The following is a 111,369-nucleotide window of genomic DNA, read 5'->3' on the forward strand; positions in this document are numbered from 1 at the left end:
CCGCCTCGCGCGCAACATCTTGGAGTCACACCCGTCCGACCTGCCCATCCGCAAGAAGATGAAGCACGCCGCGTGGAGCAAAGACTATCTCTTCAATCTCTTTACTCATGTGCGATAGCCCTGCCGAATGGGGGGAGGGGGTGTTCGGGGCGGAAGCCGCCGCGCGCCGCTGGTTCGGCAAGGACGCGCGCGCGCTGACCCGCAACGAGGCGGCATTGCTCGCCGCGATCCTGCCGAACCCGATCCTGCGCAGCGCGTCGAAGCCTTCGCGCGGGGTGCGGGCGCGGGCGGCGCGCATCGAGGCGCTGATGCGCGGCGTCGGCGGATTGACGGGTTGTCTCCAGCACCGGTAGCGCCCCGCCGGCCCCTCGCGTAGAAGCGCCGCGCCGGACGCGGATCCGGCGAGGGGGCAGCATGGCCGACGACGCGACATTCGACCTGACGCTGGAGCGGATCGCCCTGATCCGGCGCATGGCGGTCGCCTGGAACCCCGCCGGCTGCGGCGCTCCGATCCTCAACCCGCAGGCGCCCTATGGCAGCCTCGACCGGGCCGAGGATATCTCCAACGTCACCGGCGACGACGAGGGGACGGACGAGGAGCACCGGGCGCTCGGCGAGGCGCTGGCGGTATTCGTGGCGAACGCGGCGCTAAAGCCCGGCCGCTACGCCTATCACAACCCCCTGGCCAAGCTGCCGCCGGAGGAGATGCTCGACCTCTTCCGCGACGAGGAAACCGGCGCCTCCCCGGAGCACGTCACCTTCGACGTCAGCGCCGAGCATCTCGCCCTGCTGCGGCATCTCGCGGTGCGCTGGGACGCGGAGAACGACGTGCCGGCCATCGACACCGCGCGCCCCTATGGCGGCTCGGGCGATCTCTATGCGGAGATGCGGCGCCATCTCGGCTCGGACGCGGCGTCCGATCACCTGGCGGAACTGCATCGGGAGATGCAGCCGGCGCTCCAGAACCTGCTGCGCCACGCCGACATCGCGCCGGGACCGTTCGCCCGGCGCGTCGGCTAGGGCCGGAGGTCGGGGCCGCGCGAACGCAGCCCCGCTCTCGTGCGGTCAGGCCGGAACGGCCCATTTGTCGGGGGCGGCCGGCTTCCGCTTGTAGACAGAGCCCGCGAAATCGACGTGCAGCTCGGTCCAGGCGTCGCCGTCCCGGCGCGCCAGGATCTCGAAATGTTTTGGCTTGCGGCGGGGCTCGCCCTCGGGGGTCCATCCGGCCTTCGTCACCGCCGCGAGCGCGCCGGCCGGATCGGCGGGCTCGTCCGCGTGGACATGCCCCGGAGCGTGATGCGGCTTCTTGTGCGCGATGCGGACGGGCTCGCGCCCGCCCGCCTCGATCAGCGTGACCTTGATCTCCGAGGGGCGGCGCTCGCCCTCCAGCGTCACGGACAGCCCGGCCTCGAGCGGAAAGGCCGCCGCGCCCTTCGGGCCGAGATCGGCGAGATGAGTGTGCCCGTCCGCTTCAAGGGTGAAGCGGTGCGCGAAGACGTGCTGGATCACGCCCGAAAGGGCGATGGTGTCGTGGTGCGGCATGATTTTCTCCGTAGAGCGCCCGACCGCAGGCGCGCCACGGAGGTCGGTAGGGAAGCGCCGGCATTCAAGGCCGGGCCTCCCCACGCCGCGTGTTTCAGGTGTCGCGCTTCTTGCGCTGGGCGAGCGTCCGCAGGCGCAGCGCGTTGAGCTTGATGAAGCCCGCAGCATCCCGGTGGTCGTAGGCGACGGCGCCTTCCTCGAAGGTGACGAGATCCTGGTCGTAGAGCGAGTGCGGGCTCTCGCGGCCGATCACATGGACGCCGCCCTTGTAGAGCTTGAGCCGCACGCTGCCCGTGACCTTCTCCTGGCTCTTGTCGATGAGTGCCTGGAGCATCTCGCGCTCCGGCGAGAACCAGAAGCCGTTATAGATCAGCTCCGCGTATTGCGGCATGAGCTGGTCCTTGAGATGGGCCGCGCCCCGGTCGAGGGTGATCGACTCGATGGCGCGGTGGGCCGGCAGCAGGATGGTGCCGCCGGGGGTCTCGTACATGCCGCGGCTCTTCATGCCGACGAAGCGGTTCTCGACGAGATCGAGCCGGCCGATGCCGTTGTCGTGGCCGAGTTGGTTCAGCTTCGCGAGCAGGGTCGCGGGCGACAGGCGCTCGCCGTCGATGGAGACCGCATCGCCCTTCTCGAAGCCGATGGTGATGATCGTCGGCGTATCCGGCGCCTCCTCGGGGGAGAGCGTGCGCGAATAGACGTAGTCCGGCACCTCGACCGCGGGGTCCTCGAGCACCTTGCCCTCGGAGGAGGCGTGCAGGAGGTTGGCGTCCACCGAGAACGGGCTCTCGCCGCGCTTGTCCTTGGCGATCGGGATCTGGTGGGCCTCGGCGAAGGCGATCAGCGCCTCGCGGGAGCGCATGTCCCATTCGCGCCAGGGCGCGATCACGGTCACGTCGGGCTTGAGGGCGTAGTAGCCGAGCTCGAACCGGACCTGATCGTTGCCCTTGCCGGTGGCGCCGTGGCAGACGGCGTCGGCCCCGACCTTCTCGGCGATCTCGATCTGCTTCTTGGCGATGAGCGGCCGGGCGATGGAGGTGCCGAGCAGGTAGACGCCCTCGTAGACCGCATTGGCGCGGAACATCGGGAAGACGTAGTCCCGCACGAACTCCTCGCGCAGGTCCTCGATGAAGATGTTCTCGGGTTTGATGCCGAGCAGCTCCGCCTTCCTGCGCGCCGGCTCCAGCTCCTCGCCCTGGCCGAGATCGGCCGTGAACGTCACCACCTCGCAGCCATAGGTGGTCTGGAGCCACTTCAGGATGATCGAGGTGTCGAGGCCGCCGGAATAGGCGAGCACGACCTTCTTCACGGGCTTGGACAGGGTATCGGACATGGGAGCTGCGGCGCCTCGGCTGCGGGCGGAAGCCGGCGGCTTATCGCGCGGGCCGCCGCCCTGCAACCGCATGCCCTTTTCGCGCGTCATTCGAGGCGCTCCGCCACATGGCCGACACGGTGCGGCGCGACATCGGAGGGGCGCTGAGCCGGCGCGGTCCTCGCGTCACGGCGGCAAGCGGAGAGCACACCCCCATGGCGCGGCGGCCGACCCTGGAATTCTGGTACGAGTTCGCCTCCACCTACTCCTATCTCGCGGCCATGCGCATCGAGGCGCTGGCGGAGGCCGCCGACGTGGCGGTGCGCTGGAAACCGTTCCTGCTCGGGCCGGTCTTCGCCGCGCAGGGCTGGACCTCCTCGCCCTTCAACCTGTTCCCCGCCAAGGGCCGCAACATGTGGCGCGACCTCGACCGGGAGGCCGCCCGCCACGGCCTGCCGCCGGTGACGCGCCCGAATCCGTTTCCGCAGAACAGCCTCAGCGCGACGCGGGTCGCCACGCTGGGCTGCGACCAGCCCTGGCTCGTGCCGTTCACGAAGGCCGTGTACGCGGCCTCCTTCGCCGAGGGGCGCTCCATCGAGGAGCCCTCGGCGGTCTCGGGAATCCTCGATTCCCTCGGGCTCGACGGAACGCAGATCCTCAAGGCCGCCGCCGCCGATGCCAACAAGACGAAGCTCCGCGTGGCCGGCGAGGAGGCGCGCTCGCGCGGCCTCTACGGCGCGCCGAGCTTCCTCACCGGCGACGGCGAGCTGTTCTGGGGCAACGACCGGCTGGAGCAGGCCATCGCCTGGGCGACGGGGGAGCGGCCGGGCGCGATGCGGTGACGCAGAAGGGCGCGGCGGCCGTCCTCGCCAACGCGCCGCCGCATTTCGGGAGGCATCGGGGAGACTGCCCGCCCCGGCACCGGCCGGCGACCTCGCGACGACCGCCGGCATCCCCGCACTCGACCAGAGCCGACCCCATGCTTCACCGACGCACCCTTCTGGCGAGCGCGCTGGGCGCCGCCGCCTCCCTCGCCACGGCCGGCCGGGCCGGCGCCCAGAGCTACGGGCAGGGGGTGGCCGTCACGAGCGACGAAGGAAAGCCCATCGCCAATATGCGCCTGCCGGGCGAGATCGTCGGCGAGCTGGCACGACTCAAGGGCGTCACCTCCGTGGGCCCGCGCGAGGCCGAGACGGCGCTCTACGAGTTCTTCGACTTCAACTGCCCCTATTGCCGGAAGGCGGCGGCCGACGTGATCGCGCTGTCCGGCTCCGATCCGCGCCTGCGCATCGGGCTCGTGCAGAATCCGATCCTGTCGATGCAGTCGGCACAGGCCGCGAAGGTGGCACTGGCCGTGCAGCGCAGGCTCGGCTCGGCGGCGGCCTGGGGATTCTACGGAAAGCTGCTGTCGAAGCCGGGCAGGATCGACGGGCCGGGCGCGCTGGCGGTCGCCGCGACGCTGGGCGTGCCGGCGGCCGAGATCGAGACCGTCGCCGACAGCGAGGAGGTCCGGCTGGCGCTCAAGAGCCACATGCGGATCGCGGCCGATCTCGGGCTCTACGCGACGCCCTCCTACGTGCTCGGCAACGACGGCATCCTCGGCCATCCCGGCGCGAAGGCGCTGGCCGCCATGATCGCCGCCACCCGCCGCTGCGATCGCCTCGCCTGCTGAGGGCCGGCGGCGGAAAAGAGGGGCCGGATCGGCCGAGCCATCGCCTTGCGCACCCCCTGAGGCCATGCTAGGCGGTCGCCGCGCCGGCGGAGGGGGCTCCACGTCCCGCTTCCGCGTGGCCGGCATTCCCATTTCCCGCGGCCCCCCGCACTGAGCGCCGACGACACGGCGCACGAGCGGAACCGCAGGGACAGGACGAAAGAGAGCGGCGGGTGGCGCAATCAGGTTCCGAGTCGGGTCCCACGGTGGCAGGCGTTGCCGGCCGCTACGCATCGGCTCTTTTCGAACTCGCCCGCGACGAACGCCAGATCGACGCCGTCTCCGAGTCCCTCGAGAAGTTCGACGCGCTCCTCAAGGAGAGCCCCGAGCTTCTCCGCCTGGTGCGGAGCCCGGTCTTCACCGGCGAGCAGCAGCAGGCTGCCATCGTCGCGGTGCTCGGCAAGGCCGGCATCTCGGGGCTCGGCGCCAATTTCATCCGGCTCGCCGCCGCCAACCGCCGCCTGTTCGCGCTGCCGGGCATGATCCGCGCCTACCGCTCCCTGGTGCAGGACGCCAAGGGCGTCGTGCGCGCCGAGGTCCGCGTGGCGGAGAAGCCCTCCGACGCCATGCTCGAGGAGATCAAGGCGTCCCTGCGCGACGTGGCCAAGGCCGATGTGGACGTCGACCTCCAGGTCGAGCCCGGCCTGATCGGCGGCATCGTGGTCAAGATGGGCAGCCGCATGGTCGACGCGTCCCTGCGGACCAAGCTCAACGGAATCCGACTCGCGATGCAGGGAGCCCGGTAGCCTCGACGAGGCCCGGCCGCTTTCGTATCGCCCCCCATCAAACGCATTCAAAGACAAGACAGAGGCCCGACGATGGACATTCGCGCCGCCGAGATCTCCGCGATCCTCAAAGAGCAGATCAAGAACTTCGGCGAAGAAGCCGAGGTCACGGAAGTCGGGCAGGTCCTGTCCGTCGGTGACGGCATCGCCCGCGCCTACGGCCTCGACAACGTCCAGGCCGGCGAGATGGTCGAGTTCGAGTCGGGCGTGCGCGGCATGGCCCTCAACCTCGAGCAGGACAATGTCGGCATCGTGATCTTCGGCTCCGACCGCGAGATCAAGGAAGGCCAGACCGTCAAGCGCACCGGCGCCATCGTGGACGTGCCGGTCGGCAAGGCGCTGCTCGGCCGCGTGGTCGACGGCCTCGGCAACCCCATCGACGGCAAGGGCCCCATCGAGACCAGCGAGCGTCGCCGCGTGGACGTGAAGGCGCCGGGCATCATCCCGCGCAAGTCCGTGCACGAGCCGATGGCCACCGGCCTCAAGGCCGTCGACGCGCTCATCCCCGTCGGCCGCGGCCAGCGTGAGCTCATCATCGGCGATCGCCAGACCGGCAAGACCGCCATCGCGCTCGACACCATCCTCAACCAGAAGGCCGGCCACGAGGGCACGGACGAGAAGGCGAAGCTCTTCTGCGTCTATGTCGCCATCGGCCAGAAGCGCTCCACCGTCGCGCAGTTCGTGAAGGTGCTCGAGGACAACGGCGCGATGGAATACTCCATCGTCATCGCCGCCACCGCCTCGGACGCGGCGCCGATGCAGTTCATCGCCCCCTTCGCCGGCTGCGCCATGGGCGAGTACTTCCGCGACAACGGCATGCATGCCGTGATCGTCTATGACGACCTCTCCAAGCAGGCCGTCGCCTACCGCCAGATGTCGCTGCTGCTGCGCCGCCCGCCGGGCCGCGAGGCCTATCCCGGCGACGTGTTCTACCTCCACAGCCGCCTGCTCGAGCGCGCCGCCAAGATGGGCGACGCCGCCGGCGCCGGCTCGCTGACCGCGCTGCCGGTCATCGAGACCCAGGCCAACGACGTCTCGGCCTACATCCCGACCAACGTGATCTCGATCACCGACGGCCAGATCTTCCTCGAGACCGATCTGTTCTACCAGGGCATCCGCCCGGCGGTGAACGTCGGCCTCTCGGTGTCGCGCGTGGGCTCCTCGGCCCAGACCAAGGCGATGAAGAAGGTCGCCGGCAAGATCAAGGGCGAGCTCGCGCAGTACCGCGAGATGGCCGCCTTCGCGCAGTTCGGCTCGGATCTCGACGCCTCGACCCAGCAGCTCCTGAACCGCGGCTCGCGCCTCACCGAGCTCCTGAAGCAGCCGCAGTTCTCGCCGCTGAAGATGGAAGAGCAGGTCGCCGTGATCTATGCCGGCGTGAACGGCTATCTCGACAAGCTGCCGCTCGCCAAGGTTCGCCCCTTCGAGGACGCGCTGCTCTCGACGCTGCGCACCAAGCACGGCGCCCTGCTCACCGCGATCCGCGACTCGAAGGACCTGTCCGACGAGAACGCCGGCAAGCTGAAGGCCGTGGTCGAGGAGACCGCGAAGTCCATCGCCTCCGCTTAAAGAGCCGCGACGCTTTTCCCTCCCCCTTGCGGGGAGGGTCAGGGTGGGGGTGGTGCCGAAAAGGTCGCGACCTAGCCGGCACCACCCCCACCTCCGGCTCCTCCCCGCAAGGGGGAGGAGAGGCCCACCGTACGGACCCGCCCGATGCCGAGTTTGAAGGATCTGCGCAACCGCATCACTTCGGTGAAGGCGACGCAGAAGATCACCAAGGCCATGCAGATGGTCGCCGCCGCGAAACTCCGGCGGGCCCAGATGGCGGCCGAGAGCGGCCGTCCCTATGCCGAGAAGATGGCGAGCGTGCTCGGCAACCTCGCCGGCAATCTCGTCGGCGGCGTCGGCGCCCCGAAGCTGCTGTCGGGCACGGGCGCCGAGGCGACGCATCTGCTCGTGGTCTGCACCGGCGATCGCGGCCTCTGCGGCGCCTTCAACTCGTCCATCGCGCGCCTCGCCCGCGATCATGCCCGCAAGCTGATGGCCGAGGGCAAGACGGTGAAGATCTTCACCGTGGGCAAGAAGGGGCAGGACCTCCTGCGCCGCCAGTTCCGCGATCAGATCGTCGAGACCATGGACATCCGCGGCAACCGCGCCGTGGACTACGCCTTCGCCTCGGAGATCGCCCAGAAGATCCTCACCCGCTTCGATGCCGGCGAGTTCGACGTGGCGACGCTGTTCTACTCGCAGTTCAAGTCCGTGATCGCGCAGGTCCCGACCGCGCAGAAGCTGATCCCCGCCGAGCTGCCCGAGGGTGCCGAGAGCACCACCGGCGCGCCGGCCGACTCGGCCCTCGAGTTCGAGCCGAGCGAGGAGGCGATCCTCGAGACGCTACTGCCGAAGAACCTCACGGTGCAGGTCTACAAGGCGCTCCTGGAAAACGCCGCCTCCGAGCAGGGCGCCCGCATGAGCGCCATGGATTCCGCCACGCGCAACGCGGGCGAGATGATCAAGAAGCAGACGCAGATCTACAACCGCACGCGTCAGGCCATGATCACCAAGGAACTCATCGAAATCATCTCCGGCGCCGAGGCCCTCTGAGGGTCTTTCGCGCAGCCGTCAGCAATCGAAGGAAACGGACATCATGGCGAACACCGCTGCTCCTGGCACCAACGCGATCGGCCGCATCACGCAGGTCATCGGCCCCGTGGTCGACGTTCAGTTCGACGGCTACCTGCCAGAGATCCTGAACGCGCTGGAGACGAAGAACCAGGGCGGCCGCCTCGTTCTCGAGGTCGCCCAGCAGCTCGGCGAGAGCACCGTGCGCTGCGTCGCCATGGACACCTCGGAAGGCCTCGTGCGCGGCCAGGAGGTCACGGACACGGGCGCGCCGATCAAGGTGCCGGTGGGCCATAACACGCTCGGCCGCATCATGAACGTCATCGGCGAGCCGATCGACGAGGCCGGCCCGATCCAGGGCGACAGCCTGCGCGCCATCCACCAGCCGGCCCCCGACTACGTGGACCAGTCCACCGAGTCGCAGATCCTCGTCACCGGCATCAAGGTCGTCGACCTGCTCGCGCCCTACGCCAAGGGCGGCAAGATCGGCCTGTTCGGCGGCGCCGGCGTCGGCAAGACCGTGCTCATCATGGAGCTCATCAACAACATCGCCAAGGTGCACTCGGGCTACTCGGTCTTCGCCGGCGTGGGCGAGCGCACCCGCGAGGGCAACGACCTCTACCACGAGATGATCGAGTCGAAGGTGAACCTCGACCCGAAGGAGAACGGCGGCTCGGCCGAGGGCTCCAAATGCGCCCTGGTCTACGGCCAGATGAACGAGTCCCCCGGCGCCCGCTCGCGCGTGGCGCTCACCGGCCTCACCATCGCCGAAGACTTCCGCGACAAGGGCCAGGACGTGCTGTTCTTCGTGGACAACATCTTCCGCTTCACCCAGGCAGGCTCCGAGGTGTCGGCGCTCCTCGGCCGTATCCCCTCGGCGGTGGGCTATCAGCCGACGCTCGCCACCGACATGGGCGCGCTCCAGGAGCGCATCACCACCACCAACAAGGGCTCGATCACCTCGGTGCAGGCCATCTACGTGCCGGCGGACGATCTGACCGACCCGGCGCCCGCCACCTCCTTCGCCCACCTGGACGCTACCACGACGCTCTCGCGCTCCATCGCCGAGAAGGGCATCTACCCGGCGGTGGACCCGCTGGACTCGACCTCGCGCATGCTCAACCCCGCCATCCTCGGCGAGGAGCATTACGACGTCGCCCGTCGCGTGCAGCAAACGCTCCAGCGCTACAAGGCGCTCCAGGACATCATCGCCATCCTGGGCATGGACGAGCTGTCCGAGGAGGACAAGCTGACCGTCGCCCGCGCCCGCAAGATCGAGCGCTTCTTCTCGCAGCCCTTCTCGGTGGCCGAGGTGTTCACCGGCTCTCCGGGCATCCAGGTGCCGCTGGAAGATACCATCAAGGGCTTCAAGGGCCTCGTGAACGGCGAGTACGACGACCTCCCGGAGGCCGCCTTCTACATGGTCGGCACCATCGAGGACGCCAAGGAGAAGGCCAAGAAGCTCAAGGCCGCCTGAGCCTGAAAGCCGGCCGCAAGGCCGGCGCCGAGCTTCCAGCAGGGCGCGCGCCGCTAGCCGGCCCGCGCCCGCTTCGACGACACGACGCGACATCGGGAAACCGACGCCAAGGACCCCACGATGGCCACCTTCCAGTTCGATTTCGTCGGCCCCGAGCGGGTGCTCTATTCCGGCCAGGTCGAGGCCGTGCAGATTCCCGGCACCGAGGGCGAGATGACCGTGCTGCCCGGCCACGCCCCGGTGCTGACCTCCCTCAAGGTCGGCGTCATCGTCGTCACCGAGCGCCAGAACAGCGGCAAGCGCATCTTCGTGCAGGGGGGCTTCGCCGATATCGGCCCCACCGGCGTCACCGTGATCGCCGAGCGCGCCGCCCCCATCGAGGAGGTGACGCCCGCCTCCATCGACAAGGACATCGAGGCCGCCGAGCTTGCCCGCGACGCCACGGAGGATCCGAAGGCCCGCGAGGCGCTGAACGCGCAGATCGTGCAGCTTCAGGAATCCAAGAACACCCTCGACCTGAACAAGTAGGACCGCCGCGCCTTCGGACTCGAAGGCGCAAGGCCAGGGCGAGGGCGACCGCTCATCGGACCGCCCTGAACGATAAGCTCCGGGCCGCGATCTCAGCGGCTCGCGGCCTCCAGCGCCGCCGCGATCAGCCTCTCGCGCGCGGCGGCATCCACCGGACAGCCGAGCGACAGCCAAAGGGCCCGCGCCGACGCCAGTCCCCGGCCGATGGCGGGCCCCGGCGTGACCCCTCGCGCGACGAGATCGCCCCCGCCCAGCGGCAGCGCCGGAGGAGGGGCTTCCTTCGATTCTTCGAGATTGCGTCTCGCCTCGCCGGTGAGCGCGGGACGCGCGCCGCCGTCGAGGACGGCAAGCGCCGCCGCAATGCCGGCCGCTCCGTGCTCGGCCGTCAGCGCCCGCATGCGCCGTTCGCCGATCTCCACGGGGTCGAGCAGCGCGGCGAGCGCCCGCGCATGGGCGTGGAGCTGCGCATGCTCGGCCTTCGACAGGCGCAGGCGTTCGCGCAGCCGGTCGGCATCCTCGACGCTCCAGACGCACAGGGCCGCGAGCCGCAGGATCGGCGGCAGTCCGGCCGCCACGGCGCGCCCCAGCCGTCCGCCATCCCCGATGCCGCCGAGGAGCCGTTGCAGCAGCCCCGTGTCGCTCAGCACGACGACGGCGGCGACGGCCCCCGGCGCGGCGAGCAGCTTGAGGATCTCCGCGCGGATACGCTCGCGCGACAGACGCGCCGGCGCCTCGCGCGCCTCCACGCAGGCGGCGAGACCGGCGGCGTCCGGCGCGCCGAACCCGTAGCGGGCGTGGAAGCGGAAGAATCGCAGGATGCGCAAGGCATCCTCGCGGATCCGCGTCGCCGGATCGCCGATGAAGCGCACCCGTCCCGCCTCCAGGTCGGGAAGGCCGCCGACCGGATCGTGGAGGGTGCCGTCGCCCGCGAGGGAGAGGGCGTTGACGGTGAAGTCGCGCCGTTCGGCATCGCGCGTGAAGTCGCGGCCGAAGCGGACGACGGCGTGGCGGCCGTCGGTCTCGACATCCTCGCGCAGGGTCGTGACCTCGAAGGTCTCGGAATCGGCGAGCAGGGTGATCGTGCCGTGCTCGATGCCGGTGGGGATGGACCGCAGGCCGGCGCCGGAAGCCGCCGCGAAGACCGCCTCGGGCGTCAGGGTCGTGGCGAGGTCCATGTCCGAGACCGGCAGGCCGAGGAGCGTATCGCGGACCGCGCCGCCGACGAGCCGCGTTTCCTCGCCCGGCGCGGCGAGCGCCGCGAGGACACGCGCGACCCCCGGCCGCTTCAGCAGGGCGCGGAGCGCATCGCGATCGAGCCGCGCGCTCACCGGAACGTGCCGGGCACCAGACGCCCGTTCTCCATATGCGCCGGCACGTAGCCCTGCGCGTGGCGCTCGGAGAACAGCCCGGTGAAGACGAGCGAGGCGATGACGACGGCAAGCCCCGCGATCACGAGCCTGAAAAGCTGCGCGTCCCAATGCGGCCGGTGCAGCGGATTGCGCCCGACGAGGAGCAGGTAGGCGAAGAACAGCCCGAAGGGGATGAGGAAGAGGCCGAGCTCCTCGAGGACGCGACGCAGCATGAGGGTTCGGGCCGGGCTGTGGGGCGCGTCAGCCGGAAAGGCGCTCGCGCAGGTTGTTCAGGATCCCCGCCGTCACCCCCCAGATGGTGCGTCCGGCGAAGGACAGGGCGTAATAGTGGCGTCTGCGTCCCTGCCAGACCAGGGCGTTCAGCGCGTAGCGCGAGCCGTCCATGAGGAAGGGCAGCGGCACTTCGAAGATCGCGGCCACCTCGGCGGGGTTGGGGGCGAGGGCGGCATCGGAATCCACCAGCCCGATCACGGGCACCACGAGGAAGCCCGTGGCCGAGAGATAGGGATCGAGATAGCCGAGCACGCGCACGGCCGCCCGCTCCAGGCCGATCTCCTCCTCCGCCTCGCGCAGCGCCGCGTCGACCGGGCCGGCATCGGCGGGGTCGATCTTGCCGCCGGGGAGCGCCACTTGCCCCGAATGGTCGCGCAGATGCGCGGCCCGCTGCGTCAGCACCACGGCGAGGCCGTCGGGCCGGGCCACCACCGGGACGAGGACCGCGGCGGCGCGGTGCGGCCGGGGCGGCACCGAGGAGGGCGGATCGGGGTCGAGATCGTGGTCGCCCCGCGGGTTCGAGGTCGGATCGCCGGCCCCCGGCGGCTCCCGCGAGAGCAGACGCCCGGCCCGATCGAGGAAATCGTCGAGGGCCGGGTCCCCGGCGAGAGCCCCGCTCATGCGGCGCCGGCCTGTCCGATGCGGTGGAAGCGTCCGCCGGCGAAGATCCCGAAAGCGGGCTCGCCGTCGATCTCGCGCTCCTCGGCGAGCCCGACGAGATCGTGGGCGAGGGCGCGGGTCAGCAGCGCCCAGAGGTCGCGGCGGACATGGACATACGGGCGCAACCCGCCCCCCGCCTCCTCTTCGAAGCGCAGCGCATGGGCGTCGTCCACGGGGACGAGGTCGTCCACATTCGTGCGGAAAGCGATGCGGCGATCCTCGCCCTCGCCCTCCACCGCCATCTCGACGGCGGCGAAGGGGGCGTCGTCCACCCGGATCGAGAGCATCTCGACGGGGGTCACCAGCACGAAGCCGCCGTCCGGCTCGCGCCGCAGGATGGTGGAGAACAGCCTCACCAGGGGCAGACGGCGGATCGGCGCGCCCTCGTGGAACCACGTCCCGTCGGCGGCGATGCGCATGTCGATCCGCCCGCAGGATTGCGGGTGCCATGTCTCCACCGGCGGGAGCGCGCCCTTGGGAACCTCGGAGAGCGCGGCGGCGAGGCGCGCCAGCGCCGCGTCGGGGGGAGGGGTGTCCTGGGTCATGACGCTCACGTAACGTCTCCGGCGCCCGCGGAAACGGCCGGCCGGCGTCTCAGGATCTTCCAGATGCCCGAGGCGGTGCCGATGATCGCGCCGCCGCTCGTCACCTCGCCGCGCAGGAAGACCAGGGAGCTCGTGCGCCGCACCACCTCGGGGCGCGCCTCGATCCAGTCTCCGAGGCGGCCGGCCCCGACGAACTGCATGCCGAGCTCGATGGTGACGCAGTTGGCGCCGTCCGCCGCGCGCATGGCGGCGACGCCGAGCGCCCGGTCGGCGAGGCTCGTCAGCATGCCGCCATGGACGAGCCCGACGAGGTTGGCGTGCTTCTGCGCGGCGCGGAAGGCGTAGGCGCCGTCCGACCCGCGCTGGAACACCGGCCCGACGAGATCGATGAAGCCCTCGTCCTCCACGCGCTCCCAGCCGGGAGGCACGGTGTGTCCGGAAAGGTCGCTCGCTGCCGTCATGCCCCAGGCTTAGGCGCGGGTGCCCGCGCGATCAACGGTCGCGGCCGGGCGGCCTCCGGCGTGCGGCGATCCTCGACCTTGCATGGAGACCGAAAAGGGCGTCCACTCCGCCCCTTCCAGGGCGTTGTCCCACGGAACGGATCGAGCACGCATGAGTCAGGGCGCACCGACGGCCACTCCCCTCGACGACGGCATCGTCGCCGCGGCGCAAGCCTGTCTCGAGTCCGTGGGCCGTGCCCGCGAGGCGATCCACGGGGTGATCTTCGGGCAGGAGACGGTGGTCGATCTCGCGCTGGTGACGATCCTGGCCGGCGGCCATGGGCTCCTCGTCGGCCTGCCGGGGCTCGCCAAGACCAAGCTCGTGGAGACGCTGGGCACCGTGCTCGGGCTCGACGCGCGGCGCGTGCAGTTCACCCCCGACCTGATGCCCTCCGACATCCTCGGCACCGAGATCCTCGACGAGGATGCCGAGCGCCGCCGCTCCTTCCGCTTCGTGAAGGGGCCGGTGTTCTCGCAGCTGCTGATGGCCGACGAGATCAACCGCGCCAGCCCGCGCACGCAATCGGCGCTGCTCCAGGCCATGCAGGAGCATTTCGTGTCGGTGGCCGGCGAGCGGCACGACCTGCCGCGCCCGTTCCACGTCCTCGCCACCCAGAACCCCATCGAGCAGGAGGGCACCTATCCGCTGCCCGAGGCCCAGCTCGACCGCTTCCTGCTCGAGATCGATGTCGGCTATCCCGACCGGGCCGCCGAGCGCCGCATCCTCATCGAGACCACCGGCGCGCAGGAGGTCAGGCCGAAGCCGGTGATGACCACCGAGGAACTGCTCACGGCCCAGCGCCTGGTGCGCCGCCTGCCCGTGGGAGAGGCCGTGGTGGAGGCGATCCTCGACCTCGTGCGCTCCGCCCGCCCCGAGGGCGGCGACGCAGCGGTGCGGGACAAGCTGCTCTGGGGCCCCGGCCCCCGCGCCAGCCAGGCGCTGACCCTGGCGGTGCGCGCCCGCGCGCTGATCGAGGGCCGCGTCGCCCCTTCCGTCGCCGACGTGAAGGCGCTGGCCGAGCCGGTCCTGAAGCACCGCATGGCGCTCACCTTCGCGGCGCGCGCGGATGGCGAGACGGTGCCCGGCCTCGTCGCGACGCTCGCCGGAAAACTCTAGCGCATGGTCGGTACGCGCCTTCTCGGCCGTTCGGAGCGCGTTCCCGGCCGGCGCGCGACGGAGAGCGCCCTCTCGCTCGCCGAGCGCATGCCGCGCCTCGTGCTGGAGGCGCGCCGGGTCTCGACCACCCTTGCGCACGGCCTGCACGGCCGCCGCCGCTCGGGGCCGGGCGAGAGCTTCTGGCAGTTCCGCCCCTTCGTGACCGGCGAGGCGGCCGCTCGCATCGACTGGCGCCGCTCGGCCCGCGACGACCGGCTCTACGTGCGCGAGCGCGAGTGGGAGGCGGCCCACAACGTTTGGCTCTGGATCGACCGTTCCGCCTCCATGGGCTTCTCCTCCGCCCTCGCGGCAGCCCCGAAGGTCGAGCGGGCGCTGGTGCTCGGTCTGGCGCTGGCCGAGGCCCTGGTGGAGGGCGGCGAGCGCGTCGGCCTGCTCGGGCTGACGCGGGCCACCGCCTCGCGCCGCATCGTCGAGGCCCTGGCGCAGGCCCTCGTCGGGGACACGGCGGGGCTCGACGAGGACGCGCCGCCGCGCTCCAGCCCCGGCCGCTTCGACGAGGCGATCCTGGTCGGCGATTTCCTGACGCCCCTCGACGGCGTCAGCGCGGCCGTGGCCGACATCGCGGCGCGGGGTTCGCGCGGGCATCTCGTCCAGATCGTCGACCCCATCGAGGAGAGTTTCCCCTTCGCGGGGCAGGCGGTGCTGCACGACCCGGAGGGCGGCGGCAGCCTCGACATCGGCGACGCGGGCGCCTGGGGCGACGTCTATCGCCGCCGCTACGCCGCCCATCGCGACGGCCTCTCGGAGATCGCCCGCGCGCGCGGATGGACGTTCACCGTCCACCGCACCGACCGGCCGGCGAGCGAGGCGGCGCTGCGCCTGATGACCCTCGTCGCCGCCTCGCGCGGCGCGGGCTGAGGGCGCGGGATTGCTCGGACCGCTGACCTTCGCCGCCCCCTTCGCGCTGGCGGCCCTCGCCGCCCTGCCGGCCCTGTGGTTCCTGCTGCGGGTGACGCCGCCGCGCCCGCGCCGCATCGATTTCCCGCCCCTGAAGATCGTGCAGGACCTGCGGGCGCAGCGGGAGACCCCGGCGCGCACCCCGCCCTGGCTGCTGATCCTGCGCATCCTCGCCGCCGCCGCGCTGATCCTGGCCGTGGCGGGCCCCGTCTGGAACCCGGCCGGCATCGGCGCCGGCGGCGCGCGCACGCCCCTCGTGGTGATGATCGACACCGGATTCCCGGCCGCGCATGATTGGCGCGCGCGGCTGCGCGTCGCCGGAGATACCCTGGAGGGCGCCGCTCGCGACGGCCGCCCCGTGGCGATCCTCGCCACCGCCGAGCCCCCGGCGCCGATCGAGGCGAAACCTCCGGCCGCCGCCCTGGAGCGCCTGCGCGCCATCGCGCCGCGCCCGCATCTGCCGGACCGGGAGGCGCATCTCGCCGCGCTCTCGGCCTTCCTCGACAGAACGCCCGGCGCCGAGATCGTCTGGATCGCGGACGGCGTCACCGGGACGGGGGAGGGCGATTTCGCGGCGAAGCTGGCGCCGCTGCTGAAGCGGCACGGCGCCGGCCTCACCGTGCTCAAGACCGACATGCCTGCCGCCCTGGCGCTGACGGGGGGCGAAGCCGGCGGCCGGCTCACGGCGAAGGTGCTCCGCGCCGCGCCGAACGGGCGCGACGCCGGCCTCCTGCGGGCCCTCGACCAGAAGGGCCTGCCGCTGGCCGAGCACGATTTCGCGTTCCCCAACAATGCTCTGGCGACGGAGGTGGGCTTCGAGATGCCGGCGGAGCTGCGCAACGCCATCGCCCGCATCGAGATCGCCAACGAGCGCTCGGCCGGCGCCGTGACCCTCATGGACGAGCGCGGCAAGCGCCGCCGCGTCGGGCTGGTCTTCGGGGGCACCAGCGACCAGGCCCAGCCGCTCCTGGCGCCGACCTATTATCTCGCCCGCGCGCTCTCCCCCTTCGCCGACGTGCAGGAGCCGCGCGGCGCCAAGGGCACGGCGGAGTCCATCGCGCAGATGCTCGACGGGCAGGTCTCGGTGCTGATCCTCGCCGATGTCGGCGCCATGGACGAGCAGACGCAAGGCCGCGTCGCCCGGTTCGTGGACGAGGGCGGGTTGCTGCTGCGCTTCGCCGGCCCGCGCCTGGCGGCCGGCAACGATCCGCTCGTGCCGGTGCGGCTGCGCAGGGGCGGACGCTCGCTCGGCGGCACGCTCTCCTGGGACAGCCCGAAGACGCTGGCCGCCTTCGCGCCGGAGAGCCCCTTCGCCGGTCTCGTGCCCCCCGCCGATATCGGCGTGCGCCGGCAGATCCTCGCGGAGCCGGACGGCGAGCTGCCCGGCCGCACCTGGGCCTCCCTTCAGGACGGCACGCCCATCGTCACCGCGCAGAAGCGGGGGCAGGGGCTGGTGGTGCTGTTCCACGTCACCGCCGACACCACTTGGTCGAACCTGCCGCTGTCGGGGCTGTTCATCGACATGCTGCGCCGGGTGGTAGGCCTCGCCGGCAACGCCGCGCCGGCCGCCTCCGGCGCCAAGGGCGCCGCCGCCGTGCTGGCGCCGCGCCTGACCCTCGACGGCTTCGGCGCCCTCGGCAGCCCGCCCGGCGGCGCCACCGCCGTCCCGGCGGATTACGGCGACCGCGCCAGCTACGAGCATCCGCCCGGCTTCTACGGGCCGCCCGATGGCGGCATCGCGGTCAACGCGCTGAAACCCGGCGACGGGCTCAAGGCCCTCGACCTCGCCGGGCTGGAAGGCGCGCGGGTCGGATCGCTCGCAGGGGCGGAGACCCTTGACCTGCGCGCCTTCCTCTTCACCCTTGCACTGATGCTGCTCGTCCTCGACACCCTCGCCGGGCTCTGGCTCGGCGGTTTCATCGGCCGCCGCGCGGGCGGATTCGTCGGCGGGCTCGGGAGCCGCTCCGCCGCGATCATGCTCGTGGCGCTGGCGCTCGCGGCGGGCTCCGGGATTCGCCCCGCGCAGGCCGAGGAACCGCCGGCGAACCGCCCCAACGGCTTCGAATCCGCCCTCGTCACCCGGCTCGCCTATGTCGTCACTGGCGACGCGGCCACCGATGAGGCGAGCCGGGCCGGTCTCTCCGGCCTGACCCAGATGCTCGCGGCGCGCACCGCTCTGGAGCCGGGCGAGCCGGCGGGTCTCGACCCGGCCAAGGACGAGCTCGCCTTCTATCCGCTGATCTACTGGCCCATCGCCCCGAACCGGCCGCAGCCGGGGGAGGCCGCGATCCGGCGCATCGACGCCTTCATGCGGAACGGCGGCACCGTGCTGTTCGATACCCGCGACGCGCTCACCGCCCGTCCCGGCGGGCCGCCGACGCCGGAGGGCGCGTATCTGCGCCAGATGCTCGCCACCCTCGAGGTGCCCGAGCTGGAGCCGGTGCCCGCCGACCATGTGCTGACCAAGGCATTCTATCTCCTCGACAGCTTCCCCGGCCGCTACGGCTCGGGCCAGACCTGGGTGGAGGCGCTGCCGCCCGCGGCCGAGGGCGGCGAGCGCCGCCCCGCGCGGGCGGGCGACGGGGTCAGCCCCATCATCATCACCGGCAACGACCTCGCCGCCGCCTGGGCCATCGGCCGGCGCGGCGAGCCGCTCTACCCGATCGTCGGCGGAGACCAGCGCCAGCGCGAGATGGCCTTTCGCGGCGGCATCAACGTCGTGATCTACACGCTGACGGGCAACTACAAGGCCGATCAGGTCCATGTGCCGGCGCTTCTGGAGCGGCTCGGCCAGTGATGGTTCTCAACAACCAGCATACCGTGCCGAGCCCTCTCCCCTCTGCGGGAGAGGGTGGCCCTCGCGTCAGCGAGGGTCGGGAGAGGGGAGTGCCCTTTACGGACGCGGCGCTCCCCTCTCCCGACCCGCTTCGCGGGCCACCCTCCCCCGCAAAGGGGGGAGGGCGAATGCCCGTCTTTGAGCCCGATGGCTTCACGCCATGCTGAGCCTCAGCTTTACCCCCCTCGTGCCGTGGCCGGTGATGGCGGCCTTCGCGGCCGTCGCCGCCCTGTTCTGCGGGCTGGCCTTCGTCGCGCGTGGACGCGTCGCGGCCCTGCGCGCTCTGGCATTGGCGCTCGTCCTGGCGGCGCTGGCCAACCCCTCCCTGGTGCGCGAGGACCGCGAGCCGGTGAAGGACGTCGCGGCAATCGTCGTGGACCGCTCCGGCTCGCAGTCCCTCGGCGACCGGCCGGCGATGACGGATCAGGTCCGCGCCGAGCTGCAACGCCGCTTCGGCGCGCTCACCAATATCGAGCCGCGCTTCATCGACGTGCCCGATTCCCGAGAGGGCGACGACGGCACCAAGCTGTTCACGGCGCTCGGCCAGGCGCTCGCCGACGTGCCTCCCGAGCGGCTGGCCGGCGTGGTGATGCTGACGGACGGCGTCGTCCACGACATCCCGGCCTCGGCCGCCGCGTTCGGCCTCAAGGCGCCGCTCCACGTCCTGGTGACGGGCAGGCCGGACGAGCGCGACCGCCAGATCAGGCTCATCGAGGCGCCGCGCTTCGGCATCGTCGGGCGCGACCTCACCATCCGCGCGGAGGTGATGGAGCGCGGCGGGACCGGCAGCGCCACGGTGACGGTGCGCCGCGACGGCACCGAGATCGAGCGCCGCAGCGTCCCCACCGACCGGCCCTTCGCGCTCACCACGCGGATCGAGCATGGCGGCCCGAACGTCGTCGAGATCGAGGTGGAGCCGCTGCCGGGGGAGCTCACCACGGTCAACAACCGCGCCGTGCTGCCCATCGAGGGCATCCGCGAGAAACTGCGCGTGCTGCTCGTCTCCGGCGAGCCGCACCAGGGCGAGCGCACCTGGCGCAACCTGCTGAAGTCGGACGCGAATGTAGACCTCGTGCATTTCACCATCCTGCGGCCGCCGGAGAAGCAGGACGGCACGCCGATCTCCGAGCTCTCGCTGATCGCCTTCCCGACGCGCGAGCTGTTCGTCCAGAAGATCAAGGACTTCGATCTCATCATCTTCGACCGCTACGCCAACCAGAGTGTGCTGCCCTCGGCCTATTTCGAGAACATCACCCGCTATGTGCGCGAGGGCGGCGCGCTGCTGGTGGCGGCCGGGCCGGAATTCGCTTCGGCCGCGAGCCTCGCCCGCACGCGGCTCGCGGCGATCCTGCCGGGCGATCCGAGCGGACGGGTGGTCGAGCGGCCCTACAAGGCCGCGCTGACGCCCACCGGCAACCGCCATCCGGTGACGCGCGCGCTGCCGGGCTCCGAATCGACCCCGCCGGCCTGGGGCGACTGGCTCAGGATCGTCGCCTCGCAGACGCGCGCGGGCCTGCAACCGATCCTCTCCGGCGCCGACAACCAGCCGCTGCTGACCCTCTCGCGCGAGGAGAAGGGCCGCGTCGCGCTGCTCCTCTCCGACCATGCCTGGCTGTGGGCGCGGGGATATCAGGAGGGCGGCCCGCATCTCGACCTGCTGCGCCGGCTCGCGCATTGGCTGATGAAGGAGCCCGCCCTCGAGGAGGAGGCCCTGCGCGCCCAGACCACCGGGAAGGGCCGCGAGGTGCGGGTCGAGCGCCAGACCATGGCCGACACCGCCGAGCCGGTCACGGTGACGGGCCCGACCGGCAAGCAGCGCCCGCTGGCCCTGACCCAATCGGAGCCCGGCCTGTTCACCGCGACCTTCGAGGCGGAGGAGCTCGGGCTCCACACCCTGCGCTCGGGCAGCCTCACGGCGTTCGTCAGCGTCGGCCCGGCCAACCCGCGCGAGCTCGCCGACGTCTTCAGCGACACCGAGCGCCTGCGCGCCGTGGCGGAGGGCACCGGCGGGTCGGTCCGGCGGGTGGCGGAGGCCGGCGGCGGCATCGGCGTCCCCCGGCTGCAATCGGTGCGCGGCGGACGCCTCAGCGGCGGCGACTGGATCGGCTTCCGGCCGAGCGACAGCGCCAATATCCGCGGCGTCGAGGTCTATCCGCTGGCGCTCGGCCTCGCCGCGCTGGCGCTGATCGCGGGCGCGGTGCTGGCCATGTGGCTGGTGGAAGGGCGGCGCGGACGCGCGGCCTGAGCCGGCCTCGTCAAGGCGATCCGCCCGCGACGATGCCGCCCACGGCCTGCGCGGCGCCGTCAGTGAGTTCGAGCCAGAGGAAACGGGCCGGGTCGACGGGCCCCGGCAGCGTCAGCCGTCCCGGAGGCACCGGCACGAACCCGAAGCGGCCGTAATAGGGCCTGTCCCCCACGAGGATGACGAGCCCGTGTCCGGCGTTCCGGGCCGCGTCGAGGCTCGTGCGCATGAGGGCCGAGCCGATGCCCCTGCGCTCGAAGCTCGGATCGACGGTGAGCGGCCCGAGCGCCAGCAGGGCCCTGCCGCCGGCCTGCGCAGGGCCGATCCGCACCGATCCGGCGAGGAAGGTGCCGACGCGGGCGACGAAGCTGAGATCGGGCAGAGGCTCGGCCCCCTCGCGCAGGCGGAACGCGGTGCGGGCGAAGCGGCCCGGCCCGAAGGCGCGGGCATGAAGCCGCTCGACGGCCGGCCCGTCCTCGGGATGCTCGGGCCGGATGACGAGGGGGAGGGCAGGTCGGGTGGTGTCCGGCTGCGGAGGCGTAACAGCGGGCATCGGCCCCCCTCAGGTCGCGCGCGCGGAAAAATCGATGCGCGGGTCGATCCAGACATAGATGAGATCGGAGAGCAGGTTCACGGCGAGCCCGATCAGAGAGAAGATGTACAGCGTCGCAAACACCACCGGGTAGTCGCGCCCGACGATGGACTGGAACGAGAGCAGCCCGAGCCCGTCCAGGCTGAAGATCGTCTCGATCAGGAGCGAGCCTGTGAAGAAGGCCGAGATGAAGGCGCCGGGGAAGCCCGCCACCACGATCAGCATGGCGTTGCGGAAGACGTGCCCGTAGAGCACGCTGCGCTCGGACAGGCCCTTCATGCGGGCGGTCATGACGTATTGCTTGCGGATCTCGTCGAGGAACGAGTTCTTGGTCAGCAGCGTCGAGGTGGCGAAGGCGCCCATCACCAGGGCGGTGAGCGGCAGCACCATGTGCCAAGCGTAGTCCGTCACCTTGTGCCAGGTGGAGAACCCGTCCCAGCCCTCGCTGACGAGGCCGCGCAGCGGGAAGAGCTGGAAGAACGACCCGCCCGCGAACAGGATGATGAGCATCAGCGCGAACAGGAAACCCGGAATCGCGTAGCCGATGATGACCACGAACGAGGTCCAGAGGTCGAAGCGCGAGCCGTCCTTCACCGCCTTGCGGATGCCGAGTGGGATCGAGATCGCGTAGGAGAGCAGCGTCATCCACAGGCCCAGCGAGATCGACACGGGCAGGCGCTCGCGGATCAGCTGGATCACGCTGACATCGCGAAAATAGCTGCGGCCGAAATCGAAGCGGGCGTAGTCCCAGAGCATCTTGGCGAAGCGCTCGGGGGCGGGCTTGTCGAAGCCGAACTGCTGCTCCAGCTTGGCGATGAATTGCGGGCTCAGGCCCTGCGCCCCCCGGTAGCGCGCATTCGCCTCGCCGCCGCCGGACCGCGAGGCGGCGGCCCCCGCGCCGAGATCGCCCGCGCCCCCCGTCACCCGCGACATCGTGCCGTCGCCCTGGCCCTGGAGCTGGGCCAGCACCCGCTCCACCGGGCCGCCGGGCGCGAACTGCACGATGGTGAAGGTGATGAGCATGATCCCGAGGAGGGTCGGGATCATCAGGGCGACGCGGCGGAGGATGTAGGCGAGCATCGCGACCCTCAGTTCCGGCCGATCTTGCGCGCCTTCGCGGCGTCGTGCCACCACACCGCCGGCACGCCGAGGCCGTATCGCGGGCCCGTCTCCGGGCGCCCGTAGATGTCCCAGGTCGCGAGCCTGTGGCTCCCGGAATACCACATCGGCACCCAGTAGCGCCCGGCCCGCAGCACCCGGTCCAGAGCCCGGCAGGCGGTGATGAGATCGGCACGGGAGGTCGCCGCGCCGACCTTCGCGAGCAGCGCGTCGACGGCCGGATTCGCGATGCCGGACAGGTTGTTGGAGCCGGACATGGAGGCGGAGCGCGAGCCGTAGGTCTGGCTCATCTCGGGACCGGGGGTGACGCCGCTCGAATAGCGCCGCGAGCTCAGGTCGAAGTCGAAATCCTTGAGGCGGGACTGGTATTGCGACGGGTCGACGGTGCGCGTCGTCGCCGCGATCCCGACGAGCGCCAGGTTGCGGATGAAGGCCTGGGTGTGCGGCTCCAGCGCCGGGTTCACGTCGAGGAACTCGATCGCCAGCGGCTTGCCGCCGGGCAGCTTCATGACGCTGCCCTCGCGGGTGCAGCCGGCCTCCTTCAGCAGCGTCACCGCGCGCGACAGCAGCGCCCGGTCGCGCCCCGAGCCGTCCGAGACCGGGGGCGTCCATGCCTCGCCGAAAACCTCCGCCGGGAGCGTGTCGCGCAGGGGTTCGAGCAGCGCCAGCTCCTCGGCCGAGGGCCTGCCGGTGGCCTTCAGCTCGGAGTTCTCGAAGAACGAGGCCGTGCGCGTATAGGCGCCGAACATGATGTTGGCGTTGGTCCACTCGAAATCGAAGCACAGGCCGATGGCCTCCCGCACGCGGGGATCGCGGAACGCCTCGCGGCGGGTGTTGATCCACCACCCCTGCGTGCCCGAGGGCGTCGCGTCGGGAATCGTGACCCGCACCACCCGGCCCTCGTTCACCGCCGGAAAGTCGTATCCCGTGGCCCAGACGCGGGCGGTGAACTCCTCCCGGAAGGTGAAGGCGCCGCTCTTGAACGCCTCGAACGCCACCTGCCGGTCGCGAAAGTATTCGTAGCGGACGGTCTCGAAATTGTTCTGGCCGATGGCGACGGGCAGCTCGGCGGCCCAGTAGTCGGGCACGCGCTCGAGCTCGATGAAGCGTCCGACATCCATCCGCCCGACCCGGTAGGGGCCGGAGCCGAGAGGCGGTTCGAGAGTCGAAGCCTCGAAGTCGCGGCCCTTCCAATAGGCGGCCGAGAAGATCGGCAGTTGCGCCACCGTCAGCGGCAGGTCGCGGCTGCGCCCCTGCGCGAAGGTGACGACCAGGGTCTCGTCGTCCTCCGCCACCGCCGAGACCATGTCGCGGATCACCTCCGAGATCTCGGGATGGCCCTTCTCCTTGAGCAGCGCGAAGGTGAAGGCCGCGTCCCGCGCGGTGAGCTTGGTGCCGTCGTGGAAACGGGCCTGCGGGCGCAGGCGGAAGGTGTAGACGAGACCGCCCGGCGCCGCCTCAACCTCGCGGGCGACGAGGCCGTAGAGCGCGTCCGGCTCGTCGAGCGCCCGCACCATCAGGCTGTCATAGGTTAGCTCCATGCCCGCCGCGCCGTCGCCGCGCAGGACGTAGACGTTGAGCGTGTTGAAGGTGTCGGCGGACTGGTTGCCGAAGGTCGAGGCGATCTGCGCCGAGAAGCGTCCGCTCCTTGGCGCCATGGGGTTCACGTAATCGAAATGCGGGAAACCGGCGGGGTATTTCAGCTCGCCGAAGCTCGACAGCCCGTGCGCGCCCTTCGTTCCTTGAGCGAGGGCATTGCGGCTCGCCAGCGCCGCGGCGGCTCCGATCAGCACGCATCGGCGCGTCGGACAAAAACTCAACGGGGCGCCCCGGTCTTGGCGGCCAGTGTCTGATCGTACCACCACGTCGTCGGGAAGCCCGACGAGCCGTAGGCCGGCAGCACCGCCGGATGCGCGAAGCGGTTCCAGCGGATCGTGCGCGCCGCGTTCGCGGCCCATTGCGGCAGGACGTAGTTGTGGGCGAGCAGCACCCTGTCGAGGGCGTGGGTCGCGGCGACCAGCGTCGGCCGGTCCTTGGCGAAGATCACCTTGTCGACGAGCGCGTCGATGCCGGCATCCTTGATCCCGGCGATGTTGCGCGAGCCCGGCCGGTCGGCCGCCGCCGAGCCCCAGAACTCGCGCTGCTCGTTGCCGGGCGAGAGCGATTCCGGCCAGCTTCCCGTGGTGATGTCGAAATCGAAGGATCGCAGCCGGTTCTGGTACTGCGCCGAATCGATCACCCGCAGCGTGCTGTCGATGCCGATGAGCCGGAGTTGCGCGGCAAACGGCAGGATCACCCGCTCGAAGCTGTTCTGGAACTCCAGGAACTCGACGGTGAGCGGCGTGCCGGTCTTGGCCTCGACCATCTTGCCGCCGCGCAGCTCGTAGCCGGCCTCCTTGAGGAGCCTCACCGCCTCGCGGAGATTCGCGCGCACGGCATCGGGCGTGTCGTTGACGGGGTTCCTGTAGGGCGTTGTGAAGACGGACGCCGGGACCTTGTCCTTGACGCTCTCCAGGATCGCCTTCTCCTCGCCCTCGGGCAGGCCCGAGGAGGCAAGCTCGGAGCCGAAATAATAGGAGTCGATGCGCTTGTAGAGGCCGTAGAACAGCGCCTTGTTCATCTCCTCGAAGTTCATGGCGAGGTTGAAGGCGCGGCGCACGCGCTCGTCCTTGAACATGGCCTTGCGCTGGTTGAACACGAAGGCCTGCATGATGCCGTTGCCGCGGTCCGGGAACTGCTCCTTGACGAGGCGGCCCTCCTTGACGGCCGGGAAGTCGTCATAGGCCGTCGCCCATTGCCGGGCGATGTTCTCCTGGCGGAAATCGTAGAGGTCGCCCTTGAGCGCCTCCACGAGCACGGTGGCGTCGCGGAAATACTCGTAGCGCACGGTATCGAAATTGTTCTGGCCGCGCTTCACCGGCAGGTCGCGGCCCCAGTAGTCGGGCACGCGCTCGTAGGTGGCGCTGCGCCCGGCATCGAACTTCGCCAGCCTGTAGGGCCCCGAGCCGAGGGGCACCTCCAGCGTCGTCTCGGCGATGTTGCGGGAGCGTCCCTCGACGTCCTTGCCCGTCCACCAGTGCTTGGGCAGCACCCGGAGCTGGCCGATCACCTGGGGGAGTTCGCGGTTGCCGGCCTCTGAGAAGGTGAAGGTCACGTCCCGCTCGCCCGTGACCTCGGCCTTGGTCACGTTCTGGTAGTACATGGAATAGGCGGGGCTGTTCTCCTTCTCGACGGTGAAGGACCAGACCACGTCCTCGGGCGTGACCGGCTTGCCGTCGTGCCAGCGCGCCCCGGCGCGCAGGCGGTAGCTGACGGAGGAGAGATCGGGCGCGAGCCGCACGGACTCCGCCAGCAACCCGTAGGAGGTGAACGGCTCGTCCAGCGATTCGACCATCAGGGTGTCGTAGATCGAGCCGATCCCACCCTCGATGTCGCCCTTCAGGCCCGCCACCACGAGGTTGAAATTGTCGAAGCCGCCCTGCGCCGCGAGCCGCACGGTGCCGCCCTTGGGGGCTGCCGGGTCGGCATAGTCGAAATGGGAGAAGTCCGGGCCGTATTTCGGCTCGCCCATCAGGGTCAGCGCGTGGCGCCACCCTTCGGGAGCGGAGGCGGCGGGGGGAGATGCCGGTTCGGGTGCCGACAGCGCCGGGGACGCGAGGAGGGCGACGGCGAGCGCCGCGGCGGCGAGGCGTCCGAGCACGGAATGGGCTGGCACGGTCGGCATTCTCCCCTGCGCCGCCTGGGCGGCTCGGGCGCCGTTCTAGGATGCCGGGCCCGCCGACGCAAAGCCGGCGCATCCGCGCAGCTTCCCGACGCACCGGCCCTCGCAGCGGCCTCCGAACCGGCCCATGAAAAAGGCCGGCCTCGCGGGCCCGGCCTTCGATGTCGCGCGACGCGATCCGTTCGGCGATCAGTGCTTGGCCGGAGCCGGCTTGCCGGCGTCCTTGGGAGCAGCCTCCTTGGGGGCCGCATCCTTGGGAGCCTCGGCCGGCTTGTCGGCGGCCGGCAGCGGCTTGGGGCTGTCCGAGAGCGAGCGCAGATAGGCGATGACGTTGGCGCGCTCGGCGGGCGAGGCGATGCCGGCGAAGGCCATCTTGGTGCCCTTCACGAACGCCTTCGGGCTTTCGAGGAAATGGTCGAGGTCCTCGTAGCTCCAGGAGCCGCCCTTCTCCTTCATGCCGGCGGAGTAGTCGAAGCCCTCGTGGCCGCCCTTCTTGCGCTCGACGACGTCGTAGAGATCCGGGCCGACCTTGTTGGGGCCGCCCTTCTCGAAGCTGTGGCAGGCCTGGCACGCCTTGGTGCCGGACTGGCCCTTGGCCGCATCGGCGCTCGCGAGACGCACGGCGATGGGCTCCACGGCCTTGGCCTCGCCGCCGCCGGCAGGCTTCGATTCCGCCTCGCCCTCGGGGAGCGCGTAGCCCGCGTTGCCGGCCGGCTTGCCGTGATAGATCAGCTCGGCCACGAACCCGGAGCCGAACACCAGCAGAAGCGCCCCGAAAACCGCACCGGCGACCTTGTTGACCTCGAAAGAGTCCATTCCCGACAGCTCCGGCGCGCCGTCCGGGAGCTGCCCGGCGGCGCCAAGACGTTGACCCCCGGCACCGCGCGCGCCGGACATTGGAAGACTTCGAGGGTGCTTAGCCGTTCCGGGCCGATCTTGACAATGCCGACGCGCGCGTTCGCGGGGTCGCAGAGGCGAAGGTCCACCGCCCTCGTCATGACAAGGCGGTCCGGCGCTGGTAATCACCCGGCCTTCCGAGGGCCCCGGCTTCTTCGGGGAGCCGAGCCCGAGGACCGCAGACCCTCAGGCACGACCGAGCGAGACCACGCCTCCGCCATGTCCGATCCCCTCGTTCTCATCCCGGCCCGGCTCGCCGCCACGCGCCTGCCGAACAAGCCGCTCGCCGACATCGCCGGCGAGCCGATGATCCTGCATGTCTGGCGCCGGGCCATCGAGGCGGGAATCGGTCCCGTGGTGGTCGCCACCGACGCGCCCGCCATCATCGACGTGATCGAGGCGGCGGGCGGCGTCGCGGTGCTGACCCGTGCGGATCACCCCTCCGGCTCCGACCGGCTGGCCGAGGCGCTCGCGATCATCGACCCGGAAGGCCAGCACGACGTGATCGTCAACGTGCAGGGCGACCTGCCGACCATCGATCCGGCCGTGATCGGCGCGGCAATCGCGCCGCTCGCCGACCGTACAGTCGACATCGCCACGCTCTGCGCGCGGATCACGCGCCCCGAGGAGGCGTCGGACCCGAACGTGGTGAAGCTCGTCGGCGTCGCCAGCGGTCAGATGGCGAGCTACCCACGCCTGCGGGCGCTGTATTTCACCCGCGCGCAGGCGCCCTGGGGCGAGGGGCCGCTCTATCACCATATCGGCCTCTACGCGTATCGGCGCACGGCGCTGCGCCGGTTCATGGCGCTTCCCCCCGGCGAGCTCGAAACTCGCGAGAAGCTGGAGCAGCTGCGCGCGCTGGAAGCCGGGATGCGCATCGACGCCCTCGTCGTCGCCGATCTGCCGCTCGGCGTCGATACCCCCGCCGATCTCGAACGCGCCCGCGCCCTCGTGGCCGCGCGGCGCCTCAACTGACCACCGCCCCGGACCCCTTCCGATGACGAACCGCACCATCTCCTATCAGGGCGAGCCCGGCGCCAACTCGCACATCATGTGCTCGCAGGCCTATCCCGACTGGACGCCGCTGCCCTGCGCCACCTTCGAGGACGCCTTCGCCGCCGTGGCCGAGGGCAGGGCGGGGCTCGCGATGATCCCCATCGAGAACTCCATCGCCGGCCGCGTCGCCGACATCCACCACCTGATCCCGACCTCGCCGCTGCACATCGTGGCCGAGCACTTCCTGCCGATCCATTTCCAGCTGATGGCGCTGCCGGGCGCGCCCGCCGCGGGGCTGCGCACGCTCCACAGCCACATCCACGCGCTCGGCCAGTGCCGCCGCATCATCCGGCGGCTCGGGGTGCGGGCGGTGGTGGCCGGCGACACCGCAGGCGCCGCCCGCGAGGTGGCCGAGGCCGGCGATCCGACGCGTGGGGCGCTCGCCCCGGCGCTCGCGGCCGAGGTCTACGGCCTCGACATCCTCGAACGCGACGTCGAGGACGAGGCCCACAACACCACCCGCTTCGTCGTGTTCTCGCCCGCGCCGATCCCGACGACGGAGGGGGAGGGCCCCTGGGTGACGAGCTTCGTCTTCCGGGTCCGCAACATCCCGGCGGCGCTCTACAAGGCGCTCGGCGGCTTCGCCACTAACGGCGTCAACATGTCGAAGCTCGAGAGCTACATGGTCGAGGGCCAGTTCACCGCGACCCAGTTCTACGCCGAGGTCGACGGGCACCCGGCCGACCCGCGCCTGGTGCGGGCGCTGGACGAGCTGTCCTACTTCTCGCGCGAATTGAAGATCATCGGCACCTATCCGGCCCATCCCTTCCGGGAGATCACCCGTCTCGCGGCGGAATGAGGTCTGTCCAGGAAAACCCGGTTCTCCGTCCGGACAGACGACAAGGAAAAGGCGCTATTCCCGCCGGATCACCCGGTCCACGAGGAAGTCGGAGAAGAAGCCCGGCCGGAAGTCGCGCTTGAGCGCCTCGGGGTCGTAGACGGTCTCGACCCAGGTGAGGAAGTCGAGGCCCTTCGCCTCGCCCTCGCTCAGGTAGCGCGCGAAGAAGGCGTCGAGGATGCCGGTCTTGGCGAAGCGGAAATGGCCGTAGCGCGGCGAGAGCTGGCGCGCGGCCTCCGCCACCGGGCGGCCTTCGTGCAGGATCAGGTAGAGGGCCGCCGCGAGCCCGGCGCGGTCCGCGCCCGACTTGCAGTGCATCACCGCCGGGTACTCGATGCCGGCGAAGAAATCCCGCGCCGACAGGATCGACTCCTTGGAGGGCGCCTCGCGGGAACGCAGCACGAACTCGACGAGCCTCAACCCGTGGCGCTCGCAGGCCTCGCGCTGGAGGGGCCAGGAGCCGTGCTCGCGCCCGCCGCGTAGCGAGACCACGGTGCGAACGCCCTCGCGCCGGAAGCGGGCGAGGTCCATCGGGCTCGGCTGGGCCGAGCGCCACAGCGCCCCGGTCCCGACCCTGTGGCGGTTGAGATAGGCGAGGCGGAACACGCCGTGATCCACCAGCAGCATGTTCGCCCAGGCGCCGATCCGCGCGGCGGGGCCGGCGATGGGCTGCTCGAACCGGGCGATGCGCGCCATGCGCCGCGCGTACCGGATCTCGGGCTTGCGGAAGCGGTTGAACACGCGTGGGGAACCGGGAACCTTGCGGGAGAGAACCCGCCGGCTCTACCAGCCGGCCCCCGCGCGGGCAATTCGGCGGCTTCGGCGCGGAGATTGCGTCGGTCCCGGATGTCGCCTTGTCTTCGCCCGCATCGGCATCGAACCTCGCTGCCGCGTCGCGGGTTTCCGACCGGCGACGGACGCGCGCAGGCGCATTGCGGAGGAGGTTGTCGGCCCATGACCACGCGCAGCACCACGAGCATCCGCCGAGCCCGCGCCGAGAATGCCGGACGGCTCTCCGAGGTGTTCGACGCGTCCTGGCGGGAAGCCTATCGCGGGATCATCCCCGGCGTCGCCCTGGAGCGCCTGATCTCCCAGCGCGACGGCGAATGGTGGCGCCGGGCGCTCAAGCGCGGACGCCCCATCGCGGTGGTCGAGACCGGGGGCGAGGTGGTCGGCTATGCCGCCTATGGCCGCGCCCGCAGCGGCACGCTCCGCTGCGAGGGCGAGATCGACGAGATCTACCTCCTCCCCGAGTACCAGGGCCTCGGCCTCGGCGGCCGCCTGTTCCGGGCCGTGCGCAACGACCTCGCGGATCACGGGCTCTCGCGCATCGGCGTCTGGTCCCTGGAGGACAACGAGCGGGCGGGGGGCTTCTATGCCGGCCTCGGCGGCGTTCCGGGCCCGCGCACCCTCGACCGGGTCGCCGGCGTGCCGCTCGCGAAGGTCGGCTTCGTCTTCGGCTGAACGGCGCACACGGGCAACGAATGTCGCAATTCGTCGCGGCCGCGCGCCGGCCGCGATTTCCTTCGCCCGGAAAGGACATTAAGAGGCGCGGGCGAACGGGGCCGGAGCCGCCCCGCTGTCCGGGAGTTCGACACATGCGCATCGACGCCATCTCGATCGGCAAGAATCCGCCGCACGACGTCAACGTCGTCATCGAGGTGCCGCTCGGCGGCGAGCCGATCAAGTACGAGATGGACAAGGAGTCCGGCGCCCTCGTCGTCGACCGCTTCCTCTACACCTCGATGGTCTATCCGGGGAATTACGGCTTCATCCCGCACACCCTCTCGGGCGACGGCGACCCCTGCGACGTGCTCGTCGCCAACACCCGCGCCATCGCGCCCGGCGCGGTCATGAGCGTGCGGCCGGTCGGCGTGCTGGTGATGGAGGATAATGCCGGCGAGGACGAGAAGATCATCGCCGTCCCCTCGCGCAACCTGACCATGCGCTACGACCGGATCGAAAACTACACCGACCTGCCGGACATCACGCTCAGCCAGATCCAGCACTTCTTCGAGCATTACAAGGATCTCGAGCCCGGCAAGTGGGTCAAGGTCGTGCGCTGGGGCGACAAGCTCGAAGCCCACCGGCTGATCCTCGAAGGCATCGAGCGCGCCAAGACCAAGGGCTGACACCGAGGGCCGACGGACGCGGCACCGGCCGGGTCGCGAAAAGCGAACGCCGGCCCTGTGCTCCGCGCGATGCAGGCCTAACTCCCGGTGTCAGGCCGATCCGTCCGCGCTGCTTGCGCCAGCCAGCGCGGGCCGGACAGGCCATGGCGGCGGGAGTGTGCGATGACGCGGGTTCTGCTGATCGGCTACGATCCGGACGCGGTCGACTTCTCGGACCCGGCGCTTCCGCCGGGAATGGACGCGGGGAAGATCGCGGCCGGCATCGAGCGCGGCCTGAAGGCGATGCGCGATCGGGGCTGGAGGCCGAGTTCTGCTCGATCCGCCCCGACGACGCGGCCGGCCCCACGGTAGCGCGGTGGCTGGGGGCCTCCTCCTACGACTGCGTCGTGATCGGCGGCGGGGTCCGTCTGTCGAGCATCGCCGTGGCGGTCTTCGAGACGGTGGTCGACGCGATCCGCAAGGCCGCCCCCGAGACGCCGATCGCGTTCAACACGCGCCCCGACGATACCGCCGAGGCTGCCCTGCGCCGTCTCCCGGCGGGCTGACGACCGCTAGATCGGCTCCCCGCGCAGCAGCCTCGGCAGGCCGCCGCGCCTTGCGGCCGCCTCCCCGATGAACAGCCGCTTGAGTCCGGGCATCCGGTCGACCAAGCCGAGACCGAGGTCGCGCACGAGACGCACGGGCAGGATGTCGTTCGAGAACAGCCGGTTGAGGCCGTCCGTCGCCGCCGCCATCGCCACGGTGTCGAAGCGGCGGCTGCGCTCGTAGGCCGCCAGAACGTCCTCCGAGCCCGGATCGAGGCCGAGGCGGAGGGCGTCCGTCACGGCCTCCGCCAGGGCGGCCGCCCCGGCCAGCCCGAGATTCAGGCCCTGTCCGGCGAGCGGATGGATGACATGGGCCGCGTCTCCCAGGAGCGCCAACCGCTCCGAGCGGAAGCGGCGCGCGATCCCGAAGGCGAGGGGATGGGCGCTCGGGCCGTCCTCCAGCACCAGGCGCCCGAGGCTCGGGGTGAAGCGGCGCTCGATCTCGGCCAGGGTCTCGCGCGCGCTGCCGCCGAGGAGGGCCGGGATATCGGCCTTGCGCTCCGTCCAGACGATGGACGAGCGGTGGCCGAGCACGCCGCCATCGGGCAGGGGCAGGATCGCGAAGGGGCCGCTCGGCAGGAAATGCTCCATCGCCCGGCCGCCATGGGGGCGGGCGTGGCCGATGGTCGCGACGATGCCGCTCTGCGGATAGGACCAGCCGACGAACCCGATCCCCGCCGCCTCGCGCAGCCGCGAGCGCGCGCCGTCCGCCGCCACGACGAGGGAGACCCGCAGCTCCCGGCCGTCGGACAGGACGGCGGCGATGCCGGTCCCGCTCGGCTTCGCCGACACGACGCCTGCCCGGACGAGAGCGACGCCCTCCGTCCGGCAGGCCGCCAGCAGCGCCTCGGTCAGCGGCGCCGCCTCGACCATGTGGGCGAAGGTCCCCTCGGAAGCGTCCGCGTCCGGCTCGGCGAAGGTCAGGAAGACCGGGCGCACCGGATCGGCGACCCGGCTGTCGCTGACCACCATCTCGGTGATCGGCTCCGCCGCGTGGAGGATGCGCTCCCAGATACCGAGCCGCTCGAGCATCAGGCGGCCGCCGGCGGCGACGGCATAGGCGCGGCCGCGCTGGCGGGCGGCGCCTTCGGCCAGTCCCGGATCGCAGACCGTCACGGCCAGGGCCGCCCCGCAGGCCCCTTTGAGCGCCAGGGCGAGGACGAGGCCGGCGATGCCCGCCCCGGCGACGACGACGTGACGGGTGCCGCTGCGCGCCGCCGATCCGGATGCCGTCATCTCGCCTGTTCCATCCTTCGCCCGGTTCCGGTGTGGCATCCTCTCGCCGGGCGCACAACGCGGGGCGGGTGCGGCGCTGGCGCCGGGCGGCCGAACTGATCTATCTCCCCCGCATCCGAAGGCGAGGGGGCTCGTCGGGAGCAAGGCCGCCAGCATGACGGGAATCGTCGCAGAACTTCTCTCCCTGCTCGATCTCGAGCGCCTGGAGGTGGACCTGTTCCGAGGCTTCAGCCCGGATTGGGGCTGGCCGCGCGTCTTCGGCGGGCAGGTGGTCGCGCAGGCGCTGGTGGCGGCCACGCGCACCGTGCCGAGCACCCGGCCGGCGCACTCCCTCCACGCCTATTTCCTGCTCGGAGGCGATCCGAAGACGCCGATCGTCTACGAGGTCGAGCGTATCCGCGACGGTCGCAGCTTCACCACGCGGCGGGTGAAGGCGATCCAGCATGGTCGGGCGATCTTCGCCATGTCGATCTCCTATCAGGACGTCGAGCCCGGATACGAGCACGCCGACGCCATGCCCGACGCGCCCCGGCCGGAGACGCTGCCCGACATCCGCGCGCTGGTCGCCGCCGGCGGCAGCGGCATTCCGGCCCCCGTCGCCGGCTATTTCGCGCGCGAGCGGCCGATCGAGCTGAAGCCCGTCTCCCTGAAGCGCTATCTCGACCGCAAGCCCCGCGAGCCCCGCTGCGACGTCTGGTTCCGCGCGGCCTCGTCCCTGCCGGACGATCCCGCCCTTCACCAGGCCGTGCTCGCCTACGCCTCCGACATGACGCTCCTCGACGCGACCCTCATCCCCCATGGCCGCACCGTGTTCGATGCCGACATCCAGTCCGCGAGCCTCGATCACGCCCTCTGGTTCCACCGGCCGGGCCGGGCGGACGACTGGATGCTCTACGCGCAGGACAGCCCCAATGCCGGGGGCGCCAGGGGCTTCGCGCGGGGCCGGATCTTCGCGTCGGACGGCACGCTGCTCGCCTCGGTGGCGCAGGAGGGGCTCGTCCGTCCGCGCGGCGAGTCCGAGTGACGGATCGGCGCGCTGCCTCCAGCGCGACACCGTGATTGTCGCCAATTTCAGCGAAATGTTTATTTAGTGGGCATCTTTTATTGCAAAGCTGCCCACCGGATCGGCGCCAAAGCGCCAATCCGTAGGCAAGTTAACAACTTGCGAAAAAGTTCCCGTTTCGATGCCCTGGCATAGTCCTTGAATAAAAGCCGTGCGAACGCGGGGTCATCCCGATCCCCGCGGGCACATCCGGACCGGCACGCGGCGATCAAGGCGGCACCGGCAACCGGATCCCATTGAAACAAGGGGGCGCCGCCCATGAAAATCGTGATGGCCATCATCAAGCCGTTCAAGCTGGAGGAGGTGCGCGACGCCTTGACCGGCATCGGCGTCCACGGCCTGACGGTGACCGAGGTCAAGGGTTACGGCCGTCAGAAGGGCCATACGGAGATCTACCGCGGCGCCGAATACGCCGTGAGCTTCCTGCCGAAGCTGAAGATCGAGGTCGCGGTCTCCGCCGATCTCACCAGCAGCGTCATCGACGCCATCGCGGCCGCGGCCCGCACCGGCCAGATCGGCGACGGCAAGATCTTCGTCATGCCGCTGGAGAAGGCGGTCCGCATCCGCACCGGCGAGACCGACGCCGACGCGCTCTAAGGGCGCGCCCGCGCGGCGCCGCGCGCGCCCGCAGATCCCTTTTTTCCCAACGAACACAACTGCATCGCGACCGGGAGTCTCGTGTCCATGAAACTTCGAAACGTTCTCGCGCTCGGGCTGGGGGGAGCGGCGCTGGCCCTTCTCCTCGTCGAGCCGTCCCTCGCGCAGACCCCGACGCCCGAAGCGGCGGCGGCTCCTGCTGCCGCGGCCGCCGCCGCGCCCGTGCCGAACAAGGGTGACACCACCTGGATGCTGATCTCCAGCGTCCTCGTGCTGCTCATGACCGTGCCGGGCCTGGCCCTGTTCTACGGCGGCCTCGTCCGCACCAAGAACATGCTCTCGGTCCTGACCCAGGTCTTCGCCATCGCCTGCATCGTCTGCCTGATGTGGGTCTGCTACGGCTACAGCCTCGCCTTCACCAACGGCGCCGGCCTCAACGACTTCGTGGGCGGCTTCTCCAAGGCCTTCCTGAAGGGCGTCGATCCGAATTCCGTGGCCGCGACGTTCTCGAACGGCGTCGTCATCCCGGAATACGTCTACATCGCCTTCCAGATGACCTTCGCGATGATCACCCCCGGCCTCATCGTCGGCGCCTTCGCCGAGCGGATGAAGTTCTCGGCGCTGATCGTGTTCATCGTCCTCTGGACGACGTTCATCTACTTCCCGATGGCGCACATGGTCTGGTACTGGGGCGGGCCCGACGTCGTCGCCGCCGCCGCCAAGGCGCTCGCCGCCGCGACGGACGAGGCGTCCAAGAAGGCCGCCCAGGACGCGCTCGACGCCGTCAACGCCGATGCCGGCTTCCTCTTCAAGAAGGGCGCCCTCGACTTCGCCGGCGGCACCGTGGTGCATATCAACGCGGGCATCGCCGGCTTCGTCGGCTGCCTGATCCTCGGCAAGCGCATCGGCTACGGCCGCGACCTGCTCGCCCCGCACTCGCTGACCATGACCACGATCGGCGCCTCGCTGCTCTGGGTCGGCTGGTTCGGCTTCAACGCCGGCTCGAACCTCGAGTCGAACGGCACCACGGCGCTGGTGATGATCAACACCTTCGTCGCCACCGCCGCCGCCGCCGTCTCCTGGCTGTTCGTGGAGTGGGCCATGAAGGGCAAGCCGTCGCTGCTCGGCATGCTCTCGGGCGCCGTCGCCGGCCTGGTGGCGATCACCCCGGCCTCGGGCTTCGCCGGCCCGATGGGCTCCATCGTGCTCGGCCTCGTCGCCGGCGCGGCCTGCTTCATCATGTGCTCCAGCGTGAAGAACGCCCTCGGTTACGACGACTCGCTGGACGTCTTCGGCGTCCACTGCATCGGCGGCATCATCGGCGCCTTCGCCACCGGCATCCTGGTGAACCCCGCGCTCGGCGGCGTCGGCATCCCCGACTACACCACGAAGCCGGGCGAACTCGTCGTCGGTTCCTACGACCTCGTGACCCAGCTCACGGCGCAAGGGTGGGCCGTCGGCCTGACGATCCTGTGGTCGGGTATCGGCTCGGCGATCCTCTACAAGCTCGTCGACTTCACCATCGGCCTGCGCGTCACGCAGGAGGAAGAGCGCGAGGGTCTCGACATCGCCGATCACGGCGAGCGGGCCTACAACTACTGAGCGATCGCTCGGTCGGCGGGCGGGGCGAAGGCTCCGCCTGCCTGCTCCTCGAACGCCGGGCCGCAAGGCGCGACGGCAAACCTCCCGAAGGCCCCGGTCCAACGACCGGGGCTTTTTCGTGATTCGCGCCTGACGGGCATGGCAGCCCGGTTGTTCGGGCGGAGGTTAACGAAAGGTTGTCGACCGGCCGCGAAACGTCGCCGGCAAGCATACGGCACCGCGGCAACAATGTGGCACTACCGCAACATCGCCGATGCAACTCGGCCGCGAGGAGCCGAATGCCTTCAAACTAGGCAATTGCCCGAAACTTGGTTTTGCGGTGCATCGGCGCTTTCGGCACCTTGGTGTCATACAAAACAAGGGGCTGCTCATCATGACTTTCAAACTGTCTCTGCGGGGCGTCGCGGCGTCTCTCGCCACGTGTCTCTGCCTCGGACAGGCGCAGATCGGCACGGCGTCCGCCGCCGACATGCCGGTGCCGAAGGTGATGCCGGTCGAGGCCAAGGCGCCCGATCCGCTGATCGGCTTCGCGTTCTACTCGGCCTACGCGACGGACTATAACTTCCGCGGCGTGTCGCAGTCGAACCTGCAGGGCAGCTACCAGACCTTCTTCGAGACGCAGTTCTTCAACAACTTCGCCTATGCCGGCTTCTACACCTGGCAGACGCGTCTCCCCACGCGCCCCGACATGGAGTTCGATCTCGTCGCCGGTATCCGGCCGACCTTCGACAAGCTCTCCTTCGACCTCGGCGTGATCTATTACTTCTACCCCAACGAGCAGCGCCTGTTCACCAACGGCGGCGGCTTCCTGACCACCCGCAACACCGACTTCATCGAGTACGCCGGCAAGGCGCTCTACCAGGCGACCCCCGAGCTCGCCATCGGCGCCAACGTCTTCTACGCCCCGAACTACCTGGGCCAGCACACGAACGGCACCTACACCTCCGGCACGCTCGCCTACACGATCCCGGCGACGGTCTTCCCGTTCCTGCCGGAATGGGCCTCGGGCGGCTTCACCTTCTCGGGCGAGGGCGGCCACTACTTCCTCGGCGCCGCCAAGACCTCGGCCACCGGCTTCGACCCGGCCATCGGGCGGTTCACCTCCTTCGACCTGCCGTCCTACAACTACGGCAATGTCGGTCTGACCTGGGCCTACAAGAACCTCTCCCTCGACGTCCGCTTCCACACCACGGACCTCAATGCCCGCCAGTGCTTCGCGCTGACCGGCGATTTCCGCGGCAACATCAACGGCGGCACCTCGCGCTGGTGCGGCGATGCCTTCATCGGCACCATCAAGTGGCAGACCTCCACCGCGGCCCCCGGCGTCTATGCCGAGCCCGGCGGCCTGCTGAACCTCTTCAAGTAAGACGCTTCCCGCCCACAAGGCGTGGAACGGACGAGGGCCCCGGAGCGATCCGGGGCCTTTTTCGTTCGCGACGCGGCCGGCCCGAAGAGCGGAAAGTGTGTGGAAGTGAACGCGCGGCTGTGCCAACCTCGGCGGGTGGCGCCGCGTTGCCGCCGCCGGCCCTCGGCCGTTTCCGCCCCGCGCGATCCGGCAGCGCGGGGACGAGTCGGACGCCGGGACGAGGGACGAGAAGCCCATGAGCGACCATCTCGAGGACGTTAAGAAATACGCCAAGGCTCCGGTCAACGAGGCGGCCCTGGCCGGTCTCGAGAAGACCTACCGGCTCGTCCTGTCGAAGCCCGATTCGCGCTACGTCGCCTGCTCCGACAAGGAGGAGCTCGAGACCGTGCGCAAGAACTTCCTCGAGAAGAAGCTCGGCCTCTCCGGCGGCGATCTCGACGCGTCGATCAAGAGCGTCTGCGAAACGATGAAGGCCAGCCGCTCGAAATCGCGGCTGACCTTCTACTACCTGCTGGCCGAGCATCACGGGAAGCTGGACACGCTCGCCTGACGAGGCGGCCACGCGACATGCGCTTGGAGTCGCGCCCGATCCTGCCGGTTCGGATCACGGCTCCAGGCTATTGCTTGGCGCCTCCTCCCAAGCGGAATCTATCCCTGCTTCGGCGGAAAGCGTTCAGAAGGCCTTCGGCAATCCGGCCTGCTTGAGGACGCCGTTCGCCGTGTGACGCGACTTGATGGCGTTGTCGACGACGACTTTCCGGCCGCTGCCGTCATGGCGCCAGATCTCGTGATCGCCCCGACCGCTGCGCCAGAACGCGAACCCGTTCCGGCGCAGCAGGCGCTTCAGCTCCGGCGTGAAGTCGGTCACGTTTTAAGCCTTTTGCGAATCGCTGGCCGAGCAAGCCGAAACGCAAATTACGGTCGTCCTGTCAAAGAAATCTTTACTGTCTTGTGCCCCGTGCTTCACCGGCTCATGCCGCCTCGACGCGGACCCGGTCATGCGCATAGGCAATCAGATCCACCTCGATCTCGGCCGTCGCTTCAACGTCGAGCAGATCCTGAATCAGGCCCGGAAGCTTCTTTCGCAGTGCGTCGAGGGTCTCGGCCTCGGTGATGAGACCCGGAACGTCCGATTCCTGAACGAACCAGACGCCGGCCTCGTCGTCCCAGGCACAGCGGATGACGGCGTGACGAAGCATGGATGATCCTCGAAGGCCGGCAGGATCGCCGACCTTCGCTTCCTGTGCAACGATTTTAGAACGCCACGGCGCGCACGCGCTTGACCTGCGGGATCGCGGCGATCTGCGCGAGGGTCTCCTCGTTCAGCTTGGCGTCCACGGCGACGAAGGCGATGGCGTTGCCGCCCTCGCGCTCGCGGCCGAGGTTGAACGTCGCGACATTGACGCCGGCATCGCCGAGCACGCTGCCGAAGCGCCCGATGAAACCGGGCTTGTCGTGGTTGCGCACGTAGAGCATGTGCGGGGCGAAGGCCGCGTCGATGGCGATGCTGCGGATCTCGATGACGCGCGGCTTGCCGTCGTGGAAGACGGTGCCGGCGGCGTCGCGCGGCATGTCCTGGGCGTCGACGGTGATGCGCACCACGGATTCGAAGTCGCTCTCGCCGCCCTCGCGGCGCGCCTCCTCGATCACGATGCCGCGCTCACGGGCGATGGCCGGGGCCGAGACCATGTTCACGTCCTGAAGGATCGGCCGCAGCACGCCGGTGACGGCGGCCGAGGTCAGCGCGCGGGTGTTCATGTCCGCGACCGCCCCTTCGTAGGTGATGCGGATGCCCTTGATCGGCGCCTCGGTGAGCTGGCCGAGGAAGGAGCCGAGCTTCTCCGCGAGCTCCACGTAGGGCTTGAGGCGGGGGGCCTCCTCGGCGGAGATCGAGGGGAAGTTCACCGCGTTCGAGATGGCGCCGGAGAGCAGGTAATCGGACATCTGCTCGGCGACCTGGAGCGCCACGTTCTCCTGCGCCTCGTTGGTCGAGGCGCCGAGATGGGGCGTGCAGATCACGTTCGGATGGCCGAAGAGCGGGTTCTCGGTGGCGGGCTCGGTGACGAACACGTCGAAGGCGGCCCCGGCCACATGGCCCGAATCGAGGGCCGCGCGCAGCGCCGTCTCATCGACGAGGCCGCCGCGCGCGCAATTGACGATGCGCACGCCGGGCTTCGCCTTGGCGAGGTTCTCGGCCGAGAGGATGTTGCGGGTCTTGTCCGTCATCGGGACGTGCAGGGTGATGACGTCGGCGCGCGTGAGGAGCTGGTCGAGCTCGACCTTCTCGACACCGATCTCGACGGCCCGCTCCGGGGTCAGGTAGGGGTCGTAGGCGACGACCTTGAGCTTCAGCCCGATGGCGCGGTCGGCGACGATGGCGCCGATATTGCCGCAGCCGATGACCCCCAGCGTCTTGTCCGTCAGCTCGACGCCCATGAAGCGGTTCTTCTCCCACTTGCCGGCCTGCGTGGAGGCGTCGGCCTGCGGGATCTGGCGGGCGAGCGCCAGCATCAGGGCCACGGCGTGCTCGGCGGTGGTGATGGAGTTGCCGAAGGGCGTGTTCATCACGATCACGCCCTTCGCGGTGGCGGCCGGCACGTCGACATTGTCGACGCCGATGCCGGCGCGGCCGATCACCTTGAGCTTACCGGCCTCGGCCAGGAGCTTCGCGGTGGCCTTGGTGGCGGAGCGGATGGCCAGACCGTCGTATTGGCCGATGACGGAGGCGAGCGCCTCCTTGTCCTTGCCGAGCTCGGGTCGGAAATCGACCTCGATCCCGCGATCGCGGAAGATCTGGACGGCGGCTTCGGAGAGGGCGTCGGAAATGAGAACTTTTGGAGCGGGCATGATGGCCTCCGGCTCGTGAGGAAAGGAGAAGATTGATGATTGAGGACGTGCGGGCGCGTGCCCTCTCCCCTCTGCGGGAGAGGGTGGGCCTCGCGTCAGCGAGGGTCGGGAGAGGGGAGCGACGGGTCCGGACAGGGCGTTCCCCTCATCCGACCCGCTTCGCGGGCCACCTTCTCCCGCCGAGGGGAGAAGGTGCGCCATGGAGCTACGCGGCCTTTGCCAGCGCGGCCTTTTCCTCGGCGAAGGCCCAGTCGAGCCACGGCATCAGCGCCTCGAGATCGGAGCGCTCGACGGTGCCGCCGCACCAGATCCGCAGGCCGGGAGGCGCATCGCGATAGGCGCCGATGTCGAGCGCCACGCCCTCCCGCTCAAGCCGGTCGGCGATGCCCTTGGCGACCGCCGCGACGACCGCATCGCCCTTGGCGAGCACGTCGGGATCGGTGATCGCGAGGCAGACGCCCGTGGTCGACTCCGTGGCCGGATCGACGGCGAGGTTGCCGATCCAGGGGGTGCGCGCCACCCAGTCGTGGATGACCTTGGCGTTGGCGTCCGCCCGCGCGATCAGCGCGTCGAGGCCGCCGAGCCCCTCGGCCCAGCGCAGGGTATCGAGATAGTCCTCGACCGCCAGCATCGAGGGCGTGTTGATGGTATCGCCCTTGAAGATGCCCTCGATGAGCTTGCCGCCCTTGGTGAGGCGGAAGACCTTCGGGATCGGCCAGGCCGGCACATGGCTCTCGAGCCGGGCGACGGCGCGCGGCGACAGGATCAGCATGCCGTGCGCGGCCTCGCCGCCCATCACCTTCTGCCAGGAGAAGGTGACGACATCGAGCTTGTCGAAGGGCAGGGGCATCGCGAAGGCGGCCGAGGTCGCGTCGCAGATGGTCAGGCCCTCGCGGTCGTCCGCGATCCAGTCGCCGTTCGGGACGCGCACGCCGGCGGCGGTGCCGTTCCAGGTGAAGACGACGTCGTTGTGCTTGGTGTCGATGGCCGAGAGGTCGGGCAGCACGCCGTAGGGCGTCTGGTGGACGCGCGGCGCGATCTTCAGCTCCTTGAGCGCGTCCGTGACCCACTCCTTGCCGAAGGCTTCCCAGGCGGCGACCTCGACGGTCTTCGGGCCGAGCATGGTCCACATGGCCATCTCGACGGCGCCGGTATCGGAGGCGGGAACGATGCCGATGCGGTAATCGGCCGGGACGCGCAGCAGCCTGCGGGTCTCGTCGATGGCCTGCTTCAGCTTCGCCTTGCCCAGCGCGGAGCGGTGGGAGCGGCCGAGGGCGGCATCGGAGAGGGCATCGGGGGTCCATCCGGGGCGCTTCGCGCAGGGGCCGGACGAAAAGGTATTCGCGCGCGGGCGCGCGGTGGGCAGGCTCATCATTGCAATCCATCCTTACAGATGGGCGCCTCCCGTTGGGGGGAGGTGTCCCGCCGGCGGCAATGACCGCATTTCGCTCCGTTGGCAAGTGGCCATCGCGCAACGCATGCTAGGAACACGCCCGGCAAGACAACCTTAAGCTTAATCGCCCACCCTGGCGTCTTGTGCTGCGTAGAAGGCGTATCGCGTCATGCTTTCCGAACACGGGCTCATCGGGATCGCCTGGGTAATCCTGTTCCTCGTCCTGGTCTGCATGGCGCCGGGGGCGCTGCGGCGCCGGCACCGGGCGGAGGAGGAGCCCATCTGCGCGGACGAGCTTTTCCTCGACATCGGCGGCCCGGTCATCGACGCCGAGCCGGCTTGAGGAGACCGCAGCCCGGCCTCCCGCCGCGGTTCACGCGGCGCCTCCACAAGAGAGGCCCGGCCGCGCGCGCTTCCGGGCCCCTTCGAGGTGCAGATCACGCAGCGCGGACGGTGGCGAGGAAGCGCGTCACCTCGGCCGAGAGATGCTCGGACTGGCGCGACAGCTCGGAGGCCGCGCCGAGCACCTGTGTGGCCGCCGCCCCGGTCTCCTCGGCGACGCGCGCCACGCTCATGATGTTGCCCGTCACCTCCGTGGTGCCCGTCGCGGCCTGCGCCACGTTGCGCACGATCTCCTGCGTCGCGGCTCCCTGCTGCTCCACCGACGCGGCGATGCCGCCGGCGACCGCGTTGATCTCCTGAATGCGGCTGGTGATGCCCTTGATCGCATCGACGGCCTGGCCGGTCACGGTCTGGATCTGCCCGATCTGACGGCCGATCTCGTCGGTGGCCTGCGCCGTCTGAGTGGCGAGCTCCTTGACCTCCGAGGCCACCACCGCGAAGCCCCGCCCCGCTTCGCCGGCACGGGCCGCCTCGATGGTGGCGTTGAGCGCGAGCAGGTTGGTCTGCCCCGCGATGTTCGAGATCAGCCCGACCATCGTGCCGATCTGCTCGGCCGACAGGCTGAGCGCGGTGACGAGCTGCGTCGTCTGGGCGGCGGCGTTCTCCGCCTGCTGCGCGAGGGTGGACGAGCCCGAGACCTGGCGGTCGATCTCCTGCACGGAGACGCCGAGCTCCTCGGCGGCGGCGGCGACGGTCTGGACGTTGGTCGCGGCCTCCTCGGCGGCGCTGGCGACGGTCGTCGACTGCGTCGCGGTCTCGGTCGCCATCTCGGACATGCCGCGCGCGGTCGCCTGCAACTCGGTGGCGGCCGACGCCACGATCCCGATGACCCCGCTCACGGCGGCCTCGAAACCGTCGGCCATCTGGCGCATGCCGGCCTTGCGCTGCTCCTCCGCCGAGGCGCGGGCGAGGGCCGTCTCCTCCTCCAGCTGGCGGGAGCGGATGAGGTTCTCCTTGAAGACCTGGACGGAGGCGGCCATGCCGCCGATCTCGTCGCGGCGGCCGATATGGGGAACGGACCCGCCGACGTCGCCGGCGGCCAGGGTCCGCATCGTCCCGGTGATGGCCGAGAGCGGAGCGAGCACGCCCCGCAGGGTCGTCGCCAACGCGAAGCAGGCCGCGAGAGCGCTCAGCAGGAGCGCGCACACGCCGATCTTCGTGGCCGTCGCGTAGGCTTCCGAGGTGAGCAGATGAACGCTCTGCGCTTCGTCGATCTGAAGATCGACGAGCTTGCCGATGCCTTCGCTGACCGGATCGATGACCTGATACAGACGCGCGACCACGAACCGGTCGAGCGCCGCCTGGTCGTTGCCCTTGAGGATGGTCAATAGTTCGATGACGCCCGCATCGGCGGCCTTCATCGAGGCTTTCGCCGCGTCCGCGAGCCGCTTTTCCTGACCGCTCATCTGCGTGGCCGCATAGTCGGACCACTTCTGCTTGATCGTCTTCTCCGCCTCGGCCACCGACTCGGAGCCCTTCGGCCACGGCATCATGCCGTTACGCACCTTGTGCGCCGTATCGACGATGTTGACCGCGTACATGTCGGCGATGATCTTCAGATCGCGGAGCGGCACGACCCGGTCGGCGTAGATCGTGTCCAATCCCTGATTGGCGACGCTCGACGCATACCATCCGACGCCGGCCATCAGGACGACTGCCGCGAACAGGCTGGCGAGGGCGACGAGCAAGCGGGAGCGGATCGAGCGCATGAGAGAGTTCCACTGCCAAAGAAAATTCGCCGGCAGAATGAGACATCGTCGCTAATAAATATTTAATTCTACTCTACCAACTATAGGTTGCATAGTTATCACCCACAAATGGAAATCTGCGCAAAAGATGATCGACGCATTCGCATCGCGGAAACAAATCGAAATCTGTTTCCACGCCCGTGAACAGCACGGCGATGCATCCTTCGCCGCGTTCGCATCGGTCGCGATCCGATGGCCGTCCCCCTGTCGGGACGCCGCTCGGATTCGAGGATCGTCCATCCGGCGCTCGCCTCGACCCTGGAGTCATGGGTTGCCCGGCCCTGGACTCTGCGACGATCGGGAGGGGTGCCTCGCCCCCCAACGACCATGAACCGGCATCGGCCGTGAAGGGCGCGAATACTTGCCGTCTCGTCGCTCGGGCCGTCGCGGCGATGGACCCGACGCGCTCCGGGTCTCAGCCCTCGCCGCCGCCGACGATCAGGTCCGGCCGGCGCTCGCGGGTGATCGCGTCGGAGCGCTCCCGCCGCCAGCGTTCGATGGCGCCATGGTTGCCCCCGGTGAGCACCTCGGGGATGGCGTGCCCTTCCCACTCGCGCGGCCGGGTATAGTGCGGATATTCCAGCCGGCCGCCCTCGAAGCTCTCGTCCCGGCCGGAGGCTTCCTTGCCCATGGTGCCGGGCAGGAGCCGCACGCAGGCGTCGAGCAGCACCATCGCCGCGATCTCGCCGCCGGAGAGCACGTAGTCGCCGATCGAGACCTCCTCCAGCGCGCGCCCCGCGATGACGCGCTCGTCCACGCCCTCGAAGCGGCCGCAGACGATCACCGCTCCGGGGCCCTCGGCGAGCGCCCGCACCCGCGCCTGCGTCAGCGGTCTTCCGCGCGGGGACATCAGCAGGCGGGGGCGGGCGTCGTCCGCAAGCGTCGCGGCGTCGATTGCGGCGGCGAGGACGTCGCAGCGCAGCACCATGCCGGCGCCCCCGCCCGCCGGGGTGTCGTCGACGCTGCGATGGCGGCCGATCCCGTGGTCGCGGATGTTACGGGGCTCCAGGCTCCAGGCTCCCCGCGCCAGGGCATCGCCCGAGAGGGAGAGGCCGAGCGGTCCGGGGAACATCTCGGGATAGAGCGTGAGAATGGTGGCCCGCCAGGGCCGGTCGGGGCCGGTCATGTCCCCCTGATGGCGCGCCGATACGGGAGCGGTCAACGCGCGGACCGCGAGCCGGCGGCCGGATTCACGCTTCCGTAGCCGATGCCGGCGATAGTCCCGCCCCGGTTGTCCTCCGCGCGGGATTCTTTGGGGCGATGCTGCTGGGGCTCTGGCTCGATCTGCCGGTGTGGCTGATCTTCGCGACGCTCGCGGCCCTGTTCCTGGGGCTCGTCGGGCTGATCTGTCTCGTCTCGAACCTGCGTCCGACGCGCCAGGCCCTGCTCGGCGTGAGCGCCGGGGTGGTCGCCCCGTATTTCTCCTCGATCTCGGTGCTGCTGGCGCTGCTCACCGGCTTCGTCGCCAACGACGCCTGGGAGCGCCAGCGCTCCGCCGCCCGGACGGTGCAGACGGAGCGGGCCAACATCGTGGCCGTGCACGACCTGAGCATCGCCACGGTCTCCGACATGGCCGATATCCGGGGCGCCCTCATCGCCTACGTGGATGCGCTGATCGAGGACGAATGGCCGAGGATGATGGACGGGGACTCCTCGCCCCGCGCCGGCCTGGCGCTCAGTACCCTGATGCGCCTCGTCGCCGACCCGAGCCACGAGACCGCATCGGGGGCGGCGGCCCATGCGGCGCTGCTGAACGCGGTGGTGGCGCTGCGCAACGCGCGCGGCGAGCGGCTGGCGCTCAGCGACACCCAGAGCGACCAGTCGAAATGGCTCAACCTGCTCGTGCTCGCCGGCCTGACGCTGGTCGGGCTCGCGCTGGTGCATATGGAAAAGCCCAGGGCACAGGCGACGACGATGCTGATCTTCTCGCTCGCCGTGGTCGTCACCCTCGGCGTCATCGCGCTGCACGAGCGCCCCTTCGACGGCCCGATGGCCATCAGCTCCGCTCCCTTGAAGGCCGCCAAGACGTCGATGGCCGCCCGCTCCCCGTGAGGGCGCGCGGACTCCAGGTCCTTCTGGGCCTCTCTCAGGCCATCTCCGCGCGGGCGAGGCCGAGATAGCCGAAGACGGCGCGCCTTACCCGCGCATCGAGCCCTGCCGAGGCCGTCTCGCCACGCTCCCCGGCCGCGTCCACCATGCCCTTGACCATGGCGAGAATGTCGGCGGCGGCCTCGTCGGGATCCGCGAGCGCCGTGCCGGGCAGGCGCGCGACCAAGGCCGAGATGCTGGCGACGATGGTCCGCGACACCCCCGCCACCTCGTCGCCGAGGGGCAATCGGACCTCCTCGAAATCGAGCAGGCGCGCCAGGGACGGCCGCCGCATCTGATGACCCACGGCGGCGGCAATGAACAGCGCCAGTCCGTCCCGCGGGTCCGGCGCGCCGGCCGCGCTCCCGACATCGGCCAGGAGGACGGCCGTCTCGCGCTCGATGAGCGCCGCCGTCAGGGCGTCCTTGCCGGGAAAGTACTGGTAGAGCGAACCGACGCTCGTCCCGGCCCGCTCGGCCACGGCGTTGGTGGTGTAGCCCGCCAATCCCCGCTCCTCCAGAACGCGAGCCGCCGCCTCCACGAGCACGGCCACCGTCTCGGCGGAACGGGATTGTCTGGGCCTTTTCCGGGGCTTGAGCAGGCTGTGGGGCAACGGACGATCCCGAGCGGATGCGAGTTTGAGATGCGAGCGATCACTCGCATTTTGTGGCTCTCCTCTCAAGGAAGGCAAGTCCTCATGACACACGATCCCGCACCCGCCCCGGCCCAGGCCGTCACGCTCACGGTCTTCATGCTGGTCAAGACCTCGCCGGAATGGCTCGGCTTCGACATCGACACGCGTTTCGCCAAGCTGCGCGAACAGTTCGAGCCGATCCTGCGCCGGCATGCCGGACAGGTGACGCTCAGGTTCTACGACGCCGAGTTCTACACGGCCCGCGTCACCGACGTCTGGCTCTGGGACGCGGTGAGCCACCACGCCTACGAGCTGCTGGTGGAGGAGCTGCGCGAGACCCCGTTCTGGGACCGCTATTTCGCGATCGTCGAGATCATCCCGGCGGTGGAGAACGCCTACGCGGCCAATTACGGCCGGGCGCCCCTCGCGGCGTAGGGCTTTTACGAAGCGGCCCCCGCCTCCCAGACCTGCCCCGGCCGCATCGCGAGGAAGCGGTCGGGCGGGATGGCGGCCTCCTCGAGCGCGGCGGCCAGCGCCTCGGCGGGGCGCTCGATGCCTTCGTCGGTGAGGCGGAAGGTGCCCCAGTGGTGGCCGAGCGCCCGATCGGCGCCGAGGAGCCCGAACGCCGCGACGGCATCCGCCGGGTTCATGTGCTGCGCCTTCATGAACCAGCGCGGCTCGTAGGCGCCGATGGGCAGCGTCGCGAGACGCGGCGGCCCGAACCGGGCGCGGATCTCGCGGAAGAGGCTGCCGTCGCCGAACCCGGTATCGCCGACATGATAGTGCACGCCGGACGGCGAGGTCAGCACGAAGGCGCACCACAGGGCCATGCGCCGGTCGTTGACGCCGCGTGCCGACCAGTGGTTCGCGGGCACGCAATGCACGGTGATCCCGCCACCGAGATCGACGCTGCCGCCCCAGTCGCAGGTCTCCACCCGCATGGTGCCGTCATAGGCGCGCAGGATGGCGTCGTTGCCGAGCGGCGCCACGATCCTGGGCTCGTGCTCCTGCCAGAGCCGCGCCATGCTCGGCCCGTCGAGATGGTCGTAGTGGTTGTGCGTGATCAGCACCGCGTCGATGGGCGGAAGGTCGGCGAGGGCGATGCCCGGCGGGTTGACGCGCTTCGGCCCGGCGAAGCCCAGGGGGCTGGCGCGGGTGGAGAAGACCGGATCGACCAGGATGTTGCGCCCCGCGACCTGAAACAGGTAGCTCGCATGCCCGATCAGCACGACGCGCAGGCCCTCCACGCGCTCCGGCGGAACGTCGGCGGGGAAGGGGCTCGGCCACTGCTTCGGCCAGGCCTCGCCGCCGCGCGAGAGCTGCCAGCGGGCCACCGCGAGCAGGTCCTTGTCCGTCTCCTGCGAGGGCCGGAAGAAGCGCACCCCGTCGAAATGATCGCTCGCCGGGCCCCGGTAATACGGGTTTCGCCCGCGCCGGTGGGCGGCATAGCCGACGCCGCCGAGCGTCATCACCGTGGCCGCGCTCGCGACAGAGAGGAGGCTTCGCCGTTTCATGGGGCCAGACTTCATGGAGCTTGACTTCATGAAGCTTGACATGGCGACGCGGGCGCGCCGGTCAACGGGCGGATGCTCACGAGCGCCAGCGCAGTTCCTGCCGTTGCAGCGGATTGCGGAACGGCCTGCCGTCGAGGGCGGCCTGGAGCGCCTCGCGCTTCAGGCGGAAATACCATTGCGAGGGCAGGTCGCTCTGGCCGAACAGCACCATGGTGGGCTTGCGGTCGAGCCCGGCCTGGGCGTGCTGGAGCACCTGCTGGTCCTGGGTCAGGAACTGGCGCATCAGCGGCTTTGCCACGGGCTTCAGCAGGTTGAGGCCGGGGATGTTCCAGTAGAGCGCGTTGGTCAGCAGGGTCCGGTTGCCGGTCATCGGCGTGGCGAAGGTGTAGTTCGCCACCCGCTTCGCGCCCGCGACGATCCGCTCCAGCCGCACCCCCGGAAGCCGGAACTCGATCTCGACCTCCGGCACCCCGCCGAGCAGCCTGTAGACCGGCGAGCTCGTGGTAGTTGAATGGCTCGCCATGGTGAAGCCGTGCGGCACGGGGGCGAAGGTCTTGACCTTCTCGCGCAGCTCCTTCGAGGGCCTGAACCACCAGGTGTCGTGCACGAAGGCGACGTGTCCGGGATCGACGAGGCTCAGCGTGGTGAGGTCGTAGGAGGCCTCCACCTCCAGTTCCACCACCAGCGCGCCGAGGGGCTCGAAATCCAGCGCCGGCACGTCGGGCACCTCGCCGCCGGCGGGGCCGACATGCGAGTTCACCCAGACGAAGCCGGCGCTCTCGCACACGGGAAAGCGCTGGACCTGGATGCGCGAGAAGTCCGAGCCGTCGGCGGAGGAGAGCGTCGGCACGTCGCGGCAACGGCCGTCGGTGCCGAAGCGCCAGCCGTGGAAGGGGCACATCAGCTCCGCCCCGTCGAAGCGCCCCTTGGAGAGCGCCATGCCGCGATGGGGGCAGCGGTCGCGCAGCGCGAAGAGCGCCCCGGAGGCATCGCGGCCGACGACGATCTGCTCGCCGTTCAGCTCGACCGCGCGCAGGGCGTCGCGCTTCAAGCTCGCCGCCTGCCCGACGCAGTACCAGGCGTTGCCGAGGGGCTGGCGCATGGCCTCGGGATCGAGGGCGTTCTCGTCGGCGGGCGCGGGATCGCGCAGCGTGTCGAGCATCGAAGACCGGATCGGAGCGGCGGCGGGAGGCCCGTCATACGGCGGCGGACGGGGCGCGGCCAGAGGGCGCAGCGCCGGGGCTTTTCAAGCCGGGCCGGGATGCCTAGGTTCGGTGTCCCAGCAATCAGCGAAAGGAGGTGATCCAGTGTCTCATTGTCACCAGACAATGCCGAGCAAGGGCGAGGCAGTGGTCAATCTTTTCAGCGCGTTGGCCGCTGCCTAGCAGGTCCGTGCGGAGATCGTGCGACGCGCCATGAGGGGTCGCAAAGGTCGCATCCTCGACGTTTGTCCTCTCGCGACAACGGTTCTTCCGCGAGACCCGGCCGCCGGCTTCCCCGAAGCCGGCGGCCGCCTCGTATCCGGGAAGCTCCTGCGCCCGTCCCCGCGAGAGCCCGGCTCCCTGCCGATGACCGGAACCCCGGCGCGGCCGGCAGACTCGGCGAAGGTTTCTCCCCGGCAATGATGTTGCCGGATTACATCATCGGCAAAATCCGGCAACACGGCCCGCTTCCGGCGGGCGGTGCTCCCTATCGAGGGACGATTTCGCTGCACTAAGAGCTTGTATGCAAGCGAGCATTCAAGCTCTCGGCGGGGGCCGGCGGATCATGAACACAATCGGGCGGACGACGGCTCGGCTTCTGGCATCGACGGCAATAGTGTTGATCTCGGCCGGCCACGGCTATGCCCAACAGGCGCCGGATCTGACGACGTTCTCGTATTTCCAGCAAAGAACAGCGCCGACCGGCGTATCCGATCCTTACGGCTTTGCTTTCGAGCGTCCGAGCTTGCCGGCGGGCACCGACCAGAACCTGCTCTACGAATTCAACGCGAACTGGGGTAACCGGGCGATCGGCCAGGCCGCCGCCCTGACGGCGACGCGGACGCCGGGCGGCACGCCCGTGAACGGGCTCACCGGGCTCGGCATCACCATCGCCGTGATCGACAGCGGCATCGACGCGGTCTTCGCCGGGACCGACCCGGCGGCCGGCTTCTCCAGGGTGCATCCCGAGTTCCAGGGCCGGCTCGACACGCGCAGCCGCGCCTTCCTCACGAACGGCACCCAGTCCCTCGCCATCATCGACACGGACGGCCACGGCACGCATGTGGCCGGCACGGCCGCAGCCGCGCGCGACGGGGCGGGCATGCTCGGCGTCGCCCCCGAGGCGCAGATCGTCGCCCTGAAGGGCGTCGGCAGGGGCTTCGACGCGGACGCGGCGCTTGCCTACGCCGCGAGCCTGCCGGACGTGCGCGTGATCAACGGCAGCTACGGGCCGAGCAGCACGGCCGCGGACCGCACCTGGACGACCGGCAACCTGGACGCCGAGATCGCCGCCGTGCGGTCGGCCCTGACGGCGGGCAAGGTGCTCGTCTACGCCGCCGGCAACGACTACGAGACCAACCCGACCGTCGCCCGCAATCCGACCGGCGTCGCCGTGTTCCCCTATATCCGCCCCGCCAACGCCCGGACAGGCGTCTACGACGACGAGGGCCGGAACTACGATTTCTCCGATCTCGCCCGGCTGCCGGGTAGCATCATCGCGGTCACGAATCTCGACACCACGCTGAGGATCTCCCCCAACTCGAACCGCTGCGGCGTGGCGGCCCACTGGTGCGTCTCGGCGCCAGGCGGCGGCGCGGCCTCGGCGCCGGATTCCATCGTCTCGGCCTATCCGAACATCGGCACCGACATCGTGACCGGCCCGACGCCGGGCGCGATCTACCACTACACCGCCGGCACCTCGATGGCGGCGCCGCATGTCACCGGCGTGTTCGCGGTGCTGTTCCAGGCCTTCCCGACCTACTCGACGCAGGACGTCGTGCGCCTGCTCTTCGCCACCGCGCAGGATCTCGGCGATCCGGGCATCGACGAGATCTACGGACGCGGCCTGGTGCGCCTCGACCGGGCGCTGGCCGCGCCGACGCTCAGCCCCACGGCGGCCACCAACACCGCCACGGTGGCGCCGGGCGAGACGCAGTTCTGGTCCGCGCCGGCGACGGCGGCGGGCTCGCTGACGGTGGCCGGCTCCGGCACGCCGGCCGTGCGCGGCACCCGGAGCGCGACCACTCCGGCCGACGCCGCCAGCGAGCTCGTCGTCGCCGGCCGCGTCACGCTGGCCGGCGCGGTGGACGCCTCGGCGGTGGACATCGAGATCGACGGCACGCTCGCCACCCCCCGCCTCTCTATCGGGCGGGACGCCATGCTCAGCGGCGAGGGCGATATCTTCGGCAATGTCGACGTGCAGGGCGTGCTCAGCCCCGGCTCGGGCAATTCCGGCGACCTCGTCGTCCACGGCAACCTGACGCTCGGGCGCGAGGCCACCTTCCACGCCGTCATCGACGGCTCGGAAGCGGCGGACGGCTATGTCGGCTACAGCATCGCCGTGGTGACGGGCGCGGGCCACACCTTCTCGGCGGCCGGCGCCCTGGTGTTCGATTTCGTCGGCATCGACGGCAAGACCGTGCTCGCCCCGATCGGCACCAAGTTCCCGGTGGTGCTCGCGGAGGACGGGGCGCGGATGCAGGGCCGCTTCGAGAGCCTGTCCGTCGTCTCCGAGACCGGGATGACGGGCCTGCCCGCCGCCTCGCGCCTCGACGTGCTCTACTCGTCCACCGCCATCGTCGGCGCCGTGACGCCGGCGGCCTATGCCAATCTCGAAGCCAACGGCGTGGCCCTCACCGGGCGGCAGCGGGCTCTGGCCGGGGCCCTCGACCGCGCCCGCGGGGAGCCCGGCGCCATCCTGTCGGACCGCGCGCTGAGCGTGTTCGATCCGCTGTTCGGCGCGACGCCGGCGCAGATGCCGCAGATCTTCGACCAGCTCTCGGGGGCCGGCAGCAGCGCCACCGCGCAGGCCGCCGTCGATGCGTCCCGCCGCTTCACCGGCATGCTCGGCGAGCGGATGTCGGCGCTGCGCTCCGGCGCCGCGCCCGTCCAGAGCCTGTTCGCGCCGAGCCTCGCCACCGCGACCACGGGCTTGACCGGCCTGTACATCCCGCCGACCGCGTTCGCCGCCACAACGCGCTATGCCGGCGGCGACGGCCCGGCGGGTGCCATCGCGCTCGCCGGAACCGAACCGGCCGTGGCCGGGGCCTGGGGGCTCGGGTTCGGAAACGCCTTCCGCATCGGCGCCGATGCCTCCGGCCCCGGCCTGCGCGCGCAGGGCGGCGGCGTGATGCTCGGCGTCGACCGGGCCATCGATCCCGGCCTCTTCGTCGGCGGCGCCTTCGGCTACGCGCGCTCGAACGTGGCCTCCGCCGGGGTGCGGGGCGACGCGGACACTTATCTCGGCGCCGCCTATCTCGGCCTGAAACGGGGCGGCTTCGAAATCGACGCCGCCGCCGGCCTCGCCTATGCCGCCATGGACTCCTCGCGCGCCTTCGCCCCGTTCGGCACGCCGCTGAGCGCGCGCGGCCGTTCCGACGGCCTCGGCGCGCTCGCCTCGGTCGAGATCGGCTACCGCTTCGCCATCCCGTCCGAGGGCGGTGTCCTGAGCCTCAAGCCGCTCGCGGCCTTCGCCTATAACGACCTGCACCGCTCCGCCTTCGCCGAGACGGGCGGGGGCGGCTTCGGTCTCGCCTTCGCCGGACAGACCTTCGGTCGGGCCACCTCCCTCGTCGGCCTCGCCGCCGGGATGGAGATCGCCCTGGCCGATGGCTTGCGCATCCGTCCCGACCTTCGGATCGGCTGGACCCACGACGTCATGGGATCATCGCCCCTCGTGCGGGCCTCGTTCCTCGATCAGCCCTTCCGGGTGCGCGACGCCCGCGCCGGGCGCGACGGCTTCCTCGCCAACGCGGACGTGACCGCCTGGATCACGCGGACCACCGGCCTCTTCGTGGGCTATCGCGGCGAGGTCCAGGCGAACGCGACTAGCCACCAGGGGCATGCGGGCCTGCGCATCGTCTGGTGACGGGGGAGGGGCGCTCGGCTCGGGCGGGCGAAGTCCCGGCCGAGGCGCCGGGCTTGCGTCAACAGGGACCGCGACACGACGAAGGCCGCCCCCGACGCGCGGGAGCGGCCCTCGAAATCGTGCGGAAATGGGGGCGGATCAGCGCCCCTGGAAGAGCGGCTGGGCCAGCGCCTCGGCCCGCGCCCGCCAGAGGTCGCGTTCCTCACGGATGCCGACCAGTTCCCCCATCTCGCCCTCGACATGGCGGCGCAGCTCGCGGATCTCCTCGGCGATCATCGCCTGGAGCTCGGCGTAACGGTCGCCCTCGAGGCGCAACTGCGCCTTCAGCAGCATGTTCTCGGCCATCAGTTCGGAGATGTCCCGCGCCGCCTCGTCCGGCTCGGCGGCGGCCTCCGCGATCTCCTCGGCGACGGGTTCCGCCGGCGGCGGCACCAAGCGGGGGGCCCAGGAGGCGCGCTCGGCCCGCTCGAAGGCAGGCTCCCGCTCCTCCGACTGCGCCTGGACGGCGGCGGCCTGCGCGCGGATCTGGGCGAGCCAGTCGCGCAGCGGCGCCGTGGCCTGGCGGCTCGCAGTGTCGTCGAGCGGATACTGGCGGGCGGCGTCTGGCATGGGGAAGTCCTTCGCGGTCGTCCCGATCCGACACGATTATGCTTAACGAAGGGTAAAGCTTAACGAACCGTGGCAACCCGAGGACGGGAATGTTTGACTTTTCCGCCTCCCGGACGTAAACGCCGCGCTCCCTGACGCATGACGTCAACCCGAACGCCGACCGGCCCCACGAGGCCGGAGGTCAACGCCCGACAGCGCGTCTGCGCCCTCGGGCGTGTTCTGCGTTGGCTCGATTGCGTCCGAACCGGCCGGATACCCCGTGACGCAGACACCGACGAGGACGCTGAGGATCGAGGACGCCGTGAACGAGCTCTGCCCCTGGTCGGGCAAGCCGATCGCGGCGGATTCGCTGACGCTCTACAACGGCGCCGTGGTCGGCTTCTGCAATCCCGACTGCCGGGACAAGTTCGCCCGCGCCGTCACCGCCTTCGAGGACGCGCTCCAGGGCCGCCGCGCCGAGACGGCGGGGCTGTTCCAGTGACCGCCGACAGGATCGCCTGAGCATGTTCGAGGGCCTTTCCGACAAGCTGTCGGGCATCCTCTCCGGCCTGACGCGCCGCGGCGCGCTCACCGAGGCCGACGTCACCGCCGCCATGCGCGAGGTGCGCCGGGCGCTGCTCGAGGCGGACGTGGCGCTCGAGGTCGTGCGCGGCTTCACCGACAAGGTGCGCGAGAAGGCGGTCGGCGCCGTCGTGCTCAAGTCGGTCACGCCGGGGCAGATGGTCGTCAAGATCGTCAACGACGAACTCGTCGCCATGCTCGGCACCGATGCCGAGGTGATCGACCTCAACGCGCCCGCGCCCGTCGCCATCCTGATGGTCGGCCTCCAGGGCTCGGGCAAGACCACCACCACAGCCAAGATCGCCCGCCGGCTCTCGGGCCGCGACAAGCGCCGCGTGCTGCTCGCCTCCCTCGACACCCGCCGCCCGGCCGCCATGGAGCAGCTCGCGGTTCTCGCCAAGCAGGTCGAGGTCGAGAGCCTGCCCATCGTCGCCGGCCAGTCGGCGGTGCAGATCGCCCGGCGCGCCATGGATGCGGCCCGCCTCGGCGGCTTCGACGTGGTGATGCTCGACACCGCCGGCCGCACCACGCTCGACGAGGGCCTGATGGCCGAGGCGGCCGAGGTGAAGGCCGCGACGAAGCCCCACGAGGTGCTGCTCGTCGCCGACGCGCTCACCGGCCAGGACGCGGTGAACACGGCCCGTGCCTTCGATCAACGGCTCGGCGTCACCGGCATCGTGCTCACCCGCATGGACGGCGATTCGCGCGGCGGCGCGGCGCTCTCCATGCGCGCCGTCACCGGCAAGCCGATCAAGCTCGTCGGCGTCGGCGAGAAGGTCGACGCGCTGGAGGAGTTCCACCCGGCGCGCGTGGCCAACCGCATCCTCGGCATGGGCGACATCGTCTCGCTGGTCGAGAAGGCCGCCGAGACCATCGACCACGAGCAGGCGCTCCGCACCGCGGAGAAGATGCGCAAGGGCAAGTTCGACCTCGACGATTTGTCGATGCAGCTCGCCCAGATGGAGAAGATGGGCGGCATCGGCGGCCTGATGGGCATGCTGCCGGGCATGGGCCAGATCAAGAAGCAGGTCGAGGGCGCCAACCTCGACGAGAAGATGTTCCGCCGCCAGCGGGCGATCATCTCCTCGATGACCCCGCAGGAGCGGCGCAACCCCGACATCCTCAAGAACTCGCGCAAGAAGCGTATCGCTGCGGGTTCCGGCACCAAGGTCGAGGAGCTGAACAAGCTCCTCAAGATGCACCGGACCATGGCCGACATGATGAAGGCAATGGGCTCGGGCAAGCGCGGCATCGGCCAGGCGCTGGGCTCGATGTTCGGCCTCGGCGGGGGTGGCCTGATGGGCGGCGGCATGCCGGGCCTGCCGCCGGGCATGCCCGAGCCGACGCCGGAGCAGATCGAGGCCATGCAGAAGCAGTTCGGCGGGAAGCTCCCGCCGATGCCGCCGGGACTCGGTGGCGGAAAGATGCCGGGCCTTCCGGGGCTCAGCGGACCGAAGGGGCCTGGCTTGCCGGGCCTCGGAGGAGGATTCCCGTTCGGGAAGAAGAAATAGGGCGAATGGCGAATAGTGAGTAGCGAATAGTTTTCCAGGCGAATTCTATTCGCTACTCACTACTTGCTATTCGCCAAACATCGAAAAACAAGGAGTTACCACAATGTCCCTCAAGATTCGCCTCACCCGTGGTGGCGCCAAGAAGCGCCCGTACTACCGCATCGTCGTCGCCGACGCCCGCGCTCCCCGCGACGGCCGCTTCATCGACAAGGTCGGCGCCTACGACCCGATGAAGGCCAAGGACGATCCGGCCCGCATCGTGCTCGACAACGAGAAGATCGCGTCCTGGCTCGCCAAGGGCGCCCAGCCGACCGACCGCGTGCTGCGCTTCCTCGATGCCGCCGGCCTCGCCAAGCGTCCCGCCCGCAACAACCCGCAGAAGGCGGAGCCGGGCGAGAAGTCCAAGGAGCGCGCGGCCAAGCGCGCCGAGAAGGCCGGCGCCCCGGCCGAGGACGCCGCGGCCTGAGGCCCGGCGACCCAGAGAGGCAGAACCGCATGGCCCGCCGTCCCGCAGGCACGCCGCCGCGCGGCGACGGCACCCATCGCGCCCGCCCCGGCCGGGTCGGGGAGGGCGCGGAAACCTCCGCGCGTCCGAAACCGGCGGAGGTCGCCCCTCCGCCGGTCTCGCCCGACCCGACTCTCGTCCTCATGGGCGAGTTCGGCCGGGCGCAGGGGCTGAAGGGCGAGATTCGCCTGAAATCCTACACGGCCGACCCGCTCGGCATCGCCGGCTACGGGCCGTTGCAGGCCGCCGACGGTCGGCGCTTCGAGATCACCGATGTCCGCACCGCGCCGGGCGGAGCGGCCGACATGCTGGTCGCCCGTGTGCGCGGCGTCGTCGACCGCACGGGTGCCGAAAGTCTCAATCGCGTGGCGCTCTACGTGGCGCGGGACACACTCGGGACGCCGGAGGACGAGGACGAGTTCTTCGCCGCCGATCTCGTCGGGCTCGACGCGGTGGACGCGGAGGGCATCGCGGTGGGCTGCGTCCTGTCCGTGCCGAACTACGGCGGCGGCGACCTTCTGGAGATCGCCCCGGCCAAGGGCGGCCCGAGCGCGCTCCTGCCCTTCACCCGCGCCTTCGTGCCCAGCCTCGACATCCCCGGCCGCCGGATCGTGGTGGCGCTGCCGGAGGATTTCTTCGCACCCCCCGGTCCGAAGCCCGCCGACGATCCGGGCTGAGACCGGCTCACGACCCGCCTTTCGTCGGGTCTGTCCCGCGCCGCGACGCGATCCCGGCCGAGGCCGTCACTACGCAGGCGACGGCGAGCCATTGCAGGCCGGTCAGCCGCTCGCCGAGCACCGCCAGGGCGGCCAGCGCGGCGACGGCAGGCTCCAGGCTCATCAGAACGCTGAAGCTCTGCCGGTCGAGCCGGCGCAGGGCGAACATCTCGAGCGAATAGGGCAGCGCGCTCGACAGCACCGCCACGGCGAGCCCGATCCCGAGGACCGGCGGCGCGAGCAGGGCGGTTCCCGCCTCGGCCACCCCGAAGGGCACCACGACCAGCGCGGCGACGCTCATGCCGAGGGACACCGCGAGACCGCCGTCGACGCGGCCGGCGCGCTGGCCGGCGAGGATGTAGAACGCCCAGCACAGGCCCGCCGCGAGGGCCAGGGCCGCCCCCGCCGGATTGATCGCAGCGGACCCCGACAGGGGCAGCAGCAGGCCGAGCCCGAGCACCGCCAGTCCGATCCAGGCGAGATCGGACGGCCGGCGCGAGGAGGCGAGCGCCACGCCGAGGGGACCGACGAACTCGATCGCCACCGCGACCCCGAGGGGGATTGTGCGCAGCGACAGATAGAACAGCAGGTTCATGCCGCCGAGCACCACGCCGTAGAGGGCGATGGCAGCCATGTCGCGCAAGGGGACGACGCGGCGCCAGGGGCGCCAGACCGCGGTGAGGATCGCGGCCGAGAACCCCACCCGCAGGGCCGTCACCCCCGCCGCGCCGACGAGGGGAAACAGCGACTTCGCCAGGGCCGCCCCGCCCTGGATCGAGACCATGCCGGCGACGAGGGCGGCGACGGGCAGGAGCGGCGCGGACGGGCGCGCGCCGCCCGGCCACGGCCCGCTCACAGGATGAAGCGGCTGAGATCCGCGTTGGCGGCGAGGCTCTCGACCCGCGCCCGCACATAGGCGGCGTCGATGGTGACGGTCTCGCCCGAACGGTCGGTGGCGGTGAAGGAGATCTCGTCGATCACCCGCTCCAGCACCGTCTGGAGCCGGCGGGCGCCGATGTTCTCCACCGAGCCGTTCACCTCCACCGCCACCCTCGCCAGCGCGTCGACGGCATCGTCCGTGAAGGCGAGCGTCACGCCCTCCGTCTCCATCAGGGCCACGGTCTGCTTGAGGAGGCTCGCCTCGGTGGAGGTGAGGATCTGCTTGAAGTCCTCCACCGTAAGGGGCTGCAATTCCACGCGGATCGGGAGGCGGCCCTGCAACTCCGGCAGCAGGTCGGAGGGCTTCGAGACGTGGAAGGCGCCGGACGCGATGAAGAGGACGTGGTCGGTCTTCACCGGCCCGTGCTTGGTCGCGACGGTGGTCCCCTCGATCAGCGGCAGCAGGTCGCGCTGCACGCCCTCGCGGGAGACGTCGGCGCCGGAGCGGCCCTCGCGAGCGCAGATCTTGTCGATCTCGTCGAGGAAGACGATGCCGTTGTCCTCGACCTCGCGGATCGCCTCCTGCACCAGTGCGTCGGAATCGACGAGCTTGTCGGATTCCTCGGCCAGCAGCGGCGCGTAGGCGTCGCGCACGGTCATGCGGCGCGGCTTGCCCTTGCCGCCGGAGAACGCCTTGCCGAGCATGTCGCCGATATTGATCGCGCCCATGGAGGCGCCCGGAACGCCGGGAATCTCGAACATCGGCAGGCCCGGCGCCTGGGGGCCGGCGAGTTCGATCTCGACCTCCTTGTCGTCGAGCTGGCTGTCGCGCAGCTTCTTGCGGAAGCTCTCGCGGGTGGCCTGGCTCGCGGTCGGGCCGACCAGCGCGTCGAGAATGCGGGCCTCCGCCGCCGCCTCGGCCTTGGCCTTCACGGACTTGCGCTTCTCCTCGCGGCGCAGGCCGATGCCGACCTCGACGAGATCGCGCACGATCTGCTCCACGTCGCGGCCGACATAGCCGACCTCGGTGAACTTCGTCGCCTCGATCTTGAGGAACGGCGCTCCCGCGAGCCGGGCGAGGCGGCGGGCGATCTCGGTCTTGCCGCAGCCGGTGGGGCCGATCATCAGGATGTTCTTCGGCGCGACCTCCTCCCGCAGCGGCCCTTTGAGCTGCTGCCTGCGCCAGCGGTTGCGCAGCGCGATGGCGACGGCGCGCTTGGCATCGTGCTGGCCGACGATGAAGCGGTCGAGTTCGGAGACGATCTCGCGGGGGGAAAAGCTGGTCATCGGTCTCCGATCGGGCGCGGCAGCCGGGCCGCGAGAGGGGCGGGGAGTGCGCGCAGGATAGCGCCGCGAAGGGGTGTCCAGGCGACGCTCAGCCCGAGCACGAACAGGCCGAGCGCCAGCAGGCTGAACGGAAGCGCCTTCCGCTCGAACCCCACCTCGCGGATCAGGGTGCCGAGCGCAACGCTCGCATAGACCAGGCCCGACACCAGGATCGCCCTGCGGTCGGTGACGAGCGCCACGAACGCGAGCAGCAGGACGAGACCGAGCCCGGCGAATGCCGTCCCGGAGGACATCTGAGCCATCGATGGCCGGAGGAAACCGAGCACCGGATGCACGATGAGCGGGGCCGCCAGCATGTGCAGCCAGAACGCGACGTCGGAGCGCCGGGTGACGCGCGCCGGATCGGACAGGTCGTAGCGCATGGCCAGGGCGAACACCGCCACGCCGAGGACCGCGAGGAAGACGTCGAGATACCGGGAGGCGAGGATCGGGAGCGCCGCCGAACCGAGCAGGACCACCATGGCCACCGCGGCGGCGGCGCCCGCCGCGACCGTTATCGGCACATGGAAACGCCGGTAGTGAAGGATCGCGCCGGCCAGCGCCGCCGTTGCCGCGGCCAAGGACGGCAGCACGTCGGCGCCGCGAGCGGGCAAGAAGGACCGGTCGCCGAGAAGCGTCGCGCTCGCGAGGAAGACGCCGGCGACGAAGGCCACGAGCAGGACGATGCTCGGAAGCGCCATGCGGCGGCGGCGCGAGAAGAGCTCGGCGAGGCCCCAGGCGATCGCTGCGACGCTTATCCAGCCGACCGTCTGCCCGGCGGTCTCGGCCGCGAGGCTGCAAACCGTCGTGAGAACGAGAAGCACCCCGATAGTGACGAAGATGTCGGCGAATCCCGTCAGGAAGCGGACATGCTCGTCGTCATCGGTGAAGTCGGGAGAGGCGGACGTCATCTCGCGCCCGAGGCCGGCCAGCGCGACGGCCTGAACCTCGGTGACGATCCCGCGCTCGACCGCGCGCCTCAGGAAATCCGCATCGACCAACGCATATGCCTCGGCGCCGCGCCCCCGACGATCGGCCGGCCAGGCCGTCCGTTGGGCACGCGCCAGGATCTAAGGGCAGCCGGCGGCGCTTTCCAGGCGGGAAGCGCCATTCCTCGCGTGAGACGGCGCGCCGGGCTCAGGCGGCGCGCACGCCGTCGACGAAGCGGGCCGCCTCGGTGCCGAGCGCGCTCGAGCGGCGCGACAGCTCGCTTGCCGCCGAAAGGACCTGCGATGCGCCCGAGCCCGCCTCCAGCGCCGCGCTCTGGACCATGGCGATGGTGCCGGTGACGGCCTGGGTGCCGCGTGCGGCGTCGCTGACGCTGCGCGCGATCTCCTGGGTGGCCACCTGCTGCTCCTCGACCGCCGCAGCGACGCCGATCGCGATCTGATGCACGGAGCCGATGGTGGCGCTGATCTCCTCGATGGCGCTCACCGTCTCGCGGGTGGCGTCCTGGATGGTGGCGATCTGCGCGGTGATCTGGTCGGTGGCCCGCGCCGTCTGGCTCGCCAGTTCCTTGACCTCGGAGGCGACGACCGCGAAGCCCCGTCCGGCCTCGCCGGCACGCGCCGCCTCGATGGTGGCGTTCAGCGCGAGCAGGTTGGTCTGGCCGGCGATGGAGGAGATCAGCGCCACGACCTCGCCGATGCCGGCGGCGCTTTGCGAGAGCATGCGGACGCGCTCGCTGGTGTGGCGGGCGCTGTCGACGGCCTTCGAGGCGGCGGCCGAGGTCTGCGTGACCTGCGAGCCGATCTCGTTGGCGGTGGCGGCGAGCTCCTCGGTGGCGGCGGCCACCGCCTCGACGTTCTGGGCGGTCTCGTTGGCGGCGGCCATCACCTCGTCCGACTGGGACTGGGTGCGGCGGGCGGTGTCGGCCATGGTGCGGGCGGTGGATTCCATCTCGACGGCCGAGGCGGCGAGATGCTCGACGAGCCCGCCGACATTGGTCTGGAAGGTATCGGCGAGGCGGCTCATCTCGGTGCGCTTGGCGGCCACCGAGCGGACGCTTTCCTGCTCCTGGGCCAGACGCACCTGCGCCGTCTCGCCCATGGCGGCGGCGAAGACCTGCATGCTGCGCCAGATCTCGCCGATCTCGTCGTTGCCGGGCTTCACCGCCGGCAGGTCGGTATGGCCGCCGGCGAGGCGCTTGATCGCGTCGGAGACCGCGCCCAGGGGCTTAGCCACCTGGTTGTGGCCGACGAAGCCGCCGACGAGCAGGCATCCGAGGGTGCCGCCGATGGCGAGCGCGATGAGCAGGATCAGGCGCTGCTTGAACAGCGCCTCCGTCTCGCGGTCGATCTCGGCCATGTAGGCGCTGCCGCGCGCCACCAGCTCGTCGACGCTGGCCTGGAAGGCCTTCCGGTTCGTCCGGTTGTCGACGTTGAAGCCGAGCTCGGCGGCGAGCTTGGGCGAGACCTCGGCGCCGCTGCGCGCGATCTCGAGCCTCAACGCGGTGAAGGCCGCCGCGTCCTTGAGCACCTTGTCGAAGAGCGGCCTGTCGGCCTCGGCGACGATGGGCGCCCAGGTCTTGAGCAGAGCGTTCATGGAGTCGAGCCGCTTGACGATGCCCTCGGAGAAGACCTTCGCCTCGGCGGTGGTCGCGGAGGCGTAGATGCCGCGGGATTCGACGACCACGTCGGTCACGATGCGGTTGAGGTTCGCCGCGTTCAGCGCGCGGGTGGAGCTTAAGCGCACGTCGGCGATCGCATCGTTGAAGGTGTCGAGGGTGGTGATGCCGATGCCGGTGACGCTCAGCGTCAACAGGCTGCACGCGCCGACATAGGCGAACAGCTTCGTCTTGATCTTCATGAACCGGCCCTCACGCGGTGGCCGGACACTAATGAGATACGGTCAAGGAGCCGTTAACGGCGGATTTCCTCTCATGCCGGGGCGTCGAGGCTCTCGATGACGAGATTTCCATTGGTGTAGACGCAGATTTCGGCCGCGATCCCGAGGGATCGCCGGACGATCGTCTCTGCGTCGTGCGCGCTGTCCTCCAGCGCGCGGGCGGCGGCGAGCGCGTAGTTGCCGCCGGAGCCGATGGCCATCACGCCGCTCTCCGGCTCCAGCACGTCGCCGCCGCCGGACAGGAGCAGGCTCACGTCCCTGTCCGCCACCAGCATCATCGCCTCGAGCCGCCGCAGGTAGCGGTCGGTCCGCCAGTCCTTGGTCAGCTCGACGCAGGCACGGGTGAGCTGGCCGGGATACTGGTCGAGCTTGCCCTCCAGCCGCTCGAACAGGGTGAAGGCGTCCGCCGTCGCCCCGGCGAAGCCGCCGATCACCGTGCCCTTGGCGAGGCGGCGCACCTTGCGGGCGTTGCCCTTCACGATGGTCTGCCCGAGGCTGACCTGCCCGTCGCCGCCGATGACGACGCTGCCGCCCTTGCGGACCATCAGGATGGTGGTGGCATGCATGCGGGGCGGGCCGGATTCGTCGTGAGCCAAAGCGGTCTCCGGTCTTCGAACGGGTGATGTCTGGCAGGTAAGGCGACCTCGGACGAAATGCCATCGCCTACGCCGCCGGTCCTCCGCTGAAATCGCCTCTTGACGGGAAGGCCCGAAAGGGTGCGAACCGCGCCGGCAACGCATGCATCACAGGAGCCCGCCATGCCGCCTCTGTCGGATCTCTCGCAGGACGCCCTCGAAGGGCTGCGCGCGCGCCTGCGGGAGGACTACGCCGCCCTGAAGGGGCGCGGGCTCAAGCTCGACATGACCCGCGGCAAGCCCTCGCCGGAGCAGCTCGACCTCGCCGAGGCCATGCTGGCGCTGCCCGGCAACCGCGACACCACCGCCGAGGACGGCACCGACGCGCGCAACTACGGCAACCTCCAGGGCCTGCCGGAGACGCGCGCCCTGTTCGCGCCGGTGCTCGGCGCGCCGGCCGATCAGGTGGTGATCGCCAACAATTCGAGCCTCGCGCTGATGCACGACGTGCTCGTGTACGCGCTGCTGAAGGGCGTGCCGGGCGGCAAGGGTCCGTGGTCGAAGGAGGAGCCGATCGCGTTCCTCTGCCCGGTGCCGGGCTACGATCGCCATTTCACCCTCTGCGAGGGCTTCGGCATCCGCATGATCCCGGTCGAGATGATGGGCGAGGGGCCGGACATGGACGCGGTCGAGGCCGCCGTCGCCGATCCGGCCGTGAAGGGCATCTGGTGCGTGCCCCAGTATTCGAACCCCAGCGGCGAGACCTATTCCGCCGAGACCGTCCGCCGCTTGGCCGCGATGAAGACCGCCGCGCCCGATTTCCGGCTCCTGTGGGACAACGCCTATGTCGTCCACCACCTGACGGACACCCGGCCGGCGCTGCCGAACATCCTCGACGCCTGCACTGACGCCGGCAACCCGGACCGCGCCATCGTCTTCGCCTCGACCTCGAAGGTGACGATCGCGGGCGCGGGGCTCGCCATGCTGGCCTCCTCGCCGGGCAATGTCCGCTGGTATCTGGCGCAGGCGGGGCGTCGCAGCATCGGGCCGGACAAGCTGAACCAGCTCCGGCATGTCCGCTTCCTGCGCGACGCCGCCGGCATCGCGGCGCATATGGAGCGGCACCGCGCCCTCATCGGCCCGAAATTCGAGGCGGTGGAGGCGGCCTTCTCCGCGCGGCTCGACGGCCACGGCGTCGCCCGCTGGAGCCGGCCGCTCGGCGGCTACTTCGTCACGCTCGACGTTGCCGAGGGCACCGCCGGGCAGGTAGTCGCGCTCGCCAAGGAGGCGGGGATCGCGCTCACCCCCGCCGGCGCCACCCACCCTTACGGCCGCGACCCGCACGACCGCACCCTGCGCATCGCGCCGACCTTCCCGACGCTCGACGACGTCCGCGCGGCGGCCGAGGGCGTGGCGCTGTGCACGCTGCTGGCGGCCTGCGAGGCGCGGCTCGCGGGCTGAATCCCTCGAGCCTGTCGGGCGCTTCCGGAAGCGCCCGACAGGCTCTCGGTCATTGTTCGCTGTCTGTCCGGACGGAGAACCGGAGGCCACTTCTCCCGGACATACTCTACACCACCACCGTGATCGAGGCGGCGGCCCGCGTCAGACCGGTATAGAGCCAGCGGGCGCGGTGCTCGCGGAAGGCGAAGCTCTCGTCGAACAGGACCACGTCGTCCCATTGCGAGCCCTGCGCCTTGTGCACGGTGAGGGCGTAGCCGTAGGTGAACTCGTCGGTCTCGCGCTTGAGAGAGGCCGGGATCTCCTCCTCCGAACCCGCGATCACGGCGCGCAGGACCTTGATGTCTGTGGCGCGGCGGCGCAGCGCCGGGTCGTCCTCGGGCACCACGTCGAGGCGGATCGTGTCGGGGCGGGGCGGAGCGCGCAGGGCCTGCACCGTCCAGGTCGAACCGTTGAGCAGGCCCTTGGTGCGGTCGTTCCTGAGGCAGACGAGCTTCTCGCCCACCGCCGGCATCGGGTCGACATGGCCGGCCATCTCGCGCAGGCGGTTGTTGTAGAGCCGGCGCGTCCTGTTCATGCCGACGAGCACCTGGTCGGCATCGAGCACCGCCTCCGGGTCGAGGCTGCGTTTGGCCACGACGCGGCTGCGCCCATACTGGCCGATGCTGAGCCGGCCGCCCTCGCGCACGGTCATGGCCATGCGCACGATGGGGTCGTCGGCGGCCTGCCGGTGGACGTCCATGAGCATCATGTCCGGCTCGGCGTCGGTGAAGAAGCCGCCGCCGCGCACCGGCGGCAACTGGGCCGGATCGCCGAGCACGAGCACGGGCTTGCCGAAGGAGAGCAGGTCGTTGCCGAGATCGGAATCGACCATCGAGCACTCGTCGACGACGATGAGGTCGGCCTTGGCCGCCGCGCCCGCCCGGTTGAGGGTGAAGGTCGGTCCGCCCTCGTCGCCCTCCTTGGTGCGGTAGATCAGGGCGTGGATGGTGGAGGCGTCGGGACAGCCCTTCTGGCGCATCACCGAGGCGGCCTTGCCGGTGAAGGCGCCGAACACCACCGTGCCGTCGACATCCTCGGCGATGCGGCGCGCCAGAGTGGTCTTGCCGGTGCCGGCATAGCCGAACAGCCGGAACACCTGAGTGTCGCGGTCCCGCATCCAGCGCGCGATCGACCGCAGCGCGGCCTCCTGCTCGGGGGCGAACTTGGTCGGGACGGCCTCGCTCACGGCCAGCGCACCGTCGGCGGCAGGGAGGACAGGATCGAGGCGACGTTGCCGCCGGTCTTCAGGCCGAAGATGGTGCCCCGGTCGTAGAGCAGGTTGAACTCGACGTAGCGCCCGCGCCGGACCTGCTGCTCCAGCCGGTCCTCCTCCGTCCAGGGCAGGGCGAGGTTGCGCAGCACGATCTCGGGATACGCCTTGAGGAAGGCGCCGCCCACGTCGCGGGTGAAGGCGAGGTCCGCCTGCGCGTCCCCGGTCCAGTGGTAGTCGTAGAAGATGCCGCCGATGCCGCGCGGCTCGTTGCGGTGCTTGAGGTGGAAATACTCCTCGCACCAGGCCTTGTACTTCTCATAGTCGGCGGCCGGGGCGTGAGCCTCGCAGGCCTCCCGCATGCAGGCGTGGAAGTGGCGGGAATCGGGGTCGTCCTGGGTGCGGCGGCGCTCGAGCACCGGCGTGAGGTCGGCGCCGCCCCCGAACCACGCCTTCGTCGTCACCACGAAGCGGGTGTTCATGTGGACGGTGGGGACGTTCGGATTCCAGGGATGGGCGATCAGCGAGATGCCGGTGGCGAAGAAACGCGGGTCGTCCGCCGCCCCCGGCATCTGCGCCCGGAACTCGGGGGCGAACTCGCCGAACACGCTGGAGATATGCACGCCGGCCTTCTCGAAGACGCGGCCCTTCAGCATCGCCATGACGCCGCCACCACCCGGCTGCCCGGTATGGTCGGTGCGCTGCCAGGGCGTTTTTTCGAACTTTCCCGGCTCGGTGGGGGCGTCGGGGTGGAAGGGCCCCGCGACCTGATCCTCCAGGGTCTCCAGGGCGAGCACGATGCGGTCGCGCAGGGTCTCGAACCACGCGGCCGCCTCGCCCTTCAGCGCGGCGAGGTCGTCGTCGGAAGGGAGAGGGGCGGAGGGCGCGCGCGTCATGCCCGAGGCTTTCCCATCCGCGCGCGGACACGTCAATTCGCGCCGACCTGCCGCAGCGCCTCGCCGGCGATCATCGCGGCGGCCACGGCAACGTTGAGCGAGCGCATCCCGGCGCGGATCGGCACCACGACCCGCGCATCCGCCGCCGCGTGGACCGCCTCCGGGACGCCCGCCGACTCGCGGCCCATCAGGATGCAGTCGCCCTCGCGGAAGGCGAAGGCCGTGTAGGGCAGGGCGCCCGCCGTCGTCGCCAGCACGAGGCGCGTCCCGGCCTCCCGCCGCCAGGAGTCGAACGCCGCCCAGGAGGCATGGCGGGTCAGCGCGACATAGTCGAGATAATCGAGCCCAGAGCGGCGCAGGTGCCGGTCCGAGACGTCGAAGCCCGCCGGCTCTATGATCTCGACGGCGAGCCCCAGGCAGGCGGCCATGCGCAGCATCGTGCCGGTGTTCTGCGGGATGTCGGGCTGGTAGAGGGCGAGGCGGAGCAAGCGGTCTTCCCGGCTTCGGACGTCGAACGGCCCCGTTCGGCGAAAGGCGCCGCACAGGGGTGGGCTGCGCCTGGGGCATCGCCCACGGCTTGGCTCCAGGCTTGGCCCACGGTCAAGGACGCCTACATCTCGGGTTCCCCCCGAAACCGGACACCCCATGTTCCTCGATTGGATCGAGCGCAGGATCGACCCGTTCGCGCCCTTCGACGAGGAGCGCGTGCCGCCCGACACCGTGCTCGGTTTCGCGGCCTTCTACCTGCGCCCGATCCGGGGACCGCTGCTGGCGCTGTTCGTCATCGCTGTGATCGCGGGAAGCATCGAAGCGTCGCTCTATCTCTGGATGAGCTGGTTCGTGGACCTGCTCGGCACCACCGACCGGACGGCGCTCTGGGCCGATCACGGCGCCGCGCTGATGCTCGCGGCGGCGTTCATCCTGGTGGCGCGCCCCGTCTCGATCTGGCTGCACGAGGTGCTGTCGAACCAGCTCGTGGTGCCCCAGGCGACCAACCAGATCCGCTGGCGCACCCATCTCTACACGCTCGGGCATTCGCTCTCGTATTTCCAGGCGGACTTCGCCGGGCGGCTCGCGAACCGCGTCGTGCAGGCGGGGCCGGCCGTGCGCGAGCTCGCGGTCGTGTTCATCGATACGCTGCTCTACGTCGCGATCTACGCGGTCACGGCGGTCGGGCTCTTTTCCTCGATCTCGCGCTGGCTGGTGCTGCCGGTGGTGGTCTGGGTGCTGGCCTATGCCGCGCTCACCCGCTGGTTCGTGCCGCGCGCCCGCGAGCGCTCCCACGCCACCGCCGAGACCCGCTCGGCCCTGATCGGACGGGTGGTCGACAGCTACACCAACATCCTCACCGTGAAGCTCTTCGCCCGCACGCGGGAGGAGCGCGCCGCCGTGCGCGAGGCGGTGGAGCTCAACACCCGGACCTATCTGCACCAGTTCCGCCTCACGACCCTGACGACGACCCTGCTCGGGGTGCTCAACAGCCTCCTGCTGATCTCGACGGCCGGCGTCTGCCTGATGCTCTGGAGCCGCTCGGCCATGACCACCGGGGAGGGCGCCGCCGGCCTCGCCCTGGTGATGCGCCTCATCGCCATGTCGGGCTGGGTGATGCTGACCGTGCGCGGCGTGTTCGAGAACGTCGGCGTGATCCAGGAGAGCATGCAGACCATCTCGCGCCCGCACGCCATCACCGACGCGCCCGGCGCCGCCGCGCTGCGGGTGAGCGCGGGGGACGTGCGATTCGAGGAAGTCGACTTCCATTACGGGCGCGGCGACGCCACCGTCATCGAGAACCTGACCCTGCATCTGCGGCCGGGCGAGAAGGTCGGGCTCGTGGGCGTCAGCGGCGCCGGCAAGACCACGATCACCTCGCTGCTGCTGCGCCTCCACGACGTCGAGGGCGGCCGCATCCTGGTCGACGGGCAGGATATCGCCCATGTGACGCAGGACAGCTTGCGCGCCGCCATCGCCATGGTCTCGCAGGACACCTCGCTGCTGCACCGCTCGATCCGCGACAACATCGCCTACGGACGGCCCGAGGCGAGCATGGCGGAGATCGAGCGCGCGGCGGCGCTCGCCCAGGCCGACGGCTTCATCCGCGACCTCGTCGACCACAAGGGCCGGCGCGGCTACGACGCTCAGGTCGGCGAGCGCGGGGTGAAGCTTTCGGGCGGCCAGCGCCAGCGCATCGCCATCGCCCGCGTGATCCTCAAGGACGCGCCGATCCTGATCCTCGACGAGGCCACCTCCGCCCTCGACAGCCAGGTCGAGGCGGCGATCCAGGAGAGCCTCGACACGCTGATGGCCGGCAAGACCGTGCTCGCCATCGCGCACCGGCTCTCCACCATCGCCGCCCTCGACCGGCTGGTGGTCATCGACAAGGGCCGGATCGTGGAGGAGGGCACCCACGCCGAGCTGGTCCGCAGCGGGGGGCTCTATGCCGGCCTGTGGGAACGGCAATCGGGCGGCTTCCTCGGAGACCGGGCTCCCGAGCGCCGGATTTCCGACGCGTTGCCCGGCTAGACACACCCCATCCTCCGCGCCGGCTCCGGGCCCGCGCGACACATCCATCGTTCGAGACCTCATCGTCATGACCGCACTCGGCCTCGCGGCGACCGCCGCGCGGGAACGGGCTCCCCTCCATCGGCCCTGGCTCGCGGAGCTGCGCGCCACCCTCGCGCTGTCGGCCCCCCTCGTCCTGACCAATCTCGCGCAGCACGGCCTCGTCACCGCCGACGTGGTGATCCTGGGCCGGCTCGGCGCGACCCCGCTCGCCGCCGCGACACTCGCGACGAGCCTCTACTTCCTGCTGTTCATCTGCGGCATCGGCCTGACCTCGGCGGTGGCGCCGCTGGTGGCGGAGGCGCTCGGGCGGGACCGGGGCCCGACGGACGAGCCCCGCCGCGTGGTCCGGGCCGGGATCTGGGCCGCCGCCCTCGTCAACCTGCCGCTGATGGCCGCGCTCTGGCACACGCAGGCGCTGCTCGAGGCGATCGGCGAGCCCCAGGAGCTGGCGGAGGCGGCCGGCACCTACATGCGCGCCCTGCAATGGGCGATGTGGCCGGCGCTGACCTTCATGGCGCTGCGCGGCGGATTCGCGGCGCTGGAGCGGCCCGGCTGGCCGCTGGCGGCGAGCCTCCTGGCGCTGCCGGTGAATGTCGGGCTCGCGGTGCTGCTCGCCTTCGACGGTCCGGGCCGGCTCGGCCTCGGCATCGCGGGGGTCGGCATCGCCACCGCCTGCTCGGCGGTGATCAGCCCGGCGCTGCTCTGCGGCGTGATCCTCTGGCACCCCTCGCTCAGGCCCTACCGCCTTCTGCACCGCGTCTGGCGGCTGGAGCCGTCGCGCCTTGCGGGGCTGTTCCGGCTCGGCCTGCCCATGGCCGCCACCGGGCTGGCGGAGGCGGGGCTGTTCGAGGCGGCGGCGCTGGGCATGGGCCTGTTCGGCGCGAGCCAGCTCGCGGCGCATGCCGTGGCGATCCAGATCGCGGCGATCTGCTTCATGGTGCCGAACGGCGTCGCCCAGGCCGCGACGGTGCGGGTCGGACTGGCGCTCGGCGCGCGCGACCGCGACGGCATCCGCCGTGCGGGACGGGCGGCGCTCGGCCTCGCGCTCGCCTTCATGAGCCTGTGTGCCTGCGTCCAGCTCGGCGCGCCGCGCGGCCTCGTCGGGCTCTTCCTCGACCTCGACGACGCCCGGAATGCCGCCGCCATCCCGATCGCCATCGGCTTCATCGGGCTCGCGGCCCTGTTCGCGGTGGCCGACGGCGTGCAGTCGGTGGCGCTCGAGATGCTGCGCGGCCTTCAGGACGCCCGCGTGCCCATGCTGATGGCGATCGGCGGCTATTGGGGAATCGGCGTGCCGCTCGGCGCCGCGCTGGCCTGGGGCGCCGGCCTGGAGGGCACCGGAATCTGGCTCGGCTTCTGCGCCGGGCTGTTCGTGGTGGCCGCGCTCCTCGTCGCCCGCTGGCACCGGCTGACGCGGGCCGTGCCGCGCGGGTGACAAGGCGGTGGGATGCAGCATCCCACCCTCCGGATCGGCTTGACTTCGGGCGACGCCCGGTCGCATTGCACAGTTTAGAACAATAACGCTTTGGTCCCTCGCCGGACCGCTCGCCCCGCGACCGCCGCCGCTCCCCCGGCACGGCACGGGACCTGGCCGTCAGCCTGCTTGGAGTCCTCGATCTTGGCGAACCCCAACGCCGCTACCCCCTCTTCGGTCGCCGACACCGCGCTGCCCGATAGCAGCCGCCGCGACTTCCTGTTCCTCGCCACCGGAGCGGGCCTCGCGGTCGGCGCCGGCGCGGTGGCCTGGCCCTTCGTCGCCTCCATGGCGCCGGACGCGGCCGTCATCGCGGCGGGCGCCCCGATCGACGTCGATCTCGCCCCGATCCAGCCGGGCCAGATCATCAACGTGTTCTGGCGCGGCAAGCTGATCTTCGTGCGCAACCGCTCCGAGAAGGAGATCAAGGAGGCGCAGGACGTGAAGCTCTCCGAGCTGATCGACCCTCAGGCCGATTCGGCGCGGGTGAAGGCGGGCCACGAGAAGTGGCTGGTGGTCTACGGCAACTGCACGCATCTCGGCTGCGTGCCCATCGGCCACCAGGGCCCCTACGAGGGCTGGTTCTGCCCCTGTCACGGCTCGCTCTACGACACCTCGGGCCGCGTACGCCGCGGCCCGGCGCCGTCGAACCTGCCGGTGCCCCCCTACAGCTTCGCCGGCGACACCAAGATCAAGATCGGCGAAGAGGCCCCCAAGGGCGGCAAGGAAGCCAAGGCGGCGTGAAGCCGCCAGACTTAGGGACAAAGGCGGCCTGAACCGCCAGACCAGGGATGAAGGCGGCCGTGAGGCCGCCGGACCGACGACGAGACGGCCCGACCGTCTTCGCACGCCACGCGGATCGAGCCCCGAGAACCGGATAGACTCATGAGCGCACACGGCAATTCCTACGTGCCCAAGAGCCGCTTGGCGAAGTGGTTCGAGAGCCGCCTTCCGCTGGTCGGCCTCGTCCACGGCTCGTTCATCGCCTATCCGGTGCCGCGCAACCTGAACTATTTCTGGACCTTCGGCGCGATCCTCTCCGCCATGCTCGGCGTCCAGATCATCACCGGCGTCTGGCTCGCGATGCATTACGAGCCCTCGGCGACGGGCGCCTTCAACTCCGTCGAGCACATCATGCGCGACGTGAACTACGGCTGGCTGCTGCGCTACGCGCACGCCAACGGCGCCTCGATGTTCTTCGTGGCCGTCTACGTGCACATCTTCCGGGCGCTCTACTACGGGTCCTACAAGGCCCCGCGCGAGATCCTCTACATCCTCGGCGTGATCATCTACCTGCTGATGATGGCCACCGCCTTCCTCGGCTACACCCTGCCGTGGGGCCAGATGAGCTTCTGGGGCGCCACCGTCATCACCAACATCCTGGCTGCGATCCCCGTGGTCGGCGACACCATCCAGAGCCTGCTCTGGGGCGGCTACTCGGTCGGCAACCCGACCATCAACCGCTTCTTCTCGCTGCACTTCCTGCTGCCCTGGATGATCGCCGGCGTCGTCGTGCTCCACGTCTGGGCGCTGCACGTCACCGGCCAGAACAACCCCGCCGGCATCCCGATCAAGTCGGGCAAGGACGCGGTCCCCTTCACGCCCTACGCCACGGTGAAGGACGTGTTCGCGACGGTGGTGTTCTTCATCCTGTTCGCGTGGATGATCTTCTACCAGCCGAACTATCTCGGCCACGCCGACAACTACGTCCCGGCCAACCCCGCCGTGACGCCGGCGCATATCGTGCCCGAATGGTACTTCCTGCCCTTCTACGCGATCCTGCGCGCGGTGCCGGACAAGCTCGGCGGCGTGGTGCTGATGTTCGGCGCGGTCATCATCCTCGCCTTCGCCCCCTGGCTCGACACCTCGCGGGTGCGCTCGGCGAACTATCGCCCGATCTACCGGCAGTTCTTCTGGGTGTTCTTCGCGGTCTGCATCGTGCTCGGCTGGCTCGGCGCCAAGCCCCCCGAAGGCGGCTACGTCATCGCGGCCCGCATCTGCACGGCCTACTACTTCGCCCACTTCCTGATCGTGATGCCGCTCTGCGGCCTGTTCGAGACGCCCAAGGCGCTGCCGGGCTCGATCCTGGAGAGCGTCACCGGGCCGGGCAAGCAGGTGGAGGGCAGGTCCGGCATGCCGGCGGGCGCCACCGCCGCGCCGACTACGAAGGGCTGAGGCGACAAGAGGCAATGGACGCGACCATGACATCCTCCCGCCTGCGTATCGCGAGCCGCCTCGCGGCCCCCGTTCTCGCGCTCGCGCTCCTCGGCGCCTCGGCCGTGCGCGCCGAGGACGAGGGCCACGCCACCCCGCAGCCGCCGCGCCAGAAATGGAGCTTCGCCGGCGCCTTCGGCAGCTTCGACGACGCGCAGCTCCAGCGCGGCTTCCAGGTCTACAAGGAGGTCTGCTCGGGCTGTCACAGCATGAAGCTGGTGAAGTTCCGCAACCTCGCCGAGGAGGGCGGTCCCGGCTATTCGGAGGCGCAGGTCAAGGCGCTCGCCGCCACCTACCAGATCAAGGACGGCCCCAACGATGCCGGCGACATGTTCGACCGGCCGGGGCGGCCGGCCGACGCCTTCCCGCCGCCCTTCCCGAACGACCAGGCGGCCGCCTCCGCCAATGGCGGCAAGGCCCCGCCGGACTTCTCGGTGCTCGCCAAGGCTCGCACCTTCGAGCGCGGCTTCCCCTGGTTCATCACCGACGTGATGCCCTTCTTCGGCTACTCGGAGCAGGGGGTGGACTACATCCACGCCATCCTCGACGGCTACGAGGAGGCGCCGCACGGCAAGGACGTCCCGGACGGCACGCATTACAACAAGTACTATCCCGGCCACCTGATCGCGATGCCCAAGCCCATCAGCGACGGGCAGGTGACCTACGCCAAGAACGACAAGGGCGAGCCGGTCGTGCCGGAGACGGTCGACCAGTACGCCAAGGACGTGGCGGCGTTCATGTTCTGGGCGGCCGAGCCGCATATGGAGGCCCGCAAGGCGCTCGGCTTCCGGGTGATCCTGTTCCTGATCCTGCTCTCCGCGGGCCTCTACTACGTGAAGAAGCGGATCTGGTCGCAGGTCGGCGGCGAGGTCCACGGCCTCCAGCCGGAGCTGCACAAGGCGTCCTGAGCACGCCGAAACGCGAGCGCGAACGATACGGCCGGGCCCCTTCGCGGGGCCCGTTCCGTTTCCGCCGGCCGGCTGTTGCGTCGGGGCCGCTTTCGGCCACGGCCCGGCGTGCTAACCCTGCGGCCCGAGACCACGACCGGCGGGACGACGGCCGGCGGGACGGCGGCACCAGCGAGACGGAGACGAAGCATGGCGGCAGCGGTCCTCGGCGTGATCGGCGGCTCGGGCGTCTACGACCTTCCCGGCCTGGAGGACGTTCGCGAGGAGGCCGTCGCCTCCCCCTGGGGCGAGCCCTCGGACGCGCTGCGTATAGGCCGGATCGGGCGGACCAAGGTGGTCTTCCTCGCCCGCCACGGGCGCGGACACCGGCTCTCGCCCTCCGGCATCGACTACCGCGCCAATATCGACGTGCTGAAGCGCGCGGGCGTCACCGACCTCGTGGCGCTCTCCGCCTGCGGCTCCTTCCGCAACGAGCTGCATCCGGGCCTGTTCGTGCTGGTGGACCAGTTCGTAGACCGCACCCATGGCCGCGCCTCGTCCTTCTTCGGCAACGGCTGCGTCGCCCATGTGCCCCTGTCCCATCCCGTCGGCCCGGCGCTCCAGAAGCGCATCGCCGCCGCCGCCGAGGCGGAGGAGATCGCGGTCCATCGCGGCGGCACCTATGTCTGCATGGAGGGCCCGCAATTCTCGACGCTGGCCGAATCGAAGACCTACAAGGCCCTGGGCTACGACGTGATCGGCATGACCAACATGCCCGAGGCCAAGCTCGCCCGCGAGGCCGAGATCACCTATGCCACCATCGCGATGGTCACGGATTTCGACTGCTGGCATCCGAGCCACGACAGCGTGGACGTCGCCTCGGTGATCGCGGTGGCGCGCGCCAATGCCGACCGGGCCGCCCGCCTCGTCGCGCGCCTCGCCCGCGACTTCCCGGCCGAGCGCGAGGACTGCCCGGCGGGCTCCCACCGCGCCCTCGACGGCGCCATCATGACCGCGCCGGCGCAGCGCGATCCGGCCCTCGTCGCCAAGCTCGACGCGATCGCCGGCCGGGTGCTGCACGGATGAGGTGGCCGCGGTGACGTTATTCGTCGCGCGACACTTCCCCAAAGCGGGGAAATCGCACTAGAAGGCCACCCCGGCCGCTCGCGCGGCCCACAGCCTTCGATTGTGTTCCCGACGATGCGTTCCGCCAGCATCAGCCGCCGCACGGCGGAGACCGACGTCAGCGTCTCGGTGGCGCTCGACGGCACCGGCAAGGCCGCCGTCGCCACGGGCGTCGGCTTTCTCGACCACATGCTGGAACTGCTGGCGCGCCACGCCCTGTTCGACCTCGAGGTGAAGGTCGCGGGCGACCTGCATGTCGACCAGCACCACACCACGGAGGATGCCGGCATCGCGCTGGGGCAGGCTTTCCTGAAGGCGCTCGGCGAGAAGCGCGGCATCGCCCGCTACGCCGACATCCACCTGCCCATGGACGAGGCGCTGACCCGCGTGGCGGTGGACGTCTCGGGCCGGCCGTTCCTGGTGTTCAAGACGCGCTTCCCCACGGAGAAGATCGGCGCCTTCGACACCGAGCTCGTGCGCGAGTGGTTCCAGGCCTTCGCCATGAACGCCGGGATCACCCTTCACGTCGAGACCCTCTACGGCGACAATTCCCACCACATCGCCGAGAGCTGCTTCAAGGGATTGGCCCGCGCCTTGCGGCAGGCGGTCGCCGTCGATCCCCGCGAGGACGGCCGGGTGCCCTCGACCAAGGGAACGCTCTGACGGGCAGGGATCCAGGCAAGCGACCGGGGACGCGCATGCGCAGCTACACGCTCCATCTGCCCGCAGAGGCCAGACCCGGCGAGGCCCACGGCCTCGACCGGGCGCAGCTCGTGCCCGACGGCTTCTCCTGGGGCGCCTTCGCCTTCTCCGGCCTGTGGTGCTTCTATCACCGGCTCTGGCTCGCCGGGATCGGCGTGCTCGCGGGCTTCGCCGCCGTCGCCGGTCTCGGGCACCTGATCGGGCTGGCGCCGGGAGCGGGGTTCGTGATCGCCCTGCTCCTGTCCGTGCTGGTCGGGTTCGAGGCGTCCTCGCTGCGGCGCTGGACGCTCGCCCGGCGCGGGCGGCCCGCCCGCGACGCCGTCGTGGCGCGCGACTCAGAGGACGCGGAGAGCAAGGCGCTCGCCCGCTGGCTCGACGGCACGGAGCGGCCGGTGCCGCAGCGCGCCTACGGCTCGGCGACGCCCTCGACCCATGTGATCGGGCTGTTTCCGTTCGGCGAGGGCCGCCGGTGAGGTGCGAGGTGGCGGCGTGAGCGGCGAGACGGTCGCGATCATCGATTACGGCTCGGGCAACCTGCACTCGGCGGCCAAGGCCTTCGAGCGCGCGGCGCGCGAGGCCGGGCTCGACGGCACCGCCATCGCCGTGACCGGCGATCCCGAGGTCGTGTCACGCGCCGGGCGCATCGTGCTGCCGGGCGTCGGCGCCTATGCCGATTGCCGGCGCGGGCTCGACGCGGTGCCCGGCATGGTCGAGGCCTTGCGGGAAGCCGTGAGCGAGCGCGCAAAACCCTTCCTCGGCATCTGCGTCGGCATGCAGCTGATGGCGACGCGCGGGCTCGAATACGAGACCACCGCCGGCCTCGGCTGGATCCCCGGCGACGTCGCCGCCATCCGCCCGTCCGATCCGTCGCTGAAGATCCCGCATATGGGCTGGAACACGCTCCGCCCGGAGCGGGAGCACGCGCTCTTCGCCGGCATCCCCACGGGATCGGACGGGCTGCACGCCTATTTCGTCCACAGCTACGCCCTGGCGGCGAGCCGCCCCGAGGACGTGATCGCGACGAGCGACTACGGCGGCCCGGTGACGGCGGTGGTCGGGCGCGACAACCTCGTCGGCACCCAGTTCCACCCAGAGAAGAGCCAGCGCCTCGGGCTGGCGCTGATCGCCAACTTCCTGCGCTGGCGCCCCTGACCCAACGGCGCCGCCCCATGAGAAAGACGAGCTAAGCGCGTGATCCTGTTTCCGGCGATCGACCTCAAGGAAGGACGCTGCGTCCGCCTCGTGCAGGGGGACATGGCGCAGGCCGTCGTGTTCAACGACGATCCGGCCGCGCAAGGAGCGCGCTTCGAGGAGCAGGGCTTTTCCTGGCTCCACGTCGTCGATCTCGACGGCGCCTTCGCCGGCGCGCCGATGAACGCCTCCGCGGTCGACGCCATCCTCGCCCGCGTCACGCTCCCCGTGCAGCTCGGCGGCGGCGTGCGAGACATGCGCACCCTCGAATCCTGGCTCGCCAAGGGCGTCGCCCGCGTCATCATCGGCACGGCGGCGGTGCGCGATCCGGCCTTCGTGCGGGAGGCCGCGCGGCTCTACCCTGAGCGGATCGCGGTCGGCATCGACGCCAAGGACGGCCGCGTCGCCGTGGAGGGCTGGGCGCAGACCTCCAGCATGACGGCCGAGGAGCTCGGCCGCCGCTTCGAGGATGCCGGCGTCGCCGCGATCATCTACACGGACATCGCCCGCGACGGCATCCTCAAGGGGCTCAACATCGAGATGACCGTGGCGCTGGCCGAGGCCGTGGGCATCCCGGTGATCGCCTCCGGGGGCCTCGCCTCCATCGCCGACATCCACCGCCTGCTCGAGCCCGACTGCGCGCTGCTCGCCGGCGCCATCACGGGCCGGGCCCTGTACGACGGCCGCATCGACCCCGCCGAGGCGCTCACCGCCATCCGGCAGGCCAAAAGCGCCGCGGCATGATACGGTGGCGGCCGCGATGCCCTCGCTGGGGATTGAGGCTGCGATGACGGCTGCGGCAAAGACGGCGACACGGCCGGCTCCGGTCGGGACGCATTACGAGCAGGACTTCTACACCTGGACGCAGGAGCAGGGCGCGCGCCTCCGGGCAGGAGACCTCGCCGGCCTCGACCGCGAGAACCTGGCGGAGGAGATCGAGAGCTTGGGCCGCAGCCAGTTCGACAGCCTCGTCAGCGCGTTGCGGATCGTCCTTCTGCACATGCTGAAATGGGACCATCAGCCGGCGCGGCGCACGCGGAGCTGGGCGATCTCGATCGCGACCTACCGCGCCGACGCGGCGGACGAACTGAAGGACAGCCCAGGTCTCAAGAGCAGGTTGGACGAGGCCCTGGACCGCGCCTACCGGCGGGCGCGGCTCGAAGCCTCCAAGGAAACGCGCCTGCCTTTGAAGCGCTTCGCCGAGGACTGCCCCTACACGCTCGAGGAGGTGCTCAACCGCCCCTTCGCCATCGATCCCGACGAGACCCCGTAGGCCCGTGCTCAAGACCCGCATCATCCCCTGTCTCGACGTAAAGGACGGCCGCGTGGTCAAGGGCGTCCGCTTCCTCGAATTGCGCGACGCCGGCGATCCGGTGGAGGCGGCCAAGGCCTACGACGCCGCCGGGGCCGACGAGCTCTGCTTCCTCGACATCACCGCGAGCCACGAGGATCGCGGCACGCTGCTCGACGTGGTCAGCCGCACGGCGGAAGCCTGCTTCATGCCGCTCACCGTGGGCGGGGGCGTGCGCACCGTCGAGGACATCCGCACCCTGCTGCTCGCCGGCGCGGACAAGGTCTCGATCAACACCGCGGCGGTGAAGGACCCGGATTTCGTGGCGCGCGGCGCGGAGAAGTTCGGCGACCAGTGCATCGTCGTCGCCATCGACGCAAAGCGGGTCTCGGAGGCCGGCGCGCCGCCGCGCTGGGAGATCTTCACCCATGGCGGACGCACCCCCACAGGCATCGACGCCGTGGACTTCGCGCGCCTGGTGACGGCCAAGGGGGCGGGCGAGCTGCTCGTGACCTCCATGGACCGCGACGGCACCCGCGTGGGCTACGATCTCGCGCTCACCCGCGCCATCGCCGACGCGGTGCCGGTGCCGGTGATCGCCTCCGGCGGCGTCGGCGGGCTCGACGATCTCGTCGCGGGCGTTCGTGACGGGGGCGCCAGCGCGGTGCTCGCCGCCTCGATCTTCCATTTCGGCGAGGCCAGCATCGCGCAGGCCAAGGCCCATATGGCCGCCGCCGGGCTCGCCATGCGCCTCGACCCCTGCTGAAACGGCCCATGGCAGGGGCCGGAAAAACCGAGGGAATTTGCCATCCCGAGGGATTGTCAGCAGGACGCCTTGCCCGTTAGCCGGCGTTGACGCAGTTTCCGGTTCGGGAGCGCCCGGCCTTCGTGCCGCCGGGCGCCGACAGACCGCATGAACGAGCCTGCATGACCCCTTTCACGCTCAGCGACCTCGACGCCCTCGTCGCAGACCGGGCCCGGACTCCGTCCGAGCAGTCCTACACGACGAAGCTCCTGCAAGGCGGCCCGGCCAAGGCCGCCAAGAAGCTCGGGGAGGAGGCGGTCGAGGCGGCCATCGCCGCCGTGCAGGGCGACAGGCCGGGGCTCGTCGCGGAAGCCGCCGACGTGCTCTACCACCTGCTCGTGCTGCTGCGCGCCAGCGATGTCAGCCTCGACGACGTGATGGCGGAGCTCGGCCGCCGCACCGCCCAGAGCGGGCTCGCCGAGAAGGCGTCGAGGCGCCCCGCATGACACGGCCGGACGTCCAGCCCGTGGCCCCGCTGCCGGAGCCCGATCCCGGTCCCGGCCAGGATCCGGTGACGGGGGAGGGGCCCGAGCACCTCTCGCCCTATCGCCTGTTCAAGCGGGACGAGTGGGCGCAGTTGCGCGCGGAAACCCCGCTGACCCTCACCGCTGAGGATATCGAGCGGCTGCAATCCCTCAACGACCCCATCTCGGTGGAAGAGGTGGTGGCGATCTACCTGCCGCTCTCGCGCCTGCTCTCGCTCTACGTCGCGGCGACGCAGGGGTTGTTCAAGGCGACGCAGCGCTTCCTGCTCGCCGAGCGGGAGGCCAAGGTGCCCTACATCATCGGGCTCGCCGGCTCGGTGGCGGTGGGCAAGTCGACCACTGCGCGGGTGCTGAAGGCGCTGCTGGCGCGCTGGCCCAACACGCCGAAGGTCGATCTCGTCACCACGGACGGCTTCCTGCTGCCGAACGCCGAGCTCGCCCGCCACGGCGCCATGGACCGCAAGGGCTTCCCGGAAAGCTACGACACGGCGGCGCTGCTCCGCTTCCTCCACGACATCAAGGCCGGCCGCAAGCGCGTCGCCGCGCCGATCTATTCGCATCTCGTCTACGACCGCGTGCCGGGCGAGGAGCGCATCGTGGAATCCCCCGACATCCTCATCGTCGAGGGCCTCAACGTGCTGCAACCGGCGCGCCTGCCGAGGGACGGCACCGCGATCCCCTTCGTCTCGGACTTCTTCGACTTCTCGATCTATCTCGACGGGCACGAGGACGACCTGCACCGCTGGTACGTCACCCGCTTCATGAAGCTGCGCCAGACGGCCTTCCGCGATCCGCGCTCGTATTTCAGCAAATATGCCGAGATCCCCGAGGCGGAGGCGCTCGCCACCGCCGACGATCTCTGGTCCACGATCAACCTGCCGAACCTGCGCGAGAACATCCTGCCCACGCGCCAGCGCGCCAGCCTGATCCTGGCCAAGGGCCCGAGCCATCGCATCGAGAGCGTGGCGCTGCGGAGGCTGTAGGGATGGGGCACTTGAGCCCGGATACAGCGATGGCTCTCGAAACGAAGCCCTGGGACGTGGCCGAGCATCTTCCCGACGAAGCGGCGATCGCGGCCTATATCGAGGCGGTGATCGAGGATGGCGATCCGGCGCTGCTCGCCGCCGCCATCGGCGACATCGCGCGGGCGCGCGGGATGGCGCAGATCGCGAAGGAGACGGGGCGTTCCCGCGAAAGCCTGTACCGGGCGCTGTCCGAGAAGGGCAACCCGGAACTCTCGACCCTCATGGCCGTGCTGAAAGCGCTCGGCCTGCAACTGAGCGTGAAACTGTCGCAAGGCTGAGCCCAAACCGTCTCACCCGAACGGAAACACCGCCTCCGCGACGTAGGGGCCGCCGCCGGTCGATTCGCGGGCGGAGAAGACCGTCACCGCATCCGCCGTGAACCGCAGCGGCTCGAACAGGCCGGCCTGCGAGAGATACATCGCCACCGCCTCGGGCGAGGCCGAACGATTGAGACGCGCCAGCGTGACATGCGGCGTGAACCTGCGGCGCTCGGGCTCCGCGCCGACGCGGCGCGCGATCCGCTCCTGCTCCGCGTGGAGATCGTCGAGCTCGGCACTCCCGGCCACGCTCGCGAGGATCGCGCGCGGCTTGTCGCCGCCGAAGACGGACAGACCCTCGAGCAGGATCTCCAGCGGCGGACGCGGGCGCGCCTCGGCGAGTGCCTCCAGGAAATCCTCGGCCCGGTCGCCGGGCACGTCGCCGAGGAAGCGCAGCGTGACATGATAGTCCGGCGGCTCGATCCAGCGCGCGCCGGGCAGGCCGCCGCGATACCGGGACAGCGCCGCGCCGATCCCGTCGGGGATCGCCAGGGCGGTGAAGAGGCGCGGCACGGCCTATTTCCCCGTCTCTTGAGGCATTTTCTGGAGCCGCCCGAGGAACTCCTCCACCGAGGGGAGGATCCCCGCGACGATGGTCTCGACGCCCTTGGCGTTGGGATGGAGCCTGTCGGGCAGGGTCATGCCCTCCTGGCCGGCCATGCCCTGCATGAAGAAGGGATAGAGGATCAGGCCGTAACGCTCGGCCAGCTCGGGATAAATCGCATCGAAGCGGGCGACGTAGTCCGGCCCGAGATTGAGCGAGGCGCGCATGCCCGCGAGCAGCACCGGGATGCCGCGCGCCTTGAGCCGCGCGACGATGGCGTCGAGCGCCTTGGCCGGCACCGCCGGATCGGTGCCGCGCAGCATGTCGTTGGCGCCGAGCTCCAGGATCACCCCGTCCGTGCCGTCGGGGACCGACCAGTCCACCCGGTCGAGGCCGCCGGTGGTGGTGTCGCCGGAGACGCCGGCATTGGCGATGGCGACGTCGTGGCCCTTCGCCCGCAACGCGCGCTCGAGCACCGCCGGGAAGGCGGCATCGGCCGGAAGCTGGTATCCGGCGGTGAGGCTGTCACCGAGCGCCACCAGCTTCAGCGGCCGGCCCGAGGGCGCGGCGAAGGCGGGCGCGACCAGGATCGCAGCGTAGACTGCGGCGAAGAGGAGCATCACCGCCGCCGCAAGCCGGCCATCATGGCGCGGCAGTGGGAAAGCGCCCATATCGCGGCTGCCCGCGCGCCGCCGCGCGAGGCGTGACCATATCCGTGCCGGCATTCCCGTCCGATCTTAAAACGCATTCGCCCATGTCCGCTCCCGCGCACAGATCGGTCCCGTGCCGAACTCCGACAAGGCCGCCCATGTCAGGAAGCCCGCGATGACGCCCGCGATCGCGCTCTCGAGGATCGATCTCAGCCTCGGCCGGGGCCCCGCGCGGGTGCATGTCCTGCGCGGCATCTCGCTCGCTGTCGAGGCCGGAGAGGCGGTGGGGCTCGTCGGGCCCTCCGGTTCCGGCAAGTCGACGCTGCTGATGGTGATGGCGGGGCTCGAGCGGCCCGATTCCGGGACCATCGCCGTGGAGGGCACCGATCTCGGCCGGCTGGACGAGGACGCGCTGGCGCGCTTCCGGGGCCGCCGCATCGGCATCGTCTTCCAGGCGTTCCACCTCGTACCGACGATGACGGCGCTGGAGAACGTCGCGCTGCCCCTCGAACTCGCCGACAAGCCGAACGCGCATGCCCGCGCGGAAGCCGAGCTGCGCGCGGTCGGCCTCGGGCACCGGCTGCACCACTACCCGGCCCAGCTCTCGGGGGGCGAGCAGCAGCGCGTCGCCATCGCGCGGGCGGTGGCGCCGGATCCCGCGATCCTGGTGGCCGACGAGCCCACCGGAAACCTCGACGAGACCACGGGACGGCAGATCGTCGAGCTGCTCTTCGCGCTGAAGCGCGACCGCGGCGTCACCCTCGTCCTCGTGACCCACGATCCCGGTCTCGCCCGGCTCTGCGACCGCACCGTGCGCTTGCGCTCGGGACTGGTCGAGGACGCGGCCGCGACCGCCGGCGCCGCCTGAGATGCACGGCACGCTCCCCGCCGCCGAGCCGGTCCGCCGACCGGCCGCCTCGCGCCTCCCGCTGATCCCGAGGCTGGCCTTGCGCGAATTGCGCAGCGGCCTTTCGGGATTCGCGATCTTCCTCGCCTGCATCGCGCTTGGGGTCGCGGCCATCGCCGGGGTCGCCTCGGTGTCGCGCTCGCTCACGGACGGGCTCGGCCGCGAGGGACGCCGCATCCTCGGCGCGGATCTCAGCTACAGCCTCATCAACCGCGAGGCGACGGAGGCCGAGCGGGCGGTGCTCGCCGCCGAAGGGCCGGTCGGCGTCGTCGCCACCCTACGAGCCATGGCGGTGGCCGGCGACACCGGCGCGGCGCTGGTCGAGATGAAGGCGGTCGACGCCACCTATCCGGCGGCCGGCACCCTCGTCACGGAGCCGGCGGCCCCGCTCTCGGAGCTCACCGCCGAACGGGACGGTGCCTGGGGCGCGGTGGCCGATCCGGCGCTGCTGGCACGCCTCGACCTCAAGGTCGGCGACCGCATGACGGTGGGCGGAACCCCCTTCGCCGTCCGGGCGAGCCTCGTCTCGGAACCCGACAGGATCGCCAACGGCATCGGCTTCGGCCCGCGCCTGATCGTGTCGCAGGCGGCGCTCAGGGCCTCGGGGCTGGTGCGGCCGGGGAGCCTGAACCGCTGGAGCTACCGCCTGCTGCGCCCGGAGGCGACGGATAGCGATCTCAAACAGGCATCCGAGCGCATCGCCAAGGCCGCCCCGAGCGCCGGCTGGGAGATGCGCGCCCGCTCGGATGCCGATCCGCGCTTCGCCAAGAGCATCGAGCGGTTCACCCAGTTCCTGACTCTCGTCGGGCTCACGGCGCTGATCGTCGGCGGGGTCGGCGTCGCCAATGCGGTGCATTCCTTCGTGGAGCGCAAGCGCGGCTCCATCGCCACGCTGAAGAGCGTCGGCGCGCCGGGCTCGCAGGTGGTGGCGCTGTACCTGACGCAGGTGATGGCGATCGCCGGCATCGGCACGGGCATCGGCCTCGCCATCGGGGCGGCGATCCCCTTCGTCATCGCGGTCCTGTTTCGCGATGCGCTGCCGCTGCCCCTCGATCCGACCCTGGCGCCCTCCGAGCTGGCCCTCGCGGCGGCCTACGGGCTGCTCACGGCGCTGGCCTTCGCCATCACGCCGCTCGGGCGCGCCCACGACATCCCCGTCTCCGGCCTGTTCCGAGAGGGCGTCGAGCCCTCCGGCCTCAAGGTCCGCACACGCTACCGGCTGATCCTCGCCGCCGCGCTGGCGGCGCTGGTGGCGCTCGCCCTCGCCACGGCCTTCGACAGGCGGGTGGCGCTGATCTTCATGGCGGCGGCGGCGATCGCCTTCGCGCTGCTGCGGCTCGTGGGGCTCGGCCTGATGACGCTCGCCCGCCGCCTGCCGCGCCCGAAGCGGGCGGCGCCGCGCATGGCGCTGGCCAACCTGCACCGCCCCGGCGCGATCACGCCGGCCATCGTGCTCTCGCTGGGGCTCGGCGTGACCCTGCTGGTGACGCTCAGCCTCATCGACGCGAATGTGAGGCGCGCCCTGTCGTCGAGCCTGCCGGCGCGAGCGCCGAACCTCTTCTTCCTCGACATCCCCGCCTCGGACGCGGCGAGCTTCCATGCCTTCCTCGGCAAGGCGGCGCCCACGGGCAAGATCGAGCGCGTGCCGATGATGCGCGGGCGGATCATGGCCGTCGACGGCGTGCCCTCCGAGAAGATCAAGCCGCCGGAGGACGCCGCCTGGGTGCTCGACGGCGACCGGGGCATCACCTACGCCGACGACCCTCCCGACGGCTCGACCGTCGTCGCCGGAAAATGGTGGAGCGAGGCGGAGGGCCGCGAGCCGCTGGTCTCCTTCGAGGCCGATCTCGCCCGCGCGCTCCATCTCGACATCGGCGGCACCGTCACCGTGAACGTGCTCGGCCGCAACCTGACGGCCCGCGTCGCCAACCTGCGCAAGGTCGAGTGGCGCTCGCTCGGCATCAACTTCGTGATGGTGTTCTCGCCCGGCACCTTCAAGGGCGCGCCCCATTCCGACCTCGCCACCCTGTCCCTGCCGGGCGGGCCGGACGCGAAGGCGGAGAACCTCATCCTGCGCGACGTCGCCAAGGCGTTTCCCTCGGTGACGGGAGTGCGGGTGCGCGACGCGCTGGAGGCGGTGAGTGACCTCGTCGGCCGGCTCGTCGTCGCGATCCGGGGGGCGAGCGCCGTCGCCGTGCTGGCGAGCCTGTTCGTGCTGGCCGGTGCCGTGGCGGCGGGGCACCGCGCCCGGCTCTACGACGCCGTGGTGCTCAAGGTGCTCGGCGCCACCCGCGCCCGGCTGCTCTCGGCCTACGCCCTCGAATACGCCGTCCTCGGGCTCGCCACCGCGCTGTTCGGGCTCATCGCCGGAACCCTCGCCGGCTGGGTCATCGTCACCCGCGTGATGAAGCTCGATTTCGTCGCCGATCTCTCGGGAGCGCTGGCGGCGGCGATCCTCGCGGTCGCCGTCGCGGTGGCGGCGGGGCTCGTCGGGACCTGGCGCATCCTCGGCCAGAAGCCGGCGCCGTACCTGCGGCAGTTCTAGAATCTTTGTTCAGCAGAACGGCGCCGGGCCGCCGACGCCATAGTCGTTTTGGCGGCCAACGAAAGCTTACCGCATTTTAATCCGCACGGCGGGGAAGAAAAAACCGTCCGTTTTGCTCCGGAAAACCACGCATGCACACCCGGCCAGGGTCTTGTACCGGGGCGCGCCGCGCCGCATATTCTCCTCTGAGGCGTCCCCCGTCAGGGAGGCGCCCGAGGTTACGCGTGCGCCTCGGTTCCGCAATCACGCTGAGGAAGTCCTCCTCCCAAGGGAACTTTCGAGGGTAACTTTCATGGCATTCGACAACAGCCCCTTCCGGTCCGCCGCCCCGGCTCCCGGATACGCCGGCACCCAGGTCGACGTCGACCAGGGGCTGCGCGCGTTCATGCTGGGCGTCTACAACAACATGGTCGTCGGGCTCGGCATCTCCGGCCTCGTCGCGCTCGGCCTCAACATGGCCGCCACGGCGCAGACGGCGACGGGCAAGCTCGCCCTGACGCCGTTCGGCCAGATGCTCTACACGAGCCCGCTCAAGTGGGTCCTGATGCTCGCGCCGCTGGCGTTCATCTTCATCTTCTCGATGCGGATGGACAGGATGTCGGCCGCCTCCGCGCGGTTGACCTTCTTCGCCTTCGCGGCGGTGATGGGCGCCTCGATGTCGACCCTGATGCTCGTGTTCACGGGCGCCAGCGTCGTGCGGGTGTTCTTCATCACGGCGGCCACCTTCGGCGGCATCAGCCTGTGGGCCTACACCACGAAGCGCAGCCTGTCGGGCATGGGCTCGTTCCTGATGATGGGCCTCATCGGCCTGATCATCGCTTCGGTGGTGAACATCTTCCTGGCTTCGAGCGCGATGCAGTTCGCGATCTCGTGCCTCGGCGTGCTGATCTTCGCGGGCCTCACCGCCTACGACACGCAGAAGCTGAAGGAGATGTACCTCTACAGCGGCGCCGATGCCGAAGGAGCCGCCAAGCTCTCCGTCAACGGCGCGCTGACGCTCTATCTCGACTTCATCAACATGTTCCAGTTCCTGCTCTCGCTGCTCGGCGATCGCCGCTGAGCCTCGACGCAGACCGGAACGGAAAGGCCCCGGCGGGACACCGCCGGGGCCTTTTTCATGGGCGGCATACCCCGAGGCCGGGCCCCGCTCAGACCGCCCGTAGCGGCTTCTCCAGCACGGACAGCACGCGGGCGAGGTCGGTGCCGCGCTTCATGACGAGCCCGGTGGCCGCCACCACCGCGTAGGCGCCCTGGCGCCGGGCGAGCTTCGGATCCTTCTCCACCCGGTAGAGCGGCATCTCCGAGGTGCGCCGGTAGATCGAGAACACCGCCTTGTCGCGGCGGAAATCGAGGGCGTAGTCGCGCCACTCGCCCTCGGCCACCATGCGGCCGTAGAGGTTGAAGATGGTGCGCAGCTCCTGGCGGTCGAAGGCGATCTGGGCGGCGCCCTGAGAACCGGATTGCGGTGTCGGAGAGGGGCCGGGGAAGGGCACCACGCTGCCGGCATGGTCGCTCGATCGAGGCTCGGCGCTCGTCCGTTCGCTCATCGGATCTCCGTCGTCTGCTGCTTCGGTTAGCCGGATGATGGGCCCGCGCACCGGCCCCCGCAAGGCTCCGGCATGTTGCCAGCAAGCAACATCGACACACAAATCGCCACGATCCGGCCACGATCGCGCCTTTTCCGGGCCATGCGGCAGCGCCACAACACCTGGGAACCTCGTCGGCTGCGTGCCGGCCCGGCGCCCGTACCCGAGCTCCCCAGCCCGCGGGCGCCAGACCGGACCCGATGCCGCCGGTACTTTTCGAGGTTTCGAGACCCAAGGACTTCAGGCCGCCCCTCGGGGCGGTCTTTTTTATGCCCGCGATCGGGCGCGCGGCGCTATTCTCTCGCGGAAGGCGGGCAGGACACCGCCGAACGCCGGACGACGAGACGCGTGCCCCAGTTCGACGACCGGTTCCGGCAGACGCTCTCCGATCTCTTCGCGTGGCGCCGCGACGTGCGCCGCTTCCGGGACGATCCGGTCTGCGAGACGGCCCTGCGCGATTGTCTCGCCCTAGCCTCGCTCAGCCCCTCGGTGGGCAACAGCCAGCCCTGGCGCTTCGTTCGCGTCTCCGATTCCGAACGGCGGCGGGCCGTCACCGAGAGCTTCGAGCGCTGCAACGCGGCCGCCGCCCTCGGCTACGACGCTTCCCGGCGCGACCTCTATCTCGGCCTGAAGCTCGCGGGCCTGCGCGAGGCGCCGGTGCATCTCGCGGTCTTCTGCGACGAGGCGACGGAGGCCGGGCTCGGGCTCGGCCGGGCGACCATGCCCGAGATGCTGCGCTACTCCGTGGTCGGCGCCATCCAGACCTTCTGGCTGGCGACCCGCGCGCGCGGGATCGGCGTCGGCTGGGTCTCGATCCTGGAGCCGGCCCGCGTCCGCGCGGCGCTCGACGTCCCCGAATCCTGGCATCTCGTGGCCTATCTCTGCGTCGGCCATCCGCGCGAGGAGCATCTCGACCCGGAACTCGTGCGGCACGGCTGGCAGGACCGCGACGCGGACGCGGCCAAGCTGTTCGAGCGGTAGCCGTCGCGAAGGTTAGCGCCGGGTTTCGCCACCCGGTTGCATTTCCTCGGCTCGGAGCGCGCGCCTTTTACCGATCTTCCAAGAAACCGTGCGACGGCGCGACAGTCATCGTCCTGTAAAGGGGAACGGCAAGCTTGGGAGCGGATTATCCGTCCAGCGTATAGTCACGCTTGCAAGGACGGATCCGATGAACTGGCAGAAGGGATGGGGCGTGGTACTGGCCGGCGCGACGCTGGCCGTGGCGATGGCGGCACCGGCCGCCGCGCGCGAGGTGGTGCCCTTCGGCGACGGGATGAGCCCCGGCTCGGTGCTGATCCGCATCTCCGAGCGGCGTCTCTACCTCGTCAACGGCGACGGCACCGCGATCCGCTATCCCGTCGCGGTGGGCAAGCCCGGCAAGCAGTGGACCGGCACCACCCGGATCGACGGCAAATATGTCGCCCCGGCCTGGTCGCCCCCGCGCGAGGTCAAGCGCGACCATCCGAACCTGCCGAACCTCATCGCCGGCGGCTCGCCACACAACCCGATGGGCGCAGCAGCGATGACCCTCGCCGGGGGCGAATACGCCATCCACGGCACCAACCGGCCCGCGTCGGTGGGCACCTACGCCTCCTATGGCTGCATCCGCATGTACAATCAGGACGTGGTCGACCTCTACGGTCGCGTCTCGGTCGGCGCGCAGGTCTACATGGTGCGCTGAAGGGCGCCGGAGCATTTTCGCGTGAGGCAGCTCCGGCTCACGCAAAGAAAATGCGTTCCGCCAAATAAAGAGAGCCGATTCCGCCGGACGCGGAACGGCTCCGAGCGGTCTCCCGCCTCCCCGGATCGAACCGGGGAGCGTGGAAAAAAATCAGAAGTCGACCGCGATGCCCTTCACCTCCCAGTCGTCGTAGCGCACCGGCTCCAGCCCGCCGCGCCCGAGTTTTTCACGGGCGGCGGCGATCTCGGCGGCGTGCGCGTCGATGGCCTTGCGGCGCTCCGCCGCCTCGGCGAGGGCGCGCTCGGCGGCGGGGGGCAGAACCCTGCGCGGGGCGTCAGACGCATCCTCCGCGACGATCTGATGGGGCCTCGGGTCTTGCATCGAACCGGTTCCGGTGGAAGGGCGGCTGTTCGCGGCGCGCGCGCCTTTCCACGGGACATGGCATCGATGGCGGATCCCCGCAACGCGGACGGACCGGATACTCCCGCTGGCGACACGGCCGCCGGGCTTCCCGCGCGCAAGGTGGCGGCGGCGGCGGTCGCGGACCTCCTCGGCAAGGGCCGCGCCCTGGCGCTCGAGGACGCGCTGGCCCAGGCCGGACGCCATGCCGGCCTCGACCAGGCCGATGCCGGGCTCGCCCGCGCCATCGCCACGGCGACCTTCCGCCGCCTCGGCTTCCTGAAGCGCGTGCTGCATGCGCGCATGGCCCAGGGCCTGCCCGAGGCCGACACGGCCCTGACGGCGCTCCTCGCCACGGGCGCGGCGCAGATCCTCGACCTCTCCGTTCCGGACCATGCCGCCGTCGATCTCTCGGTGCGGCTCGCCAAGGCCGACCAGCGCCTCGCCCATCTCGGGGGACTGGTGAACGCCGTCCTGCGCCGGATCGCCCGCCAGCGCGACGCCATCCTCGCCGAGTTCCGCGACCCGCTGGCCGACAACACGCCGGGCTGGCTCGGTGCCCGCTGGATCGCCGCCTACGGCCCGGAGCGCGCCGCCGGCATCGCCCGCGCGCATCTCTCCGGCGCCGCGATCGACCTCACCGTGCCGAGCGATCCCGACCGCTGGGCCGACATCCTCGGCGCCGACCTGCTGCCGACCGGCTCGCTCCGGCTGCGCGACGGGCGCGCCGCGATCCCCTCGCTGCCGGGCTACGGGGAGGGCGCCTGGTGGGTGCAGGACGCGGCCGCCGCCATTCCCGCCCGCCTCCTCGACGTGAAGCGCGGCGAGCGCGTGCTCGATCTCTGCGCGGCGCCCGGCGGCAAGACCGCGCAGCTCGCCGCAGCCGGCGCCGAGGTCACGGCGGTGGACCGCTCCGCCCCGCGCCTGCGCCGCCTCTCGGAGAATCTCGGGCGCCTGTCGCTGAACGCGCGGGTGGTGACGGCCGACGCCCTGGAACTGCCCGAGGATCCCGTCGACGCCCTGCTGCTCGACGCCCCGTGCTCGGCCACAGGCACCATCCGCAGGCACCCGGACGTCGCCTGGACCAAGACGGAGGGCGACATCGCCCGGCTGACGGGATTGCAGGAGCGCCTGCTCGACAAGGCCGCGCGGCTCGTGCGCCCCGGCGGCCGGCTCGTCTACTGCACCTGCTCGCTGGAGCCGGAGGAGGGCGAGGCCCAGATCGCGGCCTTCCTCGCGCGCCGCCCCGAGTTCCGCCGGCTGCCGGTGGCGGCAGGGGAGGTCGGCGGCCTGTCCGGCCTCGTGGATGCGAACGGGGATCTGCGGACCGTCCCCGCGGCGGACGGTCCGCTCGGCGGCACGGACGGCTTCTTCGCCGCCCGGATGATCCGCGAAGGATGAACCGCGAGAGACTGTCAGGCGCTCCCGGAAGCGCCTGACAGTCTCTAACGCATTGTGATGCCGTATGTCGTGATGCCGTATGTCCGGACGGAGAACCGGAAGCCACTTCTACCGGACATGCTCTAAAGCAGCCCGAGCTGGCCGCCGCCTGCGCGGGAGCGGGACGCCTTCGGGCCGACGCTGACGCCGGCGCCCGAGACCGACGCCTTGAAGGCGGCGATGTCGGCATAGGCCTGGACCTGCGTCCGGAAGCGGACGGAGGAGCACATCAGGGCACCGCTGCGGTCGTCCGAGAGGGTCCAGAACCAGTTGCCGGACGGGTCTTCCGAGATGTCGAAACGCATCGCAACCATCCGCCTGCGAACGGAACGCGACAGGGGTACAACAGAAAAAACCTCGACGGGTAAATATCTTACGTCCGATCAAGCCAATGCCGGCTACGAACCGGCGAAGCCGCCGCCTTGTCCCCGTTATGCACGCTGTCCACATGGTGCGGCGCCGCCCGTCCCGAGGCAGAAGTGGCGAATCACCCGCCCCGCGCCGGGGATCCCCCGGTCGCCGCCGGGGTTGTCCGCCGGTCACGGGTTTCGGCCATGCTTAACGCCCGGTTAGGAGGCCCGCTCTAGCTTGAGCGTCGAGGGAGACCGGCCACGGGCATATGCCCCGCGCCGCCGGCCGAGGAGATCGCGTGCGTTGGGGGGCTGACCGCTGGAGCATGTATCGGCTCATCGGGCGCGAGATCGCGCGCGCGATGCGTCATACGGCGGCGGGCTTCACCTCCTCGCCGGACCTGCTGGCGCGGGCGCGGGTCACGGGGCTCGTCATCGCGCCGCACGACCTGCGCACCAGCGACGCCACCTTCGCCGACGACATCTATGCCGGGCTCTTCGTCTTCGCCGGCCGCTCCCTGACGGTGCAGGGCCGATCGCCCTTCGACTACACGCCCCCTTCGGAGGAATGGGCGGAGGCGCTCTACGGGTTCGGCTGGCTGCGCCACCTGCGCGCCGCCGACAGCGCGCTCGCCCGCGCCAATGCCCGCGCGCTGGTCTCGGACTTCATCGCCGGACGCGGCGACCCGGCCCTCGCCGACCGCACCCCGGTGACGGCCAGGAGGCTGATCTCGTTCCTGTGCCAGTCGCCCCTGGTGCTGGAGGGTGCCGACCACGCCTTCTACCAATCCTTCCTCAAGGCGATCGGCCGCTCGGCGCGCGATCTCGAGCGCTCGCTGCGCCGGGGGCTTGCGCCGCAGCCGCGCCTCAACGCCGCCGTGGCCCTCTGCTACGCGGGGCTGTGCTGCGAGGGCCTGCAACCGATCCTGCGCCGCGCCGTCCGCATCCTCTCGCGCGAGCTCGATCTCCAGATCATGCCCGACGGCGGCCATTCCAGCCGCGATCCGCGCTTCACCATGGAACTGGCCATCGACCTGCTGCCCCTGCGCCAGAGCTTCCTCAGCCGCAGCGTCGAGCCGCCGGAGGCGCTGCTGCGCGCCATCGACCGGATGCTGCCGCTGCTGCGCCTGCTGCGCCACGCCGACGCCTCGCTCAGCCATTTCAACGGCGTCGGCGCCACCGCCGCCGACCATCTCGCCACCCTGCTCGTCTATGACGGCACCATGGCCCGGCCGATGTCGCACGCGCCGAACTCCGGCTACGAGCGGCTGGAGGGCGGGCGCATCGTCGTCGTCGCCGATGTCGGCGGGCCGCCGCCGCTGGCGCAGTCCACCGCCGCGGGCGCCGGCTGCCTGTCCTTCGAGATGTCGAGCGGGCCGCAGCGCGTCGTCGTCAATTGCGGCCTGCCCGACAGCGGCGCCGAGCTGCGCCGGCTCGCCCGGACCACGGCGGCCCATTCCACCGCCACCGTCGCCAACGTCTCCTCCTGCCGCTTCCTGCCGAGCGGCGGCTGGTGGGGCGAGAGGCGCGCCGTCGCCTGGCTGGAACGGCGGCTCGGCCCGGTCATCCTGCGCGGTCCGGGAGAGGTGAAGGCGGTGCGTTCGGAAGCCGACGGCGCGCAGGTGCTCGCCGCCCGCCACGACGGCTATGCCCGTGACCTCGGCATCGTGCACGAGCGGCGCTGGCGGCTCTCCGGCGACGGAGCGCGGCTGGAGGGCGAGGATTCCTTCCTGCGGGACGGGGAGGGGCGGGTGCGCGCGCGCGGCCGCGACGTGGCGATCCGCTTCCACCTGCATCCGGCCATCGCCATCCGCTCGGAGGCCGCCGACGGGCTCGAGCTCGCCTCGCCGCTGGGCGAGGTCTGGCGCTTCAGCGCCGAGGGCGCGGCGATCGCGGTGGAGGAAAGCGTCTACTTCGCGGGGCTCAGCGGGGCCCGGCGCACGGACCAGATCGTGCTCCATGTCAGGGTCGGCGATCCGGCGCTGGTGCGCTGGTCCTTCGTCCGCGCCTCGGGCCGGGACACGGTCTCCGCCGGCTGAGGCGCGCCCGCGCTGGCCCCTTGCGCATGGTTCGTGCTACCCGCCCGAGGCCGTGCCGGCGATCCCGGACGGCGACGATGAAACGGACGGGTTTCCCAGAGGCTTGGCATGTCCCACGACGTTGTGCGGGTCTCCCGCGCGCTCCTCTCGGTCTCGGACAAGACCGGCCTCGTCGACTTCGCCCGCGCCTTGTCGGAGCGCGGCATCGATCTCGTGTCCACCGGCGGCACCCACAAGGCGCTGAAGGAAGCGGGGCTTCCTGTTACCGAGGTCGCCGATCTCACCGGCTTTCCCGAGATGATGGACGGCCGGGTGAAGACTCTTCATCCGGCGGTGCATGGCGGCCTGCTCGCCATCCGCGACAACCCGGAGCATCAGGCCGCGCTCGCCGCCCACGGCATCGGCGCCATCGATCTCCTCGTGGTCAATCTCTACCCGTTCGAGGCGACCATCGCCGCCGAGCGCTCCTTCGACGACTGCGTCGAGAACATCGATGTCGGCGGCCCGGCGATGATCCGCGCGGCGGCCAAGAACCACGCCGACGTCGCCGTGGTGACGGATGTCGCCGACTACGGCGCGATCCTGGACGAGCTCGCCGCCTCGGACGGCTGCCTCGCCGCCGCGACCCGCCGGCGCCTGGCGCAGGCCGCCTTCGCCCGTACCGCCGCCTACGACGCGGCCATCGCCGGCTGGCTCGCGAGCCAGGGCGCCGCGCCGGACGTGCAAGCCTTCCGCAGCTTCGGCGGGCGTCTCGCGCAGAGCCTGCGCTACGGCGAGAACCCGCATCAGGCGGCCTCGTTCTACCGCTCCCCCGGCAAGCCGAGACCCGGCGTCGCCAGCGTGCGGCAGGTCCAGGGCAAGGAATTGTCCTACAACAACCTCAACGACACCGACGCCGCCTACGAATGCGTCGCCGAGTTCGACCCCGCCCGCATCGCGGCGGTGGCGATCATCAAGCACGCCAACCCTTGCGGCGTGGCCGAGGGCGCGAACCTCCTCGACGCCTACGAGAAGGCGCTCGCCTGCGACCCGACCTCCGCCTTCGGCGGCATCGTCGCCCTGAACCGGATTCTCGACGCCGAGGCCGCGAAACGAATCGTCGAGATCTTCACCGAGGTCATCATCGCGCCGGACGCGACCCCGGAGGCCGTCGCCATCGTCGCGGCCAAGAAGAACCTCCGCCTCCTGCTCGCCGGCGGCCTGCCCGACCCGCGCGCCCCCGGCCAGACCGTGCGCAGCCTCGCCGGCGGCCTCCTCGTGCAGGACCGCGACGCCGCGAGCATCGACGACATGACGCTGACGGTCGTCACCAAGCGCGCGCCGAGCGAGGCCGAGTATGCCGACCTGCGCTTCGCCTATCGCGTCGCCAAGCACGTCAAGTCGAACGCCATCGTCTACGCCAAGGGCGGAGCCACGGTCGGCATCGGCGCCGGGCAGATGTCGCGTGTGGATTCCTCGCGCATCGCCGCCTGGAAGGCGGGGGAGGGCGCCGAGCGCCTTGGGCTCTCGGAGAGCCTCGCCAAGGGCTCGGTGGTCGCCTCCGACGCGTTCTTTCCCTTCGCCGACGGGCTGCTGACGGCGGCGGCGGCGGGCGCCATTGCGGTGATCCAGCCCGGCGGCTCCATGCGCGACGAGGACGTGATCAAGGCCGCCGACGAGGCCGGGCTCGCCATGGTCTTCACCGGGCACCGCCACTTCCGGCACTGATTTTTTTGCGACGGCACCGGTCGCCGGACAAGAAAAAGGCCCCGCCGCGAGGCGGGGCCTTTTCCATTTGCCGGAAGAGCTGCGCGACTAGCGACGTTCCATCGCCGTGTCGTCGTCGAGATGCCGGTCCTTGGTCTCCGGCACGAAGAACACGCCGATGACGAAGGTCATCACCGCGACCACGATCGGGTACCAGAGGCCGTAATAGATGTCGCCGGTCTGGGCCACCATGGCGAAGGCGGTCGCCGGCAGCAGGCCGCCGAACCAGCCGTTGCCGATATGGTAGGGCAGCGACATCGAGGTGTAGCGGATGCGGGTCGGAAAGAGTTCCACGAGCGCCGCCGCGATCGGCCCGTAGACCATGGTCACGAACAGCACGAGCACGAAGAGCAGCCCGATGACGGTGGCGACCTGCGGCCGGAACACGTCGAACGGGTTCGCCATCTTGACGATCTCGGCATCCCCCGCCTTCGGGTAGCCGGCGGCCTGGAGCGCGGCGGTGGTGGCCTTGGTGAAGTCCGGCGTCGGCGAACCGGCCGGGAAGGGCACCACGGTGTCGTTGACCTTCACCACGGTCGGCTGGCCCGCCGGGCCGGCCTCGGTGGAGTACTTCACCGAGGACTTCGCCAGGAAGTCGCGGGCGAGGTCGCAGGGCGCGGTGAAGACGCGGGTGCCCACCGGGTTGAACAGGTTCCCGCACTCCTTCGGATCGGACACCACGGTGACCTTCACCAGCTCGATGGCCTTCTCGAGCTTCGGGTTCGCGTAGGTGGTGATCTTCTGGAAGATTGTGAAATAGCTCACCGCCGCGATGAGGCAGCCCGCCAGGATGATCGGCTTGCGGCCGATCTTGTCGGAGAGCCAGCCGAAGAACACGAAGAAGCCGGTGCCGAACACGAGCGACCACGCCACCAGGAGGTTTGCGGTATAGCCGTCGACCTTCAGGATCGATTGCAGGAAGAACAGCGCGTAGAACTGGCCGGTGTACCAGACGACGCCCTGGCCGGCGGTGAGGCCGAGCAGCGCGATCAGCGCGAACTTCGCGTAACGCCACTGGCCGAAGGCCTCCGTGAGCGGCGCCTTCGAGGTGGTGCCCTCCTCCTTCATCTTCTTGAAGGCGGGGGATTCCGAGAGCTGGAGGCGGATCCAGACGGAGATGCCGAGCAGCACCACGGAGACGAGGAACGGGATGCGCCAGCCCCACTCCTTGAAGGCCTCCTCCCCGGTGAAGGTGCGGGTCGCCAGGATGACCATGAGCGAGAGGAACAGGCCCAGCGTCGCCGTGGTCTGGATCCAGCTCGTGTAGAAGCCGCGGCGTCCCTGCGGCGCGTGCTCGGCGACATAGGTCGCCGCGCCGCCATACTCGCCGCCGAGCGCGAGGCCCTGGAGCAGGCGCAAGCCGATCAGGATGATCGGAGCCGCGATGCCGATGGTGGCGGCGTTGGGCAGGATGCCGACGATGAAGGTCGACAGACCCATGATGAGGATCGTGACCAGGAAGGTGTACTTGCGGCCGACGAGATCGCCGACGCGGCCGAAGACGAGGGCGCCGAAGGGCCGCACGATGAAGCCGGCGGCGAAGGCGAGCAGGGCGAAGATGTCGCGCGTGGCCGGCGGATAGGCCGAGAAGAACTGCGCGCCGATGATCGCCGCCAGCGAGCCGTAGAGGTAGAAGTCGTACCACTCGAACACGGTGCCGAGGGACGAGGCGAAGATGACGCGTTTCTCGGCCGAGGTCATCGGCCGCGTTGGAGATTCGGTTCGGGTCGGACTTGTAGCCACGGCCATAAACGGGGTTCCCTCTCGGCGTTGTTCTTGAAGGCGGCCGGGTTGATCCAGGCGCGCGCCGTTTCCGGAGGTCGGCTTCGGGAAACGTCAGGTTACTGTATCGTAACCTTTGCGCGCGCCAAGCCTCGCCGCCGCCGAAGGGATGACGGAGCTTCCGTTGTCACAAGGGTTTTTCGAGAGGCCGGCCGGCCCCGCCGAGCCGCCAGCGACGCGCCGGGAAATCGTACGGTCCTGTCGGCCCGGCGGGCGCCTGCACCCGCCGGGCCGGGCTTTCAGTGGGCGTGCGCCCCGGAGGCGCCGATGCCGGTCTCCGAGCGGACATACTGGGCATCGAAGGCCGCGCGTTCGCGCTGCGCCCGCCGCGAGCGGTCGAGCATCGAGACGATGAAGATCGTCGCGAAGGCGAGCGGCATCGAGAACAACGCCGGGTTGTCGTAGGGGAAGATCGCCGCAGCGTGGCCGAAGGTCGTCACCCAGACGGCTTTCGACAGCACCACCATGGTCACGGCAGCCACGAGCCCGACGAGCCCTCCGATCAGCGCGCCCCAGGTGGTGGTTCCCCGCCAGAGGATCGACATGGTCAGCACGGGGAAGTTGCAGCTCGCCGCCACGGAGAAGGCGAGCCCCACCATGAAGGCGACGTTCTGGTTCTCGAAGACGTAGCCGAGATAGATCGCCACGATGCCGATCACCACGGCGGCGATCTTGGAGAGCCGCACCTCGGACGCCTCGTTGGTGCGCCCGCGCGCGATGACGCTGGCATAGAGGTCGTGGCTGACCGCCGAGGCTCCGGCGAGCGTCAGCCCCGCCACCACCGCGAGGATGGTCGCGAAGGCCACCGCCGAGATGAAGCCGAGGAAGTACGGACCGCCGACGGCGTTGGCGAGGTTCACGGCGACCATGTTGGTGCCGCCGATCATGCCCTTGAGCTTGTCGAAGGCGCCGGCCGCGTCGAGCTTGAAGTAGCTCGGATCGGACATCAGCAAAGCGATGCCGCCGAAGCCGATGATGAAGGTGAGGATGTAGAAATAGCCGATCAGGCCGGTGGCGTAGAACACCGACTTGCGGGCGGCCTGCGCGTCCGAGACCGTGAAGAACCGCATCAGGATATGCGGCAGGCCGGCGGTGCCGAACATCAGGCCGATGCCGAGCGAGATCGCCTCCACCGGGTTCGAGACGAGGCCGCCGGGCGCCATGATGGCGTCGCCCTTCGGATGCGTCGCCACGGCGGCGGCAAACAGCTTCTCGGGGTTGAAGCCATATTTGTAGAGCACCGCGCCGGCCATGAAGGTCGCGCCGCCCAGCAGCAGGCAGGCCTTGATGACCTGCACCCAGGTGGTCGCCTTCATGCCGCCGAAGGCGACGTAGACGATCATCAGCACGCCGACGATCACCACCGCGTAGAGATAGGGCAGGCCGAACAGGAGCTGGATCAGCTTCCCCGCGCCGACCATCTGCGCGATCAGGTAGAAGGCCACCACCACGAGCGTGCCCACCGCCGAGATGATGCGGATGGCGGTCTGGTCGAGGCGGAAGGAGGCGACGTCGGCGAAGGTGAACTTGCCGAGGTTGCGCAGCCGCTCCGCGATCAGGAACAGCACGATCGGCCAGCCGACGAGGAAGCCGGTGGAGTAGATCAGCCCGTCGAAACCCGAGGTGTAGACGAGGCCGGAGATGCCGAGGAAGGAAGCCGCCGACATGTAGTCGCCGGCAATCGCCAGCGAGTTGGTGCCGGCCGAGATGCCGCCGCCGGCGGCGTAGAAGTCGGAGGCCGATTTCGTGCCCTTGGCGGCCCGGTAGGTAATGCCGAGCGTGAACAGCACGAAGAACAGGAACATGCCGATGGCCGGCCAGTTCGTCGCCTGCTGCTGCACGGCGCCGAGATCGGGGCCGGCGGCATGGGCCGGCATCGCGGCCAGCCCGACGAGGAGCGCGAGGGTGAGGCGGCTCATCGGCCGAGGCTCCTCTGAAGCTCGGCGCTGAGCGCGTCGTAGCGGCCGTTGGCGCGCATCACGTAGATGCCGGTCAGCAGGAAGGCGAAGAGGATGACGCCGACGCCGAGGAACAGGCCCAGCGAGGCGGTGCCGCCGACCTTGGTGGCGAGCAGCGCCTTGTCGAAGGCGATGAGGCCGATGAAGCCGAGATAGACCGCCAGCATCAGCCCGGTCAGGATCCAGGCGAAGCGGGTGCGCTCATGGACGAGGGTCTGGAAGGTCGGGTTGCGTACGATGCGCTCGTGCTCGCTGCCGGCCTCGAACGAGGGCCGCGACGACGGGTCGAGACCGGGCGCGGCCGGTCCCTGTGAAATGGCACTCAAAAGCTCTTCCTCCGAGGATACGGCGGCCCCTTCTGGCGAGGGGTCCGCCACTGGTCGTGTCGTCGCCGTCTCTCGGGGTCCGGGGATGCGCGGCGCGCGTCCCCGGCTCCGGTCAGTGCGGCCGGTTCTGGCGGTTCTCGATCAGGTCGTCGACGACCGCCGGCTCGGCGAGCGTCGAGGTGTCGCCGAGGGAGGAGAAGTCGTCCTCGGCGATCTTGCGCAGGATGCGGCGCATGATCTTGCCCGAGCGGGTCTTGGGCAGGCCCGGCGCGAACTGGATCAGGTCGGGCGAGGCGATCGGGCCGATGTCCTTGCGGACCCAGGCGACGAGCTCCTTGCGCAGGGCCTCCGATCCTTCCTCGCCCTCGTTGAGGGTGACATAGGCGTAGATGCCCTGGCCCTTGAGGTCGTGCGGGTAGCCGACGACCGCGGCCTCCGCGACCTTGGCATGCGCGACGAGGGAGGATTCGACCTCGGCCGTGCCCATGCGGTGGCCCGAGACGTTGATGACGTCGTCGACGCGGCCCGTGATCCAGTAATAACCGTCGGCGTCGCGCCGGCAGCCGTCGCCGGTGAAGTACTTGCCCTTGTAGGTCGAGAAGTAGGTCTGCTCGAAGCGCTCGTGGTCGCCGTAGACCGTGCGCATCTGGCCGGGCCAGGACTGGGCGATGCAGAGGTTGCCCTCGCAGGCGCCCTCCAGCACCTTGCCCTCGGCGTCGACCACCTCGGGCACCACCCCGAAGAAGGGCCGCGTCGCCGAGCCGGGCTTCAGGGCGGTGGCGCCGGGAAGCGGGGTGATGAGGATGCCGCCGGTCTCCGTCTGCCACCAGGTGTCGACGATGGGGCAGCGCGAGTCGCCCACGACCTTGTAGTACCAGTCCCAGGCTTCCGGGTTGATCGGCTCGCCGACCGAGCCGAGCACCCGCAGCGAGGCGCGCGAGGTCTTCTTCACCGGGCCCTCGCCGCCGCCCATGAGCGAGCGGATCGCGGTGGGCGCGGTGTAGAAGATGTTGACCTTGTGCTTGTCGATCACCTCCCAGAAACGGGAGTTCGACGGATAGGTCGGGATGCCCTCGAACATCAGCGTCGTGGCGCCGTTCGCGAGCGGGCCGTAGACGATGTAGCTGTGGCCCGTGACCCAGCCGACATCGGCCGTGCACCAGTAGATGTCGCCCTCGTGATAGTCGAAGACGTATTGGTGCGTCATCGAGGCGTAGACGAGATAGCCGCCCGTGGTGTGCACCACGCCCTTCGGCTGGCCGGTCGAGCCCGAGGTGTAGAGGATGAAGAGCGGGTGCTCGGCCTCGACCTCGACGGCGGGGCAGTCGTCCGTCACCTGCTCGGCGGCCTCGTGATAGTACACGTCGCGGCCGGCCTCCATCGTCACGTCGGAGCCTGTGCGGCGCACCACGATGACGTGGTCCACGAGGTCCTTGCCGAGCCGCGAGATCGCCGCGTCGACATTGGCCTTCAGGGGCACCTTGCGGCCGCCGCGCAGGCCCTCGTCGGCGGTGATGACGACCTTCGAGGCGCAGCCCTCGATGCGGCCGGCGAGCGAATCCGGCGAGAAGCCGCCGAACACGATGGAATGGATGGCGCCGAGCCGCGCGCAGGCGAGCATGGCATAGGCGGCCTCCGGGATCATCGGCAGGTAGATCGTGACCCGGTCGCCCTTCGAGACGCCGCGGTTGCGCAGGACGTTGGCCATCCGGCAGACCTGGGCGTGCAGCTCGCGATAGGTGATGTGCTTCGACTCGTTCGGGTCGTCGCCTTCCCAGATGATCGCGGTCTGGTCGCCGCGCGTCTCGAGATGTCGGTCGATGCAGTTATAAGCGACGTTGGTGATCCCGTCCTCGAACCACTTGATCGAGATCTTGCCCGGCTCGAAGCTCGCGTCCTTCACCTTGGTGAAGGGCTTCATCCAGTCGATGCGCTTGCCGTGCTCGGCCCAGAAGGCATCCGGGTTCGACACCGACGCCTCGTACATCTCGAGATAGCGGGCGTTGTCGATGAGCCCCTTCTCGCGCCACGCACCCTGGACCTCGACCAGCTTCTCGTCCATCGCATTTCTTCCCTGTCCGGTGCCCGGTCGTTCGCGGATGTCAGACCCGCGCAGCCGTGGCTTCCAAAGATCGCGACCGTCCCGCATTCGGGAGGCGGTCGCCGGAGACGGGCGACCGCGCCACGCTCCCGACGGTAGCGGGCTCAGGCGTCCCAGGCAGCTAGGCGCCCCCTTCGACCGCTGTCAAGCAAGCCAAAAGTTCAACGCTCGCCTTGCGAATTTCATATCGGCGCGGGGAATTCGCGAAACCGTGCCGCGCTCTTCGGGGAGCGGCGTCGCGGGAAGCGGGAACCGCCGGCCGTCCCGGCGGACCTTCGGGACGGACGGCCCGGCTGACATCGCTTCCGATCTGTCTCGCGGGAGAGCCCCGGTCAGGCCCTGAGCGCGGCCTCGGGCGCGGAAAACATCATCTCCACGAGGGTGCCCTCGCCGGTCCTGGCGGAAACCCGGAAGCGGCCGTGATTGGCCTCGACCAGCGCCCGCGTCAGCGGAACGCCGAGCCCCGGAGCGCCAAGCCCCGGAGCGCCGCCGCCGGAGGGCGCCGTCTCCTGCTGGGCGCCGGTCCCGGTGTCGCGGACCCGCAGCGCGATCTCGCCGCGCTCGGCCTGGGTGGTGGAGACGATCACCTGCCCGCCGGCGGAGGTCTCGCGAATGGCGCCGGCGATGGCCGCCAGCGCCGCCTGCCGCAGCGAGGGAGCGTCGGCCGTCACCGGAGCGAGATCGGCGTCGAAGCTCGTCCGCAAGAGGACGCGCCCGCTCGCGGCCTGTGGCTGGAGATGGGCGACGCAGTCCGCCACGAGATCGTTGAGCATGACCGGCCCGAAGGCGAGCTCGCGCCGGCCGGACTCGATCCGCGAGAGATCCGCGAGGTCGTCGACCAGCGCCAAGACCTGCTCGCCCGAGGAACGGATGCCCTGCACCGTGTCGCGGTAGCGCGCATCGCCCAGCGGCCCGTAGCGCTCGGCGAGGATCAGGTCGGCGGAACCGACGATGCCCGTGACAGGGGCGCGGATCTCGTCGCCGAACCGCGCGGCGAAATCCGGCTCCGCGTCCGCGGCCTTCGCCGCCGGCAGCATCGGACGCGAGGCACCGGCATCGCGCAGGACCGCGACCCGGCGCCCGTCCGGCCGCGCCGCCGTGACGGACAACAGGCGCGTCTGCGGAACGGCGCCGGGGCGGACCGAGACTTCGCGCGCGCCGATCCCGGCCCCCAGGGCGAGGGCGCGCACCGTCCCCTCGCTGTCGGCCGAGAAGAGATCGGCGAAGGCGCCTCCCACCACCTCGCGGGGCTCGCAGCCGAACAGCGCGGCGGCGGCGCGGTTCAGGGAGAGGATGCGCCCGCTCCCGTCGAGGCCGACGACCGCGTCGTCGACGGCATCGAGGGCGGCTTCCGCGTCGGCGGCGCGGGCGAGGGCGAAGCCGTCCGCCACCGCGGCGGCGGCCGTCGCGCGGGCCGTATCGGCCGGGGGCGCGGGGCGCACCAGCAGGCAATCGGCCGGCTCGCCGAGCCATACCATGCCGGCCCGCTCGATCTCCGTATCGCGGGAACCGCCGTCGCGGGTCGCCATCGCCACCGCCTGGACGGCTCCGGCATGCCGCTGCGGCGGCAACCCGTGGAACAGGCGCGACAGGCCGCCCTCCTGCTGGAGCGCGGCGAGGTCGGGAAAGCCGGCGAGGTCGAGCATCCGGCGGTTGGCATGCAGCAGGCTCTCGCCCCGGCAGATCAGCAGGCAGGCCGGGATGCCGTCGAGGACGGCGGCCGCCTCGACGGCCGGGTCCGGGACCCGCGAGGGGAACGGCGTCACCGAACCGCCCTGAAGGCCGAAGCCCGCGACGGATTCGGGCCGCGCCGAGGCAGGCTCCTCGTCGTCCCCGGCGAAGCGGGCGCCCAGCGCCTTGGCGATCTCGCGAAAGGCGGCGTGCTCGTTGACAGAGAGCGGCTCCGTCCGCTCCGGCGCCGCCGCCGTCTCCAGGCGCGGCTCGGGGTCGGGGAGGGCCGGCAGGCCCGGCGCCTCGGCATCGAGCCGAGTCGTATCGGGCGACAGTCGGGCGGCGGGGCCATCGTCCGGTAAGGGCGCCTCGGGATCCTCGGACACCGCCGCCACGGGAGCCGATGCCGAAGGAGCGGGCGACGGCGATTCCGGCAGCGAAGGGTCGGACGAGGGGCTCGACGGCTCCCCGGTATCGGTGCCGGCCGGCGGCTCGGCGATCTCGGGCACGGCGGGGGCGAGGGCGGGGAGGGCGCTTTCAGCCCCCGTCCCGGTCTCGATGGGGAGCGGCGCACGGATGGTGCCGAAGCCCGAGAATCCCTCGAAGGCGCGTCCGGGCCGCGCCAGGGGCGCCCCCGAGACGTCGAGGTTCAGCCGCCGCTCCGGGGCGGTGAGGGCGAGCCCCACGGGCACGGCGCGGAAGGTCCGTCCGGCATCGAGCGCGGCGAGCAGGACCGCCCCGTCGAGCAGCCGCCCGGAGGCCGCGAGGGAGACCCAGCCTTCACCGCCGAACGCCGCCCTCAGGGCCGCGCTCGGATGGCCGGCCCCATCGCCGAAACGGCCCTGCGCGTCGCTGCGCCAGACGAAGCGCGAGCCAGGGACGAGATCGGGCACGGGCTCCGGGGCAGGGGCGGCTGGGGGGGGCGCCTCGGCAGCCGCGCCGCCGGGCTCCGGCGCCGGCCGCCGAATCCGCGACGGGAGCGGCTTGTCGAAGGCGAGCAGCAGCACGGGCGAGCCGTCGCCGAGGCCGCCCTTCGCGACGAGGCAGGCGGCGGGGGGCGCGATCCGCCGGGAATCGAAGCGCAGCCTCAGCAGGGAGGGCGCGGTCTCGCGAAGGCCGGAGCGGGCGATCTGGGCGGTGAGTCCGAGGGATTCCGCGATTCCGCCATCCTGGCCGGCGACGGCGGCGGCAAGGGGCTTGGCCGACTCGGACGCATGCAGCACCCGGCGCGCGTCGCCCGACAGGACGAGATAGCAGCCGCCCTCCCGCGTGGCGGCGGCGAGGCGCGGATCGGCGGCCCAGGCCGCGAGCGCGGCGGCGACGGAGCGTTCCGTCCCGTCCTCGGTCCCGTCACTGGTCATGGGGTGGCGCGGCCTCGGCGAAATCGGGATGACGACCTGGGACGAGTATAGGGCGGAACCTTGTCCAGGGTTGGCACTTCAACGGGCTGTCACATGTTTACCCGATGTCAACCTTAATGCGCCGCCCCGAGACAGGGTGGCGCAGAGCGGTGGATGTGCTATTGTGCATTGCACAATGGCGAATCAGAACCATAGTGGCAGGAGACACCTCATGAGCACCCCTCCGAACTACGAAGTCCCCACCGAGATGCGCGACTTCGCCGAGAAGAGCGTCGACCAGGCCCGCAAGGCCTTCGACAGCTTCATCGGTGCCGCCCGTAAGACCGCCGACACGGTGCAGGGCTCGGCCGAGCTCGCCCGCACCAACGCCCAGGGTGCCTCCGCGCGCGGCTTCGAGTTCGCCGAGCAGAACGTGAACGCGGCCTTCGACCTCGCGCAGAAGCTCGTCCGCTCGAAGGACGTGCAGGAGGCCATGCAGCACCAGGCCGAGTTCGTGCGCAGCCAGTTCGCCGCGATCCAGGCCCAGGCCAAGGAGTTCGGCGGCCTCGCGCAGAGCGCGATGCAGCAGGGCGCCGAGCAGGCCAAGGCCGCCATCCAGGAAGGCGCCGAGACCGCCCGCAAGGCGGCCGAGCAGGGCACCGAGGCCGCTCGCAAGGCGGGAGCCGATGTCCAGGCCGCCGCCCAGCAGGCCACCCGCAAGGCGACCTCCTGAAGCCAGGTCCGCGTCCAGCCCTTCCGGGCTGGACCGCTCGAGGGATACCGGCCCGCCTCGCCTTGCGCGCGGCGGGCCGTCTCGTTTTCGCCCGCATTCGCGGAGAAGGGCGGGACCGGGTTCCGAAGCGGGGCCAGATATCCCGAAAGGACGATTCCGCCATGCGCAGTCCCACCCGAGGCGCCTCCGCCGCCGCGATGCTCGTCGCGATGCTGGTCGGCTCCGGCGCCCAGGCGCAGCCCTACGGGTATTACGAGGACCGGCCCCCGCCGGGATATTACGAGGAGCGGCCGGTCATCATCCGCCGCGCGCCGCCGCCGCGCCGGGGCGGACCGGTCGGCTACAACTGCGACGCGGTCCAGCAGGGCCTGACCGGGCCGCAGCCCTATTCCTGCCCGCTGCCCGGCCCGCGCCCCCTCGGCGCGCGCTGCTTCTGCGACATGCCCATCGCCTCGTTCAGCACGCCGCAGACGGCGGTGGGCCGGGTCATCCCCTGATCCGAGCACAAAGAAGGCCGCGCCGTCCGTTGGGGACGACGCGGCCTGCGATGGATCGGACCCGCGCGGGTCGATCAGTTCAGCACGACGACCTTCGCGCCGACCTGGACGCGGCCGTAGAGGTCGGTGACGTCGTCGTTGGTCATGCGGATGCAGCCCGAGGACACGGCCTGCCCGATGGTATCCGGCTCGTTGGAGCCGTGGATGCGGTACTCGGTGTTGCCGATATACATGGCGCGCGCGCCGAGCGGGTTCTCGACGCCGCCGGCCATGTAGCGCGGCAGGTCGGGACGGCGGGCGAGCATCGCGGCCGGCGGCGTCCACGAGGGCCACTCGCGCTTGGCCGTGATGGTCTTGGTGCCGGACCAGGTGAAGCCGGGGCGGCCGACGCCGACGCCGTAGCGCAGGGCCTCGCCGTTCGGGAGCACGAGATAGAGCCGGCGCTCGGCCGTCGACACCACGATGGTGCCGGGCTTGTAGTTGCCCTCGAACCGGACGAGCTCGCGCGGGATCGGCTGGACCTGCGCCTGGGGCGCGGCCTGCACGCCCTGGCCGAAGAGGCCGCCCGAGCCCTGCTGCTGGGCGTAGCCCTGGCTCGGCGTGCCCTGATAGCCGTAGGGCTGGTACTGCTCGGCGTAGTAGTCCTCGGCATCCGAGCCGAAGGGATCGTAAGACGACGCGGCGAAGGCGGGGGTCGCGGCGAGGACACAGACGCCGACGAAACCGGCGAGAGCGCTGGCAAGTGTCTTCATGGTGGGCCTACCTGTGCAGTAACCTTTGCCATACAAGCGTAACCGTGGGCGTTCGGTTCCATCCCCGTACGACAATTTTGGAAGGTCGCCGAATACGCTTCGGAAGTAAGGTTACGGCGTGCGCGGCCGCACGGCGGCACAATCCCGCCCGGCCGCCGCCTCAGACGATGGTGGAGGGCGGCTCGCTGGCGGCGCGCTCGGCCTCGAGGAGGACGTCGATGGGCCGCCAGGGCTTCGGGATGAACACCGCGTTCTCCGGCACTTCCGGGCGGCGCACGGCGTGGCCGGAGGTCAGCACCAGCCGGGCGCGCGGCCACAGGGTCGCGACGGCGCGGGCGAGCTGGAGCCCGTTCATCTCCCCCGCGAGCCGGACATCGGCGAAGACGAGGGCGACCTCGCCGCCGCGCGCCTGAAGCACGTCGAGGGCGGCCTCCGCGCTGTCGCAGCCGAGGACGTCGAGCTCGGTCTCGTCGAGCAGGGTCTCGGCCAGGGCCCGCACCTCGGCATCGTCCTCGACGACGAGTGCGAGGCGGGGGCAGGGGGGATCGCCGCGCGGGTCCGCGCAGGTGGGCTCGGCCCTGGCGCGGCCCGCCTCGGCGGCGGATTGGCGGACCTGCCGCACCAGGGCCGCGAGATGCTCCGGCACGCCCTCGGCCAGCAGGGAATCGTAGACCGACGCGAGGGTCTCGCCGATCTGGTCGAGGGGCACTCCGGGTGTGAGGCTCTCGACCGGCTCGCGCTGTCCATGCGCTCGATCACGCCGGGTGTCAGACAAGACTCATCCTCGCGAACATCGCCACGGGTTTCCCGCGAAGAGCGGGGGCGCGCCTGAAGAAAGTCGGGAGGAGCCGGTCAGTTGCGCCGGGAGCCGCAGATTGCGCCGCCCGCGCGCGGCTCATTCGGTCGCGGCGTCGGCATAGGCCATGATGCCGGCCACCGAGCGCACGTCGCGGTAGCGCTCGCCGCGGGTGCTCATCATCGCCTCGAACTTCTGGTGGACTTCCGCCACCGAGAGGCTCGCGGCCTTCTTGCGGCGGCCATGCGCGGCGGCGAAGAAGATCGTGCGGTTGGCCCGCGCCGGCCCCGGAAGCATCTGCGCGGCGGCGGCCTTGGGCTTGTCGGCGACCTTGGCGATGAAGTCGCCGGCATCCTCCGGGCCGAGGAAGTGGGCGAGATAGACCTCGCCGAGCGTCAGCTCGCGGCCGATGCGCAGCGCGATGCGGGCGGCGTCGCGCTTCAGCATCTCGCCGGCCATCAGGGCGGAGAGATAAGGGTCGCGGCGCAGTTCGAGGACGCGGGCCTTCTCGGCGGCATCGGCGATGGTCGGGCGGCCGTTGGCGTCGTCCGTGACGAGGGCGGCTTCCGAGGCGAGGCCGTATTTCGGGCCGAAGTCGCGCACCACGCCGAGCCAGGTCCGCTCGATGAACTGGTAGAGGCCCGTCGCCGAGGAGGTCTTGGCCTGCACGGCGGTGATGAAGCTCGATTCCTTGTCGGCCACCGCCATGAGCAGCACCGGATCGGTCTGCACGGCCTGCGCGGCGCGGACGATCTTCTGCACCAGGTGGCGACGGATCTTCATGGGCCCGAATTCGAGGATGTCGTTCGGGTCGCCGATGGAGGTCTCGGAGATCAGGTAGTCGTAGGAGACGCGGTCGACCGAGTCCGAGCCGAGATCGGTGTCGAGGTCGTGGACGGCGGAGAAGGCGGCCGAGGCCTTCAGCACGGCGGGCGGCTCGGGGAGCGAGGGCAGCTGCACCACGCCGACGCGCGGGCGAGGCATGGCGATCTCGGTGGCGGCATGGGCTGCGGGCACCGCCTGTTCGAGGCCGATCCGGGCGAGGTCGACGCCGGAGCCCAGCATCACGGCGGTGAATCCCCCGGCGAGGAGCGCCACGGAGAGGATCGAGCGGGTCAGAGCGAGGCGGCTGCCATGGTCGCGGGCGACGGTCGAGGAGACGGTGAGCGCCTCGGCCGAGACCGGGCCCGCGCCGAAGCGGCCCTTTTCGGAGGCGGGCCTCAGAGATCCGATCCTGCGAGCCTGCATGGAGGTGTCTCGAAATCCTTGACGCGCCGGGGCCGGCGCAGGACTCGATTTACCGTGACGGTTGTGGCGACAACGCGGCCGGGATGGCACGCGGAGCGGAGGTTTCCGGGCTATTTCTGGGCGAACGGCGACGCTTTCCCCGCTCCGAGCCCGTCGCGGACGCGGGCGCGCGGGAAATCCACCGCATAGCGGGCGGGATGGTGGTCGTGGCCGCTCGCCGTGAAGAGCGGGCTGTAGAATCGGTCCCCGTCCGCGAAGGCCGCGTCCCAGCGCGCGTGGAACAGCTCGGCATCCTCGGGATGGGAGACCCCGCCCGAGGCGCGGCGTGTCGCGGATTCGTGGTGGTAGAGCACGGTATGGGCGTCGTTGAGGATCTTCAGGCCGGTCCGGCCGATGCGCAGGCACAGGTCGGTGTCGTTGAAGCCCACCGCGAATCCCTCGTCGAAGCCGCCGACGGACTCGAACACGCTCGAGCGCGTCATCAGGCAGGCCGCCGTCACCGCCGAGTAGTCGCGCGTCACCAGCAGCATGCCCGTCAGGCCCCGGTTGCGCTCGTTCTTGCGGCGCCAGAACGGCACGAACTTGTGGGCGTGGTCGGCGGGACCGTTCAGGCCGATGACGACGCCCGCATGCTGGATGGTGTCGTCCGGGTAGAGCAGCGTCGCCCCCACCGCGCCGACATCGGCGCGGGCCGCGAGCGAGCGCATGCGCGAGAGCCAGCCCGGCTCGATCGCCTCGATGTCGTTGTTGGCGAAGAGGAGGAAGGGCGGCAGCGCGCCGCGCGTCGCGCGGGCATGCGCGACGGCGGCGTTGTTGATCCGCGCATAGTTGAACGGCCCCTCGAAGCGGAAGACCTCGATCCGGCCCCGATTCTCGGCGAGCCAGGCCAGGGTCTCGGGATCGTCGGACTGATGGTCGACCACCAGGATCTCGACGTCGCCGGGCTGCGTCGTCGCCAGGATCGAGTCGACGCAGCGCGAGAGCAGGTCGACGCGGTTCTTGGTCGGGATCACCACCAGCACCGGCCCGCCGGGGTCGGGGAACTCCACCTGGAAGTGGTTGAACAGCACGGCGCCCTTGGCCGTGGCGCCGGGATGCACCCGCGCGAGGTGGCGGTTGAGCGCCCCCGTCGTCGCCTCCACCACCCGGTCCTTGAGCTGGTGGCCGGCGCTCTCACCATGGGTGCGCCAGCGGTAGAGGATCGCCGGGACATGGGCGACCTTGGTGGCGCGCTCGGAGACCCGCAGCACGAAATCCACGTCGCCGGAGATGCGCATGGTCTCGTCCCAGCCGCCGACCGCGCGGGCGGTACCGATCTCCACGCAGACCATGTGCACGAAATACGGGTGGCTGAGGTAGCAGTCCCAGCTATAGGCGGGCCGGATCTGCGGGGTCATCACCTGCGAGATTTTTTCCCCGGTCAGGATCTCGTCGCAATAGATCAGCTCGGCGCCGCTCCTGGCGGCGTGGAGAAGCTGGAACACCGCGTCGGGCTCCAGCGCGTCGTCGTGGTCGAGGAAGGCCACATGCGTGCCCTTGGCCGCCGCGATGCCGGCATTGGTGCTTTTCGCGATGCCCCGGTTCTCGGCATTGGCGAGAACGGTGACGCGCGGGTCGCGTCTCGAAAACTCCTCCAGCACGCGCCGGGTCTCGGGGTTCGTCGAGGCGTCGTCGACGCAGATCAGCTCCCAGTTGCCGCACCACTGCCCGAGGACGCTCTCCAGGCATTCCGCCAGCCACTCGGGCCTGGTGTTGTAGACCGGCACGACGATGGACAGCGTGAGCCCCTCGGTGGCGCGCGTCAGGCGCCGGCCGAGCCAGTCGCGGAACGGCCCCGTGACGCGCTCGCGGCGGCCGAGCCACTTCTTCAGGGCGACGAAGAGCGTGGCGGTGCGCGGCGAGTCGTTCAGCCGCCAGGAGGTGCCGGCGAGCCGGGCATGCACCTCCACTGGACCTGCGGAGAGATCGAGGGGGAGGTCGGCGTAGAATCCCGCCCGGCCGGCGCCATGACCTTCCGCCGCCACGTCGTCGCGGTACTGATTGGCGGTGGCGCGGTGGATCACCTTGCCGCCGACGAGGAACTCCACCGTCGCGGGCTCGTCCGGCCGGTCGGGATCGAAGACCCAGCCCGTCGCCACGGTGCCGTGCAGCCCCTCGAAATAGCCGACGAAGGGCCCCTTGCGCAGCGGCCGCCCGCCGGGGATGCGCCGGACGACCGAACGGCGGGCGAGCCTCACCAGCCGCGAGAGGCTCGCGATCGTCGGGCGGCGCCGGGTCGACTTCGCCTCGCTCGGGGTCTCGGCCGGCGGTCTCGACATCGCGTCACCTCGTCTCGGGCGCCGTCTCGGGACCGTGCGGCGTCGAGGGCGGCGGCTCACCTATCGCGAAAACGCGCGCGCGCCCACCCGCCATCCCGAAAGGACGGCCATGCGGTTCTCAAGGGCTGCCGCCCGTCTCGTCGGGATCCCGCTCCCGCGAGGCGGCGCGCCGGATGCCTCGGCCGGCGAGCAGGATCTCCACCATGAACGCGCAGATCGCGCCGACGGTGCAGATCAGCGCGAAGCCGAAGCAGCCGAACAGGATCGAGGCGACCGTGGCATCGCGCAGCGCCCCGACGAAGAGGGTCAGTACCGCCGCGCCCGTGGCGACACCGCCGAGGGAGGCGAGGACCACCGCGATATCGAGGGTGATCGAGCGCAGCCGCAGGCGGGACAGGCGCCGCTCCAGCCGTTCGGCATCGGAGGGCACGGCGCCCGCCAGGCTCTCGGTGAGGTCGTCGACCTTGTCGGAGACGCGCCCGAGACGCGTCGAGAAGACGTTCATCAAGGTCGCCAGCGCCGAGAGCAGGAAGGCCGGCGCCAGCGCGACCTGGATGATATGCGCGATGCTCTCGAGGGGAGTGCCGGAATCCGTGCCGAACATGGGGCCCTTCGTTGCGCAGCACCGGGACACGCCTGATAGCGCCGGCGACGCGGCCGGCGAAGCCCGGATCCTTAGACGCCGTAATAGCCGCGATACCACTCCACGAAGGCCGGGATGCCGACGCCGATCGGCGTCTGCGGAACGGCTCCGACGAGGGCGTCGAGCAGCTCGGTGCTGGCATGGGTGCGGGCGACGTCGCCGGGCGGCAGGGGCTTCTCGATGCGCGCCGCCTTGCGGCCCAGCGCCTTCTCGAGCGCGGCGATCATCGCCTCGAGCTTTTCCGGCCGGCCGCCGCCGATATTGACGAGGCGATACGGCGCCGAGGAACTCAGCGTGTCGAAGGGGCCGATCGGGCTGCCGGCACCGGGGGAGGGCGGGGGCACCTCGGCGAGGCGCAGGATCGCGTCGACCAGATCGTCCACATAGGTGAAGTCGCGCATCGCCACGCCGCCGCCGAAGACCTCGATGGGCTCCCCCGCCAGGATCTTCCGCGTGAACAGGAACAGCGCCATGTCCGGCCGCCCCCAGGGGCCGTAGACGGTGAAGAAGCGGAACGCGGTCGTCGGGACGGCGAAGAGATGCGCGTAGGAATGCGCCATCGCCTCCATGGCGAGCTTCGAGGCGGCGTAGAGGGTGAGCGGGCTCACGGCCCGGTCGGTCTCCCGGAAGGGCAGGGCCGTGTTGCCGCCATAGGCCGAGCTGGTCGAGGCGAGCAGCAGGTGGCGGACGGGGTGGGCGCGCACCGCCTCCAGCAGATTGAAGCTGCCCGTGAGGTTGGCGTCGGCGTAGGCTTGGGGGTTCTCCAGGCTATAGCGCACCCCGGCCTGCGCCGCGAGATGGACGACGCGCTCGGGCCGGACGCGGCCGAGGAGATCGCGCAGCAGGCCCGGCGTCTCCAGGCGCCCTTCCACCGGCTCGAAGGCCGGATGCCGTTCGAGCTCGGCATGGCGCGCGCGCTTCAGCCCGATATCGTAATAGTCCGAGAAGCCGTCGAGGCCGGTGACGGCGCATCCCGCCGCCAGGAGACGCCGGCACAGGTGATAGCCGATGAACCCGGCCGAGCCGGTGACGAGCACGCGCATCCGGTGGCTTCCCTGGAGGTCTCGCCGAGAGGTCCCGCGCCCCGCCCTGCGGCGCGCGCTGGGGGCCTACACCGCGCCGCTCCGCGTC

Annotated in this window: 105 protein-coding genes and 1 pseudogene; 58 read left to right on the forward strand and 48 right to left on the reverse strand. The window is 70.6% G+C overall.

Going from position 1 to position 111,369, the window contains the following annotated elements:
- Positions 1 to 122: 122 nt before the first annotated feature.
- Positions 123 to 353 (forward strand): annotated as a pseudogene (locus tag ACP56T_RS16740) (transglycosylase domain-containing protein); the annotation flags it as partial.
- Between the two features lie 61 nt (positions 354 to 414).
- A complete protein-coding gene (locus ACP56T_RS16745; RefSeq protein ID WP_430913280.1) occupies positions 415 to 1,020 on the forward strand; it encodes a hypothetical protein in 606 nt (201 codons plus the stop codon).
- A 45-nt stretch (positions 1,021 to 1,065) separates the two neighbouring features.
- Here ACP56T_RS16745 and ACP56T_RS16750 read toward each other — a convergent pair whose 3' ends face one another.
- The gene (locus ACP56T_RS16750; protein WP_430913281.1) at positions 1,066 to 1,542 is read right to left on the reverse strand and encodes a hypothetical protein; all 477 of its coding nucleotides are present in this window, start codon (positions 1,540 to 1,542) and stop codon (positions 1,066 to 1,068) included.
- Positions 1,543 to 1,636: 94 nt separating this feature from the next.
- Positions 1,637 to 2,875, reverse strand: a complete 1,239-nt coding sequence (locus tag ACP56T_RS16755; RefSeq protein ID WP_430913282.1) for an argininosuccinate synthase — start codon at positions 2,873 to 2,875, stop codon at positions 1,637 to 1,639.
- A 194-nt stretch (positions 2,876 to 3,069) separates the two neighbouring features.
- Between ACP56T_RS16755 and ACP56T_RS16760 the strand changes: the two genes are divergently transcribed.
- From ACP56T_RS16760 to ACP56T_RS16790, 7 genes are all read left to right on the forward strand, one after another.
- Positions 3,070 to 3,696 carry a 2-hydroxychromene-2-carboxylate isomerase gene (locus tag ACP56T_RS16760; RefSeq protein WP_430913283.1) on the forward strand — a complete coding sequence of 209 codons (627 nt, stop codon included), beginning with the start codon at positions 3,070 to 3,072 and terminating at the stop codon, positions 3,694 to 3,696.
- A 137-nt stretch (positions 3,697 to 3,833) separates the two neighbouring features.
- The gene (locus tag ACP56T_RS16765; protein WP_430913284.1) at positions 3,834 to 4,526 is read left to right on the forward strand and encodes a DsbA family protein; all 693 of its coding nucleotides are present in this window, start codon (positions 3,834 to 3,836) and stop codon (positions 4,524 to 4,526) included.
- Between the two features lie 212 nt (positions 4,527 to 4,738).
- Positions 4,739 to 5,311, forward strand: a complete 573-nt coding sequence (locus tag ACP56T_RS16770) for a F0F1 ATP synthase subunit delta (protein ID WP_430913285.1) — start codon at positions 4,739 to 4,741, stop codon at positions 5,309 to 5,311.
- A gap of 72 nt (positions 5,312 to 5,383) precedes the next feature.
- Positions 5,384 to 6,919 carry a F0F1 ATP synthase subunit alpha gene (atpA, locus tag ACP56T_RS16775; protein WP_430913286.1) on the forward strand — a complete coding sequence of 512 codons (1,536 nt, stop codon included), beginning with the start codon at positions 5,384 to 5,386 and terminating at the stop codon, positions 6,917 to 6,919.
- Between the two features lie 144 nt (positions 6,920 to 7,063).
- The gene (locus tag ACP56T_RS16780; protein WP_430913287.1) at positions 7,064 to 7,951 is read left to right on the forward strand and encodes a F0F1 ATP synthase subunit gamma; all 888 of its coding nucleotides are present in this window, start codon (positions 7,064 to 7,066) and stop codon (positions 7,949 to 7,951) included.
- A 43-nt stretch (positions 7,952 to 7,994) separates the two neighbouring features.
- Entirely contained in the window at positions 7,995 to 9,446 is a 1,452-nt protein-coding gene (atpD, locus tag ACP56T_RS16785; protein WP_430913288.1) for a F0F1 ATP synthase subunit beta, read from the forward strand.
- Positions 9,447 to 9,566: 120 nt separating this feature from the next.
- Positions 9,567 to 9,974, forward strand: coding sequence for a F0F1 ATP synthase subunit epsilon (locus ACP56T_RS16790; RefSeq protein ID WP_430913289.1), 408 nt, complete (start codon positions 9,567 to 9,569; stop codon positions 9,972 to 9,974).
- Positions 9,975 to 10,066: 92 nt separating this feature from the next.
- Here the strand turns inward: ACP56T_RS16790 and ACP56T_RS16795 are convergent, their stop codons facing one another.
- The 5 genes from ACP56T_RS16795 to ACP56T_RS16815 are packed head-to-tail and all read right to left on the reverse strand — an operon-like array spanning position 10,067 to position 13,283.
- Positions 10,067 to 11,302, reverse strand: a complete 1,236-nt coding sequence (locus ACP56T_RS16795) for a CCA tRNA nucleotidyltransferase (protein WP_430913290.1) — start codon at positions 11,300 to 11,302, stop codon at positions 10,067 to 10,069.
- Positions 11,299 to 11,556: a DUF6111 family protein gene (locus ACP56T_RS16800; RefSeq protein WP_430913291.1), complete on the reverse strand. Its 258-nt coding sequence runs from the start codon at positions 11,554 to 11,556 to the stop codon at positions 11,299 to 11,301. The genes ACP56T_RS16795 and ACP56T_RS16800 overlap by 4 nt, the downstream gene beginning before the upstream one ends.
- Positions 11,557 to 11,584: 28 nt before the next feature.
- Complete coding sequence (locus tag ACP56T_RS16805; RefSeq protein WP_430913292.1) at positions 11,585 to 12,238, reverse strand: CoA pyrophosphatase; 654 nt, start codon at positions 12,236 to 12,238, stop codon at positions 11,585 to 11,587.
- The gene (locus ACP56T_RS16810) at positions 12,235 to 12,822 is read right to left on the reverse strand and encodes a DUF1285 domain-containing protein (protein ID WP_430913397.1); all 588 of its coding nucleotides are present in this window, start codon (positions 12,820 to 12,822) and stop codon (positions 12,235 to 12,237) included. Before ACP56T_RS16810 ends, ACP56T_RS16805 begins: the two co-directional genes overlap by 4 nt.
- A gap of 5 nt (positions 12,823 to 12,827) precedes the next feature.
- On the reverse strand, positions 12,828 to 13,283 hold the full coding sequence (locus ACP56T_RS16815; protein WP_430913293.1) for a PaaI family thioesterase: 456 nt from the start codon (positions 13,281 to 13,283) through the stop codon (positions 12,828 to 12,830).
- A 151-nt stretch (positions 13,284 to 13,434) separates the two neighbouring features.
- Between ACP56T_RS16815 and ACP56T_RS16820 the strand changes: the two genes are divergently transcribed.
- The 4 genes from ACP56T_RS16820 to ACP56T_RS16835 all read left to right on the forward strand — a co-directional run bounded on the left by ACP56T_RS16820 (position 13,435) and on the right by ACP56T_RS16835 (position 20,477).
- Entirely contained in the window at positions 13,435 to 14,439 is a 1,005-nt protein-coding gene (locus ACP56T_RS16820; RefSeq protein ID WP_430913294.1) for an AAA family ATPase, read from the forward strand.
- Between the two features lie 3 nt (positions 14,440 to 14,442).
- A complete protein-coding gene (locus ACP56T_RS16825) occupies positions 14,443 to 15,357 on the forward strand; it encodes a DUF58 domain-containing protein (RefSeq protein ID WP_430913295.1) in 915 nt (304 codons plus the stop codon).
- Between the two features lie 10 nt (positions 15,358 to 15,367).
- Positions 15,368 to 18,193, forward strand: a complete 2,826-nt coding sequence (locus ACP56T_RS16830) for a DUF4159 domain-containing protein (protein WP_430913296.1) — start codon at positions 15,368 to 15,370, stop codon at positions 18,191 to 18,193.
- Positions 18,194 to 18,392: 199 nt separating this feature from the next.
- Positions 18,393 to 20,477, forward strand: a complete 2,085-nt coding sequence (locus ACP56T_RS16835; RefSeq protein ID WP_430913297.1) for a hypothetical protein — start codon at positions 18,393 to 18,395, stop codon at positions 20,475 to 20,477.
- Between the two features lie 10 nt (positions 20,478 to 20,487).
- Here ACP56T_RS16835 and ACP56T_RS16840 read toward each other — a convergent pair whose 3' ends face one another.
- From ACP56T_RS16840 to ACP56T_RS16860, 5 genes are all read right to left on the reverse strand, one after another.
- Positions 20,488 to 21,027: a GNAT family N-acetyltransferase gene (locus ACP56T_RS16840; RefSeq protein ID WP_430913298.1), complete on the reverse strand. Its 540-nt coding sequence runs from the start codon at positions 21,025 to 21,027 to the stop codon at positions 20,488 to 20,490.
- Positions 21,028 to 21,036: 9 nt separating this feature from the next.
- A complete protein-coding gene (locus ACP56T_RS16845) occupies positions 21,037 to 22,146 on the reverse strand; it encodes a microcin C ABC transporter permease YejB (protein ID WP_430913299.1) in 1,110 nt (369 codons plus the stop codon).
- Between the two features lie 8 nt (positions 22,147 to 22,154).
- Positions 22,155 to 24,005 (reverse strand): extracellular solute-binding protein, encoded by a 1,851-nt coding sequence (locus ACP56T_RS16850; RefSeq protein ID WP_430913300.1) that lies wholly within the window; start codon positions 24,003 to 24,005, stop codon positions 22,155 to 22,157.
- Complete coding sequence (locus ACP56T_RS16855; RefSeq protein ID WP_430913301.1) at positions 24,002 to 25,909, reverse strand: extracellular solute-binding protein; 1,908 nt, start codon at positions 25,907 to 25,909, stop codon at positions 24,002 to 24,004. The genes ACP56T_RS16850 and ACP56T_RS16855 overlap by 4 nt, the downstream gene beginning before the upstream one ends.
- Positions 25,910 to 26,095: 186 nt before the next feature.
- A complete protein-coding gene (locus tag ACP56T_RS16860; RefSeq protein WP_430913302.1) occupies positions 26,096 to 26,722 on the reverse strand; it encodes a c-type cytochrome in 627 nt (208 codons plus the stop codon).
- Between the two features lie 300 nt (positions 26,723 to 27,022).
- On the opposite strand from ACP56T_RS16860, the gene ACP56T_RS16865 reads away from it, so the two are divergent.
- Complete coding sequence (locus tag ACP56T_RS16865; RefSeq protein WP_430913304.1) at positions 27,023 to 27,778, forward strand: 3-deoxy-manno-octulosonate cytidylyltransferase; 756 nt, start codon at positions 27,023 to 27,025, stop codon at positions 27,776 to 27,778.
- Positions 27,779 to 27,800: 22 nt separating this feature from the next.
- Positions 27,801 to 28,658 carry a prephenate dehydratase gene (locus ACP56T_RS16870; RefSeq protein ID WP_430913305.1) on the forward strand — a complete coding sequence of 286 codons (858 nt, stop codon included), beginning with the start codon at positions 27,801 to 27,803 and terminating at the stop codon, positions 28,656 to 28,658.
- 54 nt (positions 28,659 to 28,712) lie between these two features.
- On the opposite strand, the gene ACP56T_RS16875 is transcribed toward ACP56T_RS16870, so the two are convergent.
- A complete protein-coding gene (locus tag ACP56T_RS16875; RefSeq protein WP_430913306.1) occupies positions 28,713 to 29,438 on the reverse strand; it encodes a tyrosine-protein phosphatase in 726 nt (241 codons plus the stop codon).
- A gap of 213 nt (positions 29,439 to 29,651) precedes the next feature.
- Here ACP56T_RS16875 and ACP56T_RS16880 point away from each other — a divergent pair, with 213 nt between their 5' ends.
- The 4 genes from ACP56T_RS16880 to ACP56T_RS16895 all read left to right on the forward strand — a co-directional run bounded on the left by ACP56T_RS16880 (position 29,652) and on the right by ACP56T_RS16895 (position 31,374).
- Positions 29,652 to 30,161: a GNAT family N-acetyltransferase gene (locus ACP56T_RS16880; protein ID WP_430913307.1), complete on the forward strand. Its 510-nt coding sequence runs from the start codon at positions 29,652 to 29,654 to the stop codon at positions 30,159 to 30,161.
- 134 nt (positions 30,162 to 30,295) lie between these two features.
- Positions 30,296 to 30,829 carry an inorganic diphosphatase gene (gene ppa, locus ACP56T_RS16885; protein ID WP_430913308.1) on the forward strand — a complete coding sequence of 178 codons (534 nt, stop codon included), beginning with the start codon at positions 30,296 to 30,298 and terminating at the stop codon, positions 30,827 to 30,829.
- A 162-nt stretch (positions 30,830 to 30,991) separates the two neighbouring features.
- Complete coding sequence (locus ACP56T_RS16890; protein WP_430913309.1) at positions 30,992 to 31,180, forward strand: hypothetical protein; 189 nt, start codon at positions 30,992 to 30,994, stop codon at positions 31,178 to 31,180.
- 35 nt (positions 31,181 to 31,215) lie between these two features.
- Entirely contained in the window at positions 31,216 to 31,374 is a 159-nt protein-coding gene (locus ACP56T_RS16895; protein ID WP_430913310.1) for a hypothetical protein, read from the forward strand.
- A 6-nt stretch (positions 31,375 to 31,380) separates the two neighbouring features.
- Here ACP56T_RS16895 and ACP56T_RS16900 read toward each other — a convergent pair whose 3' ends face one another.
- Positions 31,381 to 32,649, reverse strand: a complete 1,269-nt coding sequence (locus tag ACP56T_RS16900; RefSeq protein WP_430913311.1) for an FAD-dependent monooxygenase — start codon at positions 32,647 to 32,649, stop codon at positions 31,381 to 31,383.
- 154 nt (positions 32,650 to 32,803) lie between these two features.
- Between ACP56T_RS16900 and tesB the strand changes: the two genes are divergently transcribed.
- The 5 genes from tesB to ACP56T_RS16925 all read left to right on the forward strand — a co-directional run bounded on the left by tesB (position 32,804) and on the right by ACP56T_RS16925 (position 37,827).
- The gene (gene tesB, locus ACP56T_RS16905) at positions 32,804 to 33,673 is read left to right on the forward strand and encodes an acyl-CoA thioesterase II (RefSeq protein WP_430913312.1); all 870 of its coding nucleotides are present in this window, start codon (positions 32,804 to 32,806) and stop codon (positions 33,671 to 33,673) included.
- 297 nt (positions 33,674 to 33,970) lie between these two features.
- A complete protein-coding gene (locus ACP56T_RS16910) occupies positions 33,971 to 34,309 on the forward strand; it encodes a P-II family nitrogen regulator (protein ID WP_430913313.1) in 339 nt (112 codons plus the stop codon).
- 87 nt (positions 34,310 to 34,396) lie between these two features.
- Positions 34,397 to 35,911 (forward strand): ammonium transporter, encoded by a 1,515-nt coding sequence (locus ACP56T_RS16915; protein ID WP_430913314.1) that lies wholly within the window; start codon positions 34,397 to 34,399, stop codon positions 35,909 to 35,911.
- A 373-nt stretch (positions 35,912 to 36,284) separates the two neighbouring features.
- Positions 36,285 to 37,277: a TorF family putative porin gene (locus ACP56T_RS16920; protein WP_430913315.1), complete on the forward strand. Its 993-nt coding sequence runs from the start codon at positions 36,285 to 36,287 to the stop codon at positions 37,275 to 37,277.
- A gap of 235 nt (positions 37,278 to 37,512) precedes the next feature.
- Positions 37,513 to 37,827 (forward strand): DUF2853 family protein, encoded by a 315-nt coding sequence (locus ACP56T_RS16925; protein ID WP_430913316.1) that lies wholly within the window; start codon positions 37,513 to 37,515, stop codon positions 37,825 to 37,827.
- 123 nt (positions 37,828 to 37,950) lie between these two features.
- Here the strand turns inward: ACP56T_RS16925 and ACP56T_RS16930 are convergent, their stop codons facing one another.
- The 4 genes from ACP56T_RS16930 to ACP56T_RS16945 form a co-directional block, all read right to left on the reverse strand.
- Entirely contained in the window at positions 37,951 to 38,145 is a 195-nt protein-coding gene (locus tag ACP56T_RS16930) for a type II toxin-antitoxin system HicA family toxin (RefSeq protein ID WP_430913317.1), read from the reverse strand.
- Between the two features lie 103 nt (positions 38,146 to 38,248).
- The gene (locus ACP56T_RS16935) at positions 38,249 to 38,476 is read right to left on the reverse strand and encodes a DUF1902 domain-containing protein (RefSeq protein ID WP_430913319.1); all 228 of its coding nucleotides are present in this window, start codon (positions 38,474 to 38,476) and stop codon (positions 38,249 to 38,251) included.
- Positions 38,477 to 38,531: 55 nt separating this feature from the next.
- Positions 38,532 to 40,124: a phosphoglycerate dehydrogenase gene (gene serA, locus ACP56T_RS16940; RefSeq protein WP_430913320.1), complete on the reverse strand. Its 1,593-nt coding sequence runs from the start codon at positions 40,122 to 40,124 to the stop codon at positions 38,532 to 38,534.
- Between the two features lie 205 nt (positions 40,125 to 40,329).
- Positions 40,330 to 41,499, reverse strand: coding sequence for a phosphoserine transaminase (locus ACP56T_RS16945; protein ID WP_430913321.1), 1,170 nt, complete (start codon positions 41,497 to 41,499; stop codon positions 40,330 to 40,332).
- 187 nt (positions 41,500 to 41,686) lie between these two features.
- Between ACP56T_RS16945 and ACP56T_RS16950 the strand changes: the two genes are divergently transcribed.
- A complete protein-coding gene (locus ACP56T_RS16950; protein WP_430913322.1) occupies positions 41,687 to 41,860 on the forward strand; it encodes a hypothetical protein in 174 nt (57 codons plus the stop codon).
- 94 nt (positions 41,861 to 41,954) lie between these two features.
- Here the strand turns inward: ACP56T_RS16950 and ACP56T_RS16955 are convergent, their stop codons facing one another.
- Together ACP56T_RS16955 and trmD are read right to left on the reverse strand one after the other, a co-directional pair.
- On the reverse strand, positions 41,955 to 43,628 hold the full coding sequence (locus ACP56T_RS16955) for a methyl-accepting chemotaxis protein (protein ID WP_430913323.1): 1,674 nt from the start codon (positions 43,626 to 43,628) through the stop codon (positions 41,955 to 41,957).
- A gap of 454 nt (positions 43,629 to 44,082) precedes the next feature.
- On the reverse strand, positions 44,083 to 44,793 hold the full coding sequence (gene trmD, locus ACP56T_RS16960; RefSeq protein ID WP_430913324.1) for a tRNA (guanosine(37)-N1)-methyltransferase TrmD: 711 nt from the start codon (positions 44,791 to 44,793) through the stop codon (positions 44,083 to 44,085).
- Between the two features lie 134 nt (positions 44,794 to 44,927).
- Here trmD and ACP56T_RS16965 point away from each other — a divergent pair, with 134 nt between their 5' ends.
- A complete protein-coding gene (locus ACP56T_RS16965; protein WP_430913325.1) occupies positions 44,928 to 45,719 on the forward strand; it encodes a bestrophin-like domain in 792 nt (263 codons plus the stop codon).
- A 34-nt stretch (positions 45,720 to 45,753) separates the two neighbouring features.
- Here ACP56T_RS16965 and ACP56T_RS16970 read toward each other — a convergent pair whose 3' ends face one another.
- The gene (locus ACP56T_RS16970) at positions 45,754 to 46,308 is read right to left on the reverse strand and encodes a TetR/AcrR family transcriptional regulator (protein WP_430913326.1); all 555 of its coding nucleotides are present in this window, start codon (positions 46,306 to 46,308) and stop codon (positions 45,754 to 45,756) included.
- Between the two features lie 144 nt (positions 46,309 to 46,452).
- On the opposite strand from ACP56T_RS16970, the gene ACP56T_RS16975 reads away from it, so the two are divergent.
- Positions 46,453 to 46,824: a darcynin family protein gene (locus ACP56T_RS16975; protein ID WP_430913327.1), complete on the forward strand. Its 372-nt coding sequence runs from the start codon at positions 46,453 to 46,455 to the stop codon at positions 46,822 to 46,824.
- Positions 46,825 to 46,829: 5 nt separating this feature from the next.
- Here the strand turns inward: ACP56T_RS16975 and ACP56T_RS16980 are convergent, their stop codons facing one another.
- Both ACP56T_RS16980 and ACP56T_RS16985 read right to left on the reverse strand, forming a co-directional pair.
- Positions 46,830 to 47,903: an MBL fold metallo-hydrolase gene (locus ACP56T_RS16980; protein WP_430913328.1), complete on the reverse strand. Its 1,074-nt coding sequence runs from the start codon at positions 47,901 to 47,903 to the stop codon at positions 46,830 to 46,832.
- Positions 47,904 to 47,979: 76 nt separating this feature from the next.
- The gene (locus ACP56T_RS16985) at positions 47,980 to 49,065 is read right to left on the reverse strand and encodes a Rieske 2Fe-2S domain-containing protein (protein ID WP_430913329.1); all 1,086 of its coding nucleotides are present in this window, start codon (positions 49,063 to 49,065) and stop codon (positions 47,980 to 47,982) included.
- 785 nt (positions 49,066 to 49,850) lie between these two features.
- Between ACP56T_RS16985 and ACP56T_RS16990 the strand changes: the two genes are divergently transcribed.
- Positions 49,851 to 52,973 carry a S8 family peptidase gene (locus tag ACP56T_RS16990; protein ID WP_430913330.1) on the forward strand — a complete coding sequence of 1,041 codons (3,123 nt, stop codon included), beginning with the start codon at positions 49,851 to 49,853 and terminating at the stop codon, positions 52,971 to 52,973.
- A 138-nt stretch (positions 52,974 to 53,111) separates the two neighbouring features.
- On the opposite strand, the gene ACP56T_RS16995 is transcribed toward ACP56T_RS16990, so the two are convergent.
- On the reverse strand, positions 53,112 to 53,582 hold the full coding sequence (locus tag ACP56T_RS16995; RefSeq protein ID WP_430913331.1) for a VIT1/CCC1 transporter family protein: 471 nt from the start codon (positions 53,580 to 53,582) through the stop codon (positions 53,112 to 53,114).
- A gap of 259 nt (positions 53,583 to 53,841) precedes the next feature.
- Here ACP56T_RS16995 and ACP56T_RS17000 point away from each other — a divergent pair, with 259 nt between their 5' ends.
- The 4 genes from ACP56T_RS17000 (at position 53,842) to rimM (ending at position 56,836) form a co-directional block, all read left to right on the forward strand.
- Positions 53,842 to 54,063: a glutathione S-transferase gene (locus tag ACP56T_RS17000; protein WP_430913332.1), complete on the forward strand. Its 222-nt coding sequence runs from the start codon at positions 53,842 to 53,844 to the stop codon at positions 54,061 to 54,063.
- A gap of 22 nt (positions 54,064 to 54,085) precedes the next feature.
- Positions 54,086 to 55,654, forward strand: coding sequence for a signal recognition particle protein (gene ffh, locus ACP56T_RS17005; RefSeq protein WP_430913333.1), 1,569 nt, complete (start codon positions 54,086 to 54,088; stop codon positions 55,652 to 55,654).
- A 103-nt stretch (positions 55,655 to 55,757) separates the two neighbouring features.
- Positions 55,758 to 56,120 carry a 30S ribosomal protein S16 gene (gene rpsP / locus ACP56T_RS17010; RefSeq protein WP_430913334.1) on the forward strand — a complete coding sequence of 121 codons (363 nt, stop codon included), beginning with the start codon at positions 55,758 to 55,760 and terminating at the stop codon, positions 56,118 to 56,120.
- A 29-nt stretch (positions 56,121 to 56,149) separates the two neighbouring features.
- The gene (rimM, locus tag ACP56T_RS17015; protein ID WP_430913335.1) at positions 56,150 to 56,836 is read left to right on the forward strand and encodes a ribosome maturation factor RimM; all 687 of its coding nucleotides are present in this window, start codon (positions 56,150 to 56,152) and stop codon (positions 56,834 to 56,836) included.
- 7 nt (positions 56,837 to 56,843) lie between these two features.
- Here rimM and ACP56T_RS17020 read toward each other — a convergent pair whose 3' ends face one another.
- From ACP56T_RS17020 to hslV, 5 genes are all read right to left on the reverse strand, one after another.
- Positions 56,844 to 57,659, reverse strand: a complete 816-nt coding sequence (locus ACP56T_RS17020) for an EamA family transporter (RefSeq protein WP_430913398.1) — start codon at positions 57,657 to 57,659, stop codon at positions 56,844 to 56,846.
- Between the two features lie 68 nt (positions 57,660 to 57,727).
- A complete protein-coding gene (gene hslU / locus ACP56T_RS17025) occupies positions 57,728 to 59,041 on the reverse strand; it encodes an ATP-dependent protease ATPase subunit HslU (RefSeq protein WP_430913336.1) in 1,314 nt (437 codons plus the stop codon).
- A complete protein-coding gene (locus ACP56T_RS17030) occupies positions 59,038 to 60,081 on the reverse strand; it encodes a hypothetical protein (RefSeq protein ID WP_430913337.1) in 1,044 nt (347 codons plus the stop codon). The genes hslU and ACP56T_RS17030 overlap by 4 nt, the downstream gene beginning before the upstream one ends.
- A 136-nt stretch (positions 60,082 to 60,217) precedes the next feature.
- The gene (locus ACP56T_RS17035; protein WP_430913338.1) at positions 60,218 to 61,888 is read right to left on the reverse strand and encodes a methyl-accepting chemotaxis protein; all 1,671 of its coding nucleotides are present in this window, start codon (positions 61,886 to 61,888) and stop codon (positions 60,218 to 60,220) included.
- A 71-nt stretch (positions 61,889 to 61,959) separates the two neighbouring features.
- Complete coding sequence (gene hslV, locus ACP56T_RS17040; RefSeq protein ID WP_430913399.1) at positions 61,960 to 62,493, reverse strand: ATP-dependent protease subunit HslV; 534 nt, start codon at positions 62,491 to 62,493, stop codon at positions 61,960 to 61,962.
- 192 nt (positions 62,494 to 62,685) lie between these two features.
- Here hslV and ACP56T_RS17045 point away from each other — a divergent pair, with 192 nt between their 5' ends.
- Positions 62,686 to 63,963, forward strand: a complete 1,278-nt coding sequence (locus ACP56T_RS17045; RefSeq protein WP_430913339.1) for an aspartate aminotransferase type Ic — start codon at positions 62,686 to 62,688, stop codon at positions 63,961 to 63,963.
- 106 nt (positions 63,964 to 64,069) lie between these two features.
- Here ACP56T_RS17045 and ACP56T_RS17050 read toward each other — a convergent pair whose 3' ends face one another.
- From ACP56T_RS17050 to ACP56T_RS17060, 3 genes are read right to left on the reverse strand one after another with little or no spacing between them, the layout of a single operon-like run.
- Positions 64,070 to 65,188: an ATP-dependent DNA helicase gene (locus ACP56T_RS17050; RefSeq protein ID WP_430913340.1), complete on the reverse strand. Its 1,119-nt coding sequence runs from the start codon at positions 65,186 to 65,188 to the stop codon at positions 64,070 to 64,072.
- Positions 65,185 to 66,108: an oxygen-dependent coproporphyrinogen oxidase gene (gene hemF / locus ACP56T_RS17055; protein WP_430913341.1), complete on the reverse strand. Its 924-nt coding sequence runs from the start codon at positions 66,106 to 66,108 to the stop codon at positions 65,185 to 65,187. Before hemF ends, ACP56T_RS17050 begins: the two co-directional genes overlap by 4 nt.
- 32 nt (positions 66,109 to 66,140) lie before the next feature.
- Positions 66,141 to 66,596: a tRNA (cytidine(34)-2'-O)-methyltransferase gene (locus ACP56T_RS17060; RefSeq protein ID WP_430913342.1), complete on the reverse strand. Its 456-nt coding sequence runs from the start codon at positions 66,594 to 66,596 to the stop codon at positions 66,141 to 66,143.
- A gap of 157 nt (positions 66,597 to 66,753) precedes the next feature.
- Between ACP56T_RS17060 and ACP56T_RS17065 the strand changes: the two genes are divergently transcribed.
- The 15 genes from ACP56T_RS17065 (at position 66,754) to ACP56T_RS17135 (ending at position 80,147) form a co-directional block, all read left to right on the forward strand.
- On the forward strand, positions 66,754 to 68,628 hold the full coding sequence (locus ACP56T_RS17065; protein WP_430913343.1) for an ABC transporter ATP-binding protein: 1,875 nt from the start codon (positions 66,754 to 66,756) through the stop codon (positions 68,626 to 68,628).
- Between the two features lie 67 nt (positions 68,629 to 68,695).
- Positions 68,696 to 70,105: an MATE family efflux transporter gene (locus ACP56T_RS17070; RefSeq protein ID WP_430913345.1), complete on the forward strand. Its 1,410-nt coding sequence runs from the start codon at positions 68,696 to 68,698 to the stop codon at positions 70,103 to 70,105.
- 183 nt (positions 70,106 to 70,288) lie between these two features.
- Entirely contained in the window at positions 70,289 to 70,888 is a 600-nt protein-coding gene (petA, locus tag ACP56T_RS17075) for a ubiquinol-cytochrome c reductase iron-sulfur subunit (RefSeq protein WP_430913346.1), read from the forward strand.
- Positions 70,889 to 71,029: 141 nt separating this feature from the next.
- Positions 71,030 to 72,319 (forward strand): cytochrome b, encoded by a 1,290-nt coding sequence (locus ACP56T_RS17080; RefSeq protein WP_430913347.1) that lies wholly within the window; start codon positions 71,030 to 71,032, stop codon positions 72,317 to 72,319.
- Between the two features lie 26 nt (positions 72,320 to 72,345).
- Positions 72,346 to 73,266 carry a cytochrome c1 gene (locus ACP56T_RS17085; protein WP_430913348.1) on the forward strand — a complete coding sequence of 307 codons (921 nt, stop codon included), beginning with the start codon at positions 72,346 to 72,348 and terminating at the stop codon, positions 73,264 to 73,266.
- A 189-nt stretch (positions 73,267 to 73,455) separates the two neighbouring features.
- The gene (locus ACP56T_RS17090; protein WP_430913349.1) at positions 73,456 to 74,331 is read left to right on the forward strand and encodes an S-methyl-5'-thioadenosine phosphorylase; all 876 of its coding nucleotides are present in this window, start codon (positions 73,456 to 73,458) and stop codon (positions 74,329 to 74,331) included.
- 114 nt (positions 74,332 to 74,445) lie between these two features.
- On the forward strand, positions 74,446 to 75,033 hold the full coding sequence (gene hisB, locus ACP56T_RS17095; RefSeq protein WP_430913350.1) for an imidazoleglycerol-phosphate dehydratase HisB: 588 nt from the start codon (positions 74,446 to 74,448) through the stop codon (positions 75,031 to 75,033).
- 35 nt (positions 75,034 to 75,068) lie between these two features.
- Complete coding sequence (locus tag ACP56T_RS17100) at positions 75,069 to 75,545, forward strand: DUF2628 domain-containing protein (protein WP_430913351.1); 477 nt, start codon at positions 75,069 to 75,071, stop codon at positions 75,543 to 75,545.
- A 16-nt stretch (positions 75,546 to 75,561) separates the two neighbouring features.
- Entirely contained in the window at positions 75,562 to 76,224 is a 663-nt protein-coding gene (gene hisH / locus ACP56T_RS17105; protein ID WP_430913352.1) for an imidazole glycerol phosphate synthase subunit HisH, read from the forward strand.
- A 39-nt stretch (positions 76,225 to 76,263) separates the two neighbouring features.
- A complete protein-coding gene (gene hisA / locus ACP56T_RS17110; RefSeq protein WP_430913353.1) occupies positions 76,264 to 77,007 on the forward strand; it encodes a 1-(5-phosphoribosyl)-5-[(5-phosphoribosylamino)methylideneamino]imidazole-4-carboxamide isomerase in 744 nt (247 codons plus the stop codon).
- A gap of 43 nt (positions 77,008 to 77,050) precedes the next feature.
- On the forward strand, positions 77,051 to 77,536 hold the full coding sequence (locus tag ACP56T_RS17115) for a DUF29 domain-containing protein (RefSeq protein ID WP_430913354.1): 486 nt from the start codon (positions 77,051 to 77,053) through the stop codon (positions 77,534 to 77,536).
- Between the two features lie 4 nt (positions 77,537 to 77,540).
- Positions 77,541 to 78,320, forward strand: coding sequence for an imidazole glycerol phosphate synthase subunit HisF (gene hisF, locus ACP56T_RS17120; protein ID WP_430913355.1), 780 nt, complete (start codon positions 77,541 to 77,543; stop codon positions 78,318 to 78,320).
- A gap of 161 nt (positions 78,321 to 78,481) precedes the next feature.
- Entirely contained in the window at positions 78,482 to 78,805 is a 324-nt protein-coding gene (locus ACP56T_RS17125; protein WP_430913356.1) for a phosphoribosyl-ATP diphosphatase, read from the forward strand.
- Positions 78,802 to 79,827: a type I pantothenate kinase gene (gene coaA, locus ACP56T_RS17130; protein WP_430913357.1), complete on the forward strand. Its 1,026-nt coding sequence runs from the start codon at positions 78,802 to 78,804 to the stop codon at positions 79,825 to 79,827. Before ACP56T_RS17125 ends, coaA begins: the two co-directional genes overlap by 4 nt.
- A gap of 29 nt (positions 79,828 to 79,856) precedes the next feature.
- Positions 79,857 to 80,147, forward strand: a complete 291-nt coding sequence (locus ACP56T_RS17135; RefSeq protein WP_430913358.1) for an addiction module antidote protein — start codon at positions 79,857 to 79,859, stop codon at positions 80,145 to 80,147.
- A 12-nt stretch (positions 80,148 to 80,159) separates the two neighbouring features.
- On the opposite strand, the gene thpR is transcribed toward ACP56T_RS17135, so the two are convergent.
- Together thpR and ACP56T_RS17145 are read right to left on the reverse strand one after the other, a co-directional pair.
- Positions 80,160 to 80,699 (reverse strand): RNA 2',3'-cyclic phosphodiesterase, encoded by a 540-nt coding sequence (gene thpR / locus ACP56T_RS17140; RefSeq protein ID WP_430913359.1) that lies wholly within the window; start codon positions 80,697 to 80,699, stop codon positions 80,160 to 80,162.
- A gap of 3 nt (positions 80,700 to 80,702) precedes the next feature.
- On the reverse strand, positions 80,703 to 81,350 hold the full coding sequence (locus tag ACP56T_RS17145; protein ID WP_430913360.1) for an arylesterase: 648 nt from the start codon (positions 81,348 to 81,350) through the stop codon (positions 80,703 to 80,705).
- 205 nt (positions 81,351 to 81,555) lie between these two features.
- Between ACP56T_RS17145 and ACP56T_RS17150 the strand changes: the two genes are divergently transcribed.
- From ACP56T_RS17150 to ACP56T_RS17160, 3 genes are all read left to right on the forward strand, one after another.
- Entirely contained in the window at positions 81,556 to 82,248 is a 693-nt protein-coding gene (locus ACP56T_RS17150; protein WP_430913400.1) for an ABC transporter ATP-binding protein, read from the forward strand.
- A gap of 1 nt (position 82,249) precedes the next feature.
- Positions 82,250 to 84,832, forward strand: a complete 2,583-nt coding sequence (locus tag ACP56T_RS17155) for an ABC transporter permease (protein WP_430913361.1) — start codon at positions 82,250 to 82,252, stop codon at positions 84,830 to 84,832.
- A gap of 292 nt (positions 84,833 to 85,124) precedes the next feature.
- A complete protein-coding gene (locus ACP56T_RS17160) occupies positions 85,125 to 85,892 on the forward strand; it encodes a Bax inhibitor-1/YccA family protein (RefSeq protein ID WP_430913362.1) in 768 nt (255 codons plus the stop codon).
- Between the two features lie 88 nt (positions 85,893 to 85,980).
- Here ACP56T_RS17160 and ACP56T_RS17165 read toward each other — a convergent pair whose 3' ends face one another.
- Entirely contained in the window at positions 85,981 to 86,379 is a 399-nt protein-coding gene (locus ACP56T_RS17165) for a DUF2794 domain-containing protein (RefSeq protein ID WP_430913363.1), read from the reverse strand.
- Between the two features lie 387 nt (positions 86,380 to 86,766).
- Between ACP56T_RS17165 and bluB the strand changes: the two genes are divergently transcribed.
- Both bluB and ACP56T_RS17175 read left to right on the forward strand, forming a co-directional pair.
- Positions 86,767 to 87,399, forward strand: a complete 633-nt coding sequence (gene bluB / locus ACP56T_RS17170; RefSeq protein WP_430913364.1) for a 5,6-dimethylbenzimidazole synthase — start codon at positions 86,767 to 86,769, stop codon at positions 87,397 to 87,399.
- A gap of 187 nt (positions 87,400 to 87,586) precedes the next feature.
- Positions 87,587 to 88,099, forward strand: coding sequence for a L,D-transpeptidase (locus tag ACP56T_RS17175; protein ID WP_430913365.1), 513 nt, complete (start codon positions 87,587 to 87,589; stop codon positions 88,097 to 88,099).
- Between the two features lie 150 nt (positions 88,100 to 88,249).
- Here the strand turns inward: ACP56T_RS17175 and ACP56T_RS17180 are convergent, their stop codons facing one another.
- Positions 88,250 to 88,480: a DUF1674 domain-containing protein gene (locus ACP56T_RS17180; protein WP_430913366.1), complete on the reverse strand. Its 231-nt coding sequence runs from the start codon at positions 88,478 to 88,480 to the stop codon at positions 88,250 to 88,252.
- A 66-nt stretch (positions 88,481 to 88,546) separates the two neighbouring features.
- On the opposite strand from ACP56T_RS17180, the gene ACP56T_RS17185 reads away from it, so the two are divergent.
- On the forward strand, positions 88,547 to 89,899 hold the full coding sequence (locus ACP56T_RS17185; RefSeq protein ID WP_430913367.1) for an RsmB/NOP family class I SAM-dependent RNA methyltransferase: 1,353 nt from the start codon (positions 88,547 to 88,549) through the stop codon (positions 89,897 to 89,899).
- A 122-nt stretch (positions 89,900 to 90,021) separates the two neighbouring features.
- Here ACP56T_RS17185 and ACP56T_RS17190 read toward each other — a convergent pair whose 3' ends face one another.
- A complete protein-coding gene (locus ACP56T_RS17190) occupies positions 90,022 to 90,243 on the reverse strand; it encodes a hypothetical protein (RefSeq protein WP_430913368.1) in 222 nt (73 codons plus the stop codon).
- A gap of 344 nt (positions 90,244 to 90,587) precedes the next feature.
- Here ACP56T_RS17190 and ACP56T_RS17195 point away from each other — a divergent pair, with 344 nt between their 5' ends.
- Together ACP56T_RS17195 and purH are read left to right on the forward strand one after the other, a co-directional pair.
- Positions 90,588 to 92,327, forward strand: coding sequence for a heparinase II/III family protein (locus tag ACP56T_RS17195; protein ID WP_430913369.1), 1,740 nt, complete (start codon positions 90,588 to 90,590; stop codon positions 92,325 to 92,327).
- Positions 92,328 to 92,435: 108 nt separating this feature from the next.
- Positions 92,436 to 94,034, forward strand: coding sequence for a bifunctional phosphoribosylaminoimidazolecarboxamide formyltransferase/IMP cyclohydrolase (gene purH / locus ACP56T_RS17200; protein WP_430913370.1), 1,599 nt, complete (start codon positions 92,436 to 92,438; stop codon positions 94,032 to 94,034).
- 87 nt (positions 94,035 to 94,121) lie between these two features.
- On the opposite strand, the gene ACP56T_RS17205 is transcribed toward purH, so the two are convergent.
- The 5 genes from ACP56T_RS17205 to ACP56T_RS17225 form a co-directional block, all read right to left on the reverse strand.
- Positions 94,122 to 95,822, reverse strand: coding sequence for an MFS transporter (locus ACP56T_RS17205; protein WP_430913371.1), 1,701 nt, complete (start codon positions 95,820 to 95,822; stop codon positions 94,122 to 94,124).
- 272 nt (positions 95,823 to 96,094) lie between these two features.
- Positions 96,095 to 97,774, reverse strand: a complete 1,680-nt coding sequence (locus ACP56T_RS17210) for a cation acetate symporter (protein ID WP_430913372.1) — start codon at positions 97,772 to 97,774, stop codon at positions 96,095 to 96,097.
- A complete protein-coding gene (locus tag ACP56T_RS17215) occupies positions 97,771 to 98,052 on the reverse strand; it encodes a DUF485 domain-containing protein (protein WP_430913401.1) in 282 nt (93 codons plus the stop codon). Before ACP56T_RS17215 ends, ACP56T_RS17210 begins: the two co-directional genes overlap by 4 nt.
- Positions 98,053 to 98,251: 199 nt before the next feature.
- Positions 98,252 to 100,201: an acetate--CoA ligase gene (gene acs / locus ACP56T_RS17220; protein WP_430913373.1), complete on the reverse strand. Its 1,950-nt coding sequence runs from the start codon at positions 100,199 to 100,201 to the stop codon at positions 98,252 to 98,254.
- 371 nt (positions 100,202 to 100,572) lie between these two features.
- Positions 100,573 to 103,272, reverse strand: a complete 2,700-nt coding sequence (locus tag ACP56T_RS17225; protein WP_430913374.1) for a sensor histidine kinase — start codon at positions 103,270 to 103,272, stop codon at positions 100,573 to 100,575.
- Positions 103,273 to 103,483: 211 nt separating this feature from the next.
- On the opposite strand from ACP56T_RS17225, the gene ACP56T_RS17230 reads away from it, so the two are divergent.
- Positions 103,484 to 103,984, forward strand: a complete 501-nt coding sequence (locus ACP56T_RS17230; RefSeq protein ID WP_430913375.1) for a phasin — start codon at positions 103,484 to 103,486, stop codon at positions 103,982 to 103,984.
- Positions 103,985 to 104,145: 161 nt separating this feature from the next.
- Positions 104,146 to 104,481, forward strand: coding sequence for a hypothetical protein (locus ACP56T_RS17235; protein ID WP_430913376.1), 336 nt, complete (start codon positions 104,146 to 104,148; stop codon positions 104,479 to 104,481).
- A gap of 74 nt (positions 104,482 to 104,555) precedes the next feature.
- On the opposite strand, the gene ACP56T_RS17240 is transcribed toward ACP56T_RS17235, so the two are convergent.
- The 6 genes from ACP56T_RS17240 to ACP56T_RS17265 all read right to left on the reverse strand — a co-directional run bounded on the left by ACP56T_RS17240 (position 104,556) and on the right by ACP56T_RS17265 (position 111,281).
- Positions 104,556 to 105,233, reverse strand: a complete 678-nt coding sequence (locus ACP56T_RS17240) for a L,D-transpeptidase (RefSeq protein WP_430913377.1) — start codon at positions 105,231 to 105,233, stop codon at positions 104,556 to 104,558.
- 160 nt (positions 105,234 to 105,393) lie between these two features.
- Positions 105,394 to 105,942 (reverse strand): response regulator, encoded by a 549-nt coding sequence (locus ACP56T_RS17245; protein ID WP_430913402.1) that lies wholly within the window; start codon positions 105,940 to 105,942, stop codon positions 105,394 to 105,396.
- Between the two features lie 186 nt (positions 105,943 to 106,128).
- Positions 106,129 to 107,277: a transglycosylase SLT domain-containing protein gene (locus tag ACP56T_RS17250; RefSeq protein WP_430913378.1), complete on the reverse strand. Its 1,149-nt coding sequence runs from the start codon at positions 107,275 to 107,277 to the stop codon at positions 106,129 to 106,131.
- A gap of 110 nt (positions 107,278 to 107,387) precedes the next feature.
- A complete protein-coding gene (locus ACP56T_RS17255; RefSeq protein WP_430913379.1) occupies positions 107,388 to 109,595 on the reverse strand; it encodes a glycosyltransferase family 2 protein in 2,208 nt (735 codons plus the stop codon).
- 118 nt (positions 109,596 to 109,713) lie between these two features.
- Positions 109,714 to 110,199, reverse strand: a complete 486-nt coding sequence (locus ACP56T_RS17260) for a DUF2721 domain-containing protein (protein ID WP_430913380.1) — start codon at positions 110,197 to 110,199, stop codon at positions 109,714 to 109,716.
- A 71-nt stretch (positions 110,200 to 110,270) separates the two neighbouring features.
- Complete coding sequence (locus tag ACP56T_RS17265) at positions 110,271 to 111,281, reverse strand: NAD-dependent epimerase/dehydratase family protein (RefSeq protein ID WP_430913381.1); 1,011 nt, start codon at positions 111,279 to 111,281, stop codon at positions 110,271 to 110,273.
- Positions 111,282 to 111,369 lie beyond the last annotated feature (88 nt).

Origin of the sequence: Methylobacterium endophyticum, assembly GCF_050591105.1 — a bacterium.
Lineage (GTDB): Bacteria > Pseudomonadota > Alphaproteobacteria > Rhizobiales > Beijerinckiaceae > Methylobacterium.

Bases quoted from the DNA above. Each gene is read 5' to 3' on its own strand.
- ACP56T_RS16745 (WP_430913280.1), top strand. From the start codon at position 415: ATGGCCGACGACGCGACATTCGACCTGACGCTGGAGCGGATCGCCCTG.
- ACP56T_RS16750 (WP_430913281.1), bottom strand. From the start codon at position 1,542: ATGCCGCACCACGACACCATCGCCCTTTCGGGCGTGATCCAGCACGTC.
- ACP56T_RS16755 (WP_430913282.1), bottom strand. From the start codon at position 2,875: ATGTCCGATACCCTGTCCAAGCCCGTGAAGAAGGTCGTGCTCGCCTAT.
- ACP56T_RS16760 (WP_430913283.1), top strand. From the start codon at position 3,070: ATGGCGCGGCGGCCGACCCTGGAATTCTGGTACGAGTTCGCCTCCACC.
- ACP56T_RS16765 (WP_430913284.1), top strand. From the start codon at position 3,834: ATGCTTCACCGACGCACCCTTCTGGCGAGCGCGCTGGGCGCCGCCGCC.
- atpA (WP_430913286.1), top strand. From the start codon at position 5,384: ATGGACATTCGCGCCGCCGAGATCTCCGCGATCCTCAAAGAGCAGATC.
- ACP56T_RS16780 (WP_430913287.1), top strand. From the start codon at position 7,064: ATGCCGAGTTTGAAGGATCTGCGCAACCGCATCACTTCGGTGAAGGCG.
- atpD (WP_430913288.1), top strand. From the start codon at position 7,995: ATGGCGAACACCGCTGCTCCTGGCACCAACGCGATCGGCCGCATCACG.
- ACP56T_RS16790 (WP_430913289.1), top strand. From the start codon at position 9,567: ATGGCCACCTTCCAGTTCGATTTCGTCGGCCCCGAGCGGGTGCTCTAT.
- ACP56T_RS16800 (WP_430913291.1), bottom strand. From the start codon at position 11,556: ATGCTGCGTCGCGTCCTCGAGGAGCTCGGCCTCTTCCTCATCCCCTTC.
- ACP56T_RS16805 (WP_430913292.1), bottom strand. From the start codon at position 12,238: ATGAGCGGGGCTCTCGCCGGGGACCCGGCCCTCGACGATTTCCTCGAT.
- ACP56T_RS16810 (WP_430913397.1), bottom strand. From the start codon at position 12,822: ATGACCCAGGACACCCCTCCCCCCGACGCGGCGCTGGCGCGCCTCGCC.
- ACP56T_RS16815 (WP_430913293.1), bottom strand. From the start codon at position 13,283: ATGACGGCAGCGAGCGACCTTTCCGGACACACCGTGCCTCCCGGCTGG.
- ACP56T_RS16820 (WP_430913294.1), top strand. From the start codon at position 13,435: ATGAGTCAGGGCGCACCGACGGCCACTCCCCTCGACGACGGCATCGTC.
- ACP56T_RS16825 (WP_430913295.1), top strand. From the start codon at position 14,443: ATGGTCGGTACGCGCCTTCTCGGCCGTTCGGAGCGCGTTCCCGGCCGG.
- ACP56T_RS16835 (WP_430913297.1), top strand. From the start codon at position 18,393: ATGCTGAGCCTCAGCTTTACCCCCCTCGTGCCGTGGCCGGTGATGGCG.
- ACP56T_RS16840 (WP_430913298.1), bottom strand. From the start codon at position 21,027: ATGCCCGCTGTTACGCCTCCGCAGCCGGACACCACCCGACCTGCCCTC.
- ACP56T_RS16845 (WP_430913299.1), bottom strand. From the start codon at position 22,146: ATGCTCGCCTACATCCTCCGCCGCGTCGCCCTGATGATCCCGACCCTC.
- ACP56T_RS16855 (WP_430913301.1), bottom strand. From the start codon at position 25,909: ATGCCGACCGTGCCAGCCCATTCCGTGCTCGGACGCCTCGCCGCCGCG.
- ACP56T_RS16860 (WP_430913302.1), bottom strand. From the start codon at position 26,722: ATGGACTCTTTCGAGGTCAACAAGGTCGCCGGTGCGGTTTTCGGGGCG.
- ACP56T_RS16865 (WP_430913304.1), top strand. From the start codon at position 27,023: ATGTCCGATCCCCTCGTTCTCATCCCGGCCCGGCTCGCCGCCACGCGC.
- ACP56T_RS16870 (WP_430913305.1), top strand. From the start codon at position 27,801: ATGACGAACCGCACCATCTCCTATCAGGGCGAGCCCGGCGCCAACTCG.
- ACP56T_RS16880 (WP_430913307.1), top strand. From the start codon at position 29,652: ATGACCACGCGCAGCACCACGAGCATCCGCCGAGCCCGCGCCGAGAAT.
- ppa (WP_430913308.1), top strand. From the start codon at position 30,296: ATGCGCATCGACGCCATCTCGATCGGCAAGAATCCGCCGCACGACGTC.
- ACP56T_RS16890 (WP_430913309.1), top strand. From the start codon at position 30,992: ATGACGCGGGTTCTGCTGATCGGCTACGATCCGGACGCGGTCGACTTC.
- ACP56T_RS16900 (WP_430913311.1), bottom strand. From the start codon at position 32,649: ATGACGGCATCCGGATCGGCGGCGCGCAGCGGCACCCGTCACGTCGTC.
- tesB (WP_430913312.1), top strand. From the start codon at position 32,804: ATGACGGGAATCGTCGCAGAACTTCTCTCCCTGCTCGATCTCGAGCGC.
- ACP56T_RS16910 (WP_430913313.1), top strand. From the start codon at position 33,971: ATGAAAATCGTGATGGCCATCATCAAGCCGTTCAAGCTGGAGGAGGTG.
- ACP56T_RS16915 (WP_430913314.1), top strand. From the start codon at position 34,397: ATGAAACTTCGAAACGTTCTCGCGCTCGGGCTGGGGGGAGCGGCGCTG.
- ACP56T_RS16920 (WP_430913315.1), top strand. From the start codon at position 36,285: ATGACTTTCAAACTGTCTCTGCGGGGCGTCGCGGCGTCTCTCGCCACG.
- ACP56T_RS16925 (WP_430913316.1), top strand. From the start codon at position 37,513: ATGAGCGACCATCTCGAGGACGTTAAGAAATACGCCAAGGCTCCGGTC.
- ACP56T_RS16935 (WP_430913319.1), bottom strand. From the start codon at position 38,476: ATGCTTCGTCACGCCGTCATCCGCTGTGCCTGGGACGACGAGGCCGGC.
- serA (WP_430913320.1), bottom strand. From the start codon at position 40,124: ATGCCCGCTCCAAAAGTTCTCATTTCCGACGCCCTCTCCGAAGCCGCC.
- ACP56T_RS16945 (WP_430913321.1), bottom strand. From the start codon at position 41,499: ATGATGAGCCTGCCCACCGCGCGCCCGCGCGCGAATACCTTTTCGTCC.
- ACP56T_RS16950 (WP_430913322.1), top strand. From the start codon at position 41,687: ATGCTTTCCGAACACGGGCTCATCGGGATCGCCTGGGTAATCCTGTTC.
- ACP56T_RS16955 (WP_430913323.1), bottom strand. From the start codon at position 43,628: ATGCGCTCGATCCGCTCCCGCTTGCTCGTCGCCCTCGCCAGCCTGTTC.
- trmD (WP_430913324.1), bottom strand. From the start codon at position 44,793: ATGACCGGCCCCGACCGGCCCTGGCGGGCCACCATTCTCACGCTCTAT.
- ACP56T_RS16965 (WP_430913325.1), top strand. From the start codon at position 44,928: ATGCTGCTGGGGCTCTGGCTCGATCTGCCGGTGTGGCTGATCTTCGCG.
- ACP56T_RS16975 (WP_430913327.1), top strand. From the start codon at position 46,453: ATGACACACGATCCCGCACCCGCCCCGGCCCAGGCCGTCACGCTCACG.
- ACP56T_RS16980 (WP_430913328.1), bottom strand. From the start codon at position 47,903: ATGAAACGGCGAAGCCTCCTCTCTGTCGCGAGCGCGGCCACGGTGATG.
- ACP56T_RS16985 (WP_430913329.1), bottom strand. From the start codon at position 49,065: ATGCTCGACACGCTGCGCGATCCCGCGCCCGCCGACGAGAACGCCCTC.
- ACP56T_RS16995 (WP_430913331.1), bottom strand. From the start codon at position 53,582: ATGCCAGACGCCGCCCGCCAGTATCCGCTCGACGACACTGCGAGCCGC.
- ffh (WP_430913333.1), top strand. From the start codon at position 54,086: ATGTTCGAGGGCCTTTCCGACAAGCTGTCGGGCATCCTCTCCGGCCTG.
- rpsP (WP_430913334.1), top strand. From the start codon at position 55,758: ATGTCCCTCAAGATTCGCCTCACCCGTGGTGGCGCCAAGAAGCGCCCG.
- rimM (WP_430913335.1), top strand. From the start codon at position 56,150: ATGGCCCGCCGTCCCGCAGGCACGCCGCCGCGCGGCGACGGCACCCAT.
- ACP56T_RS17020 (WP_430913398.1), bottom strand. From the start codon at position 57,659: ATGGTCTCGATCCAGGGCGGGGCGGCCCTGGCGAAGTCGCTGTTTCCC.
- hslU (WP_430913336.1), bottom strand. From the start codon at position 59,041: ATGACCAGCTTTTCCCCCCGCGAGATCGTCTCCGAACTCGACCGCTTC.
- ACP56T_RS17035 (WP_430913338.1), bottom strand. From the start codon at position 61,888: ATGAAGATCAAGACGAAGCTGTTCGCCTATGTCGGCGCGTGCAGCCTG.
- hslV (WP_430913399.1), bottom strand. From the start codon at position 62,493: ATGCATGCCACCACCATCCTGATGGTCCGCAAGGGCGGCAGCGTCGTC.
- ACP56T_RS17045 (WP_430913339.1), top strand. From the start codon at position 62,686: ATGCCGCCTCTGTCGGATCTCTCGCAGGACGCCCTCGAAGGGCTGCGC.
- hemF (WP_430913341.1), bottom strand. From the start codon at position 66,108: ATGACGCGCGCGCCCTCCGCCCCTCTCCCTTCCGACGACGACCTCGCC.
- ACP56T_RS17065 (WP_430913343.1), top strand. From the start codon at position 66,754: ATGTTCCTCGATTGGATCGAGCGCAGGATCGACCCGTTCGCGCCCTTC.
- ACP56T_RS17070 (WP_430913345.1), top strand. From the start codon at position 68,696: ATGACCGCACTCGGCCTCGCGGCGACCGCCGCGCGGGAACGGGCTCCC.
- ACP56T_RS17080 (WP_430913347.1), top strand. From the start codon at position 71,030: ATGAGCGCACACGGCAATTCCTACGTGCCCAAGAGCCGCTTGGCGAAG.
- ACP56T_RS17085 (WP_430913348.1), top strand. From the start codon at position 72,346: ATGACATCCTCCCGCCTGCGTATCGCGAGCCGCCTCGCGGCCCCCGTT.
- ACP56T_RS17090 (WP_430913349.1), top strand. From the start codon at position 73,456: ATGGCGGCAGCGGTCCTCGGCGTGATCGGCGGCTCGGGCGTCTACGAC.
- hisB (WP_430913350.1), top strand. From the start codon at position 74,446: ATGCGTTCCGCCAGCATCAGCCGCCGCACGGCGGAGACCGACGTCAGC.
- ACP56T_RS17100 (WP_430913351.1), top strand. From the start codon at position 75,069: ATGCGCAGCTACACGCTCCATCTGCCCGCAGAGGCCAGACCCGGCGAG.
- ACP56T_RS17115 (WP_430913354.1), top strand. From the start codon at position 77,051: ATGACGGCTGCGGCAAAGACGGCGACACGGCCGGCTCCGGTCGGGACG.
- ACP56T_RS17125 (WP_430913356.1), top strand. From the start codon at position 78,482: ATGACCCCTTTCACGCTCAGCGACCTCGACGCCCTCGTCGCAGACCGG.
- coaA (WP_430913357.1), top strand. From the start codon at position 78,802: ATGACACGGCCGGACGTCCAGCCCGTGGCCCCGCTGCCGGAGCCCGAT.
- ACP56T_RS17135 (WP_430913358.1), top strand. From the start codon at position 79,857: ATGGCTCTCGAAACGAAGCCCTGGGACGTGGCCGAGCATCTTCCCGAC.
- ACP56T_RS17145 (WP_430913360.1), bottom strand. From the start codon at position 81,350: ATGCTCCTCTTCGCCGCAGTCTACGCTGCGATCCTGGTCGCGCCCGCC.
- ACP56T_RS17150 (WP_430913400.1), top strand. From the start codon at position 81,556: ATGACGCCCGCGATCGCGCTCTCGAGGATCGATCTCAGCCTCGGCCGG.
- ACP56T_RS17155 (WP_430913361.1), top strand. From the start codon at position 82,250: ATGCACGGCACGCTCCCCGCCGCCGAGCCGGTCCGCCGACCGGCCGCC.
- ACP56T_RS17160 (WP_430913362.1), top strand. From the start codon at position 85,125: ATGGCATTCGACAACAGCCCCTTCCGGTCCGCCGCCCCGGCTCCCGGA.
- ACP56T_RS17165 (WP_430913363.1), bottom strand. From the start codon at position 86,379: ATGAGCGAACGGACGAGCGCCGAGCCTCGATCGAGCGACCATGCCGGC.
- ACP56T_RS17175 (WP_430913365.1), top strand. From the start codon at position 87,587: ATGAACTGGCAGAAGGGATGGGGCGTGGTACTGGCCGGCGCGACGCTG.
- ACP56T_RS17180 (WP_430913366.1), bottom strand. From the start codon at position 88,480: ATGCAAGACCCGAGGCCCCATCAGATCGTCGCGGAGGATGCGTCTGAC.
- ACP56T_RS17185 (WP_430913367.1), top strand. From the start codon at position 88,547: ATGGCGGATCCCCGCAACGCGGACGGACCGGATACTCCCGCTGGCGAC.
- ACP56T_RS17190 (WP_430913368.1), bottom strand. From the start codon at position 90,243: ATGCGTTTCGACATCTCGGAAGACCCGTCCGGCAACTGGTTCTGGACC.
- purH (WP_430913370.1), top strand. From the start codon at position 92,436: ATGTCCCACGACGTTGTGCGGGTCTCCCGCGCGCTCCTCTCGGTCTCG.
- ACP56T_RS17205 (WP_430913371.1), bottom strand. From the start codon at position 95,822: ATGGCCGTGGCTACAAGTCCGACCCGAACCGAATCTCCAACGCGGCCG.
- ACP56T_RS17210 (WP_430913372.1), bottom strand. From the start codon at position 97,774: ATGAGCCGCCTCACCCTCGCGCTCCTCGTCGGGCTGGCCGCGATGCCG.
- acs (WP_430913373.1), bottom strand. From the start codon at position 100,201: ATGGACGAGAAGCTGGTCGAGGTCCAGGGTGCGTGGCGCGAGAAGGGG.
- ACP56T_RS17225 (WP_430913374.1), bottom strand. From the start codon at position 103,272: ATGACCAGTGACGGGACCGAGGACGGGACGGAACGCTCCGTCGCCGCC.
- ACP56T_RS17230 (WP_430913375.1), top strand. From the start codon at position 103,484: ATGAGCACCCCTCCGAACTACGAAGTCCCCACCGAGATGCGCGACTTC.
- ACP56T_RS17235 (WP_430913376.1), top strand. From the start codon at position 104,146: ATGCGCAGTCCCACCCGAGGCGCCTCCGCCGCCGCGATGCTCGTCGCG.
- ACP56T_RS17240 (WP_430913377.1), bottom strand. From the start codon at position 105,233: ATGAAGACACTTGCCAGCGCTCTCGCCGGTTTCGTCGGCGTCTGTGTC.
- ACP56T_RS17250 (WP_430913378.1), bottom strand. From the start codon at position 107,277: ATGCAGGCTCGCAGGATCGGATCTCTGAGGCCCGCCTCCGAAAAGGGC.
- ACP56T_RS17255 (WP_430913379.1), bottom strand. From the start codon at position 109,595: ATGTCGAGACCGCCGGCCGAGACCCCGAGCGAGGCGAAGTCGACCCGG.
- ACP56T_RS17260 (WP_430913380.1), bottom strand. From the start codon at position 110,199: ATGTTCGGCACGGATTCCGGCACTCCCCTCGAGAGCATCGCGCATATC.
- ACP56T_RS17265 (WP_430913381.1), bottom strand. From the start codon at position 111,281: ATGCGCGTGCTCGTCACCGGCTCGGCCGGGTTCATCGGCTATCACCTG.